The 115,343-nt window shown below is 71.3% G+C and carries 88 protein-coding genes and 1 tRNA gene; 55 read left to right on the top strand and 34 right to left on the bottom strand.

Annotated features, from left to right (window positions below; all coding sequences use genetic code 11):
• Positions 1 to 472: 472 nt before the first annotated feature.
• Positions 473 to 979, bottom strand: coding sequence for an O-acetyl-ADP-ribose deacetylase (locus ACFWU9_RS11690; protein ID WP_384316764.1), 507 nt, complete (start codon positions 977 to 979; stop codon positions 473 to 475).
• Positions 980 to 1,018: 39 nt separating this feature from the next.
• Positions 1,019 to 2,056 (bottom strand): Rv2578c family radical SAM protein, encoded by a 1,038-nt coding sequence (locus ACFWU9_RS11685; RefSeq protein ID WP_384316762.1) that lies wholly within the window; start codon positions 2,054 to 2,056, stop codon positions 1,019 to 1,021.
• Positions 2,057 to 2,186: 130 nt separating this feature from the next.
• Between ACFWU9_RS11685 and ACFWU9_RS11680 the strand changes: the two genes are divergently transcribed.
• The 9 genes from ACFWU9_RS11680 to ACFWU9_RS11640 all read left to right on the top strand — a co-directional run bounded on the left by ACFWU9_RS11680 (position 2,187) and on the right by ACFWU9_RS11640 (position 15,103).
• Complete coding sequence (locus tag ACFWU9_RS11680) at positions 2,187 to 2,645, top strand: SRPBCC family protein (protein ID WP_384316906.1); 459 nt, start codon at positions 2,187 to 2,189, stop codon at positions 2,643 to 2,645.
• Positions 2,646 to 2,967: 322 nt separating this feature from the next.
• Complete coding sequence (locus ACFWU9_RS11675; protein WP_384316760.1) at positions 2,968 to 5,403, top strand: MFS transporter; 2,436 nt, start codon at positions 2,968 to 2,970, stop codon at positions 5,401 to 5,403.
• A gap of 147 nt (positions 5,404 to 5,550) precedes the next feature.
• Positions 5,551 to 8,088 (top strand): SpoIIE family protein phosphatase, encoded by a 2,538-nt coding sequence (locus tag ACFWU9_RS11670; protein ID WP_384316758.1) that lies wholly within the window; start codon positions 5,551 to 5,553, stop codon positions 8,086 to 8,088.
• Between the two features lie 42 nt (positions 8,089 to 8,130).
• Positions 8,131 to 8,850 carry a class I SAM-dependent methyltransferase gene (locus ACFWU9_RS11665; protein ID WP_384316756.1) on the top strand — a complete coding sequence of 240 codons (720 nt, stop codon included), beginning with the start codon at positions 8,131 to 8,133 and terminating at the stop codon, positions 8,848 to 8,850.
• A gap of 367 nt (positions 8,851 to 9,217) precedes the next feature.
• Complete coding sequence (locus tag ACFWU9_RS11660) at positions 9,218 to 10,051, top strand: M55 family metallopeptidase (RefSeq protein WP_384316754.1); 834 nt, start codon at positions 9,218 to 9,220, stop codon at positions 10,049 to 10,051.
• Position 10,052: 1 nt separating this feature from the next.
• A complete protein-coding gene (locus ACFWU9_RS11655) occupies positions 10,053 to 11,405 on the top strand; it encodes a M20/M25/M40 family metallo-hydrolase (RefSeq protein WP_384316904.1) in 1,353 nt (450 codons plus the stop codon).
• Between the two features lie 11 nt (positions 11,406 to 11,416).
• Positions 11,417 to 13,432: a prolyl oligopeptidase family serine peptidase gene (locus ACFWU9_RS11650; protein WP_384316752.1), complete on the top strand. Its 2,016-nt coding sequence runs from the start codon at positions 11,417 to 11,419 to the stop codon at positions 13,430 to 13,432.
• Complete coding sequence (locus ACFWU9_RS11645; protein WP_384316750.1) at positions 13,429 to 14,388, top strand: LD-carboxypeptidase; 960 nt, start codon at positions 13,429 to 13,431, stop codon at positions 14,386 to 14,388. The genes ACFWU9_RS11650 and ACFWU9_RS11645 overlap by 4 nt, the downstream gene beginning before the upstream one ends.
• A gap of 136 nt (positions 14,389 to 14,524) precedes the next feature.
• The gene (locus ACFWU9_RS11640; protein WP_384316748.1) at positions 14,525 to 15,103 is read left to right on the top strand and encodes a GNAT family N-acetyltransferase; all 579 of its coding nucleotides are present in this window, start codon (positions 14,525 to 14,527) and stop codon (positions 15,101 to 15,103) included.
• Here the strand turns inward: ACFWU9_RS11640 and ACFWU9_RS11635 are convergent.
• Entirely contained in the window at positions 15,084 to 15,431 is a 348-nt protein-coding gene (locus ACFWU9_RS11635; protein WP_384316902.1) for a DUF6204 family protein, read from the bottom strand. The genes ACFWU9_RS11640 and ACFWU9_RS11635 overlap by 20 nt on opposite strands.
• 67 nt (positions 15,432 to 15,498) lie before the next feature.
• On the opposite strand from ACFWU9_RS11635, the gene ACFWU9_RS11630 reads away from it, so the two are divergent.
• The gene (locus ACFWU9_RS11630) at positions 15,499 to 16,395 is read left to right on the top strand and encodes an arginase family protein (RefSeq protein ID WP_384316746.1); all 897 of its coding nucleotides are present in this window, start codon (positions 15,499 to 15,501) and stop codon (positions 16,393 to 16,395) included.
• A gap of 108 nt (positions 16,396 to 16,503) precedes the next feature.
• Entirely contained in the window at positions 16,504 to 18,495 is a 1,992-nt protein-coding gene (locus ACFWU9_RS11625) for a DUF5107 domain-containing protein (protein WP_384316744.1), read from the top strand.
• 611 nt (positions 18,496 to 19,106) lie between these two features.
• On the opposite strand, the gene ACFWU9_RS11620 is transcribed toward ACFWU9_RS11625, so the two are convergent.
• The 4 genes from ACFWU9_RS11620 to ACFWU9_RS11605 form a co-directional block, all read right to left on the bottom strand.
• Positions 19,107 to 19,466 carry a VOC family protein gene (locus ACFWU9_RS11620; protein ID WP_384316742.1) on the bottom strand — a complete coding sequence of 120 codons (360 nt, stop codon included), beginning with the start codon at positions 19,464 to 19,466 and terminating at the stop codon, positions 19,107 to 19,109.
• A 58-nt stretch (positions 19,467 to 19,524) separates the two neighbouring features.
• Positions 19,525 to 20,334, bottom strand: coding sequence for a class I SAM-dependent methyltransferase (locus tag ACFWU9_RS11615; protein WP_384316740.1), 810 nt, complete (start codon positions 20,332 to 20,334; stop codon positions 19,525 to 19,527).
• Between the two features lie 84 nt (positions 20,335 to 20,418).
• Positions 20,419 to 20,988, bottom strand: coding sequence for a GNAT family N-acetyltransferase (locus tag ACFWU9_RS11610; protein WP_384316738.1), 570 nt, complete (start codon positions 20,986 to 20,988; stop codon positions 20,419 to 20,421).
• Between the two features lie 71 nt (positions 20,989 to 21,059).
• Positions 21,060 to 22,562: a bifunctional phosphatase PAP2/diacylglycerol kinase family protein gene (locus tag ACFWU9_RS11605; RefSeq protein ID WP_384316736.1), complete on the bottom strand. Its 1,503-nt coding sequence runs from the start codon at positions 22,560 to 22,562 to the stop codon at positions 21,060 to 21,062.
• 104 nt (positions 22,563 to 22,666) lie between these two features.
• Between ACFWU9_RS11605 and ACFWU9_RS11600 the strand changes: the two genes are divergently transcribed.
• The 3 genes from ACFWU9_RS11600 (at position 22,667) to ACFWU9_RS11590 (ending at position 25,752) form a co-directional block, all read left to right on the top strand.
• Positions 22,667 to 23,239 (top strand): TIGR03086 family metal-binding protein, encoded by a 573-nt coding sequence (locus ACFWU9_RS11600; RefSeq protein ID WP_384316734.1) that lies wholly within the window; start codon positions 22,667 to 22,669, stop codon positions 23,237 to 23,239.
• 44 nt (positions 23,240 to 23,283) lie between these two features.
• Complete coding sequence (locus ACFWU9_RS11595) at positions 23,284 to 24,525, top strand: aminotransferase class I/II-fold pyridoxal phosphate-dependent enzyme (RefSeq protein ID WP_384316732.1); 1,242 nt, start codon at positions 23,284 to 23,286, stop codon at positions 24,523 to 24,525.
• A 138-nt stretch (positions 24,526 to 24,663) separates the two neighbouring features.
• Positions 24,664 to 25,752, top strand: a complete 1,089-nt coding sequence (locus tag ACFWU9_RS11590; RefSeq protein WP_384316730.1) for an MBL fold metallo-hydrolase — start codon at positions 24,664 to 24,666, stop codon at positions 25,750 to 25,752.
• On the opposite strand, the gene ACFWU9_RS11585 is transcribed toward ACFWU9_RS11590, so the two are convergent.
• Together ACFWU9_RS11585 and ACFWU9_RS11580 are read right to left on the bottom strand one after the other, a co-directional pair.
• The gene (locus ACFWU9_RS11585; protein ID WP_384316728.1) at positions 25,732 to 26,427 is read right to left on the bottom strand and encodes a DedA family protein; all 696 of its coding nucleotides are present in this window, start codon (positions 26,425 to 26,427) and stop codon (positions 25,732 to 25,734) included. The two genes, ACFWU9_RS11590 and ACFWU9_RS11585, sit on opposite strands and share 21 nt — an antisense overlap.
• A gap of 11 nt (positions 26,428 to 26,438) precedes the next feature.
• Positions 26,439 to 27,230, bottom strand: a complete 792-nt coding sequence (locus tag ACFWU9_RS11580; RefSeq protein WP_384316726.1) for an MBL fold metallo-hydrolase — start codon at positions 27,228 to 27,230, stop codon at positions 26,439 to 26,441.
• A gap of 251 nt (positions 27,231 to 27,481) precedes the next feature.
• On the opposite strand from ACFWU9_RS11580, the gene ACFWU9_RS11575 reads away from it, so the two are divergent.
• The 4 genes from ACFWU9_RS11575 (at position 27,482) to ACFWU9_RS11560 (ending at position 30,931) form a co-directional block, all read left to right on the top strand.
• Positions 27,482 to 27,886, top strand: a complete 405-nt coding sequence (locus ACFWU9_RS11575; protein ID WP_384316724.1) for a hypothetical protein — start codon at positions 27,482 to 27,484, stop codon at positions 27,884 to 27,886.
• A gap of 159 nt (positions 27,887 to 28,045) precedes the next feature.
• Positions 28,046 to 30,139 (top strand): phage holin family protein, encoded by a 2,094-nt coding sequence (locus ACFWU9_RS11570; protein WP_384316900.1) that lies wholly within the window; start codon positions 28,046 to 28,048, stop codon positions 30,137 to 30,139.
• Between the two features lie 145 nt (positions 30,140 to 30,284).
• The gene (locus tag ACFWU9_RS11565) at positions 30,285 to 30,650 is read left to right on the top strand and encodes a hypothetical protein (RefSeq protein WP_384316722.1); all 366 of its coding nucleotides are present in this window, start codon (positions 30,285 to 30,287) and stop codon (positions 30,648 to 30,650) included.
• Positions 30,651 to 30,733: 83 nt separating this feature from the next.
• Positions 30,734 to 30,931, top strand: a complete 198-nt coding sequence (locus ACFWU9_RS11560) for a hypothetical protein (RefSeq protein WP_384316720.1) — start codon at positions 30,734 to 30,736, stop codon at positions 30,929 to 30,931.
• An 81-nt stretch (positions 30,932 to 31,012) separates the two neighbouring features.
• On the opposite strand, the gene ACFWU9_RS11555 is transcribed toward ACFWU9_RS11560, so the two are convergent.
• Positions 31,013 to 31,846 carry a helix-turn-helix domain-containing protein gene (locus ACFWU9_RS11555; protein ID WP_384316718.1) on the bottom strand — a complete coding sequence of 278 codons (834 nt, stop codon included), beginning with the start codon at positions 31,844 to 31,846 and terminating at the stop codon, positions 31,013 to 31,015.
• Positions 31,847 to 32,042: 196 nt separating this feature from the next.
• Between ACFWU9_RS11555 and ACFWU9_RS11550 the strand changes: the two genes are divergently transcribed.
• The 4 genes from ACFWU9_RS11550 (at position 32,043) to ACFWU9_RS11535 (ending at position 35,497) form a co-directional block, all read left to right on the top strand.
• Positions 32,043 to 33,887: a transketolase gene (locus tag ACFWU9_RS11550; RefSeq protein WP_384316716.1), complete on the top strand. Its 1,845-nt coding sequence runs from the start codon at positions 32,043 to 32,045 to the stop codon at positions 33,885 to 33,887.
• 87 nt (positions 33,888 to 33,974) lie between these two features.
• Positions 33,975 to 34,508 (top strand): type 1 glutamine amidotransferase domain-containing protein, encoded by a 534-nt coding sequence (locus ACFWU9_RS11545; protein WP_384316714.1) that lies wholly within the window; start codon positions 33,975 to 33,977, stop codon positions 34,506 to 34,508.
• A 23-nt stretch (positions 34,509 to 34,531) separates the two neighbouring features.
• Positions 34,532 to 34,945: a DUF5133 domain-containing protein gene (locus ACFWU9_RS11540; protein ID WP_384316712.1), complete on the top strand. Its 414-nt coding sequence runs from the start codon at positions 34,532 to 34,534 to the stop codon at positions 34,943 to 34,945.
• 6 nt (positions 34,946 to 34,951) lie between these two features.
• Positions 34,952 to 35,497, top strand: a complete 546-nt coding sequence (locus ACFWU9_RS11535) for a bacterioferritin (RefSeq protein ID WP_384316710.1) — start codon at positions 34,952 to 34,954, stop codon at positions 35,495 to 35,497.
• Positions 35,498 to 35,653: 156 nt separating this feature from the next.
• Here ACFWU9_RS11535 and ACFWU9_RS11530 read toward each other — a convergent pair whose 3' ends face one another.
• A complete protein-coding gene (locus ACFWU9_RS11530; protein WP_384316708.1) occupies positions 35,654 to 36,274 on the bottom strand; it encodes an LAETG motif-containing sortase-dependent surface protein in 621 nt (206 codons plus the stop codon).
• A gap of 271 nt (positions 36,275 to 36,545) precedes the next feature.
• Here ACFWU9_RS11530 and ACFWU9_RS11525 point away from each other — a divergent pair, with 271 nt between their 5' ends.
• The 6 genes from ACFWU9_RS11525 to ACFWU9_RS11500 all read left to right on the top strand — a co-directional run bounded on the left by ACFWU9_RS11525 (position 36,546) and on the right by ACFWU9_RS11500 (position 41,929).
• Positions 36,546 to 38,003 (top strand): PQQ-dependent sugar dehydrogenase, encoded by a 1,458-nt coding sequence (locus tag ACFWU9_RS11525; protein WP_384316706.1) that lies wholly within the window; start codon positions 36,546 to 36,548, stop codon positions 38,001 to 38,003.
• Positions 37,993 to 38,934: a LamG-like jellyroll fold domain-containing protein gene (locus ACFWU9_RS11520; RefSeq protein ID WP_384316704.1), complete on the top strand. Its 942-nt coding sequence runs from the start codon at positions 37,993 to 37,995 to the stop codon at positions 38,932 to 38,934. The genes ACFWU9_RS11525 and ACFWU9_RS11520 overlap by 11 nt, the downstream gene beginning before the upstream one ends.
• Before the next feature lie 134 nt (positions 38,935 to 39,068).
• Positions 39,069 to 40,388: an NAD(P)/FAD-dependent oxidoreductase gene (locus ACFWU9_RS11515; protein WP_384316702.1), complete on the top strand. Its 1,320-nt coding sequence runs from the start codon at positions 39,069 to 39,071 to the stop codon at positions 40,386 to 40,388.
• Positions 40,389 to 40,392: 4 nt separating this feature from the next.
• Positions 40,393 to 40,695: a 4a-hydroxytetrahydrobiopterin dehydratase gene (locus tag ACFWU9_RS11510; RefSeq protein ID WP_384316700.1), complete on the top strand. Its 303-nt coding sequence runs from the start codon at positions 40,393 to 40,395 to the stop codon at positions 40,693 to 40,695.
• An 87-nt stretch (positions 40,696 to 40,782) separates the two neighbouring features.
• A complete protein-coding gene (locus tag ACFWU9_RS11505; protein WP_384316698.1) occupies positions 40,783 to 41,745 on the top strand; it encodes an AraC family transcriptional regulator in 963 nt (320 codons plus the stop codon).
• A 22-nt stretch (positions 41,746 to 41,767) separates the two neighbouring features.
• On the top strand, positions 41,768 to 41,929 hold the full coding sequence (locus tag ACFWU9_RS11500; RefSeq protein WP_384316696.1) for a hypothetical protein: 162 nt from the start codon (positions 41,768 to 41,770) through the stop codon (positions 41,927 to 41,929).
• Positions 41,930 to 41,954: 25 nt separating this feature from the next.
• Here ACFWU9_RS11500 and ACFWU9_RS11495 read toward each other — a convergent pair whose 3' ends face one another.
• The 3 genes from ACFWU9_RS11495 to ACFWU9_RS11485 all read right to left on the bottom strand — a co-directional run bounded on the left by ACFWU9_RS11495 (position 41,955) and on the right by ACFWU9_RS11485 (position 45,929).
• Positions 41,955 to 42,794 carry an aldo/keto reductase gene (locus ACFWU9_RS11495; RefSeq protein WP_384316694.1) on the bottom strand — a complete coding sequence of 280 codons (840 nt, stop codon included), beginning with the start codon at positions 42,792 to 42,794 and terminating at the stop codon, positions 41,955 to 41,957.
• A gap of 96 nt (positions 42,795 to 42,890) precedes the next feature.
• A complete protein-coding gene (locus ACFWU9_RS11490) occupies positions 42,891 to 44,690 on the bottom strand; it encodes an AMP-dependent synthetase/ligase (RefSeq protein ID WP_384316692.1) in 1,800 nt (599 codons plus the stop codon).
• A gap of 342 nt (positions 44,691 to 45,032) precedes the next feature.
• On the bottom strand, positions 45,033 to 45,929 hold the full coding sequence (locus ACFWU9_RS11485) for a LysR substrate-binding domain-containing protein (RefSeq protein ID WP_384316898.1): 897 nt from the start codon (positions 45,927 to 45,929) through the stop codon (positions 45,033 to 45,035).
• Positions 45,930 to 46,113: 184 nt separating this feature from the next.
• On the opposite strand from ACFWU9_RS11485, the gene ACFWU9_RS11480 reads away from it, so the two are divergent.
• Entirely contained in the window at positions 46,114 to 47,256 is a 1,143-nt protein-coding gene (locus ACFWU9_RS11480) for a bile acid:sodium symporter family protein (RefSeq protein ID WP_384316690.1), read from the top strand.
• Positions 47,257 to 47,402: 146 nt separating this feature from the next.
• Here the strand turns inward: ACFWU9_RS11480 and fdhD are convergent, their stop codons facing one another.
• From fdhD to ACFWU9_RS11455, 5 genes are all read right to left on the bottom strand, one after another.
• Positions 47,403 to 48,242 (bottom strand): formate dehydrogenase accessory sulfurtransferase FdhD, encoded by an 840-nt coding sequence (gene fdhD, locus ACFWU9_RS11475; protein WP_384316688.1) that lies wholly within the window; start codon positions 48,240 to 48,242, stop codon positions 47,403 to 47,405.
• Between the two features lie 56 nt (positions 48,243 to 48,298).
• Complete coding sequence (locus ACFWU9_RS11470; protein WP_384316686.1) at positions 48,299 to 49,156, bottom strand: 2Fe-2S iron-sulfur cluster-binding protein; 858 nt, start codon at positions 49,154 to 49,156, stop codon at positions 48,299 to 48,301.
• The gene (locus tag ACFWU9_RS11465; protein ID WP_384316684.1) at positions 49,153 to 51,201 is read right to left on the bottom strand and encodes an NAD(P)H-dependent oxidoreductase subunit E; all 2,049 of its coding nucleotides are present in this window, start codon (positions 51,199 to 51,201) and stop codon (positions 49,153 to 49,155) included. The genes ACFWU9_RS11470 and ACFWU9_RS11465 overlap by 4 nt, the downstream gene beginning before the upstream one ends.
• Positions 51,202 to 51,207: 6 nt before the next feature.
• On the bottom strand, positions 51,208 to 53,166 hold the full coding sequence (locus ACFWU9_RS11460) for a molybdopterin oxidoreductase family protein (protein WP_384316682.1): 1,959 nt from the start codon (positions 53,164 to 53,166) through the stop codon (positions 51,208 to 51,210).
• 190 nt (positions 53,167 to 53,356) lie between these two features.
• On the bottom strand, positions 53,357 to 54,328 hold the full coding sequence (locus ACFWU9_RS11455) for a 2-dehydropantoate 2-reductase (RefSeq protein WP_384316680.1): 972 nt from the start codon (positions 54,326 to 54,328) through the stop codon (positions 53,357 to 53,359).
• A 193-nt stretch (positions 54,329 to 54,521) separates the two neighbouring features.
• Between ACFWU9_RS11455 and ACFWU9_RS11450 the strand changes: the two genes are divergently transcribed.
• From ACFWU9_RS11450 to ACFWU9_RS11435, 4 genes are all read left to right on the top strand, one after another.
• Positions 54,522 to 55,898 carry an OFA family MFS transporter gene (locus ACFWU9_RS11450; RefSeq protein WP_384316678.1) on the top strand — a complete coding sequence of 459 codons (1,377 nt, stop codon included), beginning with the start codon at positions 54,522 to 54,524 and terminating at the stop codon, positions 55,896 to 55,898.
• 298 nt (positions 55,899 to 56,196) lie between these two features.
• Positions 56,197 to 57,144 carry a beta-ketoacyl-ACP synthase III gene (locus tag ACFWU9_RS11445; protein ID WP_384316676.1) on the top strand — a complete coding sequence of 316 codons (948 nt, stop codon included), beginning with the start codon at positions 56,197 to 56,199 and terminating at the stop codon, positions 57,142 to 57,144.
• 92 nt (positions 57,145 to 57,236) lie between these two features.
• Positions 57,237 to 57,920: a GntR family transcriptional regulator gene (locus ACFWU9_RS11440; RefSeq protein WP_384316674.1), complete on the top strand. Its 684-nt coding sequence runs from the start codon at positions 57,237 to 57,239 to the stop codon at positions 57,918 to 57,920.
• A 261-nt stretch (positions 57,921 to 58,181) separates the two neighbouring features.
• Positions 58,182 to 59,363, top strand: a complete 1,182-nt coding sequence (locus ACFWU9_RS11435) for an ROK family protein (protein ID WP_384316673.1) — start codon at positions 58,182 to 58,184, stop codon at positions 59,361 to 59,363.
• Between the two features lie 105 nt (positions 59,364 to 59,468).
• Here ACFWU9_RS11435 and ACFWU9_RS11430 read toward each other — a convergent pair whose 3' ends face one another.
• Entirely contained in the window at positions 59,469 to 59,600 is a 132-nt protein-coding gene (locus tag ACFWU9_RS11430) for a hypothetical protein (protein WP_384316671.1), read from the bottom strand.
• Positions 59,601 to 59,665: 65 nt separating this feature from the next.
• On the opposite strand from ACFWU9_RS11430, the gene ACFWU9_RS11425 reads away from it, so the two are divergent.
• The 15 genes from ACFWU9_RS11425 to ACFWU9_RS11355 all read left to right on the top strand — a co-directional run bounded on the left by ACFWU9_RS11425 (position 59,666) and on the right by ACFWU9_RS11355 (position 81,834).
• Positions 59,666 to 61,198, top strand: a complete 1,533-nt coding sequence (locus tag ACFWU9_RS11425; RefSeq protein ID WP_384316669.1) for a sugar ABC transporter ATP-binding protein — start codon at positions 59,666 to 59,668, stop codon at positions 61,196 to 61,198.
• A complete protein-coding gene (locus ACFWU9_RS11420) occupies positions 61,195 to 62,268 on the top strand; it encodes an ABC transporter permease (RefSeq protein WP_384316668.1) in 1,074 nt (357 codons plus the stop codon). The genes ACFWU9_RS11425 and ACFWU9_RS11420 overlap by 4 nt, the downstream gene beginning before the upstream one ends.
• 91 nt (positions 62,269 to 62,359) lie before the next feature.
• Entirely contained in the window at positions 62,360 to 63,394 is a 1,035-nt protein-coding gene (locus ACFWU9_RS11415; protein WP_384316666.1) for a substrate-binding domain-containing protein, read from the top strand.
• Between the two features lie 61 nt (positions 63,395 to 63,455).
• Positions 63,456 to 64,682, top strand: a complete 1,227-nt coding sequence (locus ACFWU9_RS11410; RefSeq protein ID WP_384316664.1) for a Gfo/Idh/MocA family protein — start codon at positions 63,456 to 63,458, stop codon at positions 64,680 to 64,682.
• 12 nt (positions 64,683 to 64,694) lie between these two features.
• Positions 64,695 to 65,699 carry a sugar phosphate isomerase/epimerase family protein gene (locus ACFWU9_RS11405; protein WP_384316662.1) on the top strand — a complete coding sequence of 335 codons (1,005 nt, stop codon included), beginning with the start codon at positions 64,695 to 64,697 and terminating at the stop codon, positions 65,697 to 65,699.
• A gap of 334 nt (positions 65,700 to 66,033) precedes the next feature.
• Positions 66,034 to 69,744 carry a ThuA domain-containing protein gene (locus ACFWU9_RS11400; protein WP_384316660.1) on the top strand — a complete coding sequence of 1,237 codons (3,711 nt, stop codon included), beginning with the start codon at positions 66,034 to 66,036 and terminating at the stop codon, positions 69,742 to 69,744.
• A 275-nt stretch (positions 69,745 to 70,019) separates the two neighbouring features.
• Positions 70,020 to 73,697: a ThuA domain-containing protein gene (locus ACFWU9_RS11395; RefSeq protein ID WP_384316658.1), complete on the top strand. Its 3,678-nt coding sequence runs from the start codon at positions 70,020 to 70,022 to the stop codon at positions 73,695 to 73,697.
• Positions 73,698 to 73,824: 127 nt separating this feature from the next.
• Positions 73,825 to 74,952, top strand: a complete 1,128-nt coding sequence (locus ACFWU9_RS11390) for an inositol-3-phosphate synthase (protein ID WP_384316657.1) — start codon at positions 73,825 to 73,827, stop codon at positions 74,950 to 74,952.
• Positions 74,949 to 75,857 carry an SCO3242 family prenyltransferase gene (locus tag ACFWU9_RS11385; protein WP_384316655.1) on the top strand — a complete coding sequence of 303 codons (909 nt, stop codon included), beginning with the start codon at positions 74,949 to 74,951 and terminating at the stop codon, positions 75,855 to 75,857. Before ACFWU9_RS11390 ends, ACFWU9_RS11385 begins: the two co-directional genes overlap by 4 nt.
• Positions 75,854 to 76,699: a sugar phosphate isomerase/epimerase family protein gene (locus tag ACFWU9_RS11380; protein WP_384316653.1), complete on the top strand. Its 846-nt coding sequence runs from the start codon at positions 75,854 to 75,856 to the stop codon at positions 76,697 to 76,699. Before ACFWU9_RS11385 ends, ACFWU9_RS11380 begins: the two co-directional genes overlap by 4 nt.
• On the top strand, positions 76,696 to 77,292 hold the full coding sequence (locus ACFWU9_RS11375; protein ID WP_384316651.1) for an EboA domain-containing protein: 597 nt from the start codon (positions 76,696 to 76,698) through the stop codon (positions 77,290 to 77,292). Before ACFWU9_RS11380 ends, ACFWU9_RS11375 begins: the two co-directional genes overlap by 4 nt.
• Positions 77,292 to 78,140 carry a TatD family hydrolase gene (locus ACFWU9_RS11370; RefSeq protein WP_384316650.1) on the top strand — a complete coding sequence of 283 codons (849 nt, stop codon included), beginning with the start codon at positions 77,292 to 77,294 and terminating at the stop codon, positions 78,138 to 78,140. The genes ACFWU9_RS11375 and ACFWU9_RS11370 overlap by 1 nt, the downstream gene beginning before the upstream one ends.
• A gap of 3 nt (positions 78,141 to 78,143) precedes the next feature.
• On the top strand, positions 78,144 to 79,313 hold the full coding sequence (gene eboE, locus ACFWU9_RS11365; protein WP_384316648.1) for a metabolite traffic protein EboE: 1,170 nt from the start codon (positions 78,144 to 78,146) through the stop codon (positions 79,311 to 79,313).
• Positions 79,310 to 80,737, top strand: coding sequence for an alkaline phosphatase family protein (locus ACFWU9_RS11360; protein WP_384316646.1), 1,428 nt, complete (start codon positions 79,310 to 79,312; stop codon positions 80,735 to 80,737). The genes eboE and ACFWU9_RS11360 overlap by 4 nt, the downstream gene beginning before the upstream one ends.
• A 17-nt stretch (positions 80,738 to 80,754) precedes the next feature.
• The gene (locus ACFWU9_RS11355; RefSeq protein WP_384316644.1) at positions 80,755 to 81,834 is read left to right on the top strand and encodes a sugar phosphate isomerase/epimerase family protein; all 1,080 of its coding nucleotides are present in this window, start codon (positions 80,755 to 80,757) and stop codon (positions 81,832 to 81,834) included.
• A gap of 91 nt (positions 81,835 to 81,925) precedes the next feature.
• Here ACFWU9_RS11355 and ACFWU9_RS11350 read toward each other — a convergent pair whose 3' ends face one another.
• The 4 genes from ACFWU9_RS11350 to ACFWU9_RS11335 all read right to left on the bottom strand — a co-directional run bounded on the left by ACFWU9_RS11350 (position 81,926) and on the right by ACFWU9_RS11335 (position 88,680).
• On the bottom strand, positions 81,926 to 83,314 hold the full coding sequence (locus tag ACFWU9_RS11350) for an OFA family MFS transporter (protein ID WP_384316642.1): 1,389 nt from the start codon (positions 83,312 to 83,314) through the stop codon (positions 81,926 to 81,928).
• 250 nt (positions 83,315 to 83,564) lie between these two features.
• Positions 83,565 to 85,664, bottom strand: coding sequence for an acetate--CoA ligase family protein (locus ACFWU9_RS11345; RefSeq protein WP_384316896.1), 2,100 nt, complete (start codon positions 85,662 to 85,664; stop codon positions 83,565 to 83,567).
• A 47-nt stretch (positions 85,665 to 85,711) separates the two neighbouring features.
• A complete protein-coding gene (frc, locus tag ACFWU9_RS11340) occupies positions 85,712 to 86,986 on the bottom strand; it encodes a formyl-CoA transferase (protein WP_384316640.1) in 1,275 nt (424 codons plus the stop codon).
• 11 nt (positions 86,987 to 86,997) lie between these two features.
• Entirely contained in the window at positions 86,998 to 88,680 is a 1,683-nt protein-coding gene (locus ACFWU9_RS11335; protein ID WP_384316638.1) for a thiamine pyrophosphate-binding protein, read from the bottom strand.
• Between the two features lie 179 nt (positions 88,681 to 88,859).
• On the opposite strand from ACFWU9_RS11335, the gene sucC reads away from it, so the two are divergent.
• From sucC to ACFWU9_RS11305, 6 genes are all read left to right on the top strand, one after another.
• Positions 88,860 to 89,993 carry an ADP-forming succinate--CoA ligase subunit beta gene (gene sucC, locus ACFWU9_RS11330; protein WP_384316636.1) on the top strand — a complete coding sequence of 378 codons (1,134 nt, stop codon included), beginning with the start codon at positions 88,860 to 88,862 and terminating at the stop codon, positions 89,991 to 89,993.
• A 52-nt stretch (positions 89,994 to 90,045) separates the two neighbouring features.
• A complete protein-coding gene (sucD, locus tag ACFWU9_RS11325; RefSeq protein ID WP_384316634.1) occupies positions 90,046 to 90,933 on the top strand; it encodes a succinate--CoA ligase subunit alpha in 888 nt (295 codons plus the stop codon).
• Between the two features lie 440 nt (positions 90,934 to 91,373).
• Positions 91,374 to 92,915: an aldehyde dehydrogenase family protein gene (locus tag ACFWU9_RS11320; RefSeq protein ID WP_384316632.1), complete on the top strand. Its 1,542-nt coding sequence runs from the start codon at positions 91,374 to 91,376 to the stop codon at positions 92,913 to 92,915.
• Between the two features lie 133 nt (positions 92,916 to 93,048).
• Positions 93,049 to 93,489 (top strand): helix-turn-helix transcriptional regulator, encoded by a 441-nt coding sequence (locus ACFWU9_RS11315; protein ID WP_384316630.1) that lies wholly within the window; start codon positions 93,049 to 93,051, stop codon positions 93,487 to 93,489.
• A 10-nt stretch (positions 93,490 to 93,499) separates the two neighbouring features.
• On the top strand, positions 93,500 to 93,913 hold the full coding sequence (locus ACFWU9_RS11310; RefSeq protein WP_384316628.1) for a VOC family protein: 414 nt from the start codon (positions 93,500 to 93,502) through the stop codon (positions 93,911 to 93,913).
• Positions 93,914 to 94,096: 183 nt separating this feature from the next.
• Positions 94,097 to 94,184 (top strand) — tRNA-Leu (locus tag ACFWU9_RS11305).
• 361 nt (positions 94,185 to 94,545) lie between these two features.
• On the opposite strand, the gene ACFWU9_RS11300 is transcribed toward ACFWU9_RS11305, so the two are convergent.
• On the bottom strand, positions 94,546 to 95,889 hold the full coding sequence (locus tag ACFWU9_RS11300; protein ID WP_384316626.1) for a hypothetical protein: 1,344 nt from the start codon (positions 95,887 to 95,889) through the stop codon (positions 94,546 to 94,548).
• A gap of 387 nt (positions 95,890 to 96,276) precedes the next feature.
• Here ACFWU9_RS11300 and ACFWU9_RS11295 point away from each other — a divergent pair, with 387 nt between their 5' ends.
• Positions 96,277 to 97,233, top strand: coding sequence for a YbhN family protein (locus tag ACFWU9_RS11295; protein WP_384316624.1), 957 nt, complete (start codon positions 96,277 to 96,279; stop codon positions 97,231 to 97,233).
• Here ACFWU9_RS11295 and ACFWU9_RS11290 read toward each other — a convergent pair.
• The 9 genes from ACFWU9_RS11290 to ACFWU9_RS11250 form a co-directional block, all read right to left on the bottom strand.
• Positions 97,163 to 98,425 carry a glycosyltransferase 87 family protein gene (locus ACFWU9_RS11290; protein WP_384316622.1) on the bottom strand — a complete coding sequence of 421 codons (1,263 nt, stop codon included), beginning with the start codon at positions 98,423 to 98,425 and terminating at the stop codon, positions 97,163 to 97,165. The genes ACFWU9_RS11295 and ACFWU9_RS11290 overlap by 71 nt on opposite strands.
• Positions 98,422 to 99,855: a polyprenol phosphomannose-dependent alpha 1,6 mannosyltransferase MptB gene (gene mptB, locus ACFWU9_RS11285; RefSeq protein ID WP_384316620.1), complete on the bottom strand. Its 1,434-nt coding sequence runs from the start codon at positions 99,853 to 99,855 to the stop codon at positions 98,422 to 98,424. Before mptB ends, ACFWU9_RS11290 begins: the two co-directional genes overlap by 4 nt.
• A gap of 248 nt (positions 99,856 to 100,103) precedes the next feature.
• Positions 100,104 to 103,565, bottom strand: coding sequence for a CARDB domain-containing protein (locus ACFWU9_RS11280; protein ID WP_384316618.1), 3,462 nt, complete (start codon positions 103,563 to 103,565; stop codon positions 100,104 to 100,106).
• Positions 103,566 to 103,794: 229 nt separating this feature from the next.
• Positions 103,795 to 106,026 carry a DEAD/DEAH box helicase gene (locus tag ACFWU9_RS11275; protein ID WP_384316616.1) on the bottom strand — a complete coding sequence of 744 codons (2,232 nt, stop codon included), beginning with the start codon at positions 106,024 to 106,026 and terminating at the stop codon, positions 103,795 to 103,797.
• 132 nt (positions 106,027 to 106,158) lie between these two features.
• A complete protein-coding gene (locus tag ACFWU9_RS11270) occupies positions 106,159 to 107,280 on the bottom strand; it encodes a ricin-type beta-trefoil lectin domain protein (protein ID WP_384316614.1) in 1,122 nt (373 codons plus the stop codon).
• A 283-nt stretch (positions 107,281 to 107,563) separates the two neighbouring features.
• Positions 107,564 to 108,796 carry a D-arabinono-1,4-lactone oxidase gene (locus ACFWU9_RS11265; protein WP_384316894.1) on the bottom strand — a complete coding sequence of 411 codons (1,233 nt, stop codon included), beginning with the start codon at positions 108,794 to 108,796 and terminating at the stop codon, positions 107,564 to 107,566.
• A gap of 342 nt (positions 108,797 to 109,138) precedes the next feature.
• Positions 109,139 to 112,063 (bottom strand): NHLP bacteriocin export ABC transporter permease/ATPase subunit, encoded by a 2,925-nt coding sequence (locus tag ACFWU9_RS11260; RefSeq protein WP_384316612.1) that lies wholly within the window; start codon positions 112,061 to 112,063, stop codon positions 109,139 to 109,141.
• A gap of 1 nt (position 112,064) precedes the next feature.
• On the bottom strand, positions 112,065 to 114,185 hold the full coding sequence (locus tag ACFWU9_RS11255) for an NHLP family bacteriocin export ABC transporter peptidase/permease/ATPase subunit (protein WP_384316892.1): 2,121 nt from the start codon (positions 114,183 to 114,185) through the stop codon (positions 112,065 to 112,067).
• A gap of 200 nt (positions 114,186 to 114,385) precedes the next feature.
• Positions 114,386 to 115,192: a hypothetical protein gene (locus ACFWU9_RS11250; protein WP_384316611.1), complete on the bottom strand. Its 807-nt coding sequence runs from the start codon at positions 115,190 to 115,192 to the stop codon at positions 114,386 to 114,388.
• Between the last annotated feature and the right edge of the window lie 151 nt (positions 115,193 to 115,343).

Here is a 115,343-nt window from a genome sequence, read left to right as displayed (position 1 = left end):
GCCCTACGTCTACCGGACGGGACCTGTCGGCCCGCGCGCTCGCCGACGGGGTGCGGTGGCGGTGGGGTTGCGCGTCGCCGCGCAGCGGGCGCCGCTGGCGCTTGCGGGGCGGGAGTCGCCTCCTGCCGTACGTCTACCGGAGGGGATCGGTCGGTCCGTGTGTGCCGACGGTGTGCGGTGGCGGTGGGGTCGTCCGGCTTGGGTATCGCATGTCGCCGCGCGGCGGGAGTCGGCTCCTGTCCTACGTCTACCGGAGGGGATCTGTCGCGCCGTGTGCTCGCCGACGCGCAGCAGTTGCGGGTCCGTCCGGCCTGGGTATCGCATGTCGGCGCGCGGCGGGCGCGTTACCTGCTGGCGCTTGCGATGCGGGAGTCGGTCCCGGGGCGACGCGTCATCCGTGGGCGTCGGTCCGGCGGAGGCTGTTGGCCTGTTCGTTCGCCCACGCGCGTCGGCGGAGCCCGCTCGTCGCGCCCTAACCCTCCGCCAGTGCCTCCGTCAGCACGCGGTGCGTCTCTTCGTCGAATGCCATCAGGCTGATCCGTTCCACCGACGTCGGGGTGGCGCGGAGTGTCGCCACCGCGATCCTCGCCGCGAGGTGCGGGGGGAAGCCGAAGATGCCCGTGGAGATCGCCGGGAACGCCATGCTGGTCGCGCCGAGTTCGTCCGCCACCTCCAGGCTGCGGCGGTAGCAGGACGTCAGGACCGACTCCTCGTCGTGGGTGCCGCCCTTCCAGACCGGGCCCACCGTGTGGATCACATGGCGGATCGGGGGCGGGAGGTCGAAGCCGGGGGTCGCCTTCGCGTCGCCCCGGGCGCACGGGGCGATCGCCGCGCCCGCCTCCGCGAGGCGTGGGCCCGCCGCGCGGTGGATCGCGCCGTCCACACCGCCTCCGCCGCGCAGCGACTCGTTCGCCGCGTTGACGATGGCTTCCGTGCCCTGGCGCGTGATGTCGCCCTGTACGACCTCGATCACTGTCATGCTCGGATTATCCCACCGGCGTCCCCGCCCGCGCCGGAATTACAGCAGCGTCAGCTGCGTCGGTCCCGGTTCCGGCGCCGGCTCCGGTGTCTCCGGGACCAGGATCCGCCGCCGGGCCGCCCGGCCCGCGGGACCGATGCCGAACTCGTCGGCCAGCTCGTGGACCTGGCGCGTGATCCGGCGCTGGTACCACTTCGGCGCGTACGCCCCCTCCGCGTACAGCCGCTCGTAGCGCGGCACCAGATACGCGTGGTGCTCCCGCAGCCACTGCATGAACCACTCGCGCGCGCCCGGCCGCAGATGCAGCACCAGCGGCGTCACCGAGGTCGCCCCGGACGCGGCTATCGCCCGCACCGTCGCCCGGAGCTGGTTCGCTCCGTCGCCGAGGAAGGGGATGACGGGGGCCATCAGGACCCCGCACCCTATGCCGTTGTCGGTGAGCGTCCGGACCGCGTCGAGGCGGCGCTGCGGCGAGGGCGTTCCCGGCTCGACCGTGCGCCACAGCCGCTCGTCGGTGAAGCCGACGGAGACGGAGACGCCGACGTCCGTGACCTCCGCGGCCTCCCGCAGCAGTTCGAGGTCGCGCAAAATCAGCGTGCCCTTCGTCAGGATGGAGAACGGGTTCGCGCGGTCGCGCAGCGCCGAGATGATCCCCGGCATCAGCCGGTAGCGGCCCTCGGCCCGCTGGTAACAGTCGACGTTCGTGCCCATCGCGATGTGCGCGCCCTGCCAGCGGCGCGACGCGAGATGGCGGCGGAGCAGCTCCGGCGCGTTGATCTTGACGACGATCTGCGAGTCGAAGCCGATGCCGGTGTCGAGGTCCAGATAGCTGTGGGTCTTGCGGGCGAAGCAGTACACGCACGCGTGTGAGCATCCCCGGTACGGATTGACCGTCCACTCGAAGGGCATCCGGGACGCGCCCGGTACCCGGTTCACGATCGAACGGGCCCGGATCTCGTGGAAGGTGATGCCGCGGAATTCCGGGGTGTCGAAGGTCCTCGTGGTCACCGCGTCCGTACCGAAGAGCGCCGCGTCGCGGGCCGACGTGTGGTTCTCGGCCAGATTGTCCCAGCGCATGTGCGCCTCCTCAGTTGTACTGACCACAGAATAGAACACGTGTTCCCATGATCGATGCAACCCCGGATTTGGGCGCGCCTCGCGGAGATGGTTGGCTGGCCGTCCGGAGAAACGAATGCTGGAGGAAGCCATGGCGCAGGTCGAGGCCACGACGGAGCGGATCATCGCGGCGGACCCGGAGACGGTGTTCGACGCGCTGGCGGACTACCAGGAGATCCGTCCCAAGGTGCTGCCCGCGCACTTCAGTGAGTACGAGGTCCGCGAGGGCGGCGACGGCGAGGGGACCCTTGTTCACTGGAAGCTCCGGGCGACCAAGAAGCGCGTCCGCGACTGCCTTCTCGAAGTGACCGAGCCCACGGACGGCCAGCTCGTGGAGAAGGACCGCAACTCCTCGATGGTCACCACCTGGGTCGTCACCCCGGCCGGTGAGGGCCGTTCGAAGGCCGTCGTCACCACCGTCTGGGACGGCGCGGGCGGCATCGGCGGCTTCTTCGAGAGGACGTTCGCGCCCAAGGGGCTCGCCCGTATCTACGACGAGCTGCTCGCCAAGCTCGCGGCCGAGACGGAGAAGGCGTCCGAGACGTCCTGACCCGGCGCCCCCCGGGGCCTCTTGCCCACCGTCGCTCCGCCGAGGCGCGTCCGGACCGTCAAGTCCCCTAAGCCCTCGGCGGTCCTGACGTCAAGAGGCACCGAGGACCGGGTCACCGATTCGAGTGGTTTTCCCCGCGACGCGTGACGTGCGCCCGCGCACCACGCGTCGTGGGAAAGCCGCTGATGAGCGCCCCCGAGGGCCCCGCACAACCAGGTGCCGCCATGCGCCGCCCGCCCTTCGGCGAACCGCCCGACTTGCTCCCGCTCTGCGTGCAATGTGAAGAATTACGCCGCGCAGACGCGACGAAGGGGAGCAATTCGTGGGTGGGATCACGCTGGTGAAGGACGACGAGCAGGCCACCGTGCCCACTCCGGCCACGATCAACCCGTCCCCACCCGCCACCGGCGCCGCCGCCCCGGGCGACGAACTCTCCCCGCGCCGGGTGCGACTGGTCTTCTTCGGGCTGATGCTCGCGCTGCTTCTCGCGGCGCTGGAGCAGATGATCGTCGCCACCGCCCTGCCGAAGATCGTCGGCGAACTCCAGGGGCTCGACCGGATGCCCTGGGCGATCACCGCGTATCTGCTGACCTCCACGATCGGTCTGCCGATCTACGGCAAGCTCGGCGACCTCTTCGGCCGCAAGGGCGTCTTCCAGTTCGCCATCGTCGTCTTCGTCGTCGGATCGGCCCTGGCCGGCTGGTCCCGCACGATGAACGAACTCATCGCCTTCCGCGCCCTTCAGGGCGTCGGCGCCGGCGGACTCATGATCGGCGTCCAGGCGATCATCGCCGACATCGTGCCGCCCCGCGAACGGGGCCGGTACATGGGCCTGATCGGCGGCGCCTTCGGCCTCGCCTCCGTCGCCGGACCGCTCCTCGGCGGTTTCTTCACCGACCATGTCTCCTGGCGCTGGTGCTTCTACTTCAACGTCCCGTTCGGCCTCGTCACGCTCGCCGTCGTCACCGTCGTACTGAAGCTCCCGAGGCCCCGCGCCAAGGCCCGGCTCGACATCATGGGTGCCGTGCTGCTCGCCGCCGCGTCGACCTGCCTGGTGCTGCTGACCAGTTGGGGCGGTACGGAGTACGCGTGGGGCTCACGCGTCATCGTCGGGCTCGCCGCCGGCTCCGTCGTGACGGCCGTCCTGTTCCTGGTCGTCGAGCGGTTCGCGCCCGAACCGATCATCCCGCTGCGGCTGTTCCGCGACTCGATCTTCAACATCACCGGTCTCGTCGGCGCGGTCGTCGGCGTCGCGCTCTTCGGCGCCGCCAGCTATCTGCCGACCTTCCTCCAGATGGTCGACGGGGCCTCGGCCACCGAGTCCGGCCTGCTGATGCTCCCGATGATGGGCGGCATCGTCGGCGCCTCCGTCGTCTCCGGACACCTCATCAGCAAGACCGGCCGCTACCGGGTCTACCCCGTCCTCGGCGCCGCGATCTCCGCCGTCGGCATGTGGCTGCTGTCCCGTCTGGAGACCGACACCTCCCGCCTCGAATACAGCCTCTGGCAAGCAGTCCTCGGCATCGGTATCGGCCTGGTCATGCCGGTCCTCATCCTCGCCGTACAGAACTCCGTCCAGCCGACCGACCTCGGCACCGCCACCAGCGCCAACAACTACTTCCGCCAGATCGGCGGCAGCGTCGGCGCCGCCATCTTCGGCACGCTCTTCGCCGACCGGCTCACCGACGCGCTCGTCGACCGCGTCCCCTCCGGGGCCGGGCTGCCGAGCGCGGAATCCATCACGCCGCAGATGGTGCACGCGATGCCGCCCGCGCTGCGGGACAGCTACATCCAGGCGTACGCGGACGCGATGCCGCGGATTTTCCTCTACCTCGTGCCGGTGCTCCTGCTCGGCCTGCTCATCGCCTGCTTCCTCAAGGAGAAACCGCTGGTGTCCTACAACACCTCAGCCGCCGAGTCCACCGCCGTTCCGTCCGCCCGCACCGCCCCGTCGGCCGCCTCCTCCCCGAACGGCGCCGCCCCCTCGCACACGTACACGCCGGGCGTCGCGGTGTGCGGGACCGTCCAGCACCACGACGGCACCACGGTCCCGCGCGCCGCCCTCACCCTGATCGACGTCCAGGGCAGCCAGATCGGGCGCGGGGCCAGCGGCGAGGACGGGCGGTACGCGCTGAGCGTGCCCGGCGCCGGTTCGTACGTGATGATCGCCGCCGCCGGCGGGCACCAGCCGCAGGCCGTCACGGTGACCGTCGGCGAACGCCCCGTCGAGCTGGACGTGGTCCTCGGCGGAGCGGGGCGGCTCGCCGGCGTCGTACTGACCGCCGACGGCACACCCGTACGCGACGCCGCCGTCACGCTCACCGACGTACGCGGCGATGTCGTCGCCTCCACCCGCAGCGGGCGCGAGGGCGGTTACGTCATCTCGGAGCTGGTGGCGGGGGAGTACACCCTCGCGGCCAGCGCGCCCGCTTTCCGCCCCGCCGCGCTCCTCGTCAGCGTCCAGGCCTCGCGCGAGACCAGACAGGACATCGAACTGGCCGGCGGGGCGGTGCTGCGCGGGACCGTACGGGCCGGCGGCGGGCGTCCGGTCGAGGACGCGCGTGTGACGCTCCTCGACGCGGCAGGCAATGTCGTCGACACTCTCACGACGGGCGCGGACGGGACGTTCCGCTTCGTCGATCTCTCCTCCGGCGAGTACACGGTCATCGCCGCCGGGTATCCGCCCGTGGCCACGGTCCTGCGCATGGCGGGCGGCGGACGCACCGAGCGCGACCTGCAGCTCGGCCACGAGGACTGACCCCGACCACTGACTGAATTTCAGTCAACTTTCCCCAGTGCGCGGGCGCACGACCTATTAGGTCATTGCCCCGCGCACTGCGTGTTCGGAGCCGTACCGTGGGTGCACAGCCGCAGATCCCGGCGGCGGGGAAGGAGCCTTCCACCCATGGACAGTGGCACTCCGCCGCTCCGGTCACGGCGCCTGCACGGCGTGGCCGGCCGGATTCCGCTCGCCGTGGTCGTCGTGGACGCCGACGGCCTCGTGTCGCACTGGTCGAGCGGCGCACGGCGGCTTTTCGGCCATTCCAAGGAAGACGCGGTGGGCCAGCCCGCGGGCGATCTCATGCCGGTCGCCGGGGCGCTCACCGAGGACCGGACGGGGCTGGTCAACGGCGGGTACGAGGCGTACGACGCGTACGACGAGCTGGGACCGGAGCTGCACGGACGCAGCTCCTATCCGACCGCCGGCCGGGCGAAGCTCTCCGACGCGGGCCGCCCCCGGCTCGACGTGCTGTGGTGGGCCTATCCCCTGGCGGGCCCGGGACCCGGCCGCCATCTCGTACTCGCCGCGGACGTCGACCAGCTCCGGGTGGACGCGGGCACCGACAGCGAGCGCATCGCGCCCAGCTTCTCCCTGCACACCGAGTTCCCGGACCCCGAGTCGCTGGCCGGGCAACTCCCGCACATCCTGCCGAACATGAGCGTCGCGGACTCGGAGCGCATCGTCGCCCAGGTCCTCGAACTCGGTTATCCCGTCCTGGAGTTCAGCCACCACGACCGGGTCCCGGTGACACCCGACTGGGGTGTGCCGCGCCGGGCGCCCGCGCGCACCGGCCAGGCGTACGGTACGGCGAAACCGGACGGGCCGGGCACCGGCCTCGGGCACCTGGGGACCGGCCCCGACCGCCCCGGCGCCGGCGCTGCCGGAATCCCCGTGCCCGCACCCGGAATCCCCGTGCCCGGACCCGGAGATCCCGCGCCCGGACCCGAGCTGGACCTCGAATACGCGGCCGTCCGCGAACGCCTGGAGTTCCTGAACGAGGTCAGCGGACTGATCGGCTCCTCCCTCGACCTCGCGCGCACCATCCGCGAGGTCACCAGCGCCGCCGTCCCCCGCTTCGCCGACTTCGCCGGCACCCATCTGCGCGCCGCGGTCCTGGCAGGGGAGGGTTTCCCCACGGGCCGGCCCGACGTGACCACCATCTGGCACCGGGTCTGGGTCGAGCACAACGACGAACCGGGCCGCTGGGACGACACGGTGCCGATCGGGGAGGCCATCGCCTTCCCCGAACACACCCCGTTCTTCCAGTGCATGGTCACCGGCGAGCCCGTGCTCATCCCCCGGCTCAGCGAGGAGGACGGCGACCGGATCTCCGCACAGTTCGAGAAGCGCGACCTGCGCCCGCTCATCAACAACCGCTCCATGCTGCTCGTCCCGCTCAAGGCGCGCGACGTGGTGCTGGGCTTCATGGTGCTGATGCGGCGTCAGGGGCGGCTTCCCTTCGACGACATGGACCGCACCACCGGCGCCGAGCTGGCCGCCAGGGCCGGTCTGGTCCTGGACAACGCCAGGATGTACACGTATCAGGAGAATGTCGCCGACACCCTCCAGGACAGCATGCTGCCGCAGGTCGAGGGACGGATGGCGGGCTGCGACATCGCCACCCGCTATCTGCCCGGGACCCGTCTCGGCAGAATCGGCGGCGACTGGTTCGACTCCGTCAAACTGCCCGGCTCACGTACCGCGCTCGTCGTGGGCGACGTGATGGGCCACGGCCTCAACTCGGCGGCGATGATGGGCCAGTTGCGCACGGCCGTGCAGACGATGGCGACCATGGAGATGCCGCCCGCCCAACTGCTCCGCAATCTCGACGACTTGGCGCAGCGTCTGGGCGAAAACTACCTGGCGACCTGCCTGTACGCGGTGTACGACCCGATCCGCTCCCAGCTCCAGATCGCCAACGCCGGGCACATCCCGCCCGTCGTGGTCCGCGCGGCCGACGGCCGCAGCGAACTGCTCGATCTGCCCACCGGCGCCCCCATCGGCGTCGGGGGAGTGCCGTTCGAGACCACGACGGTACGGGTCCGCCCCGGCGACCGGCTGGTGCTCTGCACCGACGGCCTGGTCGAGGTGCGGGGCCAGGACATCGGCGCGGGCCTCGCCGCGCTCTGCGAGTCCGCCGCGCATCCCGCCGCCTCCATGGACCAGGCCTGCGACACCATCATCCGCGCGCTCAACACCCACGGCGGACGCAAGGACGACGTGGCCCTGCTGATGGCCAGACTCAACGGCATCCCGGACCGCGACGTCGCCGAGTGGCAGCTCGCCCTCGACCCGCGCGAGGTCGCCCGGGCCCGCCGGCTGGTGCGCGGCAAGCTGTACGACTGGGATCTGCCCCAGGCCGTGGAGAGCGCGGAGCTGATGGTCAGCGAGCTGGTCACCAACGCCGTACGGCACGCCCGTATCCGCCATGTCGGGCTGCGGCTGGTCCGTAACGACGCCCTGCTCTGCGAGGTCACCGACGACGAACCGGCCCCGGCGAGCCTGCTCGGCGCGACGCCGGACGACGAGTCCGGCCGGGGTCTGCGGGTGGTGAGCAGACTGGCCCGGGGCTGGGGGAGCAACAGCTCCGCACACGGAAAAACGGTGTGGTTCGAACAGGCTCTGGCGGGAAAGGGTTCGCGACGAGTGGCGCGAAACTGACGCGCCGTCAATTCGCCCCCGCGGGGCGGGAATCGGGGTCCCATGAGCGTGTCACGGCGTTATCTGGATGCCTGGGAGAGCTACTGGCGCGAGACCTCCGACGCACCGGGCGAGGCGATCTGGGACTCCGAACCCGCCCTCACCGCCGTACCGCACTGCGACATACTCCTGCCGCACGCCGACCCGGCGCTCCCGGTCGTCGACCTCGGCTGCGGCAACGGCACCCAGACCCGCTATCTCGCCACCCGCTTCGCCCGCGCGGTCGGCGTGGACCTCTCGCGGGCGGCGATCGAACACGCGCGCCGGGCCGACACCGGGAAGGCGGCCGAGTTCGAACAGCTCAGCCTCGTCGACCGGGAAGCGGTCCGGACGCTGTCGGAACGGATGGGCGACACACACGTCTATATGCGCGCCGTCATCCACCAGAGCGAACCCCAGGACCGCCCCCTCGTCGCCGAGGCGGTCGCGACACTCCTCGGCACGCGCGGCAGGGCGTTCGTGGTGGAGCTGACCTCGGAGTCCAGGACGGTGCTCCAACGGGCCGCCCAGGACCCCGGCGGACCGCCCGCGAAACTGCGCCGGGTCTTCGACCACGGCCTCAAACCCGCCGGGGCGTCCGACGAGGAGGTCCCGAGGCTGCTGACCGGGGCGGGCCTGCGGATCGTCGACAGCGGGGACACCACGCTGCCCCAGACGGAACACCTGGCGGACGGCACCCGCATCGACCTCCCGGCCCGCTGGTTCGTCCTGGCCCCCGCCTGAGCCACTCCCCCCGGCCGCCCCGCCACCGACAGACGCTCACCAGCTCCGCAGAAGCCGGACGAGACCGGCGCGGGCTCGCGACCGCGTACGGGTTCCGCCGTACGGGGTGCCCTGGTCCTCCTCGGGCCGGGGGACCTGGAGAAGGCCACCGCCGGGGTCGCGCGGGGAGCCGCCTGCCGATGTCGCGGGCGGTCGGCGGCTGCTCACCGTCGTCGAGGCCGTCTCCGGATCCCAGGCCCCCGGACGGCGCCGACGGGCTGAGCGCGGCCGGCCCGCCGACCGCCGTCCGGAAGGCTCCGTGTGGTGGGACGCGCCCGGTAGTTGGTGGGGTGGTCGTCGGGTCCGGTGGCGCGTACGGTTTCGCTGCATGAAGATCCTCATCAGCGCCGACATGGAGGGCGCCACCGGTGTGACCTGGCCGGCGGACGTCCTGCCCGGGACGCCGCAGTGGGAGCGCTGCCGCTCCCTGTTCACCTCGGACGTGAACGCCGCCGTCCTCGGTTTCCTGGACGGTGGCGCCGACGAGGTGCTGATCAACGAGGCCCACTGGACCATGCGCAACCTGCTCCTGGAAGAGCTCGACCCGCGCGCCCAGCTGCTCACCGGGCGCCACAAGTCGCTGAGCATGGTCGAGGGCGTCCAGCACGGTGACGTCGACGCCATCGCCTTCGTCGGCTACCACACGGGTGCCGGCACCGAAGGCGTCCTCGCGCACACCTATCTGGCCAACTCCATCACCGGCGTCTGGCTCAACGGCGCGCGAGCGAGCGAGGGTCTGCTCAACGCGAACGTCGTCGCCGAGTACGGGGTCCCCGTGGTCCTCGTCACCGGCGACGACCTGACCTGCCGGGACGCCGACGGATACGCGGCGGGAGCCCGCAAGGTCGCCGTGAAGGACCATGTCTCGCGGTACGCCGCCGTCTGCCGCACCCCCGCGCGTACCGCCGCCGACATCCGGGCGGCGGCCAAGGAGGCGACCGCGCTGGCCGTACGGTACGAACCGGTCGCCGGCGGCCCGTTCACCATCGAGCTGGAGTTCGACGCCGACCATCTCGGCGCCGCCGCCACGGTCGTCCCCGGAGTGGTACGCGCAGGCGAGCGGCGGGTCGCGTACACCAGCGGGACGATGTACGAGGGCATTCGCACCTTCAAGGCGGTCACCACGATCGTCTCGGCCGCGGTGGAGGAGCAGTATGGCTGACATGACGCACGAGAACACGAGTACGGACCGGGCGGAACCCATCGACATGGTGGCGCTGGACGAGGTGGTGACCTTCACCTCCGACCTCATCCGTATCGACACCACCAACCGGGGCAACGGCGACTGCGTCGAACGCCCCGCCGCCGAGTACGTCGCCGAACGGCTGGCCGCCGCCGGACTGGAGCCCACGCTCCTGGAGCGGACCCCCGGCCGCACCAACGTGGTCGCGCGCATCCCCGGCACCGACCCGGGCGCCGACGCGCTCCTGGTCCACGGCCATCTGGACGTCGTACCGGCGGAGCCCGCCGACTGGTCCGTGCATCCCTTCTCCGGCGAGGTCAGGGACGGCGTCGTGTGGGGGCGCGGGGCCGTCGACATGAAGAACATGGACGCGATGGTGCTCTCCGTCGTCCGCGCCTGGGCCCGCGCCGGGGTCCGGCCCCGCCGGGACATCGTGATCGCGTACACCGCCGACGAGGAGGCCAGCGCCGTCGACGGCTCCGGCTTCCTCGCCGACCACCACCCCGAACTCTTCGAAGGCTGTACGGAGGGCATCAGCGAGTCCGGCGCCTTCAGCTTCCACGCCGGACCCGGCATGACGCTCTACCCCATCGCGGCCGGCGAGCGCGGCACCGCCTGGCTCAAGCTCACCGCGCACGGCAGGGCGGGCCACGGCTCCAAGGTCAACCGAACCAACGCGGTCAGCAGGCTCGCGGCGGCCGTCGGCCGCATCGGCCACCACGAATGGCCCCTCAGGCTCACCCCGACCGTCCGCGCCGCGCTCAAGGAGCTGGCGTCGCTCCACGGCCTCGACGTCGACGTGGAGTCCGAGCACTTCAACCCCGACCCCCTGCTCGCCAAGCTCGGCCCCGCCGCCGAACTCGTCGCGGCGACCGTGCGCAACAGCTCCAACCCGACCGTCCTGGAGGCCGGTTACAAGGTCAATGTGATCCCCGGTCAGGCCGTCGCCTATGTCGACGGACGGATGCTGCCGGGCACCGAGGACGAATTCACCGCCACCATGGACGAGTTGACCGGGCCGGACGTGGACTGGGAGTTCCACCACCGCGAGATGCCCCTCCAGGCGCCGGTCGACTCACCGACGTACGCCAGACTCCGCGCGGCCGTCGAGCGGTTCGACCCGGCCGGGCACGTCGTGCCGTACTGCATGTCGGGCGGCACCGACGCCAAGCAGTTCTCCCGCCTCGGTATCACCGGCTACGGCTTCTCGCCGCTGAAGCTGCCCCCGGGCTTCGACTACCAGGCCCTCTTCCACGGAGTCGACGAACGGGTCCCGGTCGAGGCCCTGCACTTCGGGGTCCGCGTTCTCGACCACTATCTCCAGACCGCGTAGGGGAGTTGGGCATGCCACGGATGGCGCCGTACGGATCATGGCCGTCACCGATCGACGCCGCGCTGGCCGCCTCGCACGACGGCCGGCCGGAGTACGTCGGCACGGTCGGCGACGAGGTGTGGTGGACCGAGCCGCGTCCCACGGAGGAGGGCCGGCGCGTCCTCGTGCGCCGCCGGCCCGACGGCCGTGAGGAGTCGGTCCTGCCCGCCCCGTGGAACGTCCGCACCAGGGTCATCGAGTACGGTGGCCGGCCCTGGGACGCGACGGTACGGGCCGACGGCTCCCCCCTCGTCGTCTTCTCGCACTTCCCGGACCAGCGGCTCTACGCGTACGAGCCGGACGGCGACGGGCCCCCGCGCCCCCTCACCCCCGCCCCCGCGCCCGACGGCGCCACGACCGGCACCCTGCGCTGGGCCGACCCGCAACTGCGCCTGGACAGCGGCGAGGTCTGGTGCGTACTGGAGGAGTTCACCGGCGAGGCACCCACCGACGTACGCCGCGTCGTCGCCTCCGTACCGCTGGACGGCTCGGCCGCCGACGACCGCGCCGCCGTGACCGAACTCTCCGACGACCGGCACCGCTTCGTCACCGGACCCCGCGTCTCACCGAACGGCCGGCATGTCGCCTGGATCGCCTGGGACCACCCCCGAATGCCCTGGGACGGCACGGAGTTGCTGCTCGCCGAGACCGCCGGGACGGGGGCCTTCACGGGGGTGCGCACCGTCGCCGGAGGCCCCGAGGAGGCCGTCGCACAGGCCGACTGGGCACCCGACGGCTCGCTCCTGTACGTCTCCGACCCCGGCGACTGGTGGCAGCTCAACCGGCTGAGGCTCGACGGCTCGGCGCCGGCCGGCGTCACCGCGCCCACCCGGCTGAGCCCCGCCGTGGAGGAGGAGTTCGGCGGACCGCTCTGGAAGATCGGCCTCCAGTGGTTCCGGCCGATGGCCGACGGCATGATCGCCGTCGTCCACGGCAAGGGCGCCACCGCGCTCGGCGTGCTCGACCCCGAGACCGGCCAGCTCGCCGACGCCGCCGGGCCCTGGACCGAATGGGCCGCCACCCTAGCCGTCCGCGACACCCGGGTCGTCGGCGTCGCCGCCAGCCCGCGCAGCGGCTACGAGATCGTGGAACTGGACACGGCCACCGGGCGGGCCCGCGTCATCGGCTCGGCGCACCAGGACCCGGTCGACCCCGCCTACTACCCCGAGCCGCAGATCCGCACGTTCACCGGCCCGGACGACCGCGAGATCCACGCCCATGTCTACCCGCCGCACAGCCCCGGCCACAGCGCGCCCGGCGAGGAGCTGCCGCCGTACGTCGTATGGGCCCACGGCGGCCCCACCAGCCACGCCCCGCTCGTACTCGACCTGGAGATCGCCTACTTCACCTCGCGCGGCATCGGCGTCGCCGAGGTCAACTACGGCGGCTCGACCGGCTACGGACGCGCCTACCGCGAACGGCTGCGCGAACAGTGGGGCGTGGTCGACGTCGAGGACTGCGCGGCCGTCGCCCGCTCCCTCGCCGACGAGGGCACCGCCGACCCCGGGCGGCTCGCGATCCGGGGCGGCAGCGCGGGCGGCTGGACCAGTGCCGCCTCGCTCACCTCCACCGACGTCTACGCGTGCGGCACCGTCATCTATCCGATCCTCGATCTGTCGAGCTGGGTCTCCGACGGGACGCACGACTTCGAGTCGCGGTATCTGGAATCGCTCGTCGGTCCCTTCGCCGACGTCCCGGGCCGCTACCGCGAGCGTTCGCCGATCAGCCATGTCGACCGGATCAGCGCCCCGTTCCTGCTGCTCCAGGGGCTCGACGACGTGATCTGCCCGCCCGTCCAGTGCGAACGCTTCCTCGCCCAACTGGCCGGACAGGACGTCCCGCACGCCTACATCACCTTCGAGGGCGAGGGCCACGGCTTCCGCAGGGCGGACACGATGGTCCGCGCGCTGGAGGCCGAACTGTCCCTGTACGCCCAGACGTTCGGGATCAGCCGCCCCGACGTCCCGTTGCTGGAGCTGACGAAGTGACGACCACGGCACGCCCCGCGCCGCTCGGCGCCCTGGTACGTCCGCCCCGGCTGCGGCCCGGCGCGAAGGTCGCCGTCGTCGCGCCCAGCGGCCCCGTGCCCGCCGAGCGCCTCGAAGCCGGCCTGGACATCCTGCGCGGCTGGGACCTCGACCCCGTGGTGGCGCCCCATGTCCTTGACCTGCACCAGGAGTTGGCGTACCTGGCGGGGGCGGACGAGGCGCGCGCCCGCGACCTCCAGGACGCCTGGTGCGACCCGACGGTCTCCGCCGTCCTGTGCGCACGCGGCGGCTACGGCGCGCAGCGCATGGTCGACCTGATCGACTGGGACGCCGTACGCGCCGCGCCGCCCAAGGTCTTCGTCGGCTACAGCGACATCACCGCGCTGCACGAGGCGTTCGCCGTACGGGCGGGAGTCTCCACCCTGCACGGCCCCATGGTCGCCGCGCTGACCTTCCTCAAGGACCCGGCCAGCCAGGAGTCGCTGCGCGCGACCCTCCTCGCACCGGAGACGGTCCGGACCATCGGTCTCGACACGGCGGGCGCGCTCCTGCCCGGCCGGGCCCACGGCGTCACCCTCGGCGGCTGCGTCAGCCTGCTCGCCGCCGACCTCGGCACCCCGCACGCCCGTCCCTCCGCCGCCGGCGGGCTGCTGCTGATCGAGGACGTCGAGGAGGAGCCGTACCGGCTGGACCGCATCCTCACCCAACTCCTGCGCTCCGGCTGGCTGGACGGGGTCGCCGGGGTCGCGCTCGGCTCCTGGGCGGGCTGCGGCCCGTACGAGGCCGTCCGGACCCTGATGCTCGACCGGCTCGGCGGGCTCGGGGTGCCGGTGGTCGAGGAGCTGGGCTTCGGCCACGGCCCGACGAACCTGACGGTGCCGCTCGGGGTCCCCGCGGTCCTGGAGGCGTCCGCCACGACGGCCACGCTCACGCTGGACGTACCGGCGCTGAGCTAGGACGTGGCCCGCGGGCCGGGGCCGGTCGTGGCTCCTGCCGGTCGCAGCTCCTGCCGGTCGTGGCTTCTGCCGGTCGTGGCCCCGGGACGGCTCGCGGGTCCGGCGGGAACGGGACGACAGACCCTAGGCTGGCGCGATGCCCGACACCACCTCCCCCGCAGGCGAGGGGCCACGTACGCGCGTACGCCCGTACCAGTACGAGGACGCCCGCGAGTTCGTCGCGCTCGCCCGCGACAGCAGGGAACTGCACCGCCCCTGGCTCTTCCCGCCCCAGACCCCCGAGGCCTACCGCGACTACGCGAACAGCGTCATCGAGGACCCCACCAAGGCCGGCTTCCTCGTCTGCGACCTGGCCGACGGGCGGATCGCCGGATTCATCAACATCAACAACATCGTCCGGGGCGGCTTCCTCAGCGGAGCCCTCGGATACGGCGCCTTCGCCCACGCCGCCGGCCGGGGCCTGATGGGCGAAGGGCTCCGCCATGTCATGCGCCACGCGTTCGGACCGCTCGGCCTGCACCGTCTGGAGGCCAACATCCAGCCGGGCAACACCGCCTCCCTCGCGCTCGTCCGCCGGGCCGGCTTCCGCCACGAGGGCTTCTCGCCGGACTTCCTGCGCATCGACGGGGCCTGGCGCGACCACGAACGCTGGGCCGTCACCGCGGACATGGTCCGCGACGACCCGCCCGGAGGGCTCAGCGGCCCTTCCGGTTGATCTTCATCGTGTCCATGTCCGTCACGGTCGACCGCAGCTCCCCGAAGCCGGCGCCGAGGCCCCCGCCGAACGCCCGCAGCGCCGCCTCCGCCCGTTCCTCGGCGAGCGCCGCGGCCATCTCATCGCCGTCGGCGGCGTCGGAGACGATCTCGAACCGGTACGAGAAGTGCTTCAGCGCCCGGTCGTAGGTGAGCGACCCCTCGGGAGTGAACCGCATCTGGCTGAGCCCGTGGTCGTCCAGCTCGTCCAGCAACCGCGCACGCGCCTCGTCCATCAGCTGCTCGAAGGTCCCGCGGACGATCACCCGGTAGGTGTGCTGCGTGGTCATGGACGTGCCGCCTTCTTCCCGAAGATCCTCGTTGAAGAAGGAGCGTACGACGCCGAGGATGGTCCGCATGCGGAATATCGTGGTGATCGACGCCCCCTCCAACCTCGGCCTGCGCCCGCCGGCCCCCGGCACCGTCCCCGGCTGCTACAAGCTGGCAGGAGCGATGCGGGAGCAGCGGATCGTGCAGCGGCTCGGTGCGTTCGAGGGCGGGGTCGTCGTCCCGCCCCGTTACGACCGGGGTGACTGGAAAGAGGGCGACGGCGTCTTCAACGCCGCCGCCATCGCCTCGTACACCCGCCGGCTCGCCGACCGGATCGAACGCCATGTGCGGGCCGGTGACTTCCCGCTCGTCCTCGGCGGCGACTGCTCCATCCAGCTCGGCGCCTCGCTCGCGCTGCGGCGGCTCGGGCGGTACGGCATCGCCGCGATCGACGGCTCCGCGGACTTCCGGCACCCCGGGAACTCGACGTCCGTCGGCGCGGCGGGCGGTGAGGAGCTGGCCCTCGCCACCGGACGCGGGCAGAGCGACCTCACCGACATCGAGGGGCTGCGCCCGTACGTCCGCGACGAGGACGTACGGCTCTTCGGCATCCGCGACGACGACGAGGACCACGAGGAGCTGGCCCGGCTGCGGATCCCCACCGTGTCCGTGGGGGAGTTCCGGGAGTGGGGCGTCGCCGAGCTCGCCGGGGCGGCGCTCCAGACCCTCGAGGTGCCCGTCACCGACGGTTTCTGGGTCCATCTGGACGCGGACGTGCTCGACCCGGAGGTGATGCCGGCCGTCGACAGCCCCGACCCCGGGGGTCTGCTCCCCGACGAACTCCGGTCGCTGCTGGCGGTCCTGGTCCGCTCCGACCGCTGCGTCGGGCTCAATCTGACGATCTACGACCCCGATCTCGACCCCGACGGCACCGCGGGAGCGCTGCTCGCCGACATCGTTGTGGCGGCCCTCACCCAAGACTGATCCCAAGGGGCTCTGTTCGGCGCGCACTCGACCGTGTTCCATGGTCAACGGGTGCGCGCCGGCCAACCGAGCCGTCGGCGGCCCCAGCGAGCGAAGCGAGGTTTGCCTGTGGCCACGAGCGTGCGACGTGCCGTACTGACCCTGCCTGCCGCCCCCTTGGGGCCGGAGAACCCCCTGCCCGCGCTCCGGCCGCTCGACGAGACGCACTCCGTCGACGAACGCGCCAAGCGGGACCTGCCCCGCGACATGGCGCGGCAGATCGGTTACGAGCCGCTGCGCACCCTGCTCCCGGTCCGGATACTCGACGGCTACGGACGCGACCGGGTGAGCACCGACCTCGACGTGATCGTCATCGAGAACGACAGGCTGCGGGCCACCGTGCTGCCGGGGCTCGGCGGGCGGGTGCACTCCCTCTACCACAAGCCCACCGACCGCGAACTGCTCTACCGCAACCCGGTCTTGCAGCCCGCGGACTTCGCGCTCAACGGCGCCTGGTTCTCCGGCGGCATCGAGTGGAACATCGGCGCCACCGGCCACACCACCCTCTCCTGCGCGCCCGTGCACGCCGCGCTCGTCCCCGCGCCCGACGGCGGCGAGATGCTCCGGCTCTGGGAGTGGGAGCCGCTGCGCGGCCTGCCGTTCCAGGTCGACCTCTGGCTGCCCGACGACTCCGACTTCCTCCATGTCGGCGTACGGATACGCAATCCGCACCAGGGGCCGGCGCCGGTCTACTGGTGGTCCAACATCGCCGTCCCCGAGGACGAGCACACGCGCGTGCTCGCACCCGCCGAGGAGGCCTGGCACTTCGGGTACGAGCGGAGCCTGCGCCGGGTGCCGGTGCCCGAGTACGACGGCGCCGACCGTACGTACCCGCTGCGCGGCGAATACCCGGCGGACTACTTCTACGAGGTCCCGCGCGGAGCCCGGAAGTGGATCACCTCCCTCGACGCGGACGGCCGGGGACTCGTCCAGACCTCCACGGACACCCTGAGCGGACGCAAACTCTTCATCTGGGGAGCGGGGCGGGGAGGGCGGCGCTGGCAGCAGTGGCTCACCGAACCGGGCACCCCCGGGTACGCCGAGATCCAGGCCGGACTCGCGCGTACGCAGCTGGAACACGTCAAGCTCGACGGCCACGACGACTTCAGCTGGCTGGAGTCGTACGGTCCGCTCGAAGCCGACCCCGCGACCGTCCACGGCGACGACTGGAACGCGGCGCGGGCGGAGGTCTCCGACCGGCTCGAAGACGTGCTGTCGCGCGCGGCCGTCGACGCGGCGTACGAGGCGTGGCTGCCGTACGCGGACAACGAGCCCGGCGAACGGCTCGCCACCGGCTCGGGCTGGGGCGCGCTCGAAGTCCTGCGCGGCACGATGCGCGGCGGGTACGAGCTGCCCGGCACACCGTTCGACGAGTCGATGCTCGGCGAGCAGCAGGCGCCGTGGGTCCAGCTGTACACGCAGGGCACGTTCCCGAAGGCGCGAAAGACCGAGCCGCCCGGGCCGACGCTGGTCGCCCCGCACTGGCGCGACATGCTGGAGACGGCCCCCGCCGAGCCGCTGACGGAGTATCACCTCGGGGTGACGCAGTGGCACGCGGGCGATCTGGCGCAGGCGGTGCGGAGTTGGGAACGCGGCCTCAAACTGGCCACGTCCCGCTGGCCGTTGCTGCGCTGCATGGCCGTCGCCGACCAGGAGGGCGGGAACCCGGAGCGGGCCGCGGATCTGTACCTGGAGGCCTTCGACGAGCTCGCGCGCGAGCGGGAGGAGGCTTCGGGGGACGACGAGTCGTGGACGGCGGCCACGGTGGCGCTGTCCCGCGAGGCGATCGGCGCGCTGCTCACCACGGACCGCGCGCGGGACGCCCGCCGCATCCACGACCGGCTCCCGGACGACATACGCGAGCGCGGCGCCTTCCGCCTGACAGAGGCCCAACTGCTGCTGGCGGAGGGCGACAGGACCGCGGCCCGCGCGGTGTTCGACGAGGGCTTCGAGGTGGCGGACCTGCGCGAGGGCGAGGAGACGCTGCACGAGGTATGGACGTCCCTCACGGACGACCCGCTACCGGAGGCATACGACTTCCGCATGCGCCCGGGCGACTGAGGGGGCGGTCACGCCTCCGGCGGGGGAGGGAGCCGCTCGGGCCGCCCTTTTTGGGCGCCCGGCGGCTTCGGTCGCTTTGCCGAGGGGTGCGGCCGGGAAGTGGCGGCGGCCCGCCCGGAGGGGCGGGGCGGTACGGGCCGGGCGCCGTTCTGGGTCCTGGCGGCCCGGCGGCCCGGCCGCCTCGTGAGGCGGTGGGTGACGCTCCGCTCTTGTTGCCGCAGAGCGGGCTGACGACCGCTGCGGGCGGGCCGATACGGGCCGGGCGCCGTTCTGGGGCCCGGCGGCCCGGCCGTCTCGCGAGGTGGTGGGTGACGCTCCGCTCTTGTTGCCGAGGGGTGCGGACGGGAAGTGGCGTTGCCCGCCCGGAGGGCGGGCTGACGCCTGCTGCGGGAATCCGGCCGGGCTGGCCTGCGGCTGTGGGCTTTGGCCGGGCGTGGTGCCCGCCCAGAAGGCGTGGGAACCCGGCCGGGCCGGCGTGCGGCCGGTGGTTCCGCCCCCACGGGGCGGGAGGCGTGCGCGGCGGGCCTTCCCCGCGTCCCCGGAGGCCGGGCCCCCGCCAACGGGGTCCGAGGGGCGACTCGTTGGTGGGGGGCGAGGGGGACGGGTGGGCGTCAGCTCGTGCGGGTCGGGTTGCGGTCCACGTACTCGAAGACCGAGCCGTCCGGGTGGACCGCGATCAGGTTGCGGCCTGCCGGGGTGGGGACCGGGCCCGCGAGGACCTGGGCGCCGACGTCCGTGAGCGCCGCGAACGCCTCGTCCACGTCCTTGACGGCGATCGTCGCGGTCACCTTGCGCAGCACCTCTATCTCCTCCGCGGGACCGCTCATCAACAGGAAGCAACTCACGGCGGCGACGGAGACCCCGCCGCGCTCGAAACGGAGCGCGGGGCTACCGGTCAGCCGTTCGTAGAAGGCGACCGAGGTCTCCAGGTCGTCGACGCAGATGCGCAGCGTGGTTCCCAGGATTTCCATACCGGTGAGGGTAGCGAAGCACCGATCTCCGCGACCATGAACCTCCGCGAACCAACCCTCATACCCGGCACAGGATTTCACCGTGCGGGACCATGAACCACGCGTCGGGCTCCTCGCCCCACGCCCGCCACGCCGCCGCGATCGCGCCGAGCCGCCCGGTGTCCGCGTGGCCGGCGCGTACCGCCAGGTCCGCGTAGACCGACGCCGTCGTCCGCTCCGCCCACAGACCGCTCCACCACGCGCGCTCCTCCGGGGTGGCGAAACACCACGTGCCCGCCGTGGACGTGATGTCGGTGAAGCCCGCGCGCCGCGCCCACGCGCGGAGTCTGCGGCCCGCGTCGGGTTCGCCGCCGTTGGCGCGGGCCACCCGCCGGTAGAGCTCCTGCCAGCCGTCCAGCTCCGGCGACGACGGGTACCAGGTGAAGGCCCCGTAGTCGCTGTCGCGCGCCGCGACGACACCCCCGGGTCTGCACACCCGCCGCATCTCGCGCAGCGCCTGTACGGGGTCCCCGACGTGCTGGAGCAGCTGATGGGCGTGGACCACGTCGAAGGAGTCGTCCGGGAAGTCCAGCGCGTGGACGTCGGCGACCGCGAAACGGACGTTGTCCAGGCCGCGCGCCGCGACCGCCTCCCGCGCCCCCTCCAGTACGTCCGCCGCCGCGTCCACCGCGGTCACCGAGCCCGGCGCGACCAGCGCGGCGAGATCGGCGGTGATGGTGCCCGGGCCGCAGCCGACGTCCAGCACCTGAATCCCGGCGCGGAGTTCGGGCAGGAGGTACGCCGCGGAGTTCGCCGCCGTGCGCCAGCGGTGCGAGCGCAGGACCGACTCGTGGTGGCCGTGGGTGTAGACGGCGGTCTCTTTCGGCATGACCGGACTCCCTCTCCTGAAGTGGTCCCGTCACGGTACGCCGCCATGTCGAAATATGAGACCCACGTCTCGCGATACGGTCAGTCAGGGGAGTCGCCCGGGATGGGCGAGCCGCCACTCCTCTCGCGTGAGCGCGTACTCCACGTCCCCCTCCGCCGAGCCCTCGATGACCTGCGGCCAGTCCTCGACATACGTACGGACCCAACTCAGCCCGGCCTTCTCCATGACCCGCCGGGAAGCCGTGTTGACGGTCATCGTGTTCGCCGTCACCCGCTCCGTACCCAGCTCCGTGAAGGCCTTGCGCACCAGCGCGCGGGCGCCCTCCGTGGCGTAACCCCGCCCCCACTCGGCCCGGTGCAGCCGGTACCCCAGCTCCACCACCCGCCAGTCGGCGCCGTTCTTCGGGCATAGCTCGAACCAGCCCAGCCACCGGCCGGTGATCCGCTCCTCCGCCGCCCAGAAGCCGCGCCCGAGCAGCCGGGGCAGGGCCTCGGCCCGGAACTCCTCGGGCGGGACGACCACCCCGCCGTCGATGTAGCGCTTCACGCCGGGGTCGTTGTCCAGCGCGAGGAGGCGTTCGAGGTCGGCCTCGACGCAGTCACGCAGCCGCAGCCGAGCGGTTTCGAGGAAGGGGACGACGGGCCTGGATTCCATGCGTACGAGCTTCGTCCCCGGGCCCCGCCCGCGCCACCGATATCTCCCGCCCCGCGAGGCCCCCGGCCTCCTCACATGAAGGTGCGCGGGCGGTAGACCGTCAACGCCTCGTTCGCCTTGTCGATCGTCAACTCGACCGGTGACTCGGCCACTTCGCCGTCGAAGGCCAGCGGTGTACCCGGCGCGATGCCGGTGACCCGCACCCGCCGCATCCGCTCCGCCGCGTGCACCGGCGACCGGCTCAGCGGCCCGGCCGCCGCCGCGGCCAGCAGCCGCAGGCTCGGGAAACTCCCGCCGTGCACGATCCGGACGTCCAGCAGACCGTCCGCCAGGTCGTGCCGGTGGCCCGGGGTGAATCCGAACCGCTGGTAGATGCCGTTCCCGGCGAAGAGCATCCACAGCGCCCGGTGCCGCCCGTCGAACTCCGCCTCCAGCTGGTGCTGCCCACGCAGCACCTTCGTCGCCGCGACCACCCCGGCGGGCCAGCCGCCGATCCGGGGCGCCCAGTGCTCCCGTACACGCACCAGCTCCGGATAGACGCCCAGGCTGAAGGTGTTGAGGAAGTGGCCGCTCACCCCGTCGGGCCCGGTGAACCGCCCGAGGTCGACCCGGACCGCGTCCCCCGCCGCCATCGCGCGGCAGGTGTCCTGCGGGCCCTCGATCCCCAGGTCGTAGGCGAAGTGGTTGAGCGTGCCGCCGGGGAACACCGCCAGCGGCAGCCGGTGCCGGGCCGCGACCACCGCCGCCCGGTTGACCGTCCCGTCGCCGCCGACGACCCCGAGCGCGACACAGCGCTCCGCCGCCTTCTCCAGCTCCGTGTTCACCTCCTCGGGGTCGCACTCCACGAACTCCGCGAGCGGCAGCGCGTCACGCAGCGCGCCGGCCGTGTCCGACGAGCCCGACGCGCGGTTGACGACGACAACCATGCCGTCACCCTCCGGAAGCGTCGGCGCCGGCGCGTGCGGCCGGCCCGGCGAGGGCAGCTGCGAGCGGGTCGGCACGATGCCGCGCACCGCGTACGCCGCCCCCACGCCCAGCGCGGCCCCCACCAGCACGTCGCTCGGGTAGTGCACGCCCGTGTAGACGCGGGACGCCGCGACGGAGAACGCGATCGGGGCGATCACCGCCCCCCACCCCTTCGACTCCAGGGCGACGCCCGTGGCGAAGGCGGCGGCCGACGCCGCGTGCCCGGACGGGAACGAGGTGGTGATCGGCTGCCGCTTCAGCTGCCTCATCACCGGGACCGCGTCCAGGACCGGCCGCACACGGCGTACCGACCGCTTGCCCACGGTGTTGATCGCCGCCGAGGCGACCGCGAGGGATGCCACGCCCCGCAGGGCGGCACGCCGCGAGCGCTGACCGCGCCCGAGGAGAGCGATGCCGGCGGCGGCGCCGAACCAGAGGAGGCCGTGGTTGGCGGAGCGGCTGAGCCGGGGCAGCACGGGTCCGGCGCCCGGCCAGTGCCGGTGCGCCGCGGACCGGAAGATTTGCTGGTCCCAGCCGGTGAGCAGCGCGGCGACCCGGGCCCGGGTGCCGGGATCGGCCGCGTTTCGGCCCGCGTAGATGTCAGACATGGAACGCGGGTACCCCGTAGTCCCTGGCCCCAAGCAGGGGCCGGAGCCGACCGTGGAACGGGCCGGACTCGCGTCCCGCCGGGGGGCCGGGGAAAGTGGGAGACATGGATGATCGGCTGCTGGACCGGCACCGAGAGGCACTCGACCTCTTCACGGACCGGGTGCACGCCGTCCGCGCGGACCAGTGGGACGCGCCGACGCCCTGCTCCGCGTGGTCCGTACGCGACCTGGTCAACCACCTCACGTCCGAGCAGCTCTGGGTGCCCCCGCTGGTGAGCGGGGGCCGCACCGTGGCGCAGGTGGGCCGGGCCTTCGACGGCGATGTGCTCGGGGACGACCCGGTCGCCGCCTGGGACCGCGCGGCGGCGGGCGCGCGTGCCGCGTTCGGCGAGCGCGGTGCGCCGGAGCGCATGGTGCGGCTGTCGTACGGGCCGACCCGGGTCGACGCCTACTGCTCGCAGATGGTCCTCGACGCGGTGGTCCACACCTGGGACCTGTCGCGCGGGATCGGTGGGGACGAGCGGCTGCCGGGGCCGCTGGTCGACTTCGCGCTGCGGGAGGTGGAGCCGTACGCGGACGGCCTGTCGGCGAGCGGCCTCTTCGACGACCCGCTGGAACTGCCGCCGGACGCCGACGCCCAGACCCGGCTGCTGGCGATGGTGGGCCGGGGGGTCTAGACCACACCGCGGCCGGGAACCGGTGAGTGCGGGAGGAGGCGCGCATGGGGACGACGGGGAGCACGGGGACCGCGGGAGCGGTCCACGAAGGGCGCGGTCCCGTACGGTACGGGCCGCTCGCCCCGGACGTGGGACTGCCCGCGCTGCCCGAGCTGGTCGCCGTACTCTCCGGCGCCGCCGGACAGACCTCGCCCGAGCCGCCCGGCGGCGGACCCGTCCTGCGGGAGGCCGCCTGCGGCTACTGGTCCAGGCGCGGTCTGCCCACCCGTCCCCAGGAGGTCGCGGCGGCGGCCGGCGCGCAGCCGCTGCTCCTCGCGCTGCTGGCCGCGCACGGCGGCGACGTCCTGATGCCCCGCCCGCACCCGGCCTCCTGGGCGCCCCAGGCCAGACTCCTCGGCCGCCCCTTCTTCCCCGTGCCGACCCCCGCGGAGTGCGGCGGCGTACCCGATCTCTACGCCCTCCTGGAGACGGTGCGCCGGGTACGGGCCGAGGGGGGCGACCCACGGCTGCTGCTGCTCTCCATCGCCGACGACCCGACCGGCACCGTCGCCCCGCCCGAGCTGCTCAGGGAGGCGTGCGAGGCCGCCGTATGCGAGGGCCTGCACATCGTCAGCGACGAGACCTGGCGCGACACGCTGCACCGGCCGCGCGAGACGGTGCCCCTCAGCCCGGCCGAGATGTGGCCGGGCGACGTCACCGTCTTCTCCGACCTGGCGGGCGCGCTCGCTCCGGCGTCGTGGCCCGCCGCCGTGGCGCGTTTCCCGGCCACCGGCGAGGGCGCCAGGCGCCGGGCCAGGACGCTGGACCATCTCACCGCGCTGGGCGCGCTCGTCGCCGGGCCGGTCGCCGCCGCCGCGGCGCACGCGCTGGACGAGCCGCCGGCCGTGACGGCGAGGGTCGCCGACGCCGCCGCCCTGCACGCGCGCGTGGCCGGCGCCGTCCACCACATCGTCCTCACTGCCGGGGCGCTGGCGAGGCCGCCACGGGCGGGCCGTCATCTGTACGCGGACTTCGGCCCGTTGCGCCGGGGGCTCGCCGCGCGGGGGGTCGGCGACTCCATGGAACTCGAAGAGTTCCTGGGCGAACGGCTGGGCATACCCGTGCCCGGCGGGCACCGGTTCGGGGACGAACTGGGCGCGCTGCGGGTACGGCTCGCGACCGGACCGCTGCTCGGCTCAACCCCGCAGCAGCGGTTGGAGTCCCTCACCGATGTGGAGCCCCTGGAATTGCCGCATGTCGCCGAAGCGCTGAGCATTTTGACGGCGGCTCTGGGGGTGCCGCCCTGACACCCCGACCACGGACCCCGGCCGCCCACCGTCGACCCCCACCGTCGACCCCGACCTCCGACCCCGGCCCCCGACCCGCCGCACACCCCGGCGTACCGCCCCGACAGACCGCGTCGCACCGCCCTGAACGGAGCTTCGATGACGGACCACACCGATCGGACGGACCCCGCCCGACGCGCGCGCGGCACGGCCTCCCCCTCCCGGGCCACGGCCTCTGACCAGGCCGCCCGGACCGGCGCCACGCTCCGTCCCCTCGGTGAGGTCGGCCGCCGCTGGCCCCGGTCCTTCGCCCACCGGCTCACCACCCCGCTCCCCGGCGTACGGGCGTTCGCGCGGCTCGCCAGGGAAGGCGCCGCGCGGCCACGCCCCGGAGCCCTCGACGCCGTACCGCGACTGCCCGTCGAGCGGGGACCGCTGCCCGACGTGGACGCCGCCACCGTCGCCGTCACCTGGGCCGGGCACGCGAGTTGGGTGGTCCGTATCGGCGGGCTCACCGTCCTGACCGACCCGGTGTGGTCGCGCCGGATCCTCGGCACACCCGCGCGGATCACCCCCGTCGGCGTCCCCTGGGAGGATCTGCCGCCCGTCGACGCGGTCGTCGTCAGCCACAACCACTACGACCATCTCGACGCGCCCACGCTGCGGCGGCTGCCGAGGGACACCCCGCTGTTCGTGCCCGCCGGACTCGGGCGCTGGTGCGCGCGCCGCCGCTTCACGCGGGTCACCGAACTGGACTGGTGGGAGGCCGCCGAACTGCCCTGCGGGGACGGCGGCACCGGCACCGTACGGTTCGACTTCGTCCCCGCCCACCACTGGTCCAAGCGCACCCTCACCGACACCTGCCGCTCGCTCTGGGGCGGCTGGATGCTCACCGACGGGACGACCGGCCGACGCGTCTACTTCGCCGGGGACACCGGCTACGGCCACTGGTTCGAGGAGATCGGCGGCCGGTACCCGGACATCGACCTGGCCCTGATGCCCATCGGGGCGTACGACCCGCGCTGGTGGCTCAGCGACGTCCACGTGGACCCGGAGGAGGCCGTACGCGCCTGCCAGGACGTCGGCGCCCGCAACATGGCGCCCATGCACTGGGCGACGTTCGTGCTCTCGGCCGAGCCCGTGATGGAGCCGCTGGAGCGGGTCAGGGCCGCCTGGGAGCGGACCGGGAGACCGCGCGAGCAGCTGTGGGACCTGCCCGTCGGTGCCTCACGCCTGCTGACCGTCTGACTCCGTCGGCCCGTCCGGGGCCGTCGGACCCTCCGGAGCGCCTTTCCCGTCCCCCCGCGCGGAGCCGTCCGCGCCCTTGCCGCGCCCCCGGAGCCTGCGCCAGATCGTGGGACTGCCGCTGATCAGCACCGTCAGCGCTACCGCCGCGACCACGCCCTCCCACGGCTCCGCGAAGAGCGAACCGCCGAGGATCCCGATCAGCTGGTACGTCGCCGCCCACGCCAGGCACGCCGGCAGCGCGCCCTTGACGAACCGCGTCGACGGCCACCGGGTGAGCAGGCACGCCAGCATCACCGGAATCCGCCCCGCGGGCACCAACCGCGACAGCACCAGGACCGTCACACCGTGCTCCCGCAGTCTGCGCTGTGTCTGTTCGAGCGTCTCGTCCGAGACCCGCCGCTCCAGCGCCGCCAGCCAGCGCGAGCCGTTCTTCGAGTTGACCCCCCGCCGCCCCAGCCAGTAGAGCGTGATGTCGCCGAGGAACGCGGCGAACGAGGCCACCACGAATATGTACAGCAGCGCCAGCGGCGCCGTCTGGTGGAAGGCGACCACCGCGGCCGAACTCACCACCGCGCCCGTCGGTACCACCGGTACCAACGCCCCCAGCGCCACCAGCAGGAACAGCGACGGATAGGTGACCGCCTGCTGCGCCGACTCCGACGGCAGCTGGCTCATGAGCTGGTCGATCACAGGGTGGCCCCCGGGCGCACACTCTCGCCGTGCCGAAGCCGGTGGACGGCGACCCCGGGCGCGCGCCGGGCCGCCTGGCGGACGAACTCGTCGCCGGGCGAGTGGAATTCGTGCGGCCGTACACCGTCCATGCCGATCGGCCAGAACGTGCCGTAGTGCACCGGCACCGCCGCCCCGGGGGAGAGCCGGGCCAGCGCCTCGGCCGCGCGGTCGGCGTTGAGATGACCGTGGCCCAGATGCGGACCCCAGCCGCCCACCGGGAGCAGTGCCACATCGACGGTGCCCACGACGTCCGCCATCTCGTCGAAGAGCCCGGTGTCGCCCGCGAAGTACGTGCGGCGCTCACCGGTGATCACATAGCCGAGCGCGGGGGAGCGCTGCGGTCCCAGCGGCAGCCGCCGCCCGTCGTGGGAGGCGGGCACCGCCCGTACCCACAACGGACCGATCTCCACCTCGTCGCCCGGCCCGACCTCGGTGATCCGCAGCCCGCCGCCGCGCCGGACGGCGTCCAGCCGCCGCAGTCCGGGCACCGCCCGGCGGGCGCCCCGCGGCACGATCAGCCGGGTGCCCGGCGCGAGCTTGGCCAGCGACGGCAGATGCAGATGGTCGGAGTGCAGATGGGAGACGAGGACGGCGTCCGCGACGGCCGCCTCCGGCGGCGGTACCTCACCGCGCCGGCGGCGCAGATGAACCAGCCTGCGCGCGAAGAGCGGATCGGTCAGCACCCGGACACCGGAGTCCTCGACCGTGCACGTGGCATGACCCCACCAGGTGATCACATTTCCCACAGCGGGACCTCAGCTCCGTCCGTATCAGGCTCTCAGCGTACGGCGGCGGACCACGGAACGGGCAGGAGGTGGCTCGCGGCTCCGGACGGCGCGCGCCCGAGGGCGTGCGCCGATGGCAGATTCGTGCGCCCGCACCTGCCCGATACGCGCCTCCTTAAGAGGGCGCGATCGGAGTAGGGTCGTCGAACACCGGGGAACCGGGGCCGGGTTCGGGGGAACGGCCGGGCGCACCGAGCGGGGGAGGCGGAGACATGGGCGAGTTACGAGTGGCGGCCATAGCCAGCCTCACGCCCCTCGAAGAGCTCGACCGCGAGCCGTTCCTGGTCGACATCCGCGGCCAGCAGGCGATGTGCGCGCGCTGGGCCGCCGACAAGGGGTATGTCGTCACCCGGCAGCTGCTCCTCTACGGGATGCGCTCCGACCACTGCGGGCTCTGGGTCGATGTCGAGGCGGGTGTGATCGACGCCTTCGTCGTCCCCAACGAGCGCGTGCTCGACCGGGCGTTCGCGTCCGTGCCCTCCTTCACCGCCGAGTGCGAGCGCCGCGGCGTCCCCCTGGAGACCGTGGGGACGGACGAGCCGTCGTACGACGCGACGTCCAAGGCCAGGGTCCACCGCCGACTCTCGATGCCTACAGCCGGCTACGACGGCTGCTGACCCCGCCCGGGCACTTCCGGACCCCTCTCCCGCCGGAAGACCGGGCCCGCCGCGCGCTGTGCGAGGCTGTGCTTCGAGCCCGTGCCGGTGTGCGGGCCCTGGACGTGAGGTGAAAGCGCGGTGTTCAAGGGGCGATGGCGGACGGCCGGCAGGGCCCTGATGCGGGTGGTCGTCGTCTGGGCGGTCTCCACCCTGACCTTCCTGGCGCTCGCCGGCATCCTGCCCGACTTCCAGCTGAAGGGCACCGACGACAGCCTCACCAGGACGGCCATCACCGCGGCCTGGGGAGCGGGCGCCTTCGGCCTCCTCAGCGCGCTCGTCTGGCCCCTGCTGGTCCGTGCCCTGCTGCTGGTGCCGGCCCTGGTGCTCGGTCTGCTGGTCTTCTTCCTCAACGGCTCCCTGCTGCTGGTCGCGCTCAAGACGACCCCCGACGGCGGTGGCGCCGCCAACCCGGAGAACGCGATCGTGGTCGCCGCCGTCATGTCGGCCGTCGCGTCCGCGACCTCCACCGCCCTCGCCGTACGCGACGACGACGCCTACCGGCGCAGGCTCTCGCGCCTCGCCCAACGCCGCAGGCGCCGTAGCGGCGAGGACGGCGCGCGCGCCGCCTACACGGCCTCGCCCGGCACGCTCTTCCTCCAACTCGACGGTGTCGGACACCAGGTGCTGCTCGACGCGGTCGCCGACGGTCACATGCCGACCGTCGCCGGCTGGCTCGGGGAGCGCCCGACCCACCGCCTCACCCCCTGGCGCACCGACTGGTCCAGCCAGACGGGCGCCAGCCAGCTCGGCATCCTCCACGGCAGCAACCACGATGTCCCCGCCTTCCGTTGGTACGAGAAGGAGAGCGGGCGGATCATGGTCAGCAACCGGCCCGCCAGCGCCGCCGAACTCCAGCGCCGGGCCGTCGAGCGCACCCGCGACGGCGGCCTCCTCACCCTCGACGGCGCCAGCCGCGGCAATCTCTTCAGCGGCGGCGCCGACCAGTTGGCGCTCGTCCTGTCGATGGCCGCCCGGCGCGGCAGGGCCAACCGCTCACGGGCCGGCTACTTCGCGTACTTCACCGACCCGGCCAACGCCGTCCGTACGGCCGTCTCCTTCGTCGCGGAGGTCGGCCGCGAGATAGGCCAGTCGACCCGGGCCCGCGTCCGCGGCGACCGGCCCAGGGTGGCCCGGGGCGGGCTCTACCCCTTCATCCGGGCCTTCGCGACCGTCGTCGAGCGGGACGTCGTCGTCGCGGCCGTCATAGGCGACATGCTGGCCGGGCGCGCCGCCGTCTACGCCGACCTCGTCGCGTACGACGAGGTGGCCCACCACTCGGGACCGCACAGCCGCGACGCCGCCCGGGTCCTGCGACGGCTCGACCGCTCGATCGCGCTGCTGGCCAAGGTCGCCGACCACGCGCCGCGCTCCTACCGGCTCGTGCTCCTCTCCGACCACGGGCAGAGCCCCGGCGAGACCTTCCAGGGCGTGTACGGGCTCACGCTCCGCGATCTCGTACGGGCCGGGTGCGGACTGCCCGTGCCGCGCCGCGCGGTACGCACCCGGAGCGGCGCGGAGGCCCGCGACGCGGCCCGTGACGCCGTGCGCACGGCCCTCCACCGGCCGGTGGACGCGGGCGACGAGGGCGAGAGCGACGAGAAGCGCTCGGCGCGGGGGTCCGACCCGATCGTGCTGGCCTCCGGGAATCTGGGGCTGATCTCCTTCCCCGACGTCCGTGAGCGGATGAGCCGCGAGCAGATAGACGAACGCCACCCGGCGCTGCTGCGGACCCTCGCCAACCACCCGGGCATCGGCTTCCTCCTCGTACGGAGCGAGGCGAACGGCTCGGTGGTGCTCGGCCCCGCCGGCGCCGAGATCCCGGTCGCCAAGCTGGACGACACGGGGCTGCTGGCCACGATGGGACCCGGCGCCGCCGACGCGGTACGGCGCACCGACTCCTTCCCGCACGTCGCGGACATCATGGTCAACTCGATGTACGACCCGGCGACGGGCCGGGTGCACGCCTTCGAGGAGCAGATCGGCTCCCACGGAGGACTCGGCGGGGAGCAGTCCAACGCCTTCCTGCTGTCGCCCCTGACCCTGCCCGCGCCGGTCCCCGGCGGCGGCGAGCTGGTGGGCGCGGAGCAGGTCCACGCGGTGCTGAAGCACTGGCTGTACGACGGACTGGGTCCGCAGGTGCCGCTCGGTCCGGCGGCGGCGCGGGGCGCCCTTCTCCAGAAGGAGACGGAGCGGGGCTCCGAGACGGTCTGACGTCCGCCCCCGGACCTCCCCGGTGGCGGAGGAGGCCCTGCACGGGTCGGCGTAACGCGTGTCCCCCGGGAGAGCGGTTCCGGGCCTCCCGGCGCGCACGGCGGCCCCGGCGGGCACAGGATGCACGATCAGGAGGTCGTGCCCTGTGAACAGCGCCCCGGGACCGCACAGCGCCCGCCCCGCCCCGGCGGGACGCTCCGTCGTGCGTCTGGTCACGCTGCTGGTGCTCTGCATCCTTCTGGGGATGTCGCTCGATCCCTGCGCGTCGGCGGCCCGCGGAGCGGAACCCCGCCCGGCCGCGTCGACGGTGCCCGAGCCCGCCGGGGAGGGCCACCACGACACCGCGATGGCCGCCCAGCCCGCTGCGGCCAGGGCCGCCCGCGGGGCCGCGGGCGCGAGGACCGGGACCGGCCGCCGGGCGCCCCGCCCTCCGTACGGAGGAGCCCTCGCCCCCTCGCGGACGGGACCGGTCGCCCCACCGGTCGCCCGCTGTCCGGTGCTGCGCTGCTGAGCGGTCCGGCCGATCCACGCCGACACCGTCAGCACCTCAACCCCGTCAGCACGTCGACCCCCGAGCACCGCGAGGACACAGCCATGCCCATCGACCCGTTCGCCGTACTCAACGCCCTGCTGCGCGCCGAGGCCGCGCACTCCAGCCGCCACGAGGCCAAGGCCCCGACCACCGCGGCCCCGGCGCCGTCGGCCCCGACCACCGACCCCGCCACGGCCCGGCCCGCGCACACCCCGCCCCGCCCGTCCGAGGCCCGACGGGACGCCCGCGACAGGTCCTGACCTCCCGCACCGGACCCCGCACAGGACCGGACCGGTCCACCGTCCGGTGGACCGGTCCGTCCGTCCGGTCCGTCCTCAGCCTCAGCCCAGCTGCGCCATCAGATACTTCGCCGTCGCCGGATCGGCCGGCAGGAAGGTCTCGATCGCCAGCTCGGCCACTGTCACATCCATCGGTGTGTTGAACGTCGAGATGGACGACAGGAAGGTCAGCACCTGACCGCCGTGCTCGATCCGCAGCGGCAGGGCGAAGTTCCCGAGCGCGAACGCCGCAGGGTCACCGGCGTCCCCACCCTCGGGACCGTCCGAGTCGTCCACCGCCCCCTCCGGCGGCGGGTACGCGGCGACCTCCTCGTACAGTGCCCGCAGCGCGTCGGACCGGTCGAGCGCGATCTGCCGCTCCATCTGGCCCAGCAGATGCGCCCGCCACTGCCGGAGATTGCGGATACGCCGCGCGACGCCCTCCGGATGCAGGACGACCCTCGCCGCGTTGACCGGCGGCACCAGCAGCCGGTCGGGGACGCCCTCCATGATCAGCGCGAGGCCCCGGTTGGCCGCCACCAGCGTGTACGTCCCGTCGACGACGAGCGCCGGATACGGCTCGTACCCCCGCAGCAGCCGCTCCAGCGCCTCCCGCACCACCGCCATCGACGGATCGTCCATCGCGGTCTCGGTGAAGCGGGGCGCGTAACCGGCGGCCAGCAGCAGGGCGTTGCGCTCGCGCACCGGCACCTCCAGATGCTCCGAGAGCCGCAGGACCATCTCCTCGCTCGGCCGCGCCCGGCCCGTCTCCACGAAGCTGATGTGACGGGCGGACGAACCGGCGCGCAGGGCCAGCTCCAGTTGACTGATCCGGCGCTGTTCACGCCAGCTCCTCAAGAGCGGCCCGACCCCGGCCCCCGGCGTACGCGATGTCATACGGGGACGGTAGCCGGGCCCGGACCGCCCCCGCGCCGCCCGCGCGTTCTGCGGGCTTCCCTCAGGTGGGGCAATCTGGTGGGTAGGGGGCAGAACGGGCGCGGCCGCCGTTTGCTGTCGCCGCCCTCGGGCACCCGCGAAGTCCACCGTCCGCCCGTCCGGCCGCCGCACCCGGTCGCATCCGGTGAGGAGTGACATGCGTAGCGAACTTCTGACAGAACTGGCGCAGCAGCTCAGGGTCGACTCGGTCCGCGTGGCCGACACGGCGGGCTCCGGACATCCGACCTCGTCGATGTCCGCCGCCGATCTCGCCGCCGTCCTGCTGTCCAACCATCTGACGTACGACTTCGACCGCCCCGACCACCCGGGGAACGACCGGCTGATCTTCTCCAAGGGCCACGCCACACCGCTGCTGTACTCCATGTATCTCGCGGCCGGCGCCATCGACGAGGCCGAGTTCCACACCTACCGCCGCGAGGGCAGCAGGCTTCAGGGCCACCCCACCCCCCGGCTGCCCTGGGTCGACGTCGCCACCGGCTCGCTCGGGCAGGGACTGCCGCTGGGCGTCGGCATGGCGCTCGCCGGGCAGCGGCTCGGCAAGGTCCCGTACCGGGTCTGGGTGCTCTGCGGCGACAGCGAGATGGCCGAGGGATCGATCTGGGAGGCCGCCGAGCACGCCGGACACGAGCATCTCGACTCGCTGACGCTGATCGTCGACGTGAACCGGCTCGGCCAGCGCGGACCCACCCGCCACGAGCACGACCTCGCCGCCTACAGCCGCAGACTGCACGCCTTCGGCTGGCACACCATCGAGGTCGACGGCCACGACATCGACGCGATCGAGGCGGCCTACGACGAGGCGCGCTCGACCCTCGGCGAGCCCACCGCGATCATCGCCGCCACCATGAAGGGCCGGGGAGTCGCCTCGGTGGAGGACCGCGAGGGCATGCACGGCAAGCCCCTCCCGGACGCGGCGCGCGCCATCGAGGAGCTGGGCGGCCGGCGGTCGATGCGGGTCGAGGTGCGCAAGCCCACCACGACGGCCACCGACGCCCACCCCGGCGTCGGCCATCTGAACCTGCCGCGTTTCGACAGGGGCGACGAGATCGCCACCCGGGACGCCTACGGCCAGGCCCTGACCGCGCTCGGCTTCGCGCGGGGCGACATCGTGGCGCTCGACGGCGAGGTCGGCGACTCGACCCGTACCGAGTTCTTCTCCAAGGAGCACCCCGAGCGCTACTTCGAGTGCTACATCGCCGAGCAGCAGCTGGTGGCCGCCGCCGTCGGCATGCAGGCCTGCGGACAGATCCCGTACGTGTCGACCTTCGCGGCCTTCCTGACACGCGCGCACGACTTCCTGCGGATGGCCACCATCGGCGACGCGTCGGTCAGCGTCGTCGGCTCCCACTCCGGAGTCTCCATCGGCCAGGACGGGCCCTCCCAGATGGGCCTCGAAGACCTCGCCATGTTCCGCGCGCTGCACGGCACCACGGTGCTCCAGCCGTGCGACGCGAACCAGACGACCCGGCTCGTCGCCGCGATGGCCGAGCTGGAGGGCATCAGCTATCTGCGCACCCTGCGCGGCAGGACACCGGTGATCTACGGCCCCGACGAGCAGTTCCCCGTCGGCGGCAGCAAGGTGCTCCGGCACACCATCGACGACCGGATGACCCTCATCGGCTCCGGGATCACCGTCCACGAGTGCCTGAAGGCGGCCGATCTGCTCGCCGAGGAGGGCATCACCGTGCGGGTCGTCGACATGTACTCGATCAAGCCGGCCGACGAGGTCACGCTCCAGGCCGCCGCCGCCGACACCGGCTGTCTGATCACCGTGGAGGACCACCACCCGCAGGGCGGACTCGGCGACGCCGTCGCCGAGGTCTTCTCCGACGGCCGGCCCGCCCCCCGGCTGGTGCGCCTCGGCGTACGGGAGATGCCCGGCTCGGCGACCCCCGCCGAGCAGCTGCGCGCCGCCGGGATCGACGCCGACTCGATCGCCGCCGCGGTGAAGCTCCTGACGGGAACGGCGATGGTGCGCTGACACCACGGCGCGCCGCGCTGACACCGACGGACCGCGAACAGCCCTCCGGACCGGGGCGACCCAGCAGACCGAAAGGACGTGAGAGGCATGCGCACGGCGTTTCTGATGGCGACCGAGGGCACCGAGCGGGTCGAACTGACCGAGCCCTGGCAGGCGGTGCTCGACGCGGGCGGTGAGCCCGTGCTGATCTCGACGAGGCCGGGCACGGTGCAGACGTTCGACCACCTCGACAAGGCGGACACCTTCCCGGTGGACGCGACCGTCGCCGACAGCTCGGTGGACGGTTTCGACGGACTCGTCCTGCCCGGTGGGGTGGCCAACCCCGACGCCCTGCGGCTGGACGCCGGAGCCGTCGCGTTCGCGAAGAGCTTCTTCGACGCGGGGAAGCCGGTGGCGGCGATCTGCCACGCCCCGTGGACTCTGGTGGAGGCCGACGTCGTACGCGGCAGGACGCTCACCTCCTGGCCGAGCCTGCGGACCGACATCCGCAACGCCGGCGGTACCTGGGTCGACAAGCAGGTCCAGATCTGCACCGACGGGCCGAACACCCTCGTCAGCAGCCGGATGCCCGACGACCTCAAGGCGTTCAACTCGGCCTTCCTCGACGTTTTCGACAGCTGACGACCACCACGGAACGTGTCCGTTTGCGGACAACGGGTGATCGGCGCACGATGATGGGCAAGGCCCGCGGGACGGCGGAGAACACCGCCCTCCCGCGGGCCGAGACGTCGCCGGACAAGCAGGTCCAGCCGGGCCGCTTCGGGAATCGGGAGAAGAGCATGCTTCTGCCGGACAAGGCCAGGCTCGCCCAACTGCTGCGCCGCTACCGGACCTGGGAGCAGCTGGTCCTGCGGGAGCCGCACAACCCGGTGCGCCGGCGGCGGCTGGACGATGTCGCCTACACCCTGTGCGTGCTGATGGGGCATCGCACCGCCCACGAGGCGATCCGTGCGGCGGAGTCGTATCTGGGCAGAAGCCCCCGTGGCGGCCGCGCTCTCCGGGGCCAGGGAATTCTGCGGGCCCGCCGTCGCGACACCAGCCGCAAAGAAAGGATGTGAACGGTCATGGCCGAATTCCTCACCGACATCACGACGATTCGTGAGCGCGCGCGCCAGGAGATCGACAAGGGCCCCGTGACGGACGCCTACGGAGCGGATCTCGCACGTGTCATCCAGGTCCTGAACGAGGCGCTGGCCACCGAGATCGTCTGCACACTGCGCTACAAGAGGCACTACTACACGGCGACGGGGCTCTACGCGGAACCGGTCGCCGCCGAATTCCTCGAACACGCCGGGGACGAACAGGCCCACGCGGACAAGCTGGCCGAGCGGATCGTACAGCTCGGAGGAGAGCCCGACTTCAACCCGGACACCCTCACCAGGCGCGCGCACGCGGAGTACGACGAGAGCCTCGACCTGATCGAGATGATCAAGGAGGACCTGGTGGCGGAACGGGTCGCCATCACGTCGTACACGGAGATCGCGCAGTGGCTGGGGGCGGGCGACCCCACCACACGCCGGGTGTTCGAGGATCTGCTCGCGCAGGAGGAGGACCACGCGGACGACCTGCGCGCGCTCCTGGAGCGACTGCCCGGCAGCGCCACGCCCTGACCGGGAGCCACGGGCGCCGGGGGACCGGCGGGCCCCGGACACAGCGACGCCGCCGGCCGGAGGACACTCGCATGTCCTCCGGCCGACGGCGGTTCCGCGTCCGCCGGCGGTCGTGTCCGCCGTGCGTCAGCGGTCGTCAGCGGTGGTCGCGCGGGGTCAGTTGCCCACGGCGCGGCGCTTGCGCGCGGCCCACGTGATGCCCGCACCGGCCACGAGTATGACGGCGGCGGCGCCCGCGATCAGCGGCGTGGCGCTGGAGGAACCCGTCTCGGCGAGGTCGTCACCCGCGGGGCTCGGCTGCGAGGAGGGAACGGCCGCCGCGGCGGTCGTCTTGCTCGGCTCGGGCTCGGCCTCGGTCGGCGTGGGCTCGGGCTCGTCCGACGGCGGAGTCGTCGACGGCGTGGGCTCGGGCTCGCTGCCCTCGCAGACCGGAGCGGTCTTGGTGTCGTCGAGCGAACCGTCGTTGCCCGAACCGTCCTTGACCACGAGGTGGAGCGTCAGCTCCTTGTCGTGCTCGGGCAGTTCGATCTTCTTGTGGAACTCCCCACCGAACTTCTCGGTGGCCAGCAGCTCCTTGCCGTCGACACTCAGGGTCACCGTGTTCTCGGCGTCGGCGGTGTAGTTGACGAGATCGACGCTCACCTCCGAGCAGGTCACGGCCCAGGCCGGGGTGTGCGCCACCGCCGGGGCGGCGAAGAGGCCGACGCCGAGCGCACCCGCCGCCGCGACCGTCACGAGCGCCCCGGGGCGTCGCCACGATCTGTTGAATACAGTCACTGAATCCTCCGCGTTCACTTCGCCGCCGGATGACGGCGCGGGCGCACAGTATCGCCATCCGGGACCGACTCCCCACGCGCCCCTATGGACTTGACCGTCTCATGGGAGTGTTGTGTCCGAAATCGGTGCGCCCGCCACTTTGCTCGCTCCAGCCCCCTTGCCGCGCCCTTGCCTCGTTTGTAACTTGGCGCGGATGGGTCGCTGGAAGCGCTTTCTACGCGGTGGCGCCGTCCGTCCGAGCCGTACCGTCCGAGCCGATGAGGTGAGCGGGATGCCCAAGCCCGGAACTACAGGGAGAAGAAGACTCGCGGTCGCGGCGGGGGTGCTCCTCCTGTCGCTTCTCGTGCCACCGGCCGCCGCCCGTGAGGACGGGCCGATCGCCGATCCGCTGCCCGATCCGACGCTCTCCGAAATTGGCCTGGTTCTTGACGAGTTCTCGACTCTGCCCAAGTCGGAGCCGGTGCCGCCGCCGACGGACGACCGCCTCAAGCGGTGGGCCCGGATCAACTACGTCGGTGAAGTCCCCGACGCGTCGGGCCGGTTGTACGTCCCCGATCTCAACGGCTCGCTCTATCTGCTGGACAGCGCGGGCGCACCCACCGAGTATCTGGACGTCGGCGCGGAGGTCGGCCCCGACTTCTGGTCCCACCAGGGGCTCGGCAGCGGCTTCGGTTTCGTCGCCTTCCACCCGGAGTTCGCCGGGAACGGCAGGTTCTACACCGTCCACACCGAGGCCAGGGACGCGCTTCGCAAACGCCCCGACCTGCCGTCCGGCGGCGTCACGGTCGTCCACAGCGTGGTCACCGAGTGGACGGCCGACGACCCGGCCGCCGCGACCTTCGCCGGCTCGCGCCGGGAGGTGATGAGGCTCGGCTTCCAGGGCACCGTCCACGACATCCAGGAGATCAACTTCAACCCCCGCGCCCGCCCCGGGGACGAGGACTACGGGCTGCTCTACATCGCCGCGGGGGACGGCGGAGCGGGCTGGCGCAGCTCGGTGCCCCAGGATCTGTACGTACCGCAGGGCAAGATCCTGCGTATCGACCCGGCCGGTGACAACGGCCCCGGCGGCAAGTACGGCATCCCGCCCTCCAACCCCTTCGTCGGCCGGCAGTACGTGCTCGGCGAGATCTACGCGTACGGCTTCCGCGACCCGCACCGGTTCAGCTGGGACTCCGGCGGCAGCGGGCAGCTGTTCGTGGGGAGCATCGGGGAGCACCGCATCGAGTCCGTGTACGACGTCAGGGCCGGTGACAACCTGGGCTGGAGCGACCGGGAGGGACCCTTCGAGTACCGCAAGGAGGGGAACCCGACCTGCGGTGTCTACCAACTCCCGGACAACGACGAGCAGTACGGCTACACCTACCCGGTCGCGGCCTTCGACCACGTACCGCCGCCGGGGACCCCGTGCGCGGACAGCGGCAACGCGCTGATCGGCGGCTTCGTCTACCGGGGCGCGGAGATCCCCGAGCTGCGGGGCAAGTACGTCTACGGCGAGGGCGTCGGCGGGCGCATCTTCTACTCCGACGTGGCGGACATGCGCCGCGGCGGGCCCCTCGCGAAGGTCCACCAGTTCAAGGTCCTCGACGCGGCCGACGAGGAGACCTCGATGGCCGAGCTGGCCGGGGACGAGCGCGTCGACCTGCGGTTCGGTACGGACCGGGCCGGTGAGCTGTACGTCCTCGCGAAGGCCAACGGCCGGATCTGGAAGGTGACCGATGCGCGGTGACACATCCGGGCGCCGCCGGCTCGCCCTGGCACTCGCCCTGACCACGACCCTGCTGGTGACCGCGTTCGCGCCGGCGGAAGGGACCGCAGAGGGGGCGTCGCGAGTACCGAGCCCCGTCGCCGCGTACGACTTCGAGCACCCCGTCCCCGGTGATCCGGCCCGCGAACGCGACCGGGGCCGCTCCGGCACCACGATCGAACTCGTCAACGGCGGCGCCCACGCACGGGTCAGGGACGACGAACGGCCCGGCAGGGTCCTGCGGACACGCCAGGTCTCGCCCACCGTCGCGGGCAACGACGACTGGAAGGCCGGCGTGTACGGCCCCCGGGGGGTGCCGACCCTGAGCGCCTTCAACGCCGCCCGGCAGACCACCGTCATGGGCTGGTTCAGGATGACCGGCGAGAACCCCGCGCTCAACTCGGGCACCCCCGCCCCGGACGACCGCTACAACGCGATCGGCCTCGCCGGGATCCTCTCGGGCACCTCGGGCGGCCACGACGTACGCGCCCTGCTCGAACTCATCACGGTCGACGGGGAGATGAAGGTCGTCGCCCTCGGGCGGCGGGTGGACGAGGGGAGTTCGGCGACCTTCGCCGCCGACGCCGACTGGCGGCGCATCCTGCCGCCCGACACCTGGGTGTTCCTCGCCGCGACGTTCGACTTCGACAGCGGCGCGATGGCGCTCTACCGGGACGGCCGCCCGCTGCCGGGCCGGTACGTGGTGTCCGGCGACCCCTGGGCGGTGGAAGGGGAGCCGGAGCCCGACGCCGCGTCGCCCACCGATCCGCGCGGCATCAAGATCGGCGGCAGCTATCCGCAGAACACCCAGGAGGGGAACCCCTGCGACTGCCGGATGGACGACCTGATGTTCTTCGACCGCGCGCTGACGCCCACGGAGATCATGTCGCAGTACCGGCGGACGCGAGGATAATGAGGAAGCGGACATACAGGGCAATCAGTGGCATGAGGGTGTGATACGTCGGCTGACCGCCGTGTGCCCCGGCCCCGGCCGGGCACCCGACGGGTCGACCGAAGGGCCCGACGCGCCACAGTCCGGAGTCGAACGTGAGCCGTCCCCGCATCGTCGTCGTAGGAGCCGGATTCGCCGGTTTCGAGGCCGCCCGTACGCTCTGCCGACGCGTACGGGACCAGGCCGAGGTCGTCCTCCTGAACCCGACCGACTACTTCCTCTACCTGCCGCTCCTGCCGCAGGTGGCCTCCGGAATCCTGGAACCACGCAGGGTGACCGTCTCGCTGCCCTACGCGCTGCCCCGGGTACGCCTCGTACTCGGCGAGGCCGACCACGTCGACCTGGAGAAACGGTCGGTGCGGTACTCGGGCCCCGAGGGCGAGAGCGGCGAGCTGACGTACGACCGGCTCGTCCTCGCCGTCGGCAGCGTCAACAAACTGCTGCCGGTCCCGGGCGTCGCCGAGCACGCGCACGGCTTCCGGGGTCTGCCCGAAGCCCTGTACCTGCGCGACCACGTCACCCGCCAGATAGAACTCGCCGCCGCCGGAGACAGCCCCGAGAACCCGGCGCGCACCACCTTCGTCGTGGTCGGCGCGGGCTACACCGGCACCGAGGTCGCCGCCCAGGGCAAGCTCTTCACCGACGACCTGGTCCGCAAGCAGCCCGGCCGCAAACAGCGGCCCGCCCCCCGGTGGCTGCTCCTCGACATCGCGCCCAGGGTCCTGCCCGAGCTGGACCACCGGCTCTCCGACACCGCCGACCGCGTACTGCGCGGGCGCGGTGTCGACGTGCGCACCGGCACGTCCGTCAAGGAGGCCACCTCCAGGGGTGTCCTGCTGGACGACGGGGAGTTCATCGAGACCCGGACCCTCGTCTGGTGCGTCGGCGTACGGCCCGACCCCCTCGTCGCCGATGTCGGACTGCCGGTCGAACGCGGCAGGCTGGTCGTCGATCCTCGGCTGGCCGTGCCCGGCCACCCGGAGGTCTTCGCGTGCGGTGACGCCGCCGCGGTACCCGATCTGACCAGGCCCGGCGAGTTCACCCCCATGACCGCGCAGCACGCGAGCCGCCAGGGCAAGGTGGCCGGCCGCAACGTGGCCGCCTCCCTCGGCCACGGGGGGTGGGAGACGTACGCGCACCACGACCTCGGATTCGTCGTGGACCTCGGCGGGGTCAAGGCCGCGGCCAACCCCCTGGGGGTGCCGCTCTCCGGACCGGTGGCCGGGGCGGTCACCCGCGGCTACCACCTGGCGGCCATGCCGGGGAACCGGATACGCGTCGCGGCGGACTGGGTGCTCGACGCCGTGCTGCCCCGGCAGGCCGTCCAGCTCGGCCTCGTACGCTCCTACACGGTGCCGCTCGACACCGCGTCCCCCGAACTGGCGAGGGTCCCCGGCGGGCCCCGTAAGGAGTGACCCCATGGCCAAGGAATCACTGTCACCGCAGGAGATAGAAGACCGGCTGGCGGCGCTGCCCGAGTGGTCCTTCGAGGACGGGAGGATCGTCCGGAACTACCAGCTCGTCGACCACTTCGCCGCCACGGCGATGGTCGTGCACGTCGCGCGGATCCAGCAGGAGCTGAACCACCACTCCGATCTCACCCTCGGCTACAACACCGTCGACGTGGCGGTGAACTCGCACGACGTGGGCGGGATCACCGAGCGTGACTTCGATCTGGCCGCCCGGGTCGAGGAGATCGCCCCCACGCACGGTGCGCTGTGAGCCGGTGACGTACCGTACGCCCTGACCGCCCCTCCGGGAGCCGGGGCGCCCGTACCGAGGAGCCGTACGCGCCTCTAATCTGGCGCCATGGACGCACTCGCCGGACTTCTCGACGGACCCCGCGCCCGAGGGGCGTTCCTGCTCCGCATGGTGATGGAACCGCCATGGTCCGTCCGGATCGAGGACCGGGCACCCCTCTGTCTGATGTGTGTCACCCACGGCGAGGCCTGGATCGTCCCCGACACGGACACGCCGCCCGTCCGGGTACGCCCCGGAGGCATCGCGATCGTGCGCGGCCCCGCGCCGTACACCGTCACCGACGCCCCGGACCGAGCGCCGCAGGCGGTCATCGGACCGGGCGGCACCTGTCACACACTGCGCGGTGAGCCGCTCGCGCAGTCCATGCGGCTGGGAGTACGGACCTGGGGAAACGCGCTCGACGGGCCCTCGACCATGCTCGTCGGCACCTACCAGATGGCGGGCGAGGTCAGCCGGCGCCTGCTCGACGCGCTGCCCGACGTGGTCCATCTCCCGGCCGACGCCTGGGACTCCCCGCTGATGCCGTTCCTGGACGACGAGATCTCACGGGACGACCCCGGCCAGAGCGTCGTGCTCGACCGGGTGCTCGACCTGCTGATGATCGCCGCGCTGCGAACCTGGTTCTCCCGGCCGGACGCGGCGGCGCCCCGCTGGTACCGGGCGATGGGCGACCCGGTGGTGGGCCGGGCGCTGCGGCTGCTCCAGAACGAACCCGCCCGTCCCTGGACCGTCGCCTCGCTCGCCGCGAAGTGCGGGGTCTCCCGCGCGGCCCTCGCCCGGAGCTTCACCGCGCTGGTGGGAGAGTCGCCGATGGCGTATCTCGCCGACTGGCGGCTCTCGTTGGCCGCCGACCGGTTGCGGGAGACGGACGCCACGGTCGAGTCGATCGCCCGGCAGGTCGGCTACGGCGGCTCGTTCGCGCTGAGCGCGGCGTTCAAGCGGGTACGGGGCATCAGCCCCCAGGAACACCGCGCGGGAAAACCGGAGTTGGCCACCGGGGGTAATCCCTAGGGCCCTTCGGGTGCCGGCCCGAGTGACGTGCCCCCGGGCCGCGCTGGTGACGGCGGGCACCCTTCAGATGGCGGTCGGCACGGGCTTCGGGCGCGACCACTGGACCGTGCCCCTCGGAATGGTCTGCCTGCTGGCGGGCCTGGCACTGCTCGGCCGTCAACTCGGCGGCGACCAGGCTCCCTGATCCGGCCCGATCCGGACGACGGACCCTAGCTGTCGAAGGTGTCCGGGTTCGAGCCCAGCCGGTTCCCGGAGTCCAGTGCGGCCAGGGCCGCCAGGTCCTCCTGGTCCAGCTCGAACCCGAACGGGTCGAAGTTCTCCTTGATCCGCGACGGTGTCACGGACTTCGGTATCACCACGTTGCCGAGCTGGAGGTGCCAGCGAAGCACGGTCTGCGCGGGGGTCCTGCCGTGCTTCCTGGCGATCGCCACCACCGTCGGCACGTCGAGCAGCCCCTTGCCCGAACCCAGCGGCGACCAGGCCTCCGTCACGATGCCGTGCTCCGCGTTGACCGCGCGCACCTCGGCCTGCTGGAACTGCGGGTGCAGCTCCACCTGGTTGACCGCGGGCACCACCGAGGTCTCGTCCAACAGCCGCCGCAGCTGTGCCGGCTGGAAGTTGGACACCCCCACCGCCCTCGCCCGGCCGCTCTCGGCGATCTCCTCGAACGCCCGCCAGATCGTGAGGTAGTCGTCCCGCGCGGGGCGCGGCCAGTGGATCAGATACAGATCGACGTGGTCGAGACCCAGCCTCGCGAGGGAGCCGTCGAACGCGCGCAGGACCGCGTCGCGCGTCCAGTCCACGTCCTTGGCGTTCCACAGCTTGGTGGTGACGAAGAGCTCGTCGCGGGCGATCCCGGAGGCCCCGATCGCCTTGCCCGTGCCCTCTTCGTTCCCGTAGATCTCCGCCGTGTCGATGCTGCGGTAGCCGACCTCCAGGGCCGTACTCACCGCCCGCGCGGCCTCGTCGTCGGGGACCTGCCAGACACCGAATCCCAATTGGGGCATGTCGAGGCCGTTGTTGAGGGTGAGGGAGGGGGTCTTACTCACGTGCGGCGATCCTTACGTCGTCGGTCGTTCTTCCAGGGCCGCAACCACCGCGGCCTCGCAGGCATTCCCGTTCCCGTGTGCCCCGCCCGCCACCGGTCAGCGGTAGAGCGCGTCCACCTCGACCGTGTACGCCGTCTCGATCGCCTTGCGCTTGAGTTTCAGCGACGGCGTCAGCAACCCGTGCTCCTCGCTGAAGGGATGGGCCAGGATCCGGAACGTACGGATCGACTCGGCCTGCGACACCAGCGTGTTGGCCGCGACCACCGCACGTCTGATCTCCAGCTCCAGATCCGGGTCGCGCACCACCTCGACCGGCTTGAGCGGCGGCCTCCCGCGCATCGCGAGCCAGTGCTCCACCGCCTCCTGGTCGACGGTGACCAGCGCGGCGATGTACGGCCGGTCGTTGCCGACCACGATGCACTGGGCGACCAGCGGATGCGCCCGTACGCGCTCCTCCAGGCCGGCCGGCGAGACGCTCTTGCCGCCCGACGTCACCAGGATCTCCTTCTTCCGCCCGGTGATGGTCAGATAGCCGTCCTCGTCGAGCGCGCCGAGGTCGCCCGTGGCGAGCCAGCCGTCACGCAGGACGGCGTCGGTGGCCTTCGGATCGTTCAGATAGCCGCTGAAGACATGACCGCCGTGCAGCCACACCTCACCGTCCTTGGCGATGTGCACCGTCGTGCCGGGAATGGGCTGGCCGACCGTCCCGTACCGGGTGCGCTCCGGCGGGTTGGCGGTCGCCGCCGCGCTGGACTCCGTCAGGCCGTACCCCTCGAAGACCGTGACACCCGCGCCCTCGAAGAAGAGACCGAGCCGCCGGTCCATCCCCGAACCGCCCGACATCGCGTGCCGCACCCGGCCGCCCATCGCGGCGCGCACCTTGGAGTACACGGCCTTCTCGAAGAACTGGTGCTGGATCCGCAGCCCGGCGGACGGGCCCGGGCCGAGCCCGAACGCCTTGTGCTCCATCGCCTCCGCGTGCTTCACCGCCACGTCCACGGCCTTGTCGAAGGGCCCGGTCTTGCCCTCGCGCTCCGCCTTGCGGCGGGCCGCGTGGAAGATCTTCTCGAAGATGTACGGCACGGCCAGGATGAAGGTCGGCCGGAACGCCGCCAGATCCGGGAGCAGTTCGTTCGCCCGCATCACCGGCTGGTGGCCCAGCTTCACCCGCCCCCGGACCGCGGCGATCTCGACCATCCGCCCGAAGACATGGGCGAGCGGCAGGAAGAGCAGCGTCGTCGCCTCGTCACCGCGCTTGGAGTGGAAGACCGGCTCCCAGCGGGCGATCATCGTGTCCGTCTCGAACATGAAGTTGGCGTGCGTGATCACACAGCCCTTGGGCCTGCCCGTGGTGCCGGAGGTGTAGATCACCGTGGCGGTGGAATCCGGTGTCACCGCCCGGCGGTGCCGGTGGACGACGTCGTCCTCGATCTCGGCGCCCGCGCGGGTCAGTTCGTCGACGGCGCCGGCGTCCAGCTGCCACAGCTTCTTGAGGCGGGGGAGCCGGTCTATCACCGAGCCGATGGTCATCGCGTGGTCCTCGTGCTCGACCATGCAGGCCGACACCCCGGAGTCGTGCAGCATCCAGAGGACCTGCTCGGCCGAGGAGGTCGGGTAGACCGGCACGGACTGGGCGCCGACCGTCCAGAGCGCGAAGTCGAAGAGTGTCCACTCGTACCGGGTACGGGACATGAGCGCGACCCGGTCGCCGAACCGGACGCCGTGCGCCAGCAGTCCCTTCGCCAGGGCCAGCACCTCGTCGCGGAACTCGGCCGACGTCACGTTCCGCCACACGCCGTCGGCGTCCTTGCGGCCGAGCGCGACCCGCCGGGGATCGTCCAGCGCATGATCGAATACGACGTCCGCCAGCCCGCCCGCATGGGGCGCAGACGCCATGGGTCGGACAGTGAACTCGCGCAATGACCTGCTCCTTGTGGCGCTCCGCACGGCGCCGTGACGCTACCCCAAGGCCGAGTCCGGGGGGAGGGGGCGGACACAGGTGGTGCCTCGCGGTATCGCCGCAGGTCAGAGACGGGAAAGCCGCGCCGCGGAGAGGCGGCGGACGCTCTTCTGACCGTAGAGTAAGTGTGCCTTGGGGGAATCTCCACCGAATCTGTACGGGCCGATTACGCCCCCCGCCCCCGACCGGGGCTTGGCCTGTACCAGCGCCTCGGGCCGACCGGTTTTCGTCGGTGGCGAATGTGACGGATGTGACCCGCGTGCCGGAAGGGGCGCTTCTCAGCGCGTGCCGGCCGGCCGGTGGAGCCGGTCGCCGCCCGCCAGGATGGCGTCCGCGAGCGCGTCCGCCGGGCTCCGGTCCGATCCCCCAGGAGCCGCGGCGACATGCCGCCGCCCGTGCAGCAGGACGAAGTCCACCCCGCCCAGCTCCGGAAGCGCCGCGCGCGCCGGTACGGGCACCAGGCCCGGCGGGATCAGGCCCCGGGTGTGCGCCATCACGCCGAGCCCCGCGCGTGCCGCCGCGATCAGTCCGCTCAGACTCGCGCTCGTACAGGCGATGCGCCACGCGCGGCCGTCCGCCTCCAGCACCTCCAGCGCCCGGGCGCGGGTGATACCCGGCGCCGGGAAGAGGATCAGGGGTACCGGACGCTCGGGGTCGATCCGCAGCCGCGGCGCCCCGATCCAGACCAGCGTGGACTGCCAGACCAGTTCCCCGTGCGTGTCGCCGCCCCGGCGCTTGGCCAGCACCAGATCCAGTTCGCCGGCCGCGAGCCGTTCGTGCAGCGTGCCGGAGAGTTCGACGGTCAGCTCCAGATCGACCTCGGGGTGGTCGGTGCGGAAGGACTCCAGGATCTCGGGCAGCCGCGTCAGCACGAAGTCCTCGGAGGCGCCGAAGCGCAGCCTGCCCCGCAGCCGGGTCCCGGAGAAGTACTCGGCCGCCCGCTCGTGGGCGGCGAGGATCGTACGGGCGAAGCCGAGCATGGCCTCGCCGTCCTCGGTCAGCTCCACGCTGTGCGTGTCCCGCGTGAAGAGCTGCCGGTCCCCGGCCGCCGCCTCAAGGCGGCGTACGTGCTGGCTGACCGTCGACTGCCGTACGCCGAGACGCCGCGCGGCCTGCGTGAAGCTCAGCGTCTGGGCCACGGCCAGGAACGTACGGAGCTGAGCGGGGTCGTACATGTCGTACATGCGGCACAGAGTAGCCCGCGGTCATCGCGGACCGTGATGGCAGTCAGAGCCGTATACGGGATTCCCGATCAAGCTCGGGCACTGGATCATGGAGAGCGCGCGATCCGTCCCGGAACAGGGACCAAGATCCCGGCCGTGTACGAGATCCAGAGCACAGCAAGAGCCAGTGGAGCACATGAACCGCCGCCGCACGCCGTCCCCGTCGCCCCCGTCCCCAGGATCTCCCCGGTCCCGGCGGCTGCCGTCCTGGCTGCCCCTCGACCCGTACATCCTCGCTCTCCTCGCCACCGTCGCCCTCGCGGCGCTCCTCCCCGCGTCCGGCACCACGGCGGACGTCGCCGGCGGGGCGTCGACCGGAGCCGTGGCGCTTCTCTTCTTCCTCTACGGCGCCCGACTCTCGACCCGTGAGGCGGTCGACGGCCTCAAGAGCTGGCGGCTCCATCTGACCGTCCTGGCCTGTACGTTCCTGATCTTCCCGGTGCTGGGGCTGGCCGCGCGCGGGCTCGTGCCCCTCGTCCTGACACCCGAGCTCTACAACGGGCTGCTCTTCCTCTGTCTGGTCCCGTCGACGATCCAGTCGTCCATCGCCTTCACGTCCATCGCACGGGGCAATGTGCCGGCGGCGATCTGCGCGGGGTCCTTCTCCAGCATCGCGGGCATCGTGGTGACCCCGCTGCTCGCGGCGCTCCTGCTGGGCGGCGGTGCGACCGGTTTCTCGCCGGACTCGCTGCTGCGGATCGTGGCGCAGCTGCTGCTGCCGTTCGTGGCGGGGCAGTTGCTACGGCGCTGGGTCGGCGGCTTCCTCACCCGCCACCGCGCGCTGCTGGGCCGGGTGGACCGCGGATCGATCCTGCTGGTCGTCTACACGGCCTTCAGCCAGGGCATGGTCGCGGGCATCTGGCACCGGGTGACTCCGGGGCGCCTCGGCGCGCTGTTCGCGGTCGAGGTGGTGCTGCTCGCGGCGATGCTGGCGATCAGCTGGTACGGCTCGCGGCGGCTGGGCTTCGGCAGGGCGGACCGGGTGGCGATCCAGTTCGCCGGCTCGAAGAAGAGCCTCGCGGCCGGGCTTCCGATGGCCAGCGTGCTGTTCGGCGCGCACGCCAGCCTGGCGGTGCTGCCGCTGATGCTGTTCCACATGCTGCAACTGGTGGTGTGCGCGGTGATCGCCAAACACCGCGCGGACCAACATTTGCCGGATGAGCCGCCAGTTGAACCACAAGGCTCTGACCTCCGCCCCAAGTCCGTGGCGAGTGAGCCGAAGGGGCGCGTCGGTGTCGAAAGGGAGAGCGCGCGGAGGCCCCGAGGAACGAGGGGCTGAGCACGGTCGACCGTCGACATCGACTCAGAGCGCCCCGGAGGCGAACCGAGCCCCCCAAAAAAATGGGGGGAGGGACCCGGCCGGCGCAGGGGGCGCTCCCCGCCGGCCGGGTCCTTATCCCGTGTATCCCGTGCAGCGGCAGCGCGTCACACCTCGCTGTGGAGGGCGATGCGGTCGTCGCCGGCATACACGTTCATGGAGGGGCCGCGGAGGAAGCCGACGAGTGTCAGTCCTGTCTCCGCGGCGAGGTCGACGGCGAGTGACGACGGTGCGGAGACCGCCGCCAGGACCGGGATTCCGGCCATCACCGCCTTCTGGGCGAGTTCGAAGGAGGCCCTGCCCGAGACCAGCAGGATCGCCCGTGAGAGCGGCAGCAGACCTTGCTGGAGCGCCCGTCCGACGAGTTTGTCGACCGCGTTGTGGCGGCCGACGTCCTCCCGGATGTCGAGGAGTTCGCCGGTCTCGGAGAAGAGGGCCGCGGCGTGCAGACCCCCGGTCCGGTCGAAGACCTGCTGTGCCGCCCGCAACCGGTCGGGGAGGCCGGAAAGCAGAGCCGGTTCGACCCGGACCGGGGGAGTGTCGGCGATCGGGAAACGCGCCGTGGTGCGTACGGCGTCGAGGCTGGCCTTGCCGCAGAGGCCGCACGACGACGTGGTGTAGACGTTGCGTTCCAGCGTGATGTCCGGCATCGGGACGCCGGGTGCGAGCTGGACGTCCACCACGTTGTACGTGTTCTTGCCGTCGTCGGTCGCTCCGGCGCAGTACACGATCGACCGGACGTCCTCGGCGGAGCCGAGGACGCCCTCACTGACGAGGAATCCGCTCGCGAGCGCGAAGTCGTCGCCGGGGGTGCGCATGGTGATGGCGAGCGGCTTGCCGTTCAGCCGGATCTCCATGGGTTCCTCGGAGACGAGGGTGTCGGGGCGGGTGGTGACGGCACCGTCCCTGATACGGATGGTGCGGCGGCGTTCGGTGACCCGTCCCATGGTGATCCTTCCCGTTGCTCGCTCGGTCGCGCTCCGGCGGTGGGGCCGGGCCCTTTTCAGTGCTGCTGCGCGTGCTGGTAGCCGAACCGGCCCTTGATGCAGAGGTTGCCGTGGGTCACCGGGTTGTCGTGCGGCGAGGTGACCTTGACGATCTCATTGTCCTGTACGTGCAGGGTGAGGTTGCAGCCCACGCCGCAGTACGCGCAGATGGTCGTGGTTTCGGTCTGCGCCTCCTCGTTCCAGGTCCCGGCCTCGCGCATGTCGAATTCGGATTTGAAGCTGAGGGCGCCGGTGGGGCAGACCTCGATGCAGTTGCCGCAGTAGACGCACGCCGACTCGGGGAGCGCCACGGCGTGTTCGGTGGAGATACGGGCGTCGAAGCCGCGGCCGGCGACGGAGATGGCGAAGGTGTTCTGCCACTGCTCGCCGCAGGCGTCCACACACTTGTAGCAGAGGATGCATTTGTCGAGGTCGCGGACGTAGAGATCGTTGTCGATCTTCGGCGTCTCGTTGACCCGGGCGGCGTCGGGCCCGAACCGGTCGGGCTTCGCCTCGTACTCCTTGATCCATTCGGCGGCGCGCGGTGTCGTGGAGAGGTCGGTGGACGAGGCGAGCAGTTCCAGGACGACCTTGCGGCTGGTCCTGGCGCGCTCGGAGTCGGTCTTGACCTCCATGCCCGCCTCCGCCCGGCGTGAGCAGGCGGGGGCGAGTGTACGGGCGCCCTCGACCTCGACGACGCAGACACGGCACGCGTTCTTGGGTGTGAGCGTGTCGCCTTCGCAGAGCGTCGGGATGTCCTTGCCGGCGGCCCGGCAGGCGTCCAGGATCGTGGAGCCCTCGGGGACCCGGGTGGGTTCGCCGTCGAGTGTGAACTCAAGCAGTCGGCGCGGCAGTTGAAGAGGTATGACGGTCACTTGAAAGCCCCCAGACGGTCGATGGCGGACTCGACGGCATTCCACGCGGTCTGTCCGAGACCGCAGATGGAGGCGTCGCGCATGGTCTGACCGACCTCGCGCAGCAGCGCGACGTCGTCGGACGCCTCGGCGCCCGTACGGTCCTTGATGCGGTGCAGCGCTTCTTCCTGGCGGACGGTGCCGACCCGGCAGGGCACGCACTGGCCGCAGGATTCGTCGCGGAAGAACTCGGCGATGCGCAGCAGTGTCCGGGGCAGGCCGACGGTGTCGTCCATGACGAGGATCACGCCGGAGCCGAGGGTGGTGCCGGCGGCCCTGGTTCCCTCGAAGGTGAGCGGGATGTCCCGCTCGTCGGGCCGGACGAATCCGCCGGCCGCGCCGCCGAGCAGGATCGCCTTGATCTCGGTGGGCGTGCCGGCGAGGTCGAGGAGGTCACCGAGGGTGGCGCCGAAGGGCAGTTCGTAGATGCCGGGCCGTTCGACGCTGCCCGAGACGCAGAAGAGCTTGGGGCCGGTGGAGTTGCCGGTGCCGATCGCCGCGTACGCCTCGGCCCCCATGGTCAGGATGGGCAGCACGTTGATGAGTGTCTCGACGTTGTTGGCGGCCGTCGGCTTGCCGAACAGCCCCTTCTCCACCGGGAACGGGGGCTTGGAGCGCGGTTCGCCGCGGAAGCCCTCGATGGAGTTGAAGAGGGCGGTCTCCTCGCCGCAGATGTAGGCGCCGGCGCCCCGGCGGATCTCGATGTCGAAGGCGTAGCCCTGGCCGAGTACGTCGTCACCGAGGAATCCGCGCAGACGCGCCTGGGTGATCGCGTTCTCCAGGCGGTGCAGGGCGCGCGGGTACTCGCCGCGCAGATAGAGGTAGCCGACATGGGCGCCGGTGGCGTATCCGGCGATGGTCATGGCTTCGATGAGGGCGAACGGGTCGCCCTCCATGATCACCCGGTCCTTGAAGGTGCCGGGCTCCGACTCGTCGGCGTTGCAGACGAGGTAGTGCGGCCGGGCGGGCTGTGACGCGGTGGCCTGCCACTTGCGTCCGGTGGGGAAGGCCGCGCCGCCCCGCCCGAGCAGGCCGGAGTCGGTGACCTCGCGGATCACTCCGGCGGGGCCGATGTCGAACGCGGTCCGCAGGGCGTGGTAGCCGCCGTGCGCCCGGTAGTCGTCGATGCTGTACGGGTCGACGACGCCGATCCGCTGGAGCAGCATCAGCCCCTCCTGCCCGGCCTGCGGTACGGCCAGGGCGGCGGAGGGCTCCTCGGGGGCGTCCTCCGGTGCCGTCGCGGCCTCGATCAGCGAGTCGACCGTGGCGGGACCGATGACGGCGAACGCCTGCCGCCGTGGGGCGGGTTCGGCGGACGATCCGTTGGTGTGCGCCCGCAGGGGTGTGACCACCGCCCCGTTCGGGGCGAGGTCGGCCCGGATGGGGGTGACGTCGGCGCCGCCGCCGTCGGCCCCGTCGCCCGGCTCGTCCGGGCGGCCCGCCGGCGCCGAGGCGCCGACGGTCCTGAGCCGGGGGTCCCGCTGCGCGGGCACGGTGTCGGGCGGGGTGCCCGCCTGCAACACCAGTGCCGCCGGGGCCCGTTCGCACAGGCCCAGACACGGGCTCGGCTGCCAGACGACACCGTCGGCCGCCGAGCCCGCCGCGCCTATCCGCTCCTCCAGGTCCGCGCAGAGCTTTGCGGAGCCGTTGCCCGCGCACGCCAGGTCGGTGCAGACGTGCAGCACCTTGGCGGGGCGGGGCTTGACCGCGAACATCGCGTAGAACGTGGCCACGCCGTACGCCTCCGCCGGCGGCACGGTGAGCCGTCGGCAGAGGTAGGCGAGGGCGCCTTCGCTGATCCAGCCCACGCGGTCGTTGACGGCGTGCAACCCCGGCAACAGCAGGTCGCGCCGTTCGCGTGCCTCGCGACCACCGCGGGCCCAGCGCAGATCCGTGTCCGACCGGTCTTCCGCGCCTTCCCACGCCGACGTCGCGGGGCCGAGCAGCGAGTCGACCGCCGCCCGCTCCTCGTCCGTCGGTTTGCTGTCACCGAAGTGCAGGTCCACTGAGTCTCAGCTCCTCGCTGCTGTCGCGGACATCTCTGTCACGCTCGCGGGCAACTTCTCGATCCGGATGGCCGACGCCTTGAACTCGGCGGTGCCGGCGATCGGGCAGTTCGCCTCGATCGTCAGCTGGTTGGTGTCCACCTCGTCCGGGAAATGCATGGTCATGAAAGCCAGCCCGGGACGGAGCCCCGGGTCGATCCACACCGGTGCCTGCACCGTGCCGCGCCGTGAGGAGATCCGGACCTCCTCGCCGACGTGGACGCCGTATGCCTCCGCGTCCTCCGGGCACAGTTCCAGATACTCGCCTCGGCGCATCGGGGAGGCGAAACTCCCGCTCTGCACACCGGTGTTGTACGAGTCGAGCCGGCGCCCGGTGGTGAGCCTGATCGGGTACTGCTCGTCCGTCAGATCCACCGGCGGGTCGTGCTTGACGATGCCGAACGGGGCGAGCCTGCCGCGCTTGGCCGGGTCCGAGTCCCACAACCTGCTGTGCAGATAGGTGGGTTCGAGCTTCTCGGTGTCGGGGCACGGCCACTGGATGCCGTGGTGCTCGACCAGCCGGTCGTACGTCATCCCGTAGTGGTCGGGCGACAGCTCGCGCAGCTCGTTCCAGACGGTCTCGGAGTCCGCGAACTTCCACGGGTGCCCGAGCCGGCCGGCCAGGTCGCAGATGATGTCGATGTCCTCGCGTGCCTCGCCCGGCGGTTCGATCGCCTTGCGGACGCGCTGGACCCGGCGCTCGCTGTTGGTGGTGGTGCCCTCGGTCTCGCACCACGCGGCCGTGGCGGGCAGGATCACGTCCGCCAGCTCGGCCGTCTTGGTGAGGAAGATGTCCTGCACCACCAGGAAGTCGAGCGCCTTCAGCCGGTCCATGGCCTGCTCGCTGTCGGCCTCGGACTGGGCGGGGTTCTCGCCGATGCAGTAGACGGCCTTGAGGTCGCCGGTCTCCATCGCTTCGAACATGTCGGTCAGATTGAGGCCGTAGTGGGGCTGGATCACGGTGTCCCAGGCGGTCTCGAACTTCTGCCGGATCTCCGGTTCGAGGATGTCCTGGAAGCCCGGCAGCCGGTTGGGGATGGCCCCCATGTCGCCGCCGCCCTGCACGTTGTTCTGCCCGCGCAGGGGCTGGACCCCGGAGCCGTACCGGCCGACGTGCCCGGTGAGCAGCGAGAGGTTGATCAGCGCCCGGACGTTGTCGGTGCCGTTGTGGTGCTCGGTGATGCCGAGGGTCCAGCAGAGCTGGGCCCGCTCGGCGCGGGCGTAGGCGTGGGCGAGGTCGCGGATCGCCGCGGCGGGTACGCCCGTCACCTTCTCGGCGACGCCGAGCGTCCACGGCTCGACCTCGGCCGCGTACTCCTCGAAGCCGGTGGTGGCCTGCTCGACGAAGGCCTTGTTGTACAGGCCCGCGTGGATGATCTCGCGGCCCACGGCGTGCGCCAGCGGGATGTCCGTGCCGACGTTGAGCCCCATCCAGCTCTCGGCCCACTCGGCCGTGGAGGTGCGGCGGGGGTCGACGGCGTACATCCGGGCGCCGTTCCTGATGCCCTTGAGTACGTGCTGGAAGAAGATCGGGTGCGCGAAGCGGGCGTTGGAGCCCCACATCACGATCAGGTCCGTGTGCTCGACCTCCTCGTAGGAGGAGGTGCCGCCGCCGGAGCCGAAGGCCGCGGAGAGGCCGGCGACGCTCGGCGCGTGACACGTGCGGTTGCAGGAGTCGACGTTGTTGGTGCCCATCACCACGCGCGCGAACTTCTGCGCGACGTAGTTCATCTCGTTCGTGGCCCGGGCGCACGAGAACATGCCGAACGCGCCGCGCGCGGCGCCCAGCCCGGCGGCTGCCCGGTCCAGTGCTTCGTCCCAGGTCGCCCGCCTGAACGGGCCGCCCTTCTCGTCCCGTACCAGCGGGTGTTCGAGCCTGGCGTAGGTCTTCGGCGTGCGATCCCGCCTTCTTGCGCTGCTTTTCACGCTGCGCTCCCTCATGAGTTCATGGCCTGTGGCCGCGCCATTGCATACAGTATCCCGATGGCCGTGGTGAAGCGGAAGTCTTGCGTACGGGTTTTGTGTGGGAGCGGTCCCGCTCCCGAGTGCCGGACAGGCGGGGCCTGTCCGGCACTCGGACGGCAGGCGCCCCCGGGCGGTGGACCCGTGGCCGGGGCTAGGCGGCCACGCCCCGCGCCAGCAGGTCCGAGATGGCGTCGACCGTGCGGAGCGTCGGCACCTCCACGTCGCACATCGCGGCGAGTTCGACGACCGCCGCGAGCAGCACGTCCAGCTCCATCGGCTTCCCCTTCTCCAGGTCCTGGAGCGTGGAGGTCCGGTGGTCCCCGACCCGTTCCGCGCCGGCCAGCCGGCGTTCGACGGAGATGTCGGGGTGGCAGCCGAGTGCCTCGGCGACCCTGAGCGTCTCGGTCATCATCAGCTCGATGACCTCGCGTGTGCTGCGGTGCAGGCACATCTCCCGCATCGTGGCGCGGGTCAGCGCGCTGATCGGGTTGAAGGAGATGTTGCCGAGGAGTTTGATCCAGATCTCGTCGCGGAGTTCGGCCTCGACCGGGCATTTGAGCCCGCCCGCCCGCATGGCCTCACTGAACTCCTTGGTGCGCGGCGAGAGCGACCGGTCCGGCTCCCCGATGGAGAACCGGGTGCCCTCCAGGTGCCGTACGACTCCGGGCCCTTCCAGCTCCGTCGCCGCGTAGACCACACAGCCGATGGCGCGCTCCGGCGGCAGGACCGCGCTGACCGAGCCGCCGGGGTCGACGCTCTCGATACGGCGGCCGTCGTGCGGGCCGCCGTGCTGGTGGAAGTACCACCAGGGAATACCGTTCTGCGCGGCGATGACCGACGTGTGGTCCTGGAGCAGAGGCGCGATGAGCGGCCCGCACGCCGCGTACGAATTCGCCTTGAGGCCCAGGAACACATGGTCGACCGGCCCGATGTCGGCCGGGTCATCGGTGGCGTGCACCTGCGCGGCCCAGTCGCCGCGCGGGCTGAACACCCGTACTCCGTGCTGCCTCATGGCCGCCAGGTGCGGTCCACGGGCGATGAGATGGACTTCGGCGCCTGCGCGATCCAGCGCGGCTCCGACATAGGCGCCGATCGCACCGGCGCCGACGACTGCGACTTTCACCGTGGGGCTCTCCGTTCGCTTTGAGGGTGTTGAGAGAAGCGCGGGAATCAGCGAAGAGACACATGTTGCCGACGATATATTGTCTACAGTATGGAATAACTGCCGACAAGAGTTCTGTCGTCGGCATACGGTCGACCTGGAACAGGTAAAAGATCTTCCCAAACGGTGGGAACGGTTCCTAGAGTTCGCGACCATGACCCCACCACTCGCCCCGGTCGGCTGGAGCCGCTGGCTGGTACCCCCCGCCGCGCTCTCGGTGCACCTCTCGATCGGTCAGGCCTACGCCTGGAGCGTGTTCAAGCCGCCGCTGGAATCCGCTCTCGATCTGTCAGGGACCCAGAGCGCCCTCCCCTTCCAGCTGGGCATCGTGATGCTCGGCCTCTCCGCCGCCTTCGGCGGCACCCTCGTCGAACGCAACGGCCCGCGCTGGGCGATGACCGTCGCCCTCATCTGCTTCTCCTCGGGCTTCCTGCTGTCCGCGCTCGGCGCCGCGACCGAGCAGTTCTGGCTGATCGTCCTCGGCTACGGCTTCGTCGGCGGCATCGGACTCGGCATCGGCTACATCTCGCCCGTCTCCACGCTGATCAAGTGGTTCCCCGACCGGCCGGGGATGGCGACCGGCATCGCGATCATGGGCTTCGGCGGCGGCGCGCTCATCGCCTCGCCGTGGTCCGCGCAGATGCTGGAGTCGTTCGGCTCCACCAGCGACGGCATCGCCAAGGCCTTCCTCGTACACGGTCTGGTCTACGCCGTCTTCATGACGCTCGGCGTCCTGCTCATCCGCGTACCGCGCCCGGACGCGGCGCCGAAGGCGGCTCCCGCCCCCGCGTCGGCGCTGATCACCACTGCCCAGGTCTCCGCCAACTCCGCCGTCCGCACACCCCAGTTCTGGCTGCTGTGGGTGGTCCTCTGTATGAACGTCACCGCGGGCATCGGCATCCTGGAGAAGGCCGCGCCGATGATCACGGACTTCTTCGCCGACACCGACACGCCGGTCTCCGTCTCGGCCGCGGCCGGTTTCGTCGCCCTGCTGTCGGCGGCCAACATGGCCGGGCGCATCGGCTGGTCGTCCACGTCCGACGTGATCGGACGGAAGAACACCTACCGCGTCTATCTGGGCGTCGGCGCGCTGATGTATCTGCTGATCGCCCAGTTCGGCGACTCCTCCAAGCCGCTCTTCATCATCTGCGCGCTGGTCATCCTCTCCTTCTACGGAGGCGGCTTCGCCACCGTCCCCGCGTACCTCAAGGACCTGTTCGGCACCTACCAGGTGGGCGCGATCCACGGACGGCTGCTCACCGCCTGGTCGGCGGCGGGTGTCCTCGGACCGCTCATCGTCAACCGGGTGGCCGACAGCCAGGAGGAGGCCGGCAAGAGCGGGCCCGGACTGTACGGGCTCTCGCTGACCATCATGATCGGGCTGCTCGTCGTCGGTTTCGTCGCGAACGAGCTGGTCCGCCCCGTACATCCGCGCCACCACCGGCCGGAGACCACCACCGGCACCGAGCCGCGAGAACCGAAGGAGGCCGCCGATGAGCACAGCACCGGAGAGCGGGAGCGCAGTGCCTGAGTCCCGCCGCACCACGCTGATCGTCCTCGCCTGGCTCTGGGTGGGTGTCCCACTCGCGTACGGTCTGTACGAACTGGTCCGCAAGGCCACCCAGCTGTTCACCGGGTGACCCAGGGTGTGCCGTCCGGGCCGGTCCGGTCTCCGGCCCGGCCCGGACGACACGCCGCCGGACGGCGGGTGATGATCCGGAGTCTCCAAGAGGAGGCAAAGAATCCTGTTGGGTCGGCTGCCCCCGTACTCGTGAGTCTCTGACGAGACTGGGAATCTCCTGACGTCGACCGAAAAGGAGGTCCCGGGCATGACCGGCACTCGTATCGCCGCGCTCGGGCACTACCAGCCCGCCCAGGTGCTCACCAACCACGACCTGGCGGCCATGGTCGACACCAGCGATGAGTGGATCAGGAGCCGCGTCGGCATCGAGACGCGGCATGTGGCGGGGCCCGACGAGCCGGTGGACGAGCTCGCGGCGCACGCCGCCGCGAAGGCGCTCGCCGCGGCGGGCCTCATGCCGACCGACATCGACCTCGTCCTGGTCGCCACCTCCACGGCGATCGACCGCTCGCCGAACATGGCCGCCCGTGTCGCCGCCCGGCTGGCCATGGGCTCGCCCGCGGTGATGGACCTCAATGTGGTGTGCGCCGGTTTCACCCACGCGCTGGCCACCGCCGACCACGCCGTACGGGCGGGGGCCGCGACCCGGGCGCTGGTCATCGGCGCGGACAAGATGGCCGACATCGCCGACTGGACCGACCGCTCCACCTGCGTCCTGCTCGGTGACGGCGCGGGCGCGGCGGTCGTCGAGGCGGTCCGGCCGGGCGAGGAGCCGGGCATCGGTCCGGTGCTGTGGGGCTCGGTTCCCGAGATGGGCAACGCCGTACGGATCGAGGGCACCCCGCCCCGGTTCGCCCAGGAGGGCCAGTCCGTCTACCGCTGGGCCACCACCCAACTGCCGCCGATCGCCCGCAAGGTGTGCGACCGCGCGGGTGTCGCCCCCGAGGATCTGGCCGCCGTCGTGCTGCACCAGGCCAATCTGCGGATCATCGAACCCGTCGCCCAGAAGATCGGCGCGGTCAACGCGGTCATCGCCCGCGACGTCGTGAACTCGGGCAACACCTCGGCCGCTTCGATCCCGATGGCGCTCTCGAAACTCGTGGAGCGCGGCGAGGTGGAATCCGGCGCTCCGGCGCTCCTCTTCGGGTTTGGCGGAAATCTCTCTTACGCCGGGCAGGTCATCCGCTGCCCCTGAGCGCTACGGTTCTCGGTAGACTGTAGACGATAGCCAATCGTTGCTGTCCGTTGCCGAGATCTTTGCCGTAGATCAGCCAGGAGGGGGACCGCATGTTGTCCGCAGGACTGCCGCAGGGCTCAGTGCCCAAGCTCGAACGGCCCGGCCCTTTGCGCGAGCGCGTCTACGAAGCCCTGCTCGAGCTCATCACCGTGCGCCAGCTGCGGCCCGGACAGCATCTGGTGGAGAGCGAACTCGCCGGTCATCTCGGGGTCTCCCGGCAGCCCGTACGCGAGGCGCTCCAGCGGCTGAACACCGAGGGATGGGTCGATCTCCGGCCCGCCCAGGGCGCGTTCGTCCACGAGCCGACCGAGGCCGAGGCGGACCAGCTGCTCTCGGTCCGTACGCTCCTGGAGGCCGAGGCGGCGAGGCTTGCGGCCGCGAATTCGGGCTCGGCCGGCATCGCCGCCCTCGAGGCGCTCTGCGCCAAGGGCGAGCAGTCGGTGGCCGACGACGACGTGGACCTCACCGTCGCGACGAACGCGGCTTTCCACGCGAAGGTGATGGAGCTGGCGGGCAACGTCGTCCTGGCGGAGCTCGCGGCCCAGGTGGACCGCCGGGTGCGGTGGTACTACACGCCCGTGGCGCGGCAGCGCGGCAAGCAGTCCTGGATCGAGCACCGGGCCCTGATCGCGGCGATCTCCGCGCGCGACGAGCGGGCCGCGACGGAGGTCATGCGCGCCCACACGGAGCAGACGCGTACCACCTACCACCACCGCGGGGACACCCAGGTCTGACCGATTCGCACATGTGCGAATGAATAACAGGGCGCCTCCGGCGGGTTACGGGGGCGCCTTTCGTCTGCCCGGTGACAGATATCACGGCGGACACCTCGAAACGCCTTTGTCCTGACTGTGGAGAAAGTTAGGAGCGATTCCTGCTCAACTTCTTCCCACTCGGGGAAAGCGCTGCTACGTTCCCCTCGAAAGCCCGTCGAAACGAAACCGACGTAGCGACGCATCACACAGCCGAGAGGCGGGGAGGGGCGCGTGAGACGTATGACCGCACGACCCGCGAACGCTCATCAGGCGCGACTGCTCCGGCTCTTGCGTGACGGTGGGCCCAACTCCCGCGCCCAGCTCGGCGATCAGGTCGACCTGTCCCGCTCCAAGCTCGCCGTGGAGGTCGACCGGCTGCTGGACACGGGACTCGTCGTCGCCGACGGACTCGCCGCGTCGCGCGGCGGACGCCGTTCCCACAACATCCGCCTCGCGCCCGCGCTGCGCTTCCTCGGCGTCGACATCGGCGCCACGTCCATCGACGTCGCCGTCACCAACGCCGAACTCGAAGTGCTCGGACACGTCAACCACCCCATGGACGTCCGCGAGGGCCCGGTCGCCGTCTTCGAGCAGGTGCTCGCGATGGCCGCCAAGCTCAAGGCCTCCGGGCTCGCCGACGGTTACGACGGCGCCGGCATCGGCGTTCCCGGACCGGTCCGCTTCCCCGAGGGTGTGCCGGTCGCGCCGCCCATCATGCCCGGCTGGGACGGTTTCCCCGTACGTGAGGCGCTCAGCCAGGACCTCGGCTGCCCCGTCATGGTCGACAACGACGTGAACCTGATGGCGATGGGCGAGCAGCACGCGGGCGTCGCACGCTCGGTGGGCGACTTCCTCTGCGTCAAGATCGGTACCGGCATCGGCTGCGGCATCGTGGTCGGCGGCGAGGTCTACCGGGGTACGACCGGCAGCGCGGGCGACATCGGCCATATCCGGGTCGAGCCCGACGGACGCGCCTGCGTCTGCGGCAACAGGGGCTGTCTGGAAGCCCACTTCAGCGGTGCCGCGCTCGCCAGGGACGCCGAGGACGCCGCCCGTACGGGCCGTTCCGCCGAACTCGCCGCGCGCCTCGAAGCCTCCGGCCGGCTCACCGCCGCCGATGTGGCCGTGGCCGCCGCGGCCGGCGACCCCACCGCCCTCTACCTCATCCGGGAGGGCGGCAACCGGGTCGGCCAGGTCATCGCCGGACTCGTCAGCTTCTTCAACCCGGGCCTCGTCGTGATCGGCGGCGGGGTGACCGGCCTCGGCCACACCCTGCTGGCCAGCGTCCGCACCCAGGTCTACCGTCAGTCGCTGCCCCTGGCCACCGGCAACCTCCCCATCGTGCTCGGGGAGTTGGGGCCGACCGCCGGGGTCACCGGGGCGGCCCGCCTGATCAGCGACCATCTCTTCTCCCCGGCCTGACATCGGCGTTCCGACGTCGGGCCGTACGGCACACGCTTCACCCGCACCACCGAAATAACAGCAAAAGACGCAACAAAAGCACCACCGGTCACGGCGCCACTCGACTCACGACGCCACCCGCACCATCCGTACGAGCCGCACCACCCGTTCCACCGCACCTCGCACCACCCGTACGAGCCGCACCACCCGTACGAGCCGCGCCGTCCACACCCCGCACCACCCACGCGCGCCTCGCACCGCCCCGCCCTGTTCCGCACGCCCGCAAGCCCGCTCACCGGCCGCATCCGCCGAGGGGATACGCCATGGCACCAGCACCACCCGAAGGCCACCTGCTCACCATGTCCGGCATCACCAAGCTGTTCCCGGGCGTCCGCGCCCTGGACGGCGTGGACCTGGAGGTCCAGGCAGGCGAAGTCCACTGTCTGCTCGGCCAGAACGGGGCCGGCAAGTCCACACTCATCAAGGTGCTCGCCGGCGCGCACCAGCCCGACGACGGCGTCATCACCTGGCGCGGCGAAGAGGTCCAGCTCAAGTCACCCATCGCGGCGATGAAGCTCGGCATCGCGACCATCTACCAGGAACTCGACCTGGTCGAGGGCCTGTCGGTCGCCGAGAACATCTTCCTCGGCCATGAGCCGACCTCCGCCGGCTTCATCGTCAAGGGCGGCGAGGCCAGGGCAGCCGCCACCGCGCTGCTCGCGCGGCTCGGCCACCCGGAGATCCCCGCCGGCCGGATGGTCGGCGACCTCTCCGCCGCACACCAGCAGATCGTCTCCATGGCGCGCGCGCTCTCCCACGACGTACGCCTCATCGTGATGGACGAGCCGTCGGCCGCGCTCGACCCGGACGAGGTCGACAACCTCTTCCGGATCGTCGACACGCTCACCGCCGACGGTGTCGCGGTCATCTACATCTCCCACCGCCTGGAGGAGATCCGCCGGATCGGTGACCGGGTGACCGTCATCAAGGACGGCCGCACCGTCGCCGTGGGTCTGCCCGCGAAGGAGACCCCGACCAGCGACGTCGTCTCCCTGATGACCGGCCGCAAGGTCGCGTACGTCTTCCCCGACCGCCCCGCCGTGGCCGACGCCCCCGGGGGCGAGCCGGTGCTGCGGACCGAAGGACTCACCAGGGAAGGGGAGTTCGAACCGGTCGACCTCGAACTGCGCCCCGGCGAGATCGTCGGACTCGCGGGACTCGTCGGCTCGGGACGCTCCGAGATCCTGGAGACCATCTTCGGCGCCCGCAAGCCCACGGCCGGCCGTGTGCTGGTCGACGGCAAGGAGCTGAAGCCCGGCAGCGTCCGCGCCGCCGTACGCGCCGGACTCGGCCTCGCCCCCGAGGAGCGCAAGGCCCAGGCCCTGCTGCTCATCGAGTCGGTCACCCGCAATGTGTCGGTGTCCTCGCTGTCCCGGTTCTCGCGCGGCGGCTGGCTCGACCACGCCGACGAGCGCAAGGCGGCCAGGGCCGCCACCCAAGAACTCTCCCTGCGCCCCGACAACCCCGACGCGGTCATCCGCACCCTGTCCGGCGGCAATCAGCAGAAGGCGGTCCTGGCCCGCTGGCTGCTGCGCGGCTGCCGGGTGCTGCTTCTCGACGAACCCACCCGCGGTGTGGACGTCGGCGCGCGCGCCGAGCTCTACGCCGTGATCCGCCGCCTGGCCGACGAAGGCCTCGCCGTACTTCTCGTCTCCAGCGAGGTCCCCGAGGTCCTTGGCCTCGCCGACCGGGTGCTGGTGCTCCGGGAGGGCCGTGTCGTCCATACGTCACGCGCCCAGGAGCTGGACGAGCACCGTGTACTCGACCTTGTGATGGAAGGGAGCCCGACGCCATGAAACAGCCTGCCCCCGAGGCGCAGCAGGGGGGGCCCGAGGCCGCACCCGCCGCCGACGCCGCAGCCGTGCCGCTGACCAAGTCCGCCGGAAAGACCCCGGGAGGTTCCGGCGGCCGGCCGGCGCTCGGACTGCGTCTCGATTTCCGTACGCTCTCGCTGCTCGGCGTGCTCGCCGCCCTGATAGTCGTCGGCGGTATCACCAAGCCCGAACAGTTCCTGGACACCAGCAACCTCCAACTGGTCCTCACCCAGGCGTCGATCATCGGTGTCGTCACCGTCGGTATGACGTTCGTGATCACCAGCGGCGGCATCGACCTCTCCGTCGGCGCGATCGTGGCGCTGGCCTCGGTCTGGGCGACGACCGTGGCGACCCAGGAGTACGGCTTCGCCGGCATCCTGTTCACGGCGATCATCGTCGGTCTGGCCTGTGGTCTGGTCAACGGTGTACTGATCGCGTACGGCGGTATGGCGCCGTTCATCGCGACGCTCGCGATCATGGCGTCCGCCCGTGGTCTGGCCCTCCAGATCACCGACGGCAACACCCAGATCGTCACCCTCAAGTCGGTGCTCGACCTCGGCGCCCGGGACTCCTACATCCTCGGAATCCCGCCGCTGGTCATCATCTTCGCGGTGGTGACGGTCGTCGGCTGGCTGCTGCTGAACCGTACGACCTTCGGCCGCCGCACGGTCGCGGTCGGCGGCAACGCGGAGGCGACCCGGCTCGCCGGTATCGACGTCCGCAGGCAGCGGCTGTACCTCTACCTGTTCTCCGGGCTCTGCTGCGGTATCGCGGCCTTCATGCTGATCGTGCTCTCCGGCTCCGGCCAGAACACGAACGGAAACCTCTACGAGCTCGACGCCATCGCGGCGGCGATCATCGGCGGCACCCTGCTCAGCGGTGGCCGCGGCACGATCGTCGGCTCCGTCCTCGGTGTTCTGATCTTCACCACCATCACGAACATCTTCGCCCTCAACAACCTGCAGAGCGACGTCCAGCAGATCGCCAAGGGCGCGATCATCGTCGCCGCCGTACTGGTCCAGCGCCGCACGGCGCGCCACGGCGAGGCCTGACCCCCCAGCCCGGGGTCGCACCTCGTACCGCATCCCACGCACCGCTTCCGACGTACGCTCCAACCGCTCCATTCGAAGGGGACGAACCGCCATGCCAGAGACGAGCCGCAGAGGCCTGCTGTTCGGCACCGCCGCCATTTCCGCGGGTGCCTTCCTCACCGCCTGTACCAGCAACGAGAAGTCCGACGAGCCGGCGGCGAACGACGAGCCGGTAGCCGACGACAAGCCCGGCAAGCCGGTCACCATCGGCTTCGCCGGCCCCCAGGCCGACCACGGCTGGCTGAACGCGATCAACGACAACGCCCGTTCGCAGGCGAAGAAGTACTCGGACGTCACGCTCGACATCACCGAGGGCTCGAACGACACCGCCGCCCAGATCGGCCAGATCGACGCCCTGATCAACAAGAAGGTCGACGTCCTGGTGATCCTGCCGGCCGACGGCAAGGCCCTCACCCAGGCCGGTCTCAAGGCGATGCGCGCGGGTATCCCCGTCATCAACCTGGACCGCATCTTCGCCGACCCGCAGGCGTTCCGCTGCTACGTCGGCGGTGACAACTACGGCATGGGCGTCAACGCCGGCAACTACATCGGCGAGAAGCTGAAGGACAAGGCCAACGCCACCGTCATCGAACTGTCGGGCCCCGACAGCCTGGAGCTGACCAAGCAGCGCACCCAGGGCTTCGACGACGCGCTCAAGAACTACCCGAACATCAAGAAGGTCGCCCGCCAGGCGGCCGACTTCACCGTCGAGTCCGGCCAGGCCAAGATGGCCCAGCTGCTCCAGGCGCAGTCCAAGTTCGACGCCCTGTGGAACCACGACGACGACCAGGGTGTCGGCGCGCTGCGCGCCATCGACCAGGCCGGCCGTGACGGCTTCCTGATGGTCGGCGGCGCCGGCGCCAAGGCGGCGATGGACGCCATCAAGGCCGACAACGGTGTGCTGAAGGCGACCGTGCTGTACCCGCCGATCATGGCTTCGTCGGCGATCGACCTCGCCCGTGCGCTGGGCCAGGGCAAGGGTGTCAGCGGTCTGGCCGGTCTGGAGATCCCGGCCCAGGTCACCCTGTTCTCGGCGGTCGTCGACAAGACCAACATCGACGAGTACCTGCCCCAGGGATTCAGCTGACCGGCTCCGCCGCGACAGGCCTTGACCCCCACACGCGCGAGATGACGAGGAGTACTCCCTTATGACCAGCAGGGAAGCGTCGGAGAAGGAAGCCGGCGCACCGCCGCCACTCGGTATCGGCATGATCGGATACTCGTTCATGGGTGCCGCCCACTCCCAGGGCTGGCGCACGGCGGGACATGTCTTCGATCTGCCGATGCGGCCGGAACTGGCCGCGATCTGCGGACGGGACGAGGCGGCCGTCGCCACGGCGGCCGACAGACTCGGCTGGGCCGCCGCCGAGACCGACTGGCGGGACCTCATCGCGCGTGACGACGTGCAGCTGGTCGACATCTGCACGCCGGGGGACAGCCACGCGGAGATCGCCATCGCCGCGCTGGAGGCGGGCAAGCACGTCCTGTGCGAGAAGCCGCTCGCCAACTCGGTCGCCGAGGCCGAGGCCATGGTCCGGGCCGCCGAAGCGGCCCGGTCCCGTGGCCAGTTGGCCATGGTGGGCTTCAACTACCGGCGGGTGCCCGCCATCGCGTACGCCCGCAAGCTGATCGAGGAGGGCAGGCTCGGCGCGCTCCGCCATGTGCGGGTCACCTACCTCCAGGACTGGCTGGTCGACCCCGAGTTCCCCCTCACCTGGCGGCTCAAGCGTGAGCACGCGGGGTCCGGGGCGCTCGGCGACCTGGGCGCGCACATCGTGGACCTCGCGCAGTTCCTCGCGGGGGAGCCGCTGGTCGGGGTCTCGGCGATGATCGAGACGTTCGTACGGGAGAGGCCGCTGCTCTCCGGGGCGTCGGCCGGTCTCTCGGCGAGCGGCGGCGCCGAGCTCGGCCCGGTCACGGTCGACGACGCCGCGCTCTTCACCGGACGGCTCGCCTCGGGGGCGCTGGCGTCCTTCGAGGCCACCCGGATGGCGGCGGGCCGCAAGAACGCGCTGCGGCTGGAGATCAACGGTGAGCGCGGTTCGCTCGCCTTCGACCTGGAGCGGCTCAACGAGCTGTCCTTCCACGACCAGTCGGAGCCCGCGGTCACCGCGGGATTCCGGCGGATCCTGGTCACCGAGTCCGAGCACCCGTACCTGGATGCCTGGTGGCCGCCGGGCCACGGGCTCGGCTACGAGCACACCTTCGTGCACCAGGCCAAGGATCTGGTCGAGGCGATCGCCGCCGGAACCGATCCCGCGCCCTCCTTCGCCGACGGTCTCCAGGTGCAGCGGGTCCTCGCCGCCGTGGAGGACAGCGCGGAGAAGAACGCCATCTACACACCCGTGCCGGCCCCGTCCGGAACCGAGTCCTGAGGGAAGGTCCGTATGCCCCGCCCGTTCACGCTGTTCACCGGCCAGTGGGCCGATCTGCCGCTGGAAGAGGTCTGCCGTCTCGCCCGTGACTTCGGTTACGACGGACTGGAACTGGCCTGCTGGGGCGACCACTTCGAGGTCGACAAGGCGCTCAGCGACCCCGGCTATCTGGAGAGCCGCCACCAGCTGCTCGACAAGTACGGCCTCAAGTGCTGGGCGATCTCGAACCATCTGGTCAGCCAGGCGGTCTGCGACAGCATCATCGACGAGCGCCACCAGAACATCCTGCCGGCCCGTATCTGGGGCGACGGGGAGCCCGAGGGCGTACGCCAGCGGGCCGCCGCCGAGATCAAGGACACCGCGCGCGCCGCCGCGGCCTTCGGTGTCAACACGGTCATCGGCTTCACCGGTTCCTCGATCTGGCATCTGCTGGCGATGTTCCCGCCGGTGCCGCCCGCCATGATCGAGCGGGGCTACGAGGACTTCGCGGAGCGGTTCAACCCGATCCTCGACGTCTTCGACACCGAGGGCGTGCGCTACGCCCACGAGGTCCACCCGGGCGAGATCGCGTACGACTACTGGACGACGAAGCAGGCGCTCGAAGCGGTCGACCACCGGCCCGCGTTCGGGCTGAACTTCGACCCGAGCCACTTCGTCTGGCAGGACCTGGACCCGACCGGATTCCTGTACGACTTCCGGGACCGGATCTACCACGTCGACTGCAAGGAGGCGCGCAAGCGTCTCGACGGCCGTAACGGCAGGCTCGGTTCGCATCTGCCCTGGGGCGACCCGCGGCGCGGCTGGGACTTCGTCTCGGCCGGGCACGGCGACGTGCCGTGGGAGGACGTCTTCCGCATGCTGGGGGCGATCAACTACGAGGGTCCCATCTCGGTGGAGTGGGAGGACGCCGGGATGGACCGGCTCGCCGGCGCCCCCGAGGCGCTCGCCGATCTGAAGCGGTTCGACTTCGACCGGCCGACCGCGTCCTTCGACGCGGCCTTCGGCGGGGGCGAATAGCGCGTAGGCACGGCCCGGCGGGGAGAAGGTGCCCGCCGGGCCGTCCGGCATGCCCGGAAGGCTCTTTGTCCTCGGGCGGGAAAAAGTTGAACTTCCCCGCTGCGCAAGGGCTTTCCGTCTCGGACGAACAGGGTTACGGTCACTGAGATGTACAGGACATGTTGATCTCCGGTGCGACGGCGCGTTCCGGCGAGACAGCAGACCGAGAGCGACAGATGCGGGAACACGGGTGCTTGGACGAGCACTCCCCCCATCCCCCCACCCGAGGCGAGCCCCATGCTCATCCCTCTCCTCGGAGACCCGCACGTACGACAGGCATTTCCGGAGGACTCTCGTGCACAGTCAACGACGTCCCAGAGGCCGAACATTTCTCGCACTGCTGACCGGCGCCCTGCTGGCGGGGTCGACCCTCAGCGCCGTGCCGGCCACCGCCGCCGACCCTGGAAGACAGGCCGCCGCCCCCACGTTTCAGCAGGTGACCCTGGCCAAGGGTGCCGAAGAAGCCGGCGAGCCCATGACCCTGGCGGTCCTGCCCGACCGTCAGGTCCTGCACACCTCACGTGACGGCACACTCCGTATCACCGACGAGGGCGGCACCACCAAGGTGTCCGGCACCCTCGACGTCTACAGCCATGACGAGGAAGGTCTGCAAGGAGTCGGGGTCGACCCCGGCTTCGCCCAGAACCGGGCGATCTACCTCTACTACGCGCCCAAGCTCGACACCCCCGCCGGCGACGCGCCCGAGACCGGCTCGGCCGCCGACTTCGCCCCCTTCGACGGGGTCAACCGGCTCTCGCGGTTCACGCTGAACGAGGACGGCACCCTCGACAGGGCGAGCGAGAAGAAGGTGCTCGACGTCCCCGCCTCGCGTGGCACCTGCTGCCATGTCGGCGGTGACATCGCCTTCGACGCGGACGGCAACCTGTATCTGTCGACGGGTGACGACACCAACCCGTTCGCCTCCGACGGCTACAGCCCCATCGACGACCGCCCGAACCGCAACCCCGCGTTCGACGCCCGCCGTTCGGCCGGCAACAGCAACGACCTGCGCGGCAAGGTGCTGCGTATCAAGGTCGCGGAGGACGGCTCGTACACCGTCCCCGAGGGCAATCTCTTCGCCCCCGGCACGGAGAAGACGAAGCCCGAGATCTACGCCATGGGCTTCCGCAACCCGTTCCGTATCTCCGTCGACAAGGAGACGGGCGTCGTCTACGTCGGCGACTACGGTCCCGACGCCGGCGAGGCCGACCCCGACCGGGGACCGGCGGGTCAGGTCGAGTTCGCGCGGGTCACCGAGGCGGGCAACTTCGGCTGGCCGTACTGCACCGGCGACAACGAGCCCTTCAAGGACTACGACTTCGCCACCAACACCTCCGGCGAGGCCTTCGACTGCGCGGCGCCCAGGAACGACTCGCCGCACAACACGGGGCTGACCGAACTCCCGCCGTCCCAGGCCGCCTGGATCCCCTACAACGGGAACAGCGTCCCGGAGTTCGGCGACGGCTCCGAGTCCCCGATGGGCGGTCCCGTCTACAACTACGACGCGGACCTCGACTCCCCGGTCAAGTTCCCCGAGGAGTACGACGGGAACTTCTTCGCCGGCGAGTTCGGCCGCAAGTGGATCAAGCGGATCGACCAGGGTGCCGACGGCACCGTCAACTCGATCAACGACTTCCCCTGGGCGGGTACCCAGGTCATGGACCAGGAGTTCGGCCCCGACGGCGCGCTCTACGTCCTGGACTACGGCACCGGCTACTTCGGCGGCGACGCGAACTCGGCGCTCTACCGCATCGAGAACGCCACCGAGGGCTACGCGCCGGTCGCCGTCGCGGCGGCGGACAAGACGTCCGGCACCGGACCGCTGGAGGTGGCCTTCTCCTCGGAGGGCACCGAGGACGCGGACGGCGACGAGCTGACGTACGCCTGGGACTTCGGCGACGGCGGAACCTCCACCGACCCGAACCCCACCCACACCTTCGAGGAGAACGGCACCTACTCGGCGACCGTCACCGCGAAGGACCCGGGCGGGCTCACCGGCACCGCCTCGGTCCAGGTCGTCGTCGGCAACACCGCACCCACGGTGAAGCTGGACCTGCCCGCGCCGGGCACGCTGTTCGAGTTCGGTGACGAACTGCCGTTCAAGGTCACGGTGACCGACCCCGAGGACGGGGAGGACATCGACTGCTCCAAGGTCACCGTCCGCTACATCCTCGGCCATGACAGCCACGGTCACCCGATCACCTCGAAGACCGGCTGCGAGGGCACCATCACGGCGCCCGCCGACGCCGAACACGATCCCAACGCCAACATCTTCGGAGTGATCGACGCCGAGTACACCGACGGCGGAGGCGGCGGCCAGGCCGCGCTCACCGGTCACGGCCAGTCCGAGATCCAGCCGAGGCACCGTCAGGCGGAGCACGCCAACGACTCGTCCGGCACCACCGTGACCGACCGCGAGGGGGCCAACGGCGGCAAGACCGTCGGCTCCATATCGAACGGCGACTGGATCTCCTTCGAGCCGTACCTGCTGGACGGGGCCGCCGAGCTCACCGCGCGCGTCTCCTCCGATGGCGCCGGCGGCACCCTGGAGGTACGGGCGGGCGCGCCCGACGGGGCCGTCCTCGGCTCCGCCGAGGTGCCCGACACCGGCGGCTGGACCACGTTCGAGGACGTCGACGTGGCGCTGACCGGCGCCCCGGCGGAGACGACCGATCTCGTCCTGACGTTCAAGGGCGGCGAGGGCGACCTCTTCGACGTGGACGACTTCGAGATCACCGGGGAGGCACCCGCCGAGGCGGGCGAGCGTGTCCTCGTCTTCTCCAGGACCGCGGGCTTCCGCCACGACTCCATCGAGGCCGGCACCGCGGCCCTGAAGGAGCTGGGGGAGTCCACCGACATCACGGTCGAGTCCACGGAGGACGCCGGCGCGTTCACCGCGGAGAACCTCGCCGGCTACGACGCGGTGGCGTTCCTCTCCACCACCGGTGACGTACTGGACGCCGAGCAGCAGAAGGCGTTCGAGGAGTACGTCGCCTCCGGCGGCGGCTACCTGGGCATCCACGCCGCCGCCGACACCGAGTACGACTGGGAATTCTACGGAGGCCTGGTGGGGGCCTACTTCGACTCCCACCCGGCGATCCAGCCCGCCACCGTGAAGGTGGAGGACCACGAGCACCCGGCCACGGCCCATCTGGAGGACACCTGGGACCGTACGGACGAGTGGTACAACTACCGCACCAATCCCCGTGAACAGGCCCGCGTACTCGCCTCGCTGGACGAGTCGAGCTACGAGGGCGGCTCCATGGGCGGCGACCACCCGATCGCCTGGTGCCAGACGTACGAGGGCGGCCGGTCCTTCTACACCGGGGGCGGCCACACCAAGGAGTCGTACGCCGAACCGGCCTTCCGCGACCATCTGCTCGGCGGTCTGAGGTACGCCACCGGACAGGTCGAGGCGGACTGCACACCGGCCGGCGGTCCCGGCCCGGACCCCGATCCCGGGTACACGCCCATCTTCGACGGAGAGACGCTGGACGGCTGGAAGCAGGCCGGCCCGGGGCAGTTCGCGATCGTCGACGGTGAGCTGCGCTCCGAGGGCGGCATGGGCCTGCTCTGGTACGAGGCGAAGGAACTGTCCTCGTACTCGCTCAAGCTCGACTGGAAGATGGACGGCGACGACAACTCCGGTGTCTTCGTGGGCTTCCCGGCCTCCGACGACGTCAACTCGGCCGTGAACAACGGCTACGAGGTCCAGATCGACGCCACCGACGCCGACGACCGCACCACGGGATCGGTGTACGGGTTCCAGGCCGCCGACATCGAGGCCAGGGACAAGGCGCTCAAGCCGCCGGGCGAGTGGAACAGCTACGAACTGAGGGTGGAGGGTGAGCGCCTCCAGGTCCTCCTCAACGGAGTCGCGGTCAACGACTTCACCAACACCGACCCGGCGCGGAGTCTGAAGGACGGCTACATCGGCCTGCAGAACCACGGCGCCGACGACCAGGTCTCCTTCCGGAACATCCAGCTCAAGGAGGGCCCTACGTAGGCGGCACGGTGCGGTGACAGGGACGTGCCCGGCGGTGGTCAGAAGCCATCGCCGGGCCGTCCGGTCTGCCATTTCTCCCTTTGTCCTCAACTGGGAAAAAGTTCAACCCAATTGCTGCGCAAGGTCTTTCCGGCGCGGACCAACCGGGCTAACGTCCAGCGAGATGTAGGGGACACGTTGCTGGCACAGGACGTACCTCAGGCACCACGTCGGGAGGCGCCACGCGTCCTCCCGACACCCGCACGTACGAACAGCCCCACCCCTGGAGGACTTTCGTGCCCAGAAGACGTCATAGATCCAGATCCCTCCTCGCACTCGTGACCGGCGCGCTGATCGCCGGCACCATCTCCGCCGTTCCCGCCGCCGCCCACCCGGACGATCCCCACCCGGCGGACGGCAACTTCCAGCAGGTCGCGCTCGCCAAGGGCGCCGACGAGGTCGGCGAGCCGATGTCGCTCGCCGTTCTGCCGGACCGTCAGGTCCTGCACACCTCGCGCGACGGCACGCTGCGCATCACCGACGCCGCAGGCGACACCAAGGTCGCGGGCAAGCTCGACGTGTACACGCACGACGAGGAAGGCCTCCAAGGCGTCGGAATCGACCCCGACTTCGCCGAGAACCGGGCGATCTACCTCTACTACTCCCCGGTGCTCGACACGCCGGCCGGTGACGCACCCGAGACGGGCACGGCTGCCGACTTCGCCCCCTTCGACGGGTACAACCGGCTCTCCCGCTTCACGCTGAAGGAGGACGGCACCCTCGACAAGGCCAGCGAGAAGAAGGTTCTCGACATCGAGACCAACCGCGGCCTGTGCTGTCACGTCGGTGGCGACATCGCCTTCGACGCCGACGGCAACCTCTACCTGTCGACGGGTGACGACACCAACCCCTTCGCTTCCGACGGCTACACGCCGATCGACGAACGCTCCAACCGCAACCCGGCCTTCGACGCCCGGCGTTCCTCCGGCAACACCAACGACCTGCGGGGCAAGGTCCTGCGGATCAAGGTCGCCGAGGACGGCTCGTACACCATCCCCGAGGGCAACCTCTTCGCCCCCGGCACGGCCAAGACGCGCCCCGAGATCTACGGCATGGGTTTCCGCAACCCCTTCCGGATCAACGTCGACCAGAAGACCGGCATCGTGTACGTCGGTGAGTACGGTCCCGACGCGGGCGCGGCGTCCGAGTCCCGCGGCCCGGCCGGTCAGGTCGAGTTCGCCCGGATGACCGAGGCCGGCAACTTCGGCTGGCCCTTCTGCACCGGTGACAACGACGCCTACCGCGACTACGACTTCGCGACCGGCACCTCGGGCCCGGCCTTCGACTGCGCGGCGCCCAAGAACGACTCGCCGCACAACACGGGTCTCACCGACCTGCCGCCGGCCCAGGCCGCCTGGATCCCGTACAACGGGAACAGCGTCCCGGAGTTCGAGGACGGCTCCGAGTCGCCGATGGGCGGCCCGGTCTACAACTTCGACCCGGAGCTCGACTCCCCGGCGAAGTTCCCCGAGGAGTACGACGGCGACTTCTTCGCGGGCGAGTTCGGCCGCGAGTGGATCAAGCGCATCGAGAAGGACGCGGACGGCACCGTCAGCGCCATCCACGACTTCCCGTGGACCGGCACCCAGGTCATGGACATGGAGTTCGGCCCCGACGGCGCGCTCTACGTCCTGGACTACGGCCGCGCCTGGTTCGGCGGTGACGAGAACTCGGCGGTCTACCGCATCGAGAACATCGCCGACGGCCGTGCCCCGGTCGCGGTGGCGGCCTCCAACAAGACGTCGGGCATCGCGCCCCTGCGGGCGAACTTCTCCTCCGCCGGCACCACGGACGCGGACGGCGACGCCCTCACCTACGCCTGGGACTTCGGCGACGGCGGCAAGTCCACCGAGCCCAACCCCAGCCACGTGTACAAGAAGAACGGCACCTACACCGCGACGCTGACCGCCACCGACCCCAAGGGTCACACCGGCAGCGCGTCCGTACGCGTGGTCGTCGGCAACACCGCGCCCAAGGTGACGCTCACCGTGCCCGCGGACGGCGCCCTCTTCAAGTTCGGCGACAAGCTGCCCTTCAAGGTCACCGTCACCGACCCGGAGGACGGCCCGATCGACTGTGACAAGGTCACCGTCAACTACATCCTCGGTCACGACAGCCACGGCCACCCGATCACCTCGGCCAAGGGCTGCGAAGGCACCATCACCGCCCCGGCGGACGGCGAGCACGACCCCAACGCCGACATCTTCGGTGTCCTCGACGCCGAGTACACCGACGGCGGAGGCGGCGGCCAGGCCGCGCTCACCACGCACGACCAGGTGCAGCTCCAGCCCCGCCACCGGCAGGCCGAGCACTTCACCAGCCAGTCGGGCATCAAGACGTACGACAAGGCGCCGGCCAACGGCGGCAAGACCGTCGGCGACATCAACAACGACGACTGGATCTCCTTCAAGCCGTACAACCTGACCGGGTCCAAGACCCTCACCGCGCGGATCTCCTCCGGCGGCGTGGGCGGATTCCTCGAAGTGCGTACGGGCTCCGCCACCGGCAAGCTCCTCGGCTCCGCGCCGATCCCGGTGACCGGCGGCTGGGAGACGTTCCAGGACGTCGACGTACCGCTGCGCGCGGTGCCGAAGGCCACCACCGAGCTGTTCCTCGTCTTCAAGGGCGGCGAAGGCACCCTCTTCGACCTCGACGACTTCGAGATCAGCGACCAGGCCGCCGGCCGTACCGAGAAGCGGGTCCTCGTCTTCTCCAAGACCGCCGGGTTCCGCCACGACTCCATCGCGGCCGGCACCGCAGCCCTGAAGGAGCTGGGCGAGACCAGCAACATCACGGTCGACTCCACCGAGACCGCGGCGCAGTTCACCACGAACAACCTCGCCCGGTACGACGCGGTGGTCTTCCTCTCCACCACCGGTGACGTCCTCAACCCCGAGCAGCAGAAGGCCTTCGAGTACTACATCTCCACCGGCGGCGCCTACATGGGCGTCCACGCCGCGTCGGACACCGAGTACGACTGGGCCTACTACGGCAAGCTGGTCGGCGCGTACTTCTCCGGCCACCCGCAGATCCAGCAGGCCACCGTCCGGGTCGAGGACCACGACCACCCGGCCACCGGTCACCTGGACGACGAGTGGCAGCGCACGGACGAGTGGTACAACTACCGCGACAACCCGCGCTCGGACGTGAAGGTCCTCGCCACCCTGGACGAGACCACCTACCAGGGCGGCACGATGAGGGGCGACCACCCGATCGCCTGGTGCCAGACGTACGAGGGCGGCCGGTCCTTCTACACCGGAGGCGGCCACACCAAGGAGTCGTACGCCGACGCGGCCTTCCGTGAGCACCTGCTGGGCGGTCTGCGCTACGCCGCCGGCCAGGTCAAGGCGGACTGCAAGCCCAACACCGGCTACCGCACCATCTTCAACGGCAAGACCCTGGAAGGCTGGAAGCAGGCCGGTCCGGGCAAGTTCAACATCGGTGGCGGCGAGCTGCACACCGAGGGCGGCATGGGCATGCTCTGGTACCAGCCCAAGCAGCTCGGCGCGTACTCGCTGAAGCTGGACTGGAAGATGGACGGGGACGACAACTCCGGTGTCTTCATCGGCTTCCCGGAGTCCGACGACCCCTGGTCGGCCGTCAACAAGGGCTACGAGATCCAGATCGACGCCTCGGACGCCCCGGACCGCACCACCGGTGCGATCTACACCTTCAAGTCGGCCAACATCAAGGCCAGGGACCAGGTTCTGCGGCCTCCGGGCCAGTGGAACAGCTACGAGATCAAGGTCCAGGGTGAGCGGGTACAGGTCATCCTGAACGGAGTCAAGATCAACGACTTCACCAACACCGACCCGGCACGCAGCCTGAAGGACGGCTACTTCGGCATCCAGAACCACGGTGCCGACGATCAGGTCGCGTTCCGCAACATCCAGCTGAAGGAACTGGCCTCCTAGCACCAGGAGGACCACCCGGCCTCCTGGCCCAGTCCTGTTGGCGGGCCGCCAGCCGGCGGCGGGCGGGGAGGCGCCGTACCCCCCGCCCGCCGTCCACCAACCCACCCACCCGGCAGGGAGGCAGCCCGTGACCACCAACGATTCGACTGCAGGACGTACCGGAGTCTGGTTCGTCGGAGCACGCGGCTCCGTCGCGACGACAGCCGTCGCCGGATGCGCGGCGGTCACCGCCGGGCTCCACCCCGCGACCGGCATGGTCGCCGAGACAGCGCCCTTCGCGGAGTCGGGCCTGCCCGCCCTGTCGTCACTGGTCTTCGGCGGCCACGACACCGCGAGCTGCCCGCTGCCCAAACGGGCCGAGGCGCTCACCGCGGCGGGAGTCCTGCCGTACGGCCTGCCCAACACGATCGCCACCGAACTGGAGGCGGCCGACGCGGAGATCCGCATCGGCGGCCCCATGCCCGGCGACACCCGCACCGACGACGAACTGATCGCCGCCTTCGCCGACGACATCACCTCCTTCGTCCGGCGCACCGGTGTCGCGCGCGCCGTCGTCGTCAACGTCTCCTCCACCGAGCCCGAGCCCGCCGCGGACGACCCGCGGCTGCCGGCCAGCTCCCTCTACGCGGCGGCCGCGATCAAGGCCGGCTGCTCCTACGTGAACTTCACCCCGTCGACCGGGCTGCGCACCGCGGCCCTCGCGGACGCCGTCGAGGCGAGCGGACTTCCCCACGCGGGCCGCGACGGCAAGACAGGCCAGACGCTGCTCCGTTCCGTGCTCGCCCCGATGTTCGTCCAGCGCGCCCTCGACGTCAGGGCCTGGTCGGGCACCAACCTGCTGGGCGGCGGGGACGGAGCGGCGCTGGCCGACCCGGCGGCCGCGGCCGCCAAGAACGCCGGCAAGGAGCGGGTCCTCGCCGACACGCTCGGCACCGCGCCCGAGGGTGAGGTGCACATCGACGACGTGCCCGCGCTCGGCGAGTGGAAGACCGCCTGGGACCACATCGCCTTCGACGGATTCCTCGGCTCCCGCATGATCCTCCAGACCATCTGGCAGGGCTGCGACTCCGCGCTCGCCGCGCCGCTCGTCCTGGACCTGGCCCGGCTGGTCTCCCGCGCCCACGAGGCCGGGCTGAGCGGACCGCTGCCGGAGCTGGGCTTCTACTTCAAGGACCCGGACGGCGGGCCCGCCGCGCTGGCCGAACAGTTCGACGCGCTCCTCTCCTTCGCCGAGCGCCTGAAGGAGAGCAAGTGACGTTGCGCGCCTGGGCCGAACTCCTGCGGGTGTCCGCGCTGTTCACGGTCCCGGGCGACGCCCTGGCCGGCGCGGCGTCCGCGGGTGTACGGCCCAACCGCGGCACCGCGCTGGCCGTCGGCGCCTCCCTGTGCATGTACGAGGCGGGGATGGCGCTCAACGACTGGGCCGACCGCGACGAGGACGCCGTGGAGCGCCCGCACCGCCCGATCCCCTCGGGGCGGATCACCCCGGACGCGGCGCTGGCGGCGGCGGGCGGTCTGACGGCCGCCGGCCTCCTCCTGGCCGCCCGCGCGGGCCGCCCGGCCCTGGCCCTGACCACGGCGCTCGCGGCCACGGTGTGGGCCTACGACCTGCGCCTCAAACACACGGCGGCGGGCCCGGTGGCGATGGGCGCGGCCCGCGCGCTGGACGTACTGCTGGGCGCGACCGCGACATCGTCGGCGCCCCGCCGGACCCCGACGCCCCCTCCCTCGGCGCCGTCGCCCGCCGTGCCGCCCGGCGCCCTCGTGCCCGCCGCTCTCCTCGGCGCGCACACCGTCGCCGTCACCGGCGTCTCGCGCGCAGAGGTGTACGGGGGGTCCGTCGGGGCGCCGCTCGCCGCGCTCGTGGTCACCGGGGTGCTCGGCGGGATCGTCGGCCGGCCCCAGGGGCCCGGGGGCGGCGCGCTCGTCACCGGCGGGCTCGCCGCCGCCTACGCGGTGACCGCCGGGCGGCCCTTCCTGCACGCCGCGCTCAATCCGTCCCCGCAGCTCACCCAGCGCGCCGTCGGCGGCGGGATCCGGGCCATGATCCCGTTCCAGGCCGCCCTCGTGGCACGCGGCGGCGCGCCCGCCGTCGGGCTCGCCGTCATGGGACTCGTGCCACTGGCGAGGAAGTTCGCGAAAAAGGTGAGTGTGACATGACCATCCGCTACGGATACGGCACCAACGGGCTCACCGATCTGCGTCTGGACGACGCGCTCGGACTGCTCGCCGACCTCGGGTACGACGGGGTCGGACTGACTCTCGACCATATGCATCTCGACCCGCTCGCCCCCGAACTCGCCGCCCGCACCGCCAAGGTGGCCGCCCGGCTGACCGCACTCGGCCTCGGCGTCACCGTCGAGACCGGCGCCCGCTACGTCCTCGACCCGCGCCGCAAGCACGGGCCGACCCTGCTCGACGCCGACCCCGAGGCGCGGGCCGCGCGCACCGGTCTGCTCGTCACCGCCGTCCAGGTCGCCGCCGACCTCGGAGCGCACGCCGTGCACTGCTTCAGCGGCATCACACCGGAGGGCACCGACCCGGACACCGCCTGGAAGCGGCTGGAGGAGTCGATCACCCCGGTCGTCGACGCCGCCGGGGCCGCCGGTGTCCCCGTCGCCATCGAGCCCGAACCCGGCCATCTCCTCGCCGACATCGCCGGCTTCCACCGCCTGCGCACGCTCCTCGGCGACCCCGAACCCCTCGGCCTCACCCTCGACATCGGCCACTGCCAGTGCCTGGAGCCCGCGCCGCCCGCCGACTGCGTCCGGGACGCGGGGCCCTGGCTCCGCCACGTACAGATCGAGGACATGCGGCGCGGTGTGCACGAGCATCTGCCGTTCGGGGACGGCGAGATCGACTTCCCGCCCGTGCTGGCCGCGCTCGACGCCACCGGCTACCAGGGCCTGACCGTCGTGGAGCTGCCCCGCCACTCCCACGCCGGCCCCGAAATGGCCCGCACCTCCCTGGACTTCCTGCGCTCGATGGGAGCATCGGCATGAACCGTGAGGAGATCGACGGGCGGCTCGACGGCGCGGCCGTCGCCTGGCTGGACCAGGCACTCGCCGAGGCGGCGGAAGCGGCCGAGAGGACCGACAACGTTGCCGTCCCCCGGTGGGAACTCCGCTTCGCCGCCGCCGGCCGCCACTGCGGACAGGAGAACGCCGACTCCGTCCGCACGCTCCTGCTCCACCGCGCCGCCCCCGACCCCGGCACCCTGACCCGGCTCTACCACCAGGGAGCCGCCGCCGAGCGCCGCGCCGTACTCCTCGCGCTGCCCGGCCTCGTCCCCGGTCCGGAGGCCCTGCCGCTCGTCGAGGACGCCCTGCGCACCAACGACACCAGGCTCGTCGAGGCGGCCGTCGGCCCGTACGCCGCCGCCCATCTCGACCCGCACGCCTGGCGGCACGCCGTACTGAAGTGCCTCTTCACCGGCGTGCCCGTCGCCGCGGTCGCCGACGCGGAACGCCGCGCCCACGGCGACGCCGAACTCGCCCGGATGCTCACCGACTACGCGTCCGAGCGCACCGCGGCGGGCAGGCCGGTACCCGCCGACCTGCACCGCGTACTGATCATGACCGGCGAGGAGTCCTGATGCGCATCTTCGACCCCCACATCCACATGACCTCCCGCACCACGGACGACTACCAGGCCATGTACGCCTCCGGAGTCCGTGCGCTCGTCGAGCCCTCCTTCTGGCTCGGCCAGCCCCGTACCTCGCCCGCCAGCTTCTACGACTACTTCGACGCGCTCCTCGGCTGGGAGCCCTTCCGCGCCGCGCAGTACGGCATCGCGCACCACTGCACGCTCGCCCTCAACCCCAAGGAGGCGAACGACCCGCGGTGCACGCCCGTTCTGGAGGAACTGCCCCGCTACCTCGTCAAGGACGGCGTCGTCGCCGTCGGCGAGATCGGCTACGACTCCATGACCCCCGCCGAGGACGTGGCGCTCGCCACCCAGCTCCAGCTCGCCGCCGAGTACGCGCTGCCCGCGATGGTCCACACACCGCACCGCGACAAGCTGGCCGGGCTGCGCCGCACCATCGACGTCGTACGGGAGTCGAACCTCGACCCCGAGCACGTCCTGCTCGACCACCTGAATGAGACCACCGTCAAGGACGCGGCGGAGAGCGGCAGTTGGCTGGGCTTCTCCATCTACCCGGACACCAAGATGGACGAGGACCGGATGGTCTCGGTCCTGCGCTCCCACGGCACCGACCGCGTCCTCGTCAACTCCGCCGCCGACTGGGGCAAGAGCGACCCGCTCAAGACCCGCAAGGTCGGTGACGCGATGCTCGCCGCCGGCTTCTCCGAGGACGACGTCGACAAGGTGCTGTGGCGCAACCCCGTCGCGTTCTACGGACTCAGCGGCAGACTCCAGCTCGACGTCCCCGCGCCGGAAGCCCTCCACGAGGGGAACTCCATCCTCCGTGGCGGTGAGTGACCCATGCGCTTCCGCCACCCCGACGGCTCCACCGTCCATCTCTCCTACTGCACCAACGTCCACCCGGCCGAGACCCTCGAAGGCGTACTCGCCCAACTGCGCGACCACTGCGAGCCGGTACGCAGACGACTCGGCCGCGACCGCCTCGGCATCGGCCTCTGGCTGGCCCGGGGCGCGGCCCGCTCCCTGATCAACGACCCCGCCCAACTGCGCGGTCTGAAGGGCGAGTTGGAGAAGCGCGGCCTGGAGGTCGTCACCCTCAACGGATTCCCCTACGAGGGCTTCGGCGCCGAAGAGGTCAAATACCGCGTCTACAAACCGGACTGGGCCGACCCGGAACGCCTGGAGCACACCACCGACCTCGCCCGGCTGCTCGCCGCACTGCTGCCGGACGACGTCACCGAGGGCTCCGTCTCGACGCTGCCGCTCGCCTGGCGCACCGCCTTCGACGAGGACGCGGCCCGCACCGCGCACGCCGCGCTCACCACCCTCGCCGAACGGCTCGACGCGCTGGAGGAGCTGACCGGCAAGTCCATCCGTATCGCGCTCGAACCCGAGCCCGGCTGCACCGTCGAGACCACCGCCGACGCGATCGGGCCACTGACCGACGTGGCCAGCGCCCGCATCGGCATCTGCGTCGACACCTGCCACCTCGCCACCTCCTTCGAGGACCCGGCGACGGCCCTCACGGCGCTCGCCGACGCCGGAGTCACCATCCCCAAGGCACAGCTCTCCGCCGCGCTGCACGCCGAACACCCCCATCTCCCGGAGGTACGCGAGGCCCTGGCCGCCTTCGCCGAGCCGCGCTTCCTGCACCAGACCCGCACCCGTACGGCGGCCGGACTGCGCGGCACCGACGACCTCGAAGAGGCCCTGGCCGGCGAGGCCCTGCCCGACGGAGCCCCCTGGCGCGCCCACTTCCACGTCCCGCTGCACGCACCGCCCGCCCCGCCTCTGACCTCGACCCTCCCCATACTTCAGGACACCCTCGCCCGGCTCGTCGGCGGCGCCGAACCGCTGACCCGCCACCTGGAGGTCGAGACGTACACCTGGCAGGCGCTCCCGCCCGAGCTGCGCCCCCGCTCACGCGGCCGGCTCGCCGAGGGCATCGCCGCCGAACTGACGCTGGCCCGCGACCTCCTGGTCGACCTGGGTCTCAAGGAGCTGCCATGACCGCCGACCCCACGCCCGAGCCGAAGACCGAGGCCTCCGGGGCCCCGGCCGGCCCCACCCCCCTGCTGGTCCTGGACGTCGTCGGACTCACCCCCCAGCTCCTGGCCCATATGCCGAATCTCGAGAAGCTGGCCGCCGCGGGCTCCCAGGGCCCGCTGACCACCGTGCTGCCCGCCGTCACATGCAGCGCGCAGTCCACCTTCCTCACCGGCACCCTGCCGTCCGAGCACGGCATCGTCGGCAACGGCTGGTACTTCCGCGAACTGGGCGACGTGCTGCTGTGGCGCCAGCACAACGGACTGGTCTCCGGCGACAAGCTCTGGGACGCCGCCCGCCGCGTCCACCCCGGCTACACCGTCGCCAACATCTGCTGGTGGTACGCGATGGGCGCCGACACCGACTACACGGTCACCCCGCGCCCCGTGTACTACGCCGACGGCCGCAAGGAGCCCGACTGCTACACCCGGCCGCCGGCCCTCCACGACGAACTGCACGACAAGCTCGGCACGTTCCCCCTCTTCCACTTCTGGGGACCCGGCGCCGACCTCGTCTCCTCGCAGTGGATCATCGACGCGACCCGTCACATCATCGACACCCGCCGCCCCGACCTGGCGCTCTGCTACCTGCCGCACCTGGACTACGACCTCCAGCGCTTCGGCCCCGACGACCCCCGCTCCCACCAGGCGGCCCGCGACCTCGACGCCGCGATGGGGCCGCTGCTGGACGACGCGCGCCGTGAGGGCCGTACGGTCGTCGCCCTGTCCGAGTACGGCATCACCAACGTCTCCCGGCCCGTCGACATCAACCGGGCACTGCGCCGCGCCGGCCTCCTCGAGGTGCACACCCAGGACGGCATGGAGTATCTGGACCCGATGGCCTCGCGTGCCTTCGCCGTCTCCGACCACCAGATCTCGCACATCTACGTCCGCCGCCCCGAGGACATGGACGCGACCCGCGAGGCACTGAAGGACCTCAAGGGGATCGAGGAGATCCTCGACGACGAGGGCAAGAAGCACTACGGCCTGGACCACCCGCGCTCCGGCGAACTGGTCGCCGTCGCCGAGCCGGACGCCTGGTTCACCTACTACTACTGGCTCGACGACGCCAAGGCCCCCGACTTCGCCCAGCTCGTCGAGATCCACCGCAAGCCGGGCTACGACCCCGTCGAGCTCTTCATGGACCCCCTCGACCCGTATGTGAAGGTCAAGGCGGCCAAGGCCATCGCCCGCAAGAAGCTCGGCATGCGCTACCGGCTCGCCGTGGTCCCCCTGGACCCCTCACCCATCCGCGGCAGCCACGGCCGCCTTCCGCAGAGCGACGACGAAGGTCCGCTCATCCTCTGCTCCACCCCCGAAGCCGTCACCGGCCGCACCCAGGCCACCGACGTGAAATCCCTGCTCCTCAATCTCGCAGGACTGCACTGACATAAGGAGTTCCACGCATGAGCCGCAAGAAGTCAGTCGACCCGGAGCTCGCAGCCAAGCTCAGCCGGCGCAACATGCTGGGGGTGGCCGCGGGCACCGGCGCCGCCGCGATCCTCGGCATGGCGGCGGCGACCCCCGCCGCCGCCACCGACCGGGGCCGGGGTCACGGTCACGGGCACGGCCATGGCCACGGCCACGGGCACGGAAAGACCGAGCCCGTCCTCACCCCGGGCCACCTCGGCATCCAGCTCTACTCGCTGCGTGACAAGGTCAACTCGCTCGGCTTCGCGAAGGTCTTCGAGGAGCTGGAGCGCTTCGGCTACGACGAGATCGAGTACGCGGGCTACACCCAGGGCAGCGCGGGCGCCATCACCATCCCCCAGCTCCGCAAGCTGGCCCGGGACCACGGTCTGCGCCCGATCGGCAGCCACGTCAACTACGCCGACGACAACAACCCGGACGCGTACAGCTTCGCCCAGAACCTGGAGAAGGTCCTGGACGACGCCCAGGCGCTCGGCCTGGACCACATCGGCACCGCCTCCGGCCCCTTCCGGCACGGCGACACCGTCGACGCCTGGAAGCGGGCGGCCGAGGACTTCAACACCTACGGCGCCGCCGCCCGCAAGCGCGGCATGAAGTTCTACCAGCACAACCACGCCGAGGAGTTCTCCTTCGCCAGCGACCGGCCCGGCGTCCGTCTCTACGACGTGCTGCTCGCGGAGACCGACCCCAAGCTGGTCTACCTGGAGATGGACATCTACTGGGCCTACTGCGCCGTGCACCGCTTCAGCAAGACCGGTGACGGCAAGCCCGCTCCGTTCGACCCGCTGCGCTACGTGCTCAAGCAGCCCGACCGCTACCCGCTCTTCCACGTCAAGGACGGCGTGAAGAACGAGGAGGCGCGCGACGGTTACGACATGGTCGACGTCGGCGACGGCGACATCGACTACAAGAGGTTCATCTCGTCCGTGAACAAGACCCACAACGGCCGCAGGGACCACCACTGGCAGGCCGAGCACGACAACCCGGTCGACTCGATCCTGTTCGCCCAGAAGTCGGCGGACCACCTGCACTCGCTGCGCGAGAAGCGCCGCTGACCCAGGCGTGACGAGGCCCCCTGTACGACTCCTTCCGGAGCCGCACAGGGGGCCTCGTGCATGTGTTCGCGTTCCCGGGATCCGGATCCGCTCAGGCGTCCTCCCGCCCGATCGGGTTCGGATTCGCCTGGATCTTCTTGATGTCCGGCCTGCCCGGAGCCTTCAGGAAGGTCGCCAGGCACGCCGAGAACAGTCCGACGCTACCGGCGATGACGAACGCCGTGTTGTAACCCCAGTTGCTCACCACGACTCCACCCACACCGGCGCCGACGAGGCCGGAGATGAGCTTGGAGCTGTAGACCATGCCGTAGTTCGACGCGTTGTTGTTCTCGCCGAAGTAGTCCGCCGTCATGGCCGCGAACAGCGGGAAGATCGCGCCGCCGCCGAAGCCGGAGATCATCGAGCAGACCAGGAACAGCGGCATACTGCCCGCGGATCCGGAGGCCAGCACACCGAACTGGGACAGGCCGAGGACGATGCAGACGAAGATCAGTGTCTGACGGCGTCCGTACTTGTCGGAGATCCAGCCGATGACACCGCGCCCGGTGCCGTTGACGATGGCCTTCAGCGACATGGCCGTGGCCACGATCCCGCCGGCGAAGCCCATCTCCTTGCCGAACGGCACCTGCATCGCGATACCGAAGATGTTGATGCCCGCCGTGCAGAGAAGGCAGAACCACATCATCCACAGGACCGGGACCCGTGCCGCTTCCTTCGGTGTGTACTGCCGGACGGCCGGCGGGTTCTTCTCCAGCGCGCGCCGGATCCTCGGGTCGTCCGAGACCTTCAGCGGGTCGGCGCCCTCGGGCCACCAGAACTTCGGCGGGTCCTTGAAGAACCATCCGGAGATCGCGACCATCGCGCAGCAGATCACACCGACGAAGACGAGCACCGTCTCGTAGTTGCTGAGGTCCATGTACGAGGTGAACAGGAAGACGAAGGGCACCGAGCCGTAGGCGAAACCGCCGTTGACGAGGCCGGTCTTGCCTCCCTTGCGCTCCGGATACCACTTGCCGACCATGTTGACGCAGGTCGCGTAGACGAGACCGGCGCCGATACCGCTGAACATACCGAAACCTATGTACGCCACGATGACGTGCGGCGCGTAGGCCAGGGAGAGGTAGCCCAGCAGCGTGCCGAGCGCGCCCAGCATCATCGCGTAGCGGGCGGGCAGCTTGCCGCTCTCACGGAGCTGCCCCGCGGGGAAGGCCACGGCCGCCTGGAAGAAGATCCAGACACCCATCAGCCAGAAGATGTGCCCGCTGCTCCACGCGTGTGCCGTGTGGAGCGTGTCCTCGGCCGCCGTGAACGCGTACTCCGAGGAGCTGATCCCCATCATCCCGATCCAGGGGAAGAGCACCATCGTCCAGCGCGGCCGCCCCATGATCTGCCGATCGGACTGGCCGATCCGGTAGACACGGCCGTTCCGGTCGGTCACCTCCTGATAGGGGACGGATGTGGAGATGTCAGTTGTCGCCATTTTCGATCGAACCCCTTGCGTCGAAGAAGTCAGGCCAGCGCCCCCTGTCCGTTCTCTTCGTGCGGGGGGCCTGCGATGAGCGGAATCCACAGGCCCCCTGGGTCGCACCGTCAGCTCATCCGGCGCCTCCCCACAGATCCGAGCCTTGTGTCACGGCGGTCACAGGAGCCCCGCCGCGCGTGCCCGGCGGCTGTGTCGTCCCGGGGGACGACCCCCGGACCCCGGCCGGTGTACGGCCGCTGCCCGGTGCTCACAGCAGCCCCGCGGCCCGCGCCCAGCGGTACTTCGCGCCGAGCACCTCGACCGGCTTCTCGGTGGTGTACGGGTACGCCACGACGCCCCGTTCGTAGAGGTACTGGCACGCGGCCTCCACCTCGACGTCGCCCGCGAGCGAGGCCACCACCGGCTTCTCGATGCCGCGTTCCCTGAACTCGGCCACCACCCGCGCCGTCAGCTCGGCGAAGACCATCGGCGGGGTGACGATCGTGTGCCAGTAGCCGAGGACGAGCGAGTGGATCCGGGGATCCTCCAGCCCGAGCCGGATCGTGGCCTCGTACGTGGACGGCGGCTCGCCGCCCGTGATGTCCACCGGGTTGCCCGCCGCCCCGAAGGGCGGGATGAAGGCGCGGAACGCCTCGTCCAGGTCCGGCGGTATCTCCATCAGCGACAGGCCGTTGTCGACGATCGCGTCCGACAGCAGCACACCCGACCCGCCGGCGCCCGTGATGATCACGACGTTGTCGCCCTTGGGGGTGGGGAGTACGGGCAGTCCGCGCGCGAACTCCAGCATCTCCCCGAGCCCGGGCGCCCTGATGACGCCGGACTGCCGCAGGATGTCGTCGTACACCGCGTCGTCGCCCGCGAGGGCCCCGGTGTGCGAGCCCGCCGCCGCGGCGCCCGCCGCCGTACGCCCGGCCTTGAGGACCACGACGGGCTTCTTCGGCACGGTCGCGCGCGCCGCCGCGACGAAGGCGCGTCCGTCCTTGAGGTCCTCCAGGTGCATGGCGATGCAGTCGGTGTTGTCGTCCTCACCGAACCAGGTCAGCAGGTCGTCCTCGTCGAGGTCCGACTTGTTGCCCAGTCCGACGATGGCCGACACACCGGTCCTGGTGGTCCTCGCGAAGCCGAGGATCGCCATCCCGATTCCGCCGGACTGCGAGGTCAGCGCCACGCCGCCCTTGACGTCGTACGGGGTGCAGAACGTGGCGCAGAGGTCCTGCCAGGTGGAGTAGTAGCCGTAGATGTTCGGCCCGAGCAGCCGGATCCCGCTCTCCTCCGCGATCGTGACGATCTGCTGCTGGAGTTCGTGCTCGCCGGTCTCGGCGAAGCCCGACGGGATCAGGACCGCGTTGGGGATGTTCTTGCGGCCGACCTCGGTGAGCGCGGTGGCGACGAACTTCGCGGGGATCGCGAATATCGCCACGTCAGGCTCACCGGGAACATCCATCACGCTCTTGTACGCCTTGCGGCCGAGAATGTCATCGGCTTTGGGATTGACCGGATAGATCTCGCCCGCGAAACCTCCGTCGATGAGGTTCCGCATGACCGAATTGCCGATCTTGCCGTCCTCGTTGGAGGCACCGATGACCGCCACCGAACGCGGCTCCATGAGCCGGCGCATGGAGGTGAGGATCTCCTCGCGCGAGTAGGTACGCCGGGGGACCGGCACCTCGTCGGTGAGCAGGATCCGTACGTCGGCCGCCATGACCCCGTCCGCCGAGGCGAAGACCGGGTTGAGGTCCACCTCCGCGATGTTGGGGAAGTCGGCGGCCAACTCCGAGACCCGCACCACGAGATCGGCCAGCGCGTCGCGGTCGACCGCCGCGCCGCCCCGTACGCCGCGCAGGATCTCCGCGGCCCGGATGCCGTCCAGCATGGACAGCGCCTCGTCCTTGGTGGCCGGCGCGAGCCGGAAGGTGACGTCCTTCAGGACCTCCACCAGGACACCGCCCAGACCGAACGCCACGACCTTGCCGAAGGTGGGGTCGGTGACCGTACCGATCAGGATCTCGGTGCCCGAGGGCACCATCTGCTGCACCTGCACACCGAGGATCTGCGCGTTCGGGTCGTACGCCCGCGCGTTGGACACGATCGAGGTGAAGGCCGCCCGCACCTCGGCCGCCGAGCCGACGCCGATCTGCACGCCGCCCGCGTCCGTCTTGTGCAGGATCTCCGGCGACACGATCTTCATCGCGACCGGGAAACCGATCCGCGCGGCCACGGCCACGGCGTCGTCGGCCGACTCCGCGAGCGCCTCGCCCGGCGTCGGGATCCCGTACGCGTCGGTGATCGCCTTGCCCTCGGGCGCCGTCAGCGACGTACGCCCCTGTGCGAGGGCGGCCTTGATGATCGCGTCGACGTTGTCCTTGTCGGGCTTGAACGCATGGCTGTCCGCCACTAGATGACTCCGTTCGTCTTCAACAGGCGCAGTTCCTCGTCGCCGAGACCGAGCTCGCCGACGTACACCTCCGCGTTGTGCTCACCGAGCAGCGGGGACGCGGTGATGTGGACGGGGGAGTCGGAGAGCTTCAGCGGGCTCCCGACCGTGGTGAAACTCCCGCGCTGCGGGTGCTCGACCTCGACGACCATCTCGTTGGCCGCGAGCGAGGGGTCCTCGATGATCTCCTTGGTGGAGAGGATCGGGCCGCACGGGATGTTGTGCGCGTTGAGCTTCTCCAGCACCTCCCACTTGGGAAGGGTCGCGGTCCACTCCTCGATGAGCTGGAACATCTTGCCCAGCTTGGTGAGGCGGGCCTCGGGAGTCGCCCAGTCCGGGTCGTCGGCCAGTTCGGGCCGGCCGATCAGCTCGCTGACGGGCTTCCAGCCGACCGGCTGCACGATCACGTACACGTAGTCGTTCGGGCCGCCGGGCGCGCACTTGACGGCCCAGCCCGGCTGACCGCCGCCGCTGGCGTTGCCCGAGCGCGGGACCGCGTCGCCGAAGTCGTCGTTCGGGTACTCGGCGAGCGGGCCGTGCGAAAGGCGCTGCTGGTCACGGAGCTTGACCCGGCAGAGGTTGAGCACGGCGTGCTGCATCGCGACGTTCACGCGCTGCCCGCGCCCGGTGGCGGTCCGCTGGTAGAGCGCCGCCAGGATGGCGGCCACCGCGTGCATGCCGGTGCCGGAGTCGCCGATCTGCGAGCCCGTCGCCAGCGGCGGGCCGTCCTCGAAGCCGGTGGTCGACATCGAGCCGCCCATCGCCTGGGCGACGACCTCGTACGCCTTGAAGTTGGTGTACGGGCCTTCGCCGAAGCCCTTGATCGAGGCGTAGACGATCCGCGGGTTGATCTCCTGGATCTTCTCCCAGGTGAATCCCATCCGGTCGACCGCGCCGGGGCCGAAGTTCTCGACCATCACGTCCGAGCGGCGGATGAGCTCGGTCAGGATCTCCTTGCCGCGCTCGCTCTTGGTGTTGAGCGTGACGCTGCGCTTGTTGCAGTTGAGCATCGTGAAGTAGAGCGAGTCGACGTCGGGGACGTCGCGCAGCTGCTTGCGGGTGATGTCGCCGGTCGGCGCCTCCACCTTCACCACGTCCGCGCCGAGCCAGGCGAGCATCTGGGTCGCCGAGGGGCCGGACTGCACATGCGTCATGTCGAGGACACGGACGCCGGACAGTGCCTGGGTGCCCGGGGCGTCGGGGGAGTTCTCCGGGGCTTCAACAGCCTGGGTCATCATGGCCTCCCTTACTTGTACATGGTCTGGTTCATGGTTCCGGGGGCGTACGCGTCGGGGTCGACCCAGACGTTGATCAGCGAGGGCAGTCCGGACTCACGGGCCCGCTGGAGCGCGGGCGCGATGTCGGCCGGGTCCCTGACCTCTTCGCCGTAACCGCCCAGCATCTGGGCGAACTTGTCGTAGTGGACGTCGCCGAGGGTGTTGCCGACGCGCTCGCGCTCGTCGCCGTACTTGGCCTTCTGGCCGTAACGGATCTGGTTCATCGACGAGTTGTTGCCGACGATGCCCACGAACGGCAGGTTGTAGCGGACGAGGGTCTCGAAGTCCCAGCCCGTCAGGGAGAACGCGCCGTCGCCGAAGAGCGCCACGACCTCCTTGTCGGGCCGTGCCTTCTTCGCCGCGAGGACGAAGGGGACACCGACGCCGAGCGTGCCGAGCGGACCCGGGTCCATCCAGTGGCCCGGCGACTTGGGCTGCACGACCTGGCCGGAGAAGGTGACGATGTCGCCGCCGTCGCCGATGTAGATCGAGTCCTCGGTGAGGAATTCGTTGATCTCGCTGACCAGCCGGTAGGGGTGGATCGGCGAGGTGTCCTTCTTGAGCGAGGGCAGTCGCTTCTCGATCGCCGTCTGCTCGGCGGCCCGCAGCTCTTCCAGCCATGCCTTGCGCTTGACGGAGCCGCCGTTGATCCGGCCGCTCGCCGCCTCGGTGACCGACTTCAGGACGAGGCCGGCGTCGCCGACGATCCCGAGGTCGATGTCGCGGTTCTTGCCGACCGTCCGGTAGTCGAGGTCGATCTGGACGACCGTCGCGTCGGGCGAGAGCCGCTTGCCGTAACCCATCCGGAAGTCGAAGGGGGTGCCGACGATGATGATGAGGTCGGCGTTGGTGAAGGCGTAGCGGCGGGAGAGCTGGAAGTGGTGCGGGTCGCCGGGAGGCAGGGTGCCTCGCCCCGCACCGTTCATGTAGGCCGGTACGTTCAGCGTCCGGACGAGCTCGATCGCGTCGTCCGTGGCCCGTGTGGTCCACACCTGGCTGCCGAGCAGGATCGCCGGCTTCTCGGCGTGCACGAGCAGATCGGCGAGCTTCTCGATGGCCGCGGGGTCACCGGCCGAACGGGTCGAGGCCCGGTACTGGCCGGCCTTGGGTACGCGTGCTTTGTCGGCCGGGACCTTCGCGTCGAGGACATCGCGCGGAATCTCCAGGAAGGACGGGCCGGGAGCGCCGTTGTAGCACTCACGGAAGGCCATGGAGACCATGTCGGCCGCGCGGGCCGTGTCGGGGACGGTCGCCGCGAACTTGGTGATCGGCGTCATCATGTCCACGTGCGGCAGGTCCTGGAGCGAACCCATCTTGTGCTGGGTGAGCGCGCCCTGGCCGCCGATGAGCAGCATGGGTGACTCGGCACGGAACGCGTTGGCGACACCGGTGACGGCGTCGGTCGTGCCCGGTCCGGCGGTGACGACGGCGCAGCCGGGCTTGCCGGTGATGCGCGCGTAACCGTCGGCGGCGTGGGCGGCGACCTGCTCGTGACGTACGTCGACGACTTCGATGCCCTCGTCGACGCAGCCGTCGTAGATGTCGATGATGTGGCCGCCGCAGAGGGTGTAGATGACCTCGACACCTTCTGCCTTGAGTGCCTTGGCGACCAGATGACCACCGGAGATGAGTTCCTGGCTGTCGTCGGGCATGAGGTTGTCCTGTCCCTTCGTAGGGGAGCCGGGGGCTCTTGGGGGTGCTCCCGAGTGCTCCCGCGATGGATTGCATACAGTCGACGAATACTGTATGAAGCTTGTTATCCCGCATTCGGTGGGTGGTGTCCAGGGGGCGTGCGGCACTTTCATTCCTTTCTGTTGCAGTGGGAGCCGGCATGGATCTGTACGAGCACCAAGCCAGAGACCTGTTCGCGGAGTACGGCATCGCCGTGCCGGAGGCCGAGACCGTCGAGTTCGCCAGGGAGGCCGCGCTCGCGGCCGAACGGCTCGGCGGCCGGGTCGTCGTCAAGGCACAGGTGAAGACCGGAGGCCGGGGCAAGGCCGGCGGGGTGAAGCTCGCGGCCGATCCGGCCGCCGCGGAACTGACCGCTCGCCAGATCCTCGGGATGGACATCAAGGGCCACATCGTCCGCACGGTGATGGTGGCCCAACCGGTGGACATCGAGACCGAGTTCTACGTCAGTTACGTGCTCGACCGCGCCGCGGGGACCTTCCTCGCGATCGCGTCCGCCGAGGGCGGTATGGAGATCGAGGAGGTGGCGGCGACCCGCCCCGATGCGGTGGCCCGGATACCGGTCGACCCGGCCGAGGGCGTCACGGCGGCCAAGGCGGCGGAGATCGCGGAGGCGGCCAAGCTGCCCCCGGAGACCGCCCCCGTACTCGAAGCGCTCTGGCAGGTCCTGACCAAGGAGGACGCCCTGCTCGTCGAGGTCAACCCGCTCGTCCGGACGACGGAGGGCCGCATCCTCGCACTTGACGGAAAAGTGACCCTGGACGACAACGCCGAGTTCCGCCGCAGCCGTTGGGGCGACGACCAGCGGGACCCGGGCGCCGACCCGCTGGAGACGGCGGCGGCCGCCAAGGGCCTCAACTACGTCAAGCTCGACGGCGAGGTCGGCATCATCGGCAACGGCGCGGGGCTCGTCATGTCGACCCTCGACGTCGTCGCCGGCTGCGGCGCCCGGCCCGCCAACTTCCTCGACATCGGCGGCGGCGCCTCGGCGCAGGTGATGGCCGACGGACTCTCCGTCATCCTGTCCGACCCCGATGTCAAGTCCGTGTTCGTCAACGTCTTCGGCGGCATCACGGCCTGCGACGCCGTCGCCGAAGGCATCGTCCAGGCCCTGGAATCAGTCCGGTTGACCAAGCCGCTCGTCGTACGTCTCGACGGCAACAGCGCCGCGCGGGGCCGCGCCATCCTCGACCACCGCGCTCATCCCCTCGTGGAGCAGGTCACGACGATGGACGGCGCCGCCCGCCAGGCCGCCGTACTCGCGAACGCCGGTTGAGCCCAGGGACAGCGCCAACAAAGCGGACAACGGACAAGAGGGAGAAGAGACCATGGCGATTTTCCTGACCAAGGAGAGCAAGGTCCTCGTCCAGGGCATGACCGGTGCCGAGGGCATGAAGCACACCCGCAGGATGCTGGAGGCCGGGACCGACGTCGTCGGCGGCGTCAACCCGCGCAAGGCGGGCCGCAGCGTCGACTTCGACGGCCGGGCCGTCCCCGTGTTCGGCACCGTCGCCGACGGGATGGCGGCGACCGGCGCGGACGTCACCGTCGTCTTCGTGCCGCCACCGTTCGCGAAGGCCGCGGTCCTGGAGGCCGTCGACGCGGGCATCGGGCTCGCCGTCGTGATCACCGAGGGCATTCCCGTCCATGACGCGGTCGTCTTCCAGGCGTACGCTGGAAACAGTGCCACCCGGATCATCGGGCCCAACTGCCCCGGGCTCATCAGCCCCGGACAGTCCAACGCCGGCATCATCCCGGCGGACATCGCGACCAAGCCCGGCAAGATCGGACTGGTCTCCAAGTCGGGCACGCTGACGTACCAGTTGATGTACGAACTGCGCGAGATCGGCTTCTCGTCCGCGGTCGGCATCGGGGGAGACCCCGTCGTCGGCACGACGCACATCGACTGTCTCGCGGCGTTCGAGGCCGACCCCGACACCGAACTCATCGTGCTCATCGGTGAGATCGGCGGTGACGCGGAGGAGCGTGCGGCGGCCTACATCGCCGAGCATGTGACAAAGCCGGTGGTCGGCTACATCGCCGGCTTCACCGCGCCCGAGGGCAAGACGATGGGCCACGCCGGCGCGATCGTCTCGGGCTCGTCGGGCACGGCGGAGGCGAAGAAGAAGGCGCTCGAAGCGGTCGGCGTCCGCGTCGGCTCGACGCCTTCGGAGACCGCCCGTCTGGTGCTCGACCGCATCGCGGTCAGCGCCTGACACGCCTTCCCGGCATCCGTCGGCGCCGTCCGACGGTTCCGCGGCCCGTCTGCGCGTCCGGGACGACGCGCGTTCCGCCCCCGCCGTCGTGGGGGCGGACGCGCCGGTCCGGCGTACGCGTGACGGGCCGCGCGATCCGCCTTCCCGCCTCGGGAGGGCGGGCGCCGGTCCGGCGCCCGGCCCGTCCGTGTACGTGAACGTGAACGCGGACGCCCAGGCGCTCATGCGCCGGGCCCGAAGCGCCTCGGGCAGGCGGGTCCGTCGGGTCCGTCCGACGCCGGGGAGCGGAACGGCTCCCCGGCGCACCGCCCGCCCACAACCGCCCGCCCACAACCGTCCACCCCGCACCACCCGCCCGCACCGGACGACTCGTGCACCTCGTCCGGAACACCGTCCCCGAGCCATGCAACTCCCGCCCCCTTTCGAGCGGAGAACCCTCAATGGCACCCACCCTCATCCTCAAGCCGGGCACCGCGTGGTCCGACGCCTGGCAGCAGAGCCTCGCCATCGCTCCCGAGGCCTTCAGGGAGGACCACGTCCTCAACCTCTGGGACGCCTCCTGGCAGTCCGGCGGCCGTACCCTCCCCGCCTACAGCGCCGTCGACGGCAGCCCCCTCGTCGGGCCGCCGCGGCTCGACGCCGAGGCCGCCCAGCAGGCCGTACGCGCCTCCCTCGACCAGCACCGGGCCTGGCGGCACGTCCCGCTCGCCGAGCGCCGTGCCCGCGTCGGCGCCACCCTCGACGCCCTGACCGAGCACCGCGAGCTGCTCGCCCTCCTCCTCGTCTGGGAGATCGGCAAGCCCTGGCGGCTCGCCCAGGCCGACGTCGACCGCGCGATCGACGGCGTGCGCTGGTACGTGGACGGCGTCGAGCCCATGCTGGAGGGCCGCTCCCCGCTGCCCGGCCCGGTCTCCAACATCGCCAGCTGGAACTACCCCATGTCCGTGCTGGTCCACGCCATGCTCGTCCAGGCCCTCGCCGGCAACGCGGTGATCGCCAAGGCGCCCACCGACGGCGGCGTCGCCTGCCTCACCCTGGCCGCCGCGCTCGCCGTCCGCGAGGGGCTGCCCTTCACCCTGGTCAGCGGCAGCGGCGGGGAACTCTCCGAGGCGCTGGTCCGCTCCCCGGAGATCGGCTGTGTCTCCTTCGTGGGAGGCCGGGACACCGGCGCGCGCATCGCCACCACCGTCGCCGACCTCGGCAAGCGCCACATCCTCGAACAGGAGGGCCTGAACACCTGGGGCGTCTGGAACCACTCCGACTGGGACGCGCTCACCGCCGTCATCCCCAAGCTGTTCGACTACGGCAAGCAGCGGTGCACCGCGTACCCGCGCTTCGTCGTGCAGCGCTCGCTCTTCGCCGACTTCCTCGGGGCCTATCTGCCCGCCGTACGCTCCATCCGGCTCGGCCACCCACTGGCCGTCGAGCACCCGGACGATCCGCTGCCCGAACTGGACTTCGGCCCGCTCATCAACGCCGCCAAGGCCAAGGAGCTGGACGACCAGGTCGCCGAGGCCATCGACCGCGGCGCGGTCCCCATCCACCACGGATCGCTCGCGGACGGGCGTTTCCTGCCCGGTCAGGACACCTCCGCGTATCTGGCGCCGGTGACGCTGCTCAACCCGCCGCCGTCCTCGCCGCTGCACCACGCGGAGCCGTTCGGGCCGGTGGACACCATCGTCCTGGTCGACACCGAGGCGGAGCTCCTCGCGGCCATGAACGCCTCCAACGGCGCGCTGGCCGCCACCCTGGCGACCGACGACCCGGAGACGTACGCCCGTCTGTCCCCGCAGATCCGCGCCTTCAAGGTCGGCCACGGCCGGCCGCGTTCCCGCGGCGACCGCGACGAGCTCTTCGGCGGCTTCGGCTCCTCCTGGCGGGGTGCCTTCGTCGGCGGCGAACTGCTCGTGAAGGCGGTCACCAACGGCCCCGACGGGGAGCGTCCGCCGGGCAACTTCCCGGACTACCACCTGATGCCGTGACGGTGGGCCCAACCCCGCCACCACCCTCACCATGAGCCGGAATCGGCTGAGGTCGCTCGGAACCCCTCCTCGGCCGATTCCTCTCATACCACTGGCGTTATCGCAGGTCAGGCCAGCTGCTAGCCTCGTACTCATGGACCCGAAGGAGCTCGCCAACCTCGCGCACCTGCGCCGGGCACGGGACCTGATCGACCGCGACTACGCGCGTCCGCTCGACGTCCCCACGATGGCCCGCCACGCGCTCATGTCGCCCGCGCACTTCTCGCGGCGGTTCCGCGCGGCCTACGGCGAGACGCCCTACAGCTATCTCATGACCCGCCGCATCGAGCGCGCGATGGCGCTGCTGCGCGCGGGCACGAGCGTGACCGACGCGTGCATGGCGGTCGGCTGTACCTCCCTCGGCTCCTTCAGCTCCCGCTTCACCGAGATCCTGGGCGAGACGCCGAGCGCGTACGCCGCCCGCGAGCACGGGGCCGTCACCGCGATGCCCGCCTGTCTGGCGAAGGTCCTCACCCGGCCGACCCGGGAGACACCGAGCAGGATCCAAGAAGCGGACCCCGAACCCGCCGCCTAGCGTTGATCCCATGACCATCGCACTCCAGTACTCCCACATCACTGTCAACGACCCCGACGAGGCGCTCACCTTCTACCGTGACGCGCTCGGCCTGGAGGTCCGCAACGACGTCGCCTCGGGCGGCTTCCGCTGGGTCACCCTCGGCAGCCCGACCCAGCCCGGCCTGGAGATCGTTCTCTCGGAGCCGCACGCCGGCCGCTCCCAGGCCGACGGCGACGCCCTCCAGGAACTGCTCACCAAGGGCGTCCTGACCCAGATCGTCTTCAGCACCGACGATGTCGACGCGACCTTCGAGAAGGTACGGGAGGCGGGCGCCGAAGTGCTCCAGGAGCCCATCGACCAGCCCTGGGGCCCCCGCGACTGCGCGTTCCGCGACCCCTCGGGCAACACGGTCCGGATCTCCCAGCAGCCGAAGGCCGCGTAGGCGCGGGCCGGCCCCGGCACCGTACGCTCCACCGCGTCCCGCAGGAGCGTACGGTGCCGCCACCACCGCCCCCGCACCGGCCCCGGTGCGCCCCGGACCATGGGATATGCGGGTGAAGAGCACCCCCGGGCCCTGGTATCGTTCACTACGTCGCCCGGCGGAAACGCCGAGCTTCGACCACTCGTCCGGGTGGCGGAATGGCAGACGCGCTAGCTTGAGGTGCTAGTGCCCTTTATCGGGCGTGGGGGTTCAAGTCCCCCCTCGGACACCAGAGGCGATTCACACGATCGCCCCGGTCGGCTTCACAGAACTCCCAGTACGGACTCGTCCGGGCTGGGAGTTTTTCGTGTGTGCGGGATCTTGTGCGGTCACCGCGCTCCGAATCGACCGGCCACCCCCGTTGGCGCCCCGGTCAAATGGCCGGACCGGAACGATTCTCCGGGTGAACACGTACCCCACTCGTCGTCCGTGCACGGGAGGGCGGCGAGGGGACAGGCTAAACACCAGCCATGGATGATCCTTTTGCGCTGAGTCCCGTGAACCGGGCTCCACGCGCCGCGAGTTCGAGCGTCACCGCCGGTGAGACCGAGGAGAACCGACAGGAACCGTGCCCGGGGTGCGGGGGCCCGGTCTCACAGGGACGCGGCCTCCTCTGTCAGGAGTGCCACGTCGGGGTGGGTGCTGTGGGGCCGCAGTACCTGACGCATGGTGGTCAGGGAGGCGGTGGCGCGGGCTGAGCGAAGGCCGGGGTAGTCGCTGAGGAACCGCTTCCAGGTGGTGAGTGACTCTTCCAGGTTCCCCTGGAGGAGTTGCGACTCGGCCAGGAGGGCTGTGGTCAGCGCCCTCGCCCGCCGTGCCTGCGGGGCGCGGGTGCGCAGGGAGGCGTGGAAGGCCCGGCCGGCCGCCCGGTGGTCCCTCAGCGCCGTCAGCGTCCGGGCCCGCTGGAAGTACAGGGCCGCGGTCGGATAGCTGTCGAAGGGGTCGGCCGCGTTCTGGTCCGCCTGGCTGTGGAGGACCTCCGCGTTGTGCAGGGCGAGGAGCGCCCGGGGGCGGTCCTGAAGTCGCGCGTGCGCCAGGGCCAGTTGGGACTGGGCGAAGGACTGGGTCAGCGGCGAGGAGTGGCGGGTCGCGGTCGCGGCGGCCTGTTCGGTCAGGACGAGCGAGGGCTGCGTGTGCCCGAGTTCCAGCGCGTGCGAGGCGAGCGCTCTGAGGGCGACAGTGTAGGTGTGCGGATCCTCGGCCTCCGCCGCGAGGTGGGCGGCCGTGCGGTGGTAGTGCTGGGCCAGGGCGTCGGCCTCGTCGTCGGCGCACATGTTGCCCAGGAGAATGGTCAGCTGGGCCGCCTGGGTGAGGAGTTGTCTGTGCACCTGGTCGCCGGCGTCGGCGAGGAGCCAGGGCGTGACGTCGTCGGCGAGGTAGGTGGTGAGCGCGGTGCGGGCGTGCCCGCCGCCGAAGGTTCCGGTCGAGGCGGCGAAGAAGACGGTCATGCTCTTCAGCGCCTCCACCTCCGCCTGTCCCACGCGGCGTCCGGCGATGACCCCGGCGCGGCGCGCCGTGCTCCGCGCGAGAAGCTCTTCCCAGTTCGGGACGGCCAGTGCGGCGAGGCTGTAGACGTCCGCGCCCTGGATCTTCCCCCGGCCGGGGTCCAGTTGGCTGTGGGTGAGCTTGGCCAGATGCTGCACGGGGTGTGCCTCCCAGGACCAGTCCGGTATACGTGTGGGGGCTCGGGTCAGACCGGCGTCGCCGGCCGACAGAGGTCTGCCGAGGCGCCGGGCGAGCGCCTCCAGAAGGTAGGCGGGCAGGGGCGGACGAGGACGGGTGCCCGCGAGCCAGCGCGTCACCGTCGAGCGGTGCAGGGGCAGGTCGTGACCGTGATCCGACGCGACCGACGAGATGGCGTGGGCGAGCTGGGTCGCGTTCCATCCCGCCTCCTCAAGAAGCCCCGCGAGCCGTGCGTTGGGTTGCTGAGAGGTCACCTTTTCCCCGTTCTCAGCGCTTGCCAGGGTGACTCGGACGCGACGCCCCCACAAGGGCGCACAGACGCAGCACGTGCAGCACACCCACCTCCAACACCCCTGCGCGGAACGGATTCTGGTGGATGTGCTGACAAGGGGTTACCCGCCCGGATCGGTCGCTCAATCCCGGTACGCCCCCCGGGGGACGGCTCCCTGTTCACGCGGTCCGCCTCCCGACAGCGGGACTTCCGTGCCGTGGGAATGCTCTCGTGGCCGGAAGTCGTACATGGCTCGGGCCGTTCCGCCCTTCGACGGGCGGACGACACCGCACGGTCACGCAGAGCGGGGATTCCTAGGGGGAACCCCCCGCCCGCGCGCCCTGGCGCGTCATGGAAGGACGGCTGCGCCGTGTCGACGACCCTGACCTCCGCACGGGGACGACTGCCGCTGCGGCAGTTGATCTGTCTCGTACCGCTCCTCCTCGCCGCCGCCTGGGTGGCCGGAAACTGGTCGGTGATCCTCTCCGGCGTCGGCGAGCTGCGCGGCGCGGACGTGAATTGGCTGCTGGCCTCGGTCGCGGTGACCATGACCTGCTGGATACCGGTCTGTCTGCTGCGCCAGGGCACCGTCATGGAACGGCTGCCCCCCGGGCGGCTGCTGGCCTCCCAGATCGCCGCCGGATCGGCCAACCATCTGCTGCCCGCCGGGCTCGGTGCGCACGTGGTGACGCTGCGCTTCCTCCAGGGCTGCGGGATCCCCACCGCGCGGGCCTGCGCCGCGCTCGCCCTCTACTCGCTGACCCAGCCCATCGGCCGCTACACCCTGCTGCTCTCGCTCATGGCCGCCTACCCGCACGCCATCCCGCTCGGCGGACTGCTGCCGGCGGAGTACGGGCTGCTGGCGCTGGCGATCCTCGTCGGCGGGCTCACCGTGGCGGCGCTGGTGCTGTGGTCGGTACGGCCGCTGCGCGGATTCGTCCAGGACTTTCTGCGCACCGCGCTGACCGACGCGCGCGCCCTGCACGCCAGGCCCGCCCGGGTCATCGCCATCTGGACCGGGGCGCTCGCCTTCCCCGCGCTCCAGGCGTGCGTCCTGGTCACGGTGGCCCGCGCGCTCCAGATGCCGGTGCCCGCCGTCGACATCATGATCGCCTACCTGGCCGCCAGCATCGTCGCCGGGATCGTGCCGACCCCGGGCGGCATCGGCTCCGTCGAGGCGGCGCTGCTCATCGCCCTCGTCGGCGCGGGCTCCCCGGTCTCCGTGGCGACCGCCGCGGTCCTCGGCTTCCGTATCGTCACGGTGTGGCTGCCGCTGCTCCCCGGGGCGCTGGTGCTGGCCGTTCTGGTCCGCCGGAAGGTCCTCTGAACGCCGGATGCGGCGGCCGTACGGGAAGCGCCAGGAGCAGGGCCAGCTCCGTCCAGACGAACGTGTTGCTGCCCACGAACCCGCCGATGCCGCTCGCGTCGTACCGCCACAGCCAGACGACATAGCTGCACAGGGTCAGATAGACGGCGACCGCCACGATCAACGGCCGCCCTCGGCGCGGCGGTTCGAGTGCCCGGTCGGCGAGGATCGTGAGCGCCGGGAGCAGCCAGACCAGATGGTGCACCCAGGTGACCGGGCTGATGAGACACGCGGCGGCGCCCGTCAGCGCGATCCCGCCGCGCACGTCGCCCACCGCCCTCGCCCTGTCGACCCGGTACGCCCACGCGGCGACGATGACGAGGACCCCGCAGGCCCACCACAGCCGGTCCGGTTCGGCCGGGGTGGAGAGCCGGGCGAGGACGCCCTGCCAGGACTGGTTGGAGACGTAACTCAGGTCGCCGATACGGCTCGTGTCCCAGAGGGCCGATGTCCAGTACGCGTGCGAGGCACCCGGTGAGAGCCACAGGGCGAGCAGGGTCGCGCCCACGGCGACGGCGGCGGCCGTGCCGGCGGCACGCCAGCGGCGGGAGACGACGAGGTAGCCGATGAAGATCGCGGGGGTGAGCTTGACCGCCGCCGCGAGGCCGATCCCGATGCCCGCCCAGCGGCTGCCGGTGGACAGCAGCCGGGCGTCGGTGAGGACGAGTGCCAGCAGGAGGAGGTTGACCTGGCCGAAGCTGATGCTGTCGTACACCGGCTCCAGCAGGGCGAGCATGCACAGGATCAGGGTGTACGCGGTCCACCGGTCCAGGCCGTGCCGGCGGATCACCGGTTCGGCGAGGCGGCGCAGGATCAGGGCCAGGGCGCCGAGGTTGATCAGGATGCCCGTCGTGAGCGCGACGTTCCAGGTCAGCAGGGAGAGCGGAAGCACGCACAGCGCGGCGAAGGGCGGATAGGTGAATCCGTAGTTCTCGCCGGGCACCCGGTAGTCGTAGAGGCCGGCGCCGCGCAGCCCGCCGTCGGAGTCGGTCCAGTGGTTCACCGCGTCGTAGTAGACCCACAGGTCGAACCAGTCCCGGTGGAAGGGCACGGTCGCGACGAACGCCGTCACGGCCGCGCACAGCACGCCCAGAAGCAGATGTCTACGGCGCCGCGACAGGGGCCACCATCCCCTCGTGTCCCGCTCCGTCATGCCACTCTCCCCGGTTCCCGTGCGGTCAGCGTCACTTCGTCGCCCGACATCTCACGCGCCCAGAAGAGCGCGACCACCGCGAACAGCCCGCCGCACGTCGCGAGCGCCAACTGCAGCCCGTCGGCGGCGAGTCCGCTCGGCAGCTGGGCCAGCGCGAGCACTCCGCTGGCGACGGCCACCACCCGGCGCGCGGGTCCCGGCGGGGCGGCGGCGGCCAGCGGGAACAGGCCCCACAGCACGTACCAGGGGCGGATCGCCGGGCCCAGGACCGCGACCGCGATCAGACTGAGCCCCAGCGCGTACACGGGGCTGTGCCGGGGGCGGCGCAGCCACACCAGCAGCACCGCGACGGCCGTCGCCGCCAGACCGGCCGCGCGCCAGGCGTCCAGGGCGAACGGCGCCAGGTCGCTGCCCGCGCTGTGCAGCGCCGACGCGGTCATCCGGCCGAGGAGCGAGGTGAGGGCCCAGTTGTGCGGGGACACCGGGGTCTTGAGGGCGCCGATCCAGCCGTAGCCGGTACCGGTGACCGCGGTCACCGCAGCGGTCGTCGCGAGGGCGACACCGGCCGTCGCGCACGCCGCCCTGAGCCAGCGGTAGCGGCCGGTTAGCCGGCCGGCCCAGAACGCGGTGACGGCCAGCAGACCCAGTGCGGCCGGCGCCTTCACCAGCGCGGCGAGAGTCATCAGGATCGCGCCCAGCACCGGGAAGCGGCCCTTAGCGGCGACCAGCGCCATGCCGAGCAGGCCCAGCATCACGGCGTCGTTGTGCGCGCCGGCCACCAGATGCAGCAGGAGCAGCGGATTGAGCGCCCCCAGCCAGAGCGCGGCGCCGGGGGCCGTTCCGCTGCGGCGGGCGAGCAGCACCAGCGACACCACCATCAGGCCCACGCCGAGCAGCGCGACCAGCCGCATCCCGAGCACACCGGCCGAGAGCTCCGCCCGCGTGGCGCGCGCGATCATCGAGGCGAACGACAGGAACAGCGGACCGTACGGGGTCGGGGTGTCCTGCCACATGGGGGAGACCTGCGCGGCGAGCGGGCCGCCGAGTTGGTCCGGGCCATGGGTGTACACGTCGATCTGGGCGTCCACCATCGCGCCCTGCGCCAGATAGCTGTACACGTCGCGGCTGAACAGCGGCGGGGCGATCACCAGCGGGGCGGCCCACACGGTGAGGGTGACCACCATGCCGCGCCCGCCGGGCGGCCGTGGGCCGCGCACGGCGCGGCCCAGCCAGGCCCAGGCCGCGACGAGCAGCACGAGCCCGAAGTAGGCGCCGAAGAGGCCCACCGCCGCCGCTTCGGACGACGGCGCGAGGGCCTCGCCGACCGGCAGGGCGCCGGCACTGGCGCCGCCGACGGCCACGGCCGTGGAACCGGTGAGCCCCAGTAGTCGGCATTTGCGTATATGCGAGTCGTCGCCGGGGGTCAGCACTCAGGGAGCGTGCCCGTGGCCGGTGGCGAGAAGGGAACGTGCGGTACGCCGGGGGAAGTCCGGAACGTGTCGGGTGTTCGGGTGTGAGGGGACCGTAAGAGCCCGGCGGCCGGGGGCGGCGGTTGCCCGACCGCGAGACCGCGAGACCGCGAGACCGGGCGGCCGGGGGTGGCGCGAACATGAACAGGTGCGGACCGAGGAGGTGATCCTCGGTCCGCACCCGTCGTGTTGCCGGTCCTACGGCAGGGTCACCGTCGGCCTCCGCCCGTCAGCTTGCCGGGGGCGAGCGGCGGCGTCGGGCCGCCGGTGATCACGAAGCCCGATCCCGGCTGGGTGACGATGTCGCCGTCCGCCGAGTTCGTGATCGTGACGTTCGACAGCGTGGCGCTGCCCCGGGCCCCGCTCATGGCCAGGATGCCGGCGCCGTTGTTGGATTTGTCGATCTTGACGTTGCTGATGACGACACCCGGCATGGTGCCGCCGCCCGTCTTGAACTGGATGCCGTCGTAGGTCGAGTCGTAGATGTCGGTGTCCCTGATCGTGACGCCGGGTATGTCCCGGCTCGCCGCGAACAGGGTGATCGCACCGAACTCCTGGTCCTCGTTCCAGAAGGCACCGCCCGTGCGGTGGAGCGCGTTGTTGGCGATCAGGGTCTGCCCGGAGAAGGGCAGCGGGTCGTGGTCGGTCGCCAGCATGATGCCCGGGTAGTTCGCCGTGTCCGAGACGATGTTGTTCTCGATCTTGTTGCCGTAGCCGCCGTAGACCGCGATGCCGGTGGCGCGCCAGGGCAGCTGGATGGTGTTGTTGGTGAACGAGTTGTCGTGCGCGACGTCGACCGACGTGTCCTTGACGTACCGGTTGGCCCAGACCGCCAGGGAGTCGTCACCGGTGGTGCGGAACGAGGAGTTGAACACCTTGGAGTTCCGCGTGCCGTTGGTGAAGTTGATGCCGTCGGCGTACGTGTTGCGGATCCGCATGCCGGTGAACTCGAGGCCGTCGGCGGGACCCCAGAGCGCGGGAATGTTGTCGTAGTCGCGGCCGACCCAGACTCCCACGTTGGCGTGCTCGATCCATACGTTGGAGATCTTGGTGTTCTTGCCGAACCGGCCGTTCAGACCGACACCGCCCTCGGCGTTGCCGTCGCCGCCGCGGATCCGGCCGGAGCCGAAGATCGCGATGTCCGAGATCTTGGTGTTGTCGTCGATGTCGAAGCCGAAGTTGCCCTCGTGCGGGTGGTTGATCCCGCCCGCGTTCTGCGGCTCGGTCAGGGTGTAGAGCTGCGAGTGCCACATGCCCGCACCCCGGATGGTGACGTTCTTGATGCCGATCTGGTTGAACTGCCCCTGGTTCAGCGGGTCGTCCGTCAGGATCTTCTTCTCCTGACGCCACTGGCCCGCCGGGATCCAGACACACGCGATGGCGCCGTTCTGGTCGGCGGTGACCGCCGACTGGATGGCGGTCGTGTCGTCGATCCCGTCGCCCGGCACCGCGCCGTACTCCGTGATCGAGGTGCACTCGGCGGGCTTCGCCGCCGGGGGCGCGACCTGCTCCAGATCGATCAGGTCGATGTAGTAGAAGGACGCGCTGTCACCGGCGTCGCGCTGGAGCTTGAACTTGGTGCCCGCCGGATAGGTCGTGGACAGCAGCGAGTTGGCCTCGTCGAAGAGCCGCCGGGCGTCCGCCTGGGGCGTGTTCGTCAGGGCTTCGGGGCCGTCCGTGTTGCCGTACAGCCAGCTGTGCTTCGAGGAGAGGTTCAGCTTCTTCACGAAGGTGTCGTTGGCGTACAGGCTGATCGTGGCCTCGGTGCCGCCGCCGTTCGGGGCGTCGGGGATCGAGTTGCGCACCACGATCGAGTTGGCCGGGTTGGTGGAGGTGAACTCCACGAACTGGCCCTGGGAGTTGAGCCGTACCGACTTGCGGCCGGAGGACTCGGAGCCGAAGTTGGTGTGTCCGAAGGTGCGTTCGGCGTCGGCCTCCACCAGGGTGCCCGAGTACCGGCCGGCCTCCGCCTCGTACTCCACGTACGGGACCGCCGCCCCGCGCCCGACCACGATCGAGCGGGAGAAGGAGTTGTTCGTCTCGTTGGTCTCCGTCACGACGCCGGTCGCGTCCGCGGTGGCCACGATGTTGGCGCCGCCGCTGGTGGCGGTCCAGCTGCCGTTGATGCTCACGTTCGTCGTCGCGCCGGCCGCGATCGACGGGGTGTTGGTGTTCAGCGTCGTGCCGCCCACCGCCACCCGGGTGACCGTGGTGGCACCGCTCGCGGTCGTCCCGCGGTTCTGCACCGCCACGCTGAACTGGACCGAGGCGCCGACGGCGGGGTTCTGCGGCGTCGAACTGACGCTCAGCACCTGGAGGTCGGGCCCGGGGGCCTGTCCCACGACCAGCGATCCGGCCGCGGTGAAGCTGTTGTTGTCGTTGTCCTGCTCGACGATCGTGTCCGTCGGGTCCACCACGGCCGTCACCTTGTAGGTGCCCTCGGCGCGCTTGCCCGCCGCGACCTGGACGGTCTGGGAGGCGCCCGCGGCGAGTCCGCCCACGGAGGCGCTTCCGGCGACGACCCCGCCGATGCTGACGTTGACGGTCGTCGCGCCGGAGGCGGCCGTGCCGATGTTGCGCACCGTCGCGCTGACGGTGGTCGCGTCGGTCTCCACCGGGGCGGTGGGGGACCAGGTGAGCCCGGTGACCGTGAGGTCCGGGTTCGGCGCGGGTGTGCCGATGACCTGGAGTTCGGCGACCTGGCCGCCCTGCGCGCCGGTGTTGGAGAAGATCTGGAGCCGCAGGTCGGCGACGCGTCCCGTGACCGGGATACGGACCGAGTTCTGGTTCGTCGCCGGGTTGAAGCCGTAGTCGGCGCGCGCCTTCAGCGAGGTGAAGTCGGTGGCGCCCTGGGCGCGCCCGAGCACCTGGATGTTCTGGGTCCGCGGTCCCCACGCCGAGTCGGGGTTGAGCTTGACCACCACGGAGGTGATGTCGGCCTCGGCCCCGAGCTTGACCGTCAGGTTCGACGGGTGGCCGGTGGACTCCCAGTAGGTGTTGACCTGGCCGTCGTTGGCGTTGGCCGCGACGAACGTGTGGATCGTCGACGACGCCTCGATCGCCTTGCCGCGCGCCAGGTCGGTGCCGTCGTCACCCGGGTCCGGGTCGGGGTCCTCGCCCGCGGGGCCGTAGATCCCGAACTCGGATATCTGCGCCGCCGGCCAGCCCGTGTTGCCGGTGATGTTCAGCCGTACGTAACGGACTCCGGTGGACGGGAAGTCGATGGTGACGGTGTTCCCGGACGCGGGGGTGAACAGCCGCCCCTGCGAGGCGGAGAGGGTGTTGTAGGTGTTCCCGTCGGTGCTGCCCTGGACGCTGAGGGCCTGGGTGCGGGCCTCCCAGGTGGCCGGGAGCTTGAGCACCACCTGGTCGACGGCGACGCTCGTGCCGAGGTCGACCCGGAGCGTCTGCGGGAACGCGTTGTTCGGGCCCTCCCAGTACGACGCCTGATTGCCGTCGGTGACGTTGGAGGCCGGGTGGTTCCCCTCGGACCCGCTCGCCGACACGCTCTTGCCGGCCGCCTGGTTGGGGCGCTCGGCCGCCGTGGCGGAGAGGGGGGTGAGCCCGACGACGGTCAGTGCGGCCATCAGGACGCCGGTGATCAGCCGCCGGCCGAGCTGTCCGCGTCTGGGCCGCGTGGGCTGTGGGGGTCTGAGCTGCTTCCGTCTCATATCGTCCTCTGTTCGGTTGGAACGAGGGGGCAGGCCGTGCGCTGCCATGAAGTTGCGAGAAGAGCCTTAAGAAATTGAGCCACTTGCTTACTTTTTTGCGATTCACAGGTTGCAATCATGTCAACGGCTTGTCAACGGTTTTCGCAGAGGTATCACGGGAGTTGTGCGGCGCACGGCGGACGCCCCCGCCGGTCGTGGCGGGGGCGTCGGTACGACGGGTGACGGGCCGTCAGAGAGCCGGGGCCGCGGGTCCCGGCAGGAGCGCCATCCGCTCCTGTTCCTCCGCGACGATCCGGCGCGCCAGCGACTGCTCCGAGATGTCGACGGCGTCGGGCGTCGACTCCGCGACGTCGCTGTGCCGGGCGTACGCGTCGAAGAGCCGCTTCTTCGTGCCGAGCAGGCGCAGAACACGCTGGTCGACGCTGTCGGCGGTCAGCAGCCGGTGGACCTGGACATGGCGTATCTGCCCCATGCGGTGCGCACGGGCGATGGCCTGGGTCTCCAGCGTGGGCTTGACCTGCGGCTCGCAGAGGATGACCACCGACGCCGCCTGGAGATTGAGGCCGGTGCCGCCGGACTGGATCTGGCTGAGCAGGACCGCGTGTCCGGACGCGTCGGCGAAGCCGTCCACCAACTCCTGCCGCCGGGCGGCCGGCACCCGGCCGGTCAGCGGACCGAAGACGGTGCGCGGGCCGCCGGTGCTGCCGGAGGGCGGGCCGAGCGCCTCCTCGGCGGCGGTCAGCACATCGTGGAAGAAGGAGAAGACGATGACCTTCAGACCGTTCGACGCTGCCTCGCCGACGAGTTCGCGCAGCCGCCGGAGCTTGGCGGACGTCGCGGGATCGGCGTACGCGGCCCGGCGCATGGCCATGAAGTTCCCGGCCGCGACCGCCTGCCGGTAGGCGGCGCGCGCGGCGGGGCTGAACTCCTCCCACTCGTCCACCTGTTGCAGCTCCGGCAGCTCGGTGAGGACGTCCTGCTGGTTACGGCGCAGATACACGGGGGCGACCGCCCGGCGGAACGCCTCGGAGCCGATGACGGCGTCGCCGTGGCGGACGGCGGGAAGGAGCGCGGGCTGCAGATGGCGCACCAGGCTGCGGAACTCCTCCACCCGGTTCTCCATCGGCGTCCCCGTCAGGAACATCACGCGGTCGGTGCGTTCGGCCCAGCCGCGCACCGTCCGTGAGCGCCGGGTCTCGGGATTCTTCACATAGTGCGCCTCGTCCACGACGAGCATGCCGAGGCTCACCTCGTCGGGCACGGCGAGCGAGCCGAGTACGTCGTACGTGGTCACGGCGACGTCCCCGTGCCGGGTCCACTGCCCGAGGGCCACCGTCCGGTCCTGCCCGTGCACCCGGTAGGCGCGCAGCGTGCTGCGGGACTCGATCTCCCGGACCCAGTTGATGACGACGCTGGCCGGGCAGACCACCAGGAAGTGCGTACCCCCCTCGGACTTGAGGTGCGCGAGGGCGGCGATGGCCTGGACGGTCTTGCCCAGACCCATCTCGTCACCCAGGATCACCCGGCGCTGGGCCAGCGCGAACCGGGCGCCGAAGGCCTGGTAGCCGCGGAGCGAGACCCGCCGGTGGGTGTCGTCCAGCCGCTGCGTACGGACACGCTCGGAGATCTCGTCCGGCAGGAAGCCCTCGGCCGCGTCCATGTCCGCGGTGGCGTCGGAGAGTTCGGCGAGGAGGACCAGATAGTCGGCGGGGCGGACCTGGAAGTCCAGCCAGGCCTCGTCCGCCGGGACGGCCGGCCGCAGCAGATCCGTGGCCGCCTGGGCGAGCAGGAGCGGGATCTCACGGGCGGCGGCCTCGTCGAGACACGTGTCGACCGACCGGAGCGCCCGCAGCGCCTGGTGCCGGCGCCGCTTCCCGGTGACCAGCATGCGCAGCCGGTCCCCGGCCGGGCGCGCGGGCGGCAGCAGCGGGGCCAGTTCGGCGTCGGTCCGGGCCGCCGCGGCGAGCGCGCGGGGCATGTCCGGGCCCGCGTTCACCATCCGGTTCAACGCGACGACCAGGGCCGTCGCGCGCGGATCGCCGATGTCGTCCGCGTCCAGCCGGACGGCGACATGCTCCTCCATGGCCTCCGCGAGCCGCCGCGCGGCGGCGATGGCGTGACCGGCGCTCTGGGTACCGATGCCGGGGATGTGGCGGAGCTCGTACGCCGTCGCGTCGAGCACCTTCTCCACGGTCGTGTACCCGGCCTGCTCCAGCGCGCCGAGGCGGAGCCGGCCCTCGGTGACATCGGCGAGCCGTGAGAGCGGGATGCCCGCCAACTCCCGGCGGACCAGCGCGTCGCGCAGCGGGGTGAGCGCCTTGAGGACCGCGCCCCGTACCTCGGCGTGGTCCGCGGTCACCCGGCGCGCGGTGGCGAGAAGCGTGTCGGCCCGGCCGAGCACGGCGCGCGCGGCGCCGCCCACCTGCACCGGCCTCCGCTCAGGCCCCGCTCCGTCGCCCATGACGCCTCTCGTGGTCCACCACATCCGGTCGAGCCACATGATTCCACGGGGGTACGACAACGCCGGGCGGCCGATTTCGGCGCGCCCGGCGATATCGGGCCGGTCGGGGTGGGGTGGGCCGACCGCCGGGAACTACGCCGCCGTGGTCCAGCGCTGGCCCGGAGAGCCGTCGCAGGTGCGGAGTTCGAGCTTCGTACCGTTGACCGTTCCGCCGGCCACCGGCGTCAGGCACTTGCCGGAGGCGGCGCCGACGACGGTGCCGTCCGTGTTGACGCGCCACTGCTGATTGGCCGTGCCGCGGCAGTCCCAGATGATGACCGGGGTGCCGTCGGCGGTGGCGGCGCCGCTCGCGTCCAGGCAGCGGTCGCCGTACACGCGCAGCTCGTTGGAGGCCGTACGGGTCCACTGCTGGTTCGCCCCGCGGTGGCAGTCGTAGACGATCGTCCGGGTGCCCGAGGTCGTCACGGCCCCGTCGACGTCGAGGCAGCGGCCCGACTGCGCGTTGACGAGCGTGCCCTGACCGGTGGCGCCGAGCGGAACGAGGCTGGCGGGCACCGAGCGCAGCGCGTTGTACCAGACGGTCGCCATTTTGGCGTAGCCCCCGGCGTTGGGGTGGACGCCGTCGGCGAGGTCGGCCACCGTCAATGCCTTGTACATGTCAACCAGATGGACGCGGGGACCCTTGCTGTCGACGATGGCGGGCAGCGCCGCGTTGAACGTCTTGACCCGGGCTTCGAGACCGGGGCTCGCCTCGGGCGTGATCGTCGCGACGAACAGCTCGATCCGCGGCTTCTGTTGGAGGATGCGGTCGATGAGGTCGGAGAGGCGGGCGGGGGCGTTCGCGACGTCGTAGTTCTGGTTCACGTCGTTCGTGCCGATCTGGAGCATGATCGTGCGCGGGTCGCTCACGGCCAGCCAGCCGTCGATGTTCGAACGCAGCTGGTCGATACGCCAGCCGGAGTGACCCTGGTGGTCGTGGTCGCCCAGCTCGGGCGGGCCGTTGAACTGCGAACCGACGAAGTCGACGGTGTAGCCGCCGGTGGCGAGATGCTGCCAGAGGTTGATGCGGTAACCGCCGGGGACGTTGAATCCGTCGGTGATCGAGTCGCCGAGAGGCATGATCCGGACTCCGCCGTTGGACTCGGCGGGCGCGGCCGTGGCCGGGGTCTGGGTGAGGGCCATGAGGGCCGCCGTGAAGGCGAACACCAGGAGGCTGAGGAGGGCTCGCGTACGGCGTGAGGCACTTCTTCGCAAGACGGGTCCTTCCTAGGGGCCGCCGGACAATGGGGGGTTACGCGTCGTCGGTCCGGTGGTGCGGACACGTCGGTCCGGAAGTGCGGACCATGTGTCCGGTGGTGCTGACGCGGGAGGAGGGAGGTGCGGGGGGTGAGTGGCGGCCATGTTGTAGATACCACCGGCCGGTCCTCCCGGCGAGGTGTCGCGCAGCGGAGCCGGCGAAATGACCCTGTTCCGGCCATGGTCCGACGGCCTTTTGGCCAGGAGGAACCGCGGGGCGCCGCCTTCGGGCGCGCCCCGTTCAGTCCTCGTACAGAAGGCGGTGGACGAAGCCGTTCATGAACCTGCCCGCCGGGTCCAGGGACTCGCGCAGTCCCAGGAAGTCCGCCATACGCGGATAGAGGTCACGCAGCTCCGCGGGCGCCGTGGTGAAGACCTTGCCCCAGTGCGGCCGGGCGTCGAGCCCCTCCAGTGCCGCCTCCAGCCGCGCGACGACCGGCATCACCGACGCCGTGTCCTTGATCCAGGTGAAGTGCAGCGCGACCGTGTCGCGGCCCTCCGCCGGGCTCAGCCACAGTCCGTCGGCGGCCACCGTGCGCACCTCGCAGATCTGGAGCACCGGCGCCAGCACCGGTCCCAGCGCGGCGACCGCCCGCAGCGCCGCGAGCGCGTGACGGCGCGGGACCAGATACTCGGACTGGAGCTCCTCCCCGTTGCTGGGGGTGAACTCGGCCCGGAAGTGCGGCAGTCGGGCGTGCCAGGGCCCCGGCACTCCCCGCTGCTCGGTGCAGTGCGTCGCGGGCATCCCGGGCACGGGGTGCAGGGGCTCGGTCGCCGGGGCGCCCCAGGGGAAGTCCGGCTCGGACGGGTCCGACCCGGCGTCGACCCGGTGCTTCAGCCAGACCTGGCCGAAGCGCGGCGCGCTCCAGTCGGTGAACAGGCTCACGCTGTACGCCGCCGATGTGACCGCGTCGAAGTGTTCCTCCAGCACCTCCAGCGGCACCCCGGTACGGACGAACTGCCGGACCTCGAAGGCCGGGACGAGGTCCAGGGTGAGCGCGGTGACCACGCCCAGCGTGCCGAGCGCCACCACCGAACCGGCGAAGCGCTCGCCGTCCGTCTCCCGGTCCAGCGTCAGCGCCTCGCCGTCCGCGGTGATCAGCTCCACCGTGCGTACGGCGGTCGCGAGCGAACCGGACGTGTCGCCGGAACCGTGTGTGCCGGTGGCGACCGACCCGGCCACCGAGATGTGCGGGAGGGACGCCATGGTGTGCAGGGCCAGCCCGTGGCCGTGCACCGCCCGGGCGAGCTCCGCGTACCGCACACCACCCGCGACGCGCACGGTACGTGCCACCGGGTCGACGTCCACGCCCCGGTCCAGCCCGGCGATCGAGACGAGCGCGCCGTCGGTGTCGGCGACCCGGTTGAAGGAGTGCCCGCTGCCCAGCACCCGTACGCGCGGGCTTCCGGCGATGATCGCGCGCAACGCGTCGAGCGTGGCCGGCCGGTGCACCCGGCCGGCGGAGAAGACGATGTTCCCGGCCCAGTTGGTCCCCGCGCCGCCGACACCCGCGCCGCCGGCCTCGCTACCGCTGGCTTCCGCACCGCCGGCCTCCGCGCAGACGCCCTCCGCACCGCTGGCTTCGCTACCGCTGGCCCCCGCGCCGACGCCCCCCGCACCGCCGGCCTCCGCGCCACCCGCCTCCGGCCTGTCCGCCCCCCGCCTGTCCGTCCCCGGCCCGTCGGTCGCCGCCTCCGTCACCTGTCCGCCCTCTCCCGCCGTCGGTGCGGCACTCTCCGTCCCCCTGTGTCCGCCCCGGGAGTATGCGCCGCTCGCCCGGTGATCCTCAACCGCCGGCGTCCGGGCCCCGGGGGCTCAGGCCAGCTGGCGCCGCACCAGTTCACGCAGCCTGCCGCCCTCGTCGGCCAGCAGGATCGACGGCGGGCCCTGTTCGACTATTCGGCCTCCGTCCATGACCAGCACCCGGTCGGCGTCGAGGACCGTGGAGAGGCGGTGGGCGATCACCAGGCGGCCCGCGTTCAGTTTGCGGGTGCTCTCGATCACGATCCGCTGGGTCTCGTTGTCCAGCGCGCTGGTCGCCTCGTCCAGGAAGAGCAGCCGGGGGCGGCGGACCAGCGCCTGGGCGATCATGAGGCGCTGGCGCTGGCCGCCCGAGATGGCGCCGCCGCCGGCGATCATGGTGTGCAGACCCATCGGCATGCGCCGGATGTCCTCCGCGAGCCCCGCCATCTCGACGGCCTCCCAGACCTCCTCCTGCGAGAACGTCTCCGCGCCGCAGACGCAGTCCCAGATGGAGCCGGTGAGCGGCTGCGCGTTCTGCAGGACGACACCGCACTGGCGCCGTACCGCCGCGCGGTCGAGGGCCGCCAGGTCCTGGCCGTCGTAGAGCACGCTTCCCGTGACCGGCCGGTCGAAGCCGATCAACAGCCGCAGCAGTGTCGACTTGCCGCAGCCGCTGGGTCCGACGACCGCGACGAACTCGCCGGGCTCCATGCGCAGGGACACGTCGTCGAGCACGAGCGGGCCGTCGTCGGTGTAGCGGAAGGAGAGCTTCCGGGCCTCGATCCGGCCGCTCAGCACCCCGGGCAGGGCGCCCGTGTCGCCACCCTCCGGGGCCTCGTCCAGAACCGGCTTGATCTGCTCGAACATCGGCAGCACGGCCGCCACCGACACGAGCGCGCCGGTGAGCTGGGTGACCGATGTCAGCAGCATCGTCACGGCGGTGTTGAAGGTCAGGAACTCGCCGGCCGACATGCTGCCGCGCGCCGGTCCGGCCAGCAGCATGAACATCACGAGCGAGCAGAACGGCAGATAGACCGCGTCCACGACCGTCGCCAGATTCTTCACCCGGCCGGCCCGCTGCTGGAGTTCCCGCGAGCGGGCGAAGCCGCGTGCCCAGGCCGCGTAGGCGAAACCCTCGGCCGCCGCGACCCGTAGTTTCGGCAGGCCGCGCAGGGTCTGGAACGCCTGGTTGTTGAGCTTGTTGCCGAGTTCGACCAACTGCCGCTGCCAGCGCAGCTGCCAGAGCCCCAGCCCCAGGAAGACGGCACCGATGACGACCAGCATCCCCGTCGCCGCCAGCGCGAGCGGGACACTGTGGACGAGCAGCAGCACCAGGCTCATCGCGCCGACCGCCGCCGACTGCACGATCACCGGCCCGATGCCCGACACCACCCGCCGGATGGCGCTGACGCCCATCGCCGCGCTCGCGAGTTCACCGGTGGAGCGCTCCGCGAAGAACTTCGTCGGCAGCCTCAACAGCCTGTCCCACACGGCGGGTTGGAGCGTGCTCTCGATCCGGCCCTCCATCCTCAGGATGGTCAGGCTCTGCATCAGCATGAAGGCCGCCGACACGATGCCGGTGATCATGACGGCGACCGAGACCTGTGCGATCAGACCGGTCTGGGCGCTCGGTACGTACTCGCCGAGCACCCGGCCGGTCGCGATCGGCACCAGTGCTCCGAGGCCCACCGTGACGAGGCAGGTCAGCGCCAGATTACGCAGATCCACACCGTTGCCGCGCAGCCCGAAGCGGAGCAACCGCCAAGGAGTCAGGGGCTCTTCGGGCAGCGGGCGGTAGAACATCACCGCCCGAGGCTCGAAGTCGTCCGCGTTCCGCGCGCCGACCCGCAGCCGTGCCTGGGTGGCCGGGTTGACCGCCTCGTAACGGCCGCGCCGCCAGAGCAGTGCGACGGGGGCGCCGGACTTGGCCCGCTGCCCCACGAGCGGGCCGGAGTCGGTCCGCCACCAGTCTCCGTCGAGCCGGACGGCGCGGGTGCGGACCCGTGAGGCGATCGCGATCCGCTCGACCGGGCCGACGCGGTCGTCCAGCGGGGTGCCCGCGCCGCGTGCGTGGTCGGACAGGGTGATCCCGGAGGCCGCCGCGACCAGCCGGCAGACCGCGAACGTCGCGTCGCGGGCGGCGTCGCCCGTCGCGCCGTCCGCCGTGGCGGCGTCGTCGGCCCCGGTCCCGGGGCGGCCGATCGACGCCACCAGCGCCTCGTCGGCCCGCGCGCGGACGGCCTCACCGGCCTTGATACCGGCGGCCGTCCGGTCCTCGTGCGCGCGCTCCTGCCGCTCGATCCAGTGGTCTACGGCCGACAGCAGCCGGTGCTGCTGATTGACCATCCGCTGCCACATCGCGCCGTCGACGAGCAGATCGCCCGCCGCGTCCGCGCTGTACGAGGCGCCGTACTGGACGCTGCCGGGGGAGACCGGCATCCACAGCACGTCGTCGTCGGAGACGGCGCCGTCCGTGGGCGGGCGGGCGTCGAGCGGCGTCTGGAAGAGCGCGCCGAGCCCGCGCGCGGCGCCGAGGGCGAACGCGTGCTCCAGAGGGGTCGGGACCGGGGGCGTGAGGGCCCCGCCGTAGGTGTCGCCCCCTGTGTCGGCGTACGGATCGTCGTACGCGTCGTACGCGGGGGCCGGCGGGGGCGCGTACAGCTCCCGCAGCGCGATCCGGCGCAGCGCGCAGTCCTGCGACGGCCTGCTCAGCAAGGTGTGCCGGGGGCCCTCGACCGGACCGAGAAGCAGCGTTCCGGCTTCGAGACGGCCGAGGAAGTGCCAGTGCCCCTGCCCCACCGCGTCCACGGCGAACAGGTCGAGCGCGCCCCCGACGACGAGCCACAGCACATGCGGGCCCTCCAGCGGCACATTGCGCACGCCGGCGCAGTCGACCGGTGTGCCCAGCGCTCCGAGCGCGTGGATCACCGGGTCGCCGCCGCCCGCCGGCCCGCCCGCCGTCGTACCCGCCCCGGCTCCCGGCGTCGTGGAGGCCATCTCAGTGCTCCCTGACCAGGCGCGCGTACGGCCCCTCGGCGGCGACGAGTTCCTCGTGCCTGCCCCGCTCCACGACCGCGCCATGGTCGAGGACCACGATCTCGTCGCTGTCGCGCACCGTGCTCAGCCGGTGCGCGATCACCACGCACGCGCAGCCGCGCCGCCGCAGATTGTCGATGATCAGGCGTTCGGTCTCCGCGTCGAGCGCGCTCGTCACCTCGTCGAGCACCAGAACGCTCGGCCGCCTGACCAGCGCGCGGGCGATCTCAAGCCGCTGCCGCTGCCCCCCGGAGAAGTTGCGGCCGTCCTGCTCGACCCGGCCGTGGATGCCCTCGGGACGGCGCGCGATCACGTCGTCGTACAGCGCGGCGTCCCTGAGGGCGGTGACGACCGCGTCGTCCGGTATCGACGGGTCCCACAGCGCCACGTTGTCCCGCACCGTGCCCTCGAAGAGGAAGACGTCCTGGTCGACGAAGGACACCGAGGCGGCGAGCGCGCTGCGCGAGATGTCCTCCAGCCGCTGCCCGTCGATACGGATCGTCCCCTCCCAGGGGCTGTAGAGACCCGAGATGAGCCTGGAGACGGTCGACTTGCCGCTCCCGGACCCGCCCACCAGCGCGACCTGCTGCCCCGGCCTCACCGTCAGCGAGAAGCCGTCGAGCAGCGGCGCGTCCAGCGGGCTGTAGCCGAACACCACGCTCTCCAGCTCGACATGGCCGAGCAGCCGGCGCGTACTGGCGTCCGGCCGCTGCCGCGAGTAGAGCGGGTCGACGGGGAAACTCTCCACATCCTTGAGCCGCGCCACATCGGCCGCGAAGTCCTGGATCCGGCCCGCCACCCCGTTCAGCCGGGTGATCGGCGCGGTGAAGCGCACCACCAGCGCCTGGAACGCGACCAGCAGCCCGATCGAGATGGCCCCCTCGACCGCCCGCAGCCCGCCGATCCACAGGATCAGCGCGCTGTTGAGCGTGGCGAGCGTCGGGGCGACGACCGTCAGCGCCGCGCTCGGCACGCCGAGCTTCTGCTGCTCCTCCAGCGTCGTCGCGTGCTGCCCGGCCCACCGCCGGAAGTAACCGTTCTCGCCGCCCGTCGCCTTCATCGTCTCGATCAGCTGAAGACCGGTGTACGAGGTGTTGGTGAGCCGCGCGCTGTCCGCCCGCAGCTTGCGCGTACCGGTGGAGCGCAGCCGGATCACGATCCGCATCGCCATCACGTTGAGCAGCGCCATCAGCACGCCGAACACGGTCAGTTGAGGGTCGTACGACCAGAGCAGCGCGGCGTAGAGGATCACCACCACCCCGTCGACCCCCGCCGCCGCCAGGTCCCGCGCCAGTGTCTCGGCCACCGCGTCGTTGGACTGGAGCCGCTGGACGAGATCGGCGGGGCTGCGCTGGGCGAAAAAGGTGACCGGCAGTCTCAGCAGATGCCGCAGGAAGCGGGCGCCGCTCAGCGTGGAGGAGATGATGCGCCCGCGCAGCAGATTCGCCTGCTGGAGCCCGGTCAGTACGGCCGTGAGCAGCACCATCGTGGCCATGGACGCGAACAGCGGTCCCAGCAGGGAAGTCTGACCGCCTATCAGGAACATGTCGATGTACGTACGGCTCAGCGCGGGCACCGCCGCGCCCACCGCCACCAGCAGCAGGCTGGCGAGCAGCGCGGCCAGCAGAGTGGCGGCGGTGCCCCGCAGACGGGCGGGCATGGCGCTCATGATCCCGGGCTTCCGGCCGCCCTTGCGGAAGGCGTCGGTGGGCTCGAAGACGAGGACCACGCCGGTGAAGCTCGTGTCGAAGTCCTCCGCCGGGACGAAACGGCGGCCCTTGTCCGGGTCGTTGATGTGCACGCCCCGGCGGCCGGGCCCCCGGCCCATACCGTCGTAGACGACGTAGTGGTTGAACTCCCAGAACAGGATCGCGGGCGCCTGTACCCCGGCCAGGGCCTCCGCCTCCATCTGCATGCCCTTGGCCTGGAGGCCGTAACTGCGGGCCGCCTTCAGGAGGTTGGAGGCGCGCGAGCCGTCGCGCGACACGCCGCACGCGATACGCAGCTCCTCCAGGGGGACATGGCGGCCGTAGTGGGCGAGCACCATGGCGAGGGAGGCCGCTCCGCACTCCAGGGCCTCCATCTGGAGGACGGTGGGGGTGCGGACGCTCCTGGGCCTCGGGCTCGCGGTCGCGGGCCGGGCACGTCCGCCGCCGCGGCGGCGTCCGCCGGGGGAGCCGCTGCCGGTGGCCGGCGTGTCGTCGGGCCGGTGTCTGCCGCGTCCGGCGGGCGGCAGTTGCTGGTGCTTCCGGGGGGCCGGGGGAAGCTGGTGGCGCCGCGGGCTCACGGGAGCAGCCAATCGATCGGGTGCTGTTCGGACAGCCGGATGGAGCCGGTGGCCAGGGTCATGGACTCGACGGCGTACGGCGGCCCGTCCGGCGACGACCAGGTGTAACCGGACCTGGTGGCCGACGACTTGTCGAGCCGCACCAGTACGGCGACGGGTGGGCCCTCGCGCGAGAACTGCTCGCCCAACTGCGTGCTGCCCAGGAACCCCGTGATGCGCCTGCTGGTCTCGGCGACCCGGCCCACGGACGCGACCCGGCCTCGCAGGACGCCGTACCGCTGCTTGGGCACCGACTGGACGGTGATGTCCACGGACGCGCCCACGGGTACGGTCGCGCCGCTCTCGGCGGGGGCGTACAGCATCACGCTCAGCGGATCGCCGGGCTTCTCGACCCTCTCGACCGCGGCCACGTCGGCACCGGTGGTGATCACGGAGCCGACGGCGGCGACCAGGGTGGTCAGCCGGCCGGCGCCGATGGCGCGGACGACCGTGCTGCCCTCGGCGGTGCGGACCTTCACGAGGGGGGCGTCGGCGGACACCCGCTCGCCCTCCTTCGCGAGTACCTCGGTGACCTGGCCGGCGACCGGGCTCTGGAGGACGTAACTGCCCTGCGCGTGGGTGAGGACGCCGGGGGCGCCGAGCGTGGAGGAGACGCTGCCGGTCACCGCCCAGACGGCCGCAGCGATCATCACCACGACCGTGACACCGAGGACGAGACAGCCCTGGGGCCGGGCGAAGCGCACCGGCAGATCGATCTCCTCGGGCGACTGCAGTTTGGAAAGGGCCTGTTGGCGGAACTGCACGACGCTCTTCCCTCATTGCTCAGTGTTTCGACACCGTCGTTCACCACGACCACGACGACGTGTCCCGGACGACGACGTGTCCACGACGACCACCGCGTCGGGGCGGGTGCCCGCGCCCCCGGCCCCCCCCCCCACCCGCCAGAAAGGGGGA

Source organism: Streptomyces sp. NPDC058653, from assembly GCF_042716895.1.
Classification (GTDB): Bacteria; Actinomycetota; Actinomycetes; order Streptomycetales; family Streptomycetaceae; genus Streptomyces.
This window is presented reverse-complemented; position numbering and strand designations above follow the sequence as displayed.

Coding starts and splice junctions, on each gene's coding strand:
- ACFWU9_RS11690 (WP_384316764.1), bottom strand. CDS start 979: ATGACAGTGATCGAGGTCGTACAGGGCGACATCACGCGCCAGGGCACG.
- ACFWU9_RS11685 (WP_384316762.1), bottom strand. CDS start 2,056: ATGCGCTGGGACAATCTGGCCGAGAACCACACGTCGGCCCGCGACGCG.
- ACFWU9_RS11680 (WP_384316906.1), top strand. CDS start 2,187: ATGGCGCAGGTCGAGGCCACGACGGAGCGGATCATCGCGGCGGACCCG.
- ACFWU9_RS11670 (WP_384316758.1), top strand. CDS start 5,551: ATGGACAGTGGCACTCCGCCGCTCCGGTCACGGCGCCTGCACGGCGTG.
- ACFWU9_RS11665 (WP_384316756.1), top strand. CDS start 8,131: ATGAGCGTGTCACGGCGTTATCTGGATGCCTGGGAGAGCTACTGGCGC.
- ACFWU9_RS11660 (WP_384316754.1), top strand. CDS start 9,218: ATGAAGATCCTCATCAGCGCCGACATGGAGGGCGCCACCGGTGTGACC.
- ACFWU9_RS11655 (WP_384316904.1), top strand. CDS start 10,053: ATGACGCACGAGAACACGAGTACGGACCGGGCGGAACCCATCGACATG.
- ACFWU9_RS11650 (WP_384316752.1), top strand. CDS start 11,417: ATGCCACGGATGGCGCCGTACGGATCATGGCCGTCACCGATCGACGCC.
- ACFWU9_RS11640 (WP_384316748.1), top strand. CDS start 14,525: ATGCCCGACACCACCTCCCCCGCAGGCGAGGGGCCACGTACGCGCGTA.
- ACFWU9_RS11635 (WP_384316902.1), bottom strand. CDS start 15,431: ATGACCACGCAGCACACCTACCGGGTGATCGTCCGCGGGACCTTCGAG.
- ACFWU9_RS11630 (WP_384316746.1), top strand. CDS start 15,499: ATGCGGAATATCGTGGTGATCGACGCCCCCTCCAACCTCGGCCTGCGC.
- ACFWU9_RS11620 (WP_384316742.1), bottom strand. CDS start 19,466: ATGGAAATCCTGGGAACCACGCTGCGCATCTGCGTCGACGACCTGGAG.
- ACFWU9_RS11615 (WP_384316740.1), bottom strand. CDS start 20,334: ATGCCGAAAGAGACCGCCGTCTACACCCACGGCCACCACGAGTCGGTC.
- ACFWU9_RS11610 (WP_384316738.1), bottom strand. CDS start 20,988: ATGGAATCCAGGCCCGTCGTCCCCTTCCTCGAAACCGCTCGGCTGCGG.
- ACFWU9_RS11605 (WP_384316736.1), bottom strand. CDS start 22,562: ATGTCTGACATCTACGCGGGCCGAAACGCGGCCGATCCCGGCACCCGG.
- ACFWU9_RS11600 (WP_384316734.1), top strand. CDS start 22,667: ATGGATGATCGGCTGCTGGACCGGCACCGAGAGGCACTCGACCTCTTC.
- ACFWU9_RS11595 (WP_384316732.1), top strand. CDS start 23,284: ATGGGGACGACGGGGAGCACGGGGACCGCGGGAGCGGTCCACGAAGGG.
- ACFWU9_RS11590 (WP_384316730.1), top strand. CDS start 24,664: ATGACGGACCACACCGATCGGACGGACCCCGCCCGACGCGCGCGCGGC.
- ACFWU9_RS11585 (WP_384316728.1), bottom strand. CDS start 26,427: ATGAGCCAGCTGCCGTCGGAGTCGGCGCAGCAGGCGGTCACCTATCCG.
- ACFWU9_RS11575 (WP_384316724.1), top strand. CDS start 27,482: ATGGGCGAGTTACGAGTGGCGGCCATAGCCAGCCTCACGCCCCTCGAA.
- ACFWU9_RS11570 (WP_384316900.1), top strand. CDS start 28,046: ATGCGGGTGGTCGTCGTCTGGGCGGTCTCCACCCTGACCTTCCTGGCG.
- ACFWU9_RS11560 (WP_384316720.1), top strand. CDS start 30,734: ATGCCCATCGACCCGTTCGCCGTACTCAACGCCCTGCTGCGCGCCGAG.
- ACFWU9_RS11555 (WP_384316718.1), bottom strand. CDS start 31,846: ATGACATCGCGTACGCCGGGGGCCGGGGTCGGGCCGCTCTTGAGGAGC.
- ACFWU9_RS11550 (WP_384316716.1), top strand. CDS start 32,043: ATGCGTAGCGAACTTCTGACAGAACTGGCGCAGCAGCTCAGGGTCGAC.
- ACFWU9_RS11545 (WP_384316714.1), top strand. CDS start 33,975: ATGCGCACGGCGTTTCTGATGGCGACCGAGGGCACCGAGCGGGTCGAA.
- ACFWU9_RS11535 (WP_384316710.1), top strand. CDS start 34,952: ATGGCCGAATTCCTCACCGACATCACGACGATTCGTGAGCGCGCGCGC.
- ACFWU9_RS11525 (WP_384316706.1), top strand. CDS start 36,546: ATGCCCAAGCCCGGAACTACAGGGAGAAGAAGACTCGCGGTCGCGGCG.
- ACFWU9_RS11520 (WP_384316704.1), top strand. CDS start 37,993: ATGCGCGGTGACACATCCGGGCGCCGCCGGCTCGCCCTGGCACTCGCC.
- ACFWU9_RS11510 (WP_384316700.1), top strand. CDS start 40,393: ATGGCCAAGGAATCACTGTCACCGCAGGAGATAGAAGACCGGCTGGCG.
- ACFWU9_RS11505 (WP_384316698.1), top strand. CDS start 40,783: ATGGACGCACTCGCCGGACTTCTCGACGGACCCCGCGCCCGAGGGGCG.
- ACFWU9_RS11490 (WP_384316692.1), bottom strand. CDS start 44,690: ATGGCGTCTGCGCCCCATGCGGGCGGGCTGGCGGACGTCGTATTCGAT.
- ACFWU9_RS11485 (WP_384316898.1), bottom strand. CDS start 45,929: ATGTACGACCCCGCTCAGCTCCGTACGTTCCTGGCCGTGGCCCAGACG.
- ACFWU9_RS11480 (WP_384316690.1), top strand. CDS start 46,114: ATGAACCGCCGCCGCACGCCGTCCCCGTCGCCCCCGTCCCCAGGATCT.
- fdhD (WP_384316688.1), bottom strand. CDS start 48,242: ATGGGACGGGTCACCGAACGCCGCCGCACCATCCGTATCAGGGACGGT.
- ACFWU9_RS11450 (WP_384316678.1), top strand. CDS start 54,522: ATGACCCCACCACTCGCCCCGGTCGGCTGGAGCCGCTGGCTGGTACCC.
- ACFWU9_RS11445 (WP_384316676.1), top strand. CDS start 56,197: ATGACCGGCACTCGTATCGCCGCGCTCGGGCACTACCAGCCCGCCCAG.
- ACFWU9_RS11440 (WP_384316674.1), top strand. CDS start 57,237: ATGTTGTCCGCAGGACTGCCGCAGGGCTCAGTGCCCAAGCTCGAACGG.
- ACFWU9_RS11435 (WP_384316673.1), top strand. CDS start 58,182: ATGACCGCACGACCCGCGAACGCTCATCAGGCGCGACTGCTCCGGCTC.
- ACFWU9_RS11425 (WP_384316669.1), top strand. CDS start 59,666: ATGGCACCAGCACCACCCGAAGGCCACCTGCTCACCATGTCCGGCATC.
- ACFWU9_RS11420 (WP_384316668.1), top strand. CDS start 61,195: ATGAAACAGCCTGCCCCCGAGGCGCAGCAGGGGGGGCCCGAGGCCGCA.
- ACFWU9_RS11415 (WP_384316666.1), top strand. CDS start 62,360: ATGCCAGAGACGAGCCGCAGAGGCCTGCTGTTCGGCACCGCCGCCATT.
- ACFWU9_RS11410 (WP_384316664.1), top strand. CDS start 63,456: ATGACCAGCAGGGAAGCGTCGGAGAAGGAAGCCGGCGCACCGCCGCCA.
- ACFWU9_RS11405 (WP_384316662.1), top strand. CDS start 64,695: ATGCCCCGCCCGTTCACGCTGTTCACCGGCCAGTGGGCCGATCTGCCG.
- ACFWU9_RS11380 (WP_384316653.1), top strand. CDS start 75,854: ATGACCATCCGCTACGGATACGGCACCAACGGGCTCACCGATCTGCGT.
- ACFWU9_RS11375 (WP_384316651.1), top strand. CDS start 76,696: ATGAACCGTGAGGAGATCGACGGGCGGCTCGACGGCGCGGCCGTCGCC.
- ACFWU9_RS11370 (WP_384316650.1), top strand. CDS start 77,292: ATGCGCATCTTCGACCCCCACATCCACATGACCTCCCGCACCACGGAC.
- eboE (WP_384316648.1), top strand. CDS start 78,144: ATGCGCTTCCGCCACCCCGACGGCTCCACCGTCCATCTCTCCTACTGC.
- ACFWU9_RS11360 (WP_384316646.1), top strand. CDS start 79,310: ATGACCGCCGACCCCACGCCCGAGCCGAAGACCGAGGCCTCCGGGGCC.
- ACFWU9_RS11355 (WP_384316644.1), top strand. CDS start 80,755: ATGAGCCGCAAGAAGTCAGTCGACCCGGAGCTCGCAGCCAAGCTCAGC.
- ACFWU9_RS11350 (WP_384316642.1), bottom strand. CDS start 83,314: ATGGCGACAACTGACATCTCCACATCCGTCCCCTATCAGGAGGTGACC.
- frc (WP_384316640.1), bottom strand. CDS start 86,986: ATGACCCAGGCTGTTGAAGCCCCGGAGAACTCCCCCGACGCCCCGGGC.
- ACFWU9_RS11335 (WP_384316638.1), bottom strand. CDS start 88,680: ATGCCCGACGACAGCCAGGAACTCATCTCCGGTGGTCATCTGGTCGCC.
- sucC (WP_384316636.1), top strand. CDS start 88,860: ATGGATCTGTACGAGCACCAAGCCAGAGACCTGTTCGCGGAGTACGGC.
- sucD (WP_384316634.1), top strand. CDS start 90,046: ATGGCGATTTTCCTGACCAAGGAGAGCAAGGTCCTCGTCCAGGGCATG.
- ACFWU9_RS11320 (WP_384316632.1), top strand. CDS start 91,374: ATGGCACCCACCCTCATCCTCAAGCCGGGCACCGCGTGGTCCGACGCC.
- ACFWU9_RS11315 (WP_384316630.1), top strand. CDS start 93,049: ATGGACCCGAAGGAGCTCGCCAACCTCGCGCACCTGCGCCGGGCACGG.
- ACFWU9_RS11310 (WP_384316628.1), top strand. CDS start 93,500: ATGACCATCGCACTCCAGTACTCCCACATCACTGTCAACGACCCCGAC.
- ACFWU9_RS11290 (WP_384316622.1), bottom strand. CDS start 98,425: ATGACGGAGCGGGACACGAGGGGATGGTGGCCCCTGTCGCGGCGCCGT.
- ACFWU9_RS11280 (WP_384316618.1), bottom strand. CDS start 103,565: ATGAGACGGAAGCAGCTCAGACCCCCACAGCCCACGCGGCCCAGACGC.
- ACFWU9_RS11275 (WP_384316616.1), bottom strand. CDS start 106,026: ATGGGCGACGGAGCGGGGCCTGAGCGGAGGCCGGTGCAGGTGGGCGGC.
- ACFWU9_RS11260 (WP_384316612.1), bottom strand. CDS start 112,063: ATGGCCTCCACGACGCCGGGAGCCGGGGCGGGTACGACGGCGGGCGGG.
- ACFWU9_RS11255 (WP_384316892.1), bottom strand. CDS start 114,185: ATGGAGGCCCTGGAGTGCGGAGCGGCCTCCCTCGCCATGGTGCTCGCC.